We start from the raw sequence: 115,343 nt of genomic DNA, 5'->3' as shown, positions 1-115,343 counted from the left end.
AAGGAGATGCTGTTTTAGTTATGAGTAATCGGGGTTTTAATGGGATTCATCAAGGGTTAATTAATGCAATAGATGAACGGTTTTCAAGATAAATTGGTGTGGTGTCGTCGTAGTCTCGAGCCTTGTAGCCCGGAGCCGCGGAGCGTAGTCTTGGTATCGACCCGAGTGTAATGAGGGAGCAATATAGTAAACACTGTGCTGCTGCGTGAAGATCTCTAGTTGCACTCGCGATGATGGAGGACTGAATTATCCTCGAACGTATTGGACATAAAAAATTAGAAAAAAAACTTTTAATTCTTTTTATGTTCAAATAGTTAAATTAATAGTTGCAATATTTTTTATAGGTTGCTATAAAAAATGGAGGCGTTTACATTTTTGGACAAATGACGCGTTGCAGTTATTGCGGGTCACTATTTGCAGGAGGGACGCAATGACAAAGTTTGCCGAATTTCAGCAAAATGCAAAACAAATAGCGACGTGTTTAGCAAGAGCTCATGGACAACATGTGGGGTGTTTAAGTTTTTTTTCATTACTCATTTCTAGCCATGCGGCCATGAACGATGCAGTTACAATAAGTATGCTTGCGGACAGTTTAGATGAAACATATGAATTAATACCATATGCTAAACTCGTTAAAAAAGATCCACAGTTAACCCTGGATGATTTCAATGAATTTAGAAGAAAGGTTATTATCGGAATATATTTGGTAAAGTGGTTTCAACATAATTACTCGGTTAGTCATTATCTTCATCATTCTTTGATTGAATTATTTCGAAGTCATTTAGGAGTTCAATCCATTGAGGAAATAGATCGGGATTTTTTTGAATCATGTTTAAGCGAGCTCAGTTATTATTGCACTTTCGTATATGAGCGGCGCGAAGAAAAAGCATATTCTGATCTAAACAAGCAATTAGGAGCAACAATTCAAAAAGACATTCATGAGGCAAAATATTTTTCATTGGACAGAAATTCTTCGTCGTTGTATCAGTTTTGTAGAGGAATCATGGATTCTTTAGGAAAGAATGTGTATTAAGGAGGATGTATGACTTTTATCCCACCAGCATTTGAAACATTTAAAATCAGTACGCTAAACCTGAAACCTAAATACTCTCTTTTATTGGAAAGATATAACATAATGGATGGTACGATTAGCGGCGCATCAACATCTTGCCTTGAGGTACTAATCGCCAGAACAAATGATGTAATAACATGTAAAACGGATAGAGAGTCACAAGTTGAAGTATTCAATTTATTAGTTAATGAGCTACGTCAAATACCCAAAGAAAATGAGAAACAAATTGAACAGGGTGCTTTATTTTTATTGGGTGCATTAATTCATCGCTATTTTCGCTTAATCAAAGAATATGATGATTTTAATAGTTATGCATCCTGGACCTACTTTGGCAAATGTGAAGTAACCAGCTGTCGGTTATTCCTATCTATAAGGAAAGCCTTGCAATTTAAAGAGATAGAGGTTGTTAAAAAGAGATTTAGAGAAGAAGATTTAAAGATTCTTGATGCGGTTACCGCAGTAGAGGCGTTGGAAACTTTCCGCGACAATATGCTCATGGAGAATAAAGATAAAGTTCCTCAATATATGAAATATCCCCATTTTGCTAAAGATGAAAATTTTAAACAGTATTTAGGGGACATGATCAAAGAACAGACCAAACGTGGTGAAGGGTGCTTGCGTCGGTTTAAAGCAATTCATTTTGTCCAATCTCTAGCAATACAAATCGAAGAAGAACGTAAAGAGGTTGAAAAAGATATAGAAAAATGGTGTAAGGCTATCGCGAAAGATTATAAGGATTTTAATGCGTTTCAACTGTTAAATGATGTAGCCATTCTTGAAAGTATCATGAAGCATGTCAAATCAGAGAGAGCAAGAAACATAATATTCAAATTATTTTATACTCCTCACATCCAAGACAGTTTAGCAACTACGGGTCACAGTACGTTCGTAACAAAAATGAAAGAATGCCATAATTTTACTTGCAGCTTTATGCTTTTTGGTGGCTATGTTTTACTACTGCAACAGCCCAATTTGCTTGACTCAGACTTGTTATTCACTATTCAACAGGCTTTAGGATTGGAGAAATCTCTTGATGAGTTGACTAATGATGATATGCGTAATGGCGTGAAATTTCTTAGAGAGTATCTTGAAATAGAACCTGCTGTTTCGAATGATGGATTAGATTATGAGTTTTTTGGAGGGAAAGAAAAGATGAAGGCGGCTATTACAAGAGCGGAAAAAGAATTGACTTTGCCTAAGGCTTCCCAAAAAGAGGACAATGAGATAGTCTTCACCTATTAATTTATTATAGGTAGTCTGGAAAAGCCTTAAAGAGCAATACGCTCTCGAACTCTGTAGACTCGTCCAGACTACATATTATAATTTGACTGGCCTTTAGCCTTAAAAAAATGGTCACGATCGAGTATGTCTCTGTTTAAAAACTCATTTTCTTCTTCTATATAATCAAGATCGAAACGAAATAAATTAAATTTTGTTTTTTTATCATAAATATCAAATTGTTCTATTCTTTTTAGTTTATTAACCAAATTTATAGACAGAGGAAGTCCGCATAACTCGATAAATACTTTAATAAACCACATGGTCACCATCATGGTCATCAACACGGAATCAGGTATTGATTTATAAAATGCTATCGTTGTAAAAATCATACTATCTAGACCTGATGACAAAAACGAGGAAAGAAAAAATCGACCTGCCATATATCGCCCCCGAACTCTAATCTTAGTTTTGGCGATAAGGTATGAATTAAACGATTCAGAAAGAAGGTAACTGATGAAAGAGGCCAAAATAATTCTGAAGTTAGTGGCTAACAGTGTATCAAAAAGAGCATTATTTGTTGCAAAATTGGGGTTGGGCATATGGATTACGAGTTGGCCATATACAATGAAAAACACATTAAATATAAATCCACACCAAATAGTACGACGTGCGTATTTATAACCATATACCTCGGTGATTAGATCGGAAAGTAAAAAAGACAAGGGAAAGATTAAGGTTCCAGCATCTGTTGTGAACCCCCAAATACTAATTAGACGAGGATCAAACCAATTAGCCAATACGATGATCATGGAATAGGTTAAGGTTAAATACCATAAATAACTTGAATGAATAATAACGGAGCCATTTTTGTGTATTGCTGTATCCATTATCAAAGCTCTAATGAGAATGGGTTGAAATTCGTTTTCACGTCATAATGATCGATATTATCTTTTCTTTTTAAATAGTTTGAAACGTGATACGTAATCGGTAATGCACATACTTCATACAAAACTTTGAATAAATACATCGTGCCGATGATTTGCCAAATTCCTGCGTAAGGTATTATGAATAAAAAGGCAATATGAGTAAAAATCAGTGTATCAATACCAACGCCAATAACGGTACTTGTAATTGCACGAAGCCAAAGTCGCTCTCCGGATGTCAGCACTTTCAATTTGGCCAAAATTATTGAATTGGTAAATTCACCGAAAAAGTAACTGATGATTGAAGCTAAGAAAACCCTTAATGTACCCTGGTATATTGTTGCATATGCCTCTTGGTGCGGCCAATAGGGTGATGGGGTCAAATAAATGGTAAGCCATGTACCTAAAAATACGATAGTATTCGCGAGTAATGCCATCCAAATAATTCGTCTGCTCACTTTGAACCCGTACACTTCGGTTAAAATGTCATCAAAGACATAAGTTAACGGAAAAAAAACTAAACCAGCAGCAAAACTGATTGAGCCAAAAGCTGCGATTTTAAAGGCCGCTAGATTCGATAAGATTAGAAAAGTTGTAAACAGTATTCCTACACTGATGACACTGGATTTGTTTGCTGCACTTTGCTTTGGAAATTTTTTAATTAAATCCAGATTATTGGTTTGCTCTGCAGAATACAAGGCTGCAATATGCGCGACATCTTCATGTGAAAAATTATCTAGCCATTTCTTTTGATACAATTCACTCACAGGCTTATCAAAAGTTGCTGCGTTACCTGCTACTTGGACTGTAACATAAACCTTCTGGGTATTTTGATAATTGTCATCAATTCCAATAATCCGATAGGCATTAGAAATAATTTTATCTGCTGGTACTTGAAACAGTTGTTTAATTTGGTGAAATAATTTATTGATCATGGTTTTATAGGAGGAACAATAATGTCTGACCTATTTATTATGCCTAAGAATAACACAAAAGTCAGTACACTTGTGCCTGAAACGCTTATTGGTACTTCAATTCAAATGGAGCCCCTTGCCATAAATCATTATGAATTTTTGCGTGTTCCAGCTAATGATCCGCGCATTTGGACTTATATGCCAAATAAAGCGAATGGTGAGTTTTATGAATCTTGGTTTCAAGACTGTCTGATGAAGCAGATTCAAGGCATACAACTCACGTATGTAATAAGACGAATCAAAGATAATGCATTAATTGGAAGTCGTGCCTATTATGAGATAGAGACACAACATAAAAAGTTGGAAGTTGGTTACGGTTGGTTTACTCCATCAGTATGGGGTAAGCGATATAATCATGAATCTTTGTTATTATTATTTCAGAATGCTTTTGAAGCATGGAATATGAATCGAGTCCAAATCGCAACAGACCCATGCAACGTCAAAAACTATAATACCTTAAAAAAATTAGGTGCAACGAAGGAAGGTATTCTTCGCCAGCACATGATCCATCATAATGGTCACATTACCGATACGGCTTTATTTAGTATACTTGCTGAGGAATGGCCGGGTGTGAAAAAGAGGTTGGTGGAGCGATTAGAGCATATAAGGAAGTGAGGATAGAAAGACCACCTACCCGATTTGCTTGTTACACATCATTTATTAGTTAAAAAGTACAGGAAATAAATAAACTATATAAAAAAAAGCTTTTATCTTGTTGTAATGAACAAAAAGACTTATAATTGAGCACTTTTTTATGGGCGCACCACTATGTCTAAAATAATTGCAACACCTAAGAATTCTTTTTTTAATGATCTGCTAATAAAGCAACATTTTTTAACTCAACCTGATGCTCCTTTTAATTGGGACGAGATGATTGCTAAAAAAGAAAATATAAAAAAAATAAAACGTGATCAAGGCGGCGATGTCCTCTATGCTTACATTGAATCTCGGTTCGCTCATGCTCATGCCAGACTCTTTAATGCTAAATTAAGGGAAAGAATTGCAAGCGAAAATGATATGGAACATTTAGAAATTCGAAAAATCTTAGCACATTTCATTAGCAAGGATATAAGTAAGCACACTTCTCCGACCGCCCAAATTAATTCTTTCCGCCGATGGGTAGATACAGCGCTTATCTTGAGGAAAATGCATAATTATGAAGGATATTTTTTGGTGCGTGATACTTTAATGGAAATGGATAGAGAGTATCAATTAACTCAAAACAAGATGTTTAAACCCTATCTTAAGCAGTACCACCGATTGGTAGAAATTGATGCCACACTGATTGATGAGCAGTTAAGAGCTGATTACAGCAGAATCTCATTACATAGTTTTGCAAACCCAGACGGTTTTGCCAAGAGAGGGAAGGCGAGTCCAGAGCTTAAAACATTTTTTGAGGGTAGAGAGTACATCGAGTCTTGTATTACAAGAGATATAAAGGACGCTCAGGAAGACTGTCAAATTAAGCACTTTTGTCACTGGATTGACATAGCCATTAGCCTTAGAAAAAAACATAATTATGAAGGATATTTTTTAGTGATTAGCAATTTACAATTGCAAGATAAGATCATTCAAGCCGACTTTCCTAAGTCTTATCTCAAAAAATACAAGCAACTTCTTGAGCATGCCAGTCCTTTCGGTAATTTTGCAAACCTTAGAAAATTATGGGATGAAGATAATTCCCCTAATAAATTAAGAGCTACTTTCTACTGGTCCAAAGAGTTAGCTAATCTTAATGAAAAAATGGAGCAGCAAGAAGGTAATGGGGAAGTACTCGCCTCAATGCATCAAGAAAAAAATAGAAAACTTGCTCTGATCAACAAAGAACAGCAAAGTTTTGCTGATCACGCTGTAACCTATTCAACGAGAATACCGGAGTATTTAGAATCAAAGTTTGCCACGGTCGAGGAACAATACAAAAACAGTAAAAATAAAGTAACTGTAGCCAATCCATAGATCTAAGAGGGTAGTAAAAGTTTAGAGAGTACCAGATGAAAAGAACTTGTCTCCCAAAGGGTACTTTGAGAGACAAATCTTTGCAACTAGAGACTCTTAAACTGCATCTCACCATCTTTATAAGTTACTTTAATCGTTTCACCTGCTTTAAATTTCCCTGTCAATATATCTTGAGCCAAAGGATTTTCCATTTGTTGCTGAATGGTGCGTTTTAAAGGTCTTGCACCATATACCGGATCGAAACCTGCTTCTGCTAAATGCGTTAAAGCTTCTTGAGTTACATCAAGATGAATGTCTTGATGCTTCAGGCGTTTTTGCAAATAGGCAATCTGGATCGCAGCAATTTTTGCAATTTGCGCTTTTTCAAGTGAATGGAAGACCACAGTATCATCAATACGATTAATAAATTCAGGACGAAAATGTTGTCGAACCATTTCCATTACTGCATCTTTAATTTGTTCGTATTTGAATTTATTACCCATCTCTTGGATTAGGTTGGATCCAAGATTTGAGGTCATGACAATAATGGTATTGCGGAAATCTACAGTACGCCCTTGGCCATCTGTCAAACGACCATCGTCCATGACTTGTAACAGTATATTGAACACATCCGCATGCGCCTTTTCTACTTCATCAAGTAAAATCACAGAATAAGGTCTACGACGAACTGCCTCTGTTAAATATCCTCCTTCTTCATAACCTACATATCCTGGTGGTGCTCCAATCAGACGAGCAACAGAATGTTTTTCCATAAATTCGGACATGTCGATACGCACCATGGCTTCTTCAGTATCAAATAGGAATGAAGCCAATGCCTTACATAATTCTGTTTTACCTACACCAGTTGGGCCAAGGAATAAAAATGAGCCAATGGGACGATTAGGATCGGATAAACCAGCACGTGAACGGCGAATCGCATTGGACACAGCATCTATGGCCTCATTTTGCCCTATGAGACGATTATGCAATACTTCCTCCATACGCAGTAATTTTTCTTTTTCGCCCTCCATCATTTTGGCAACAGGGATACCCGTCCATTTAGAAACGACTTCAGCAACCTCATCTTCTGTCACTTTGTTACGTACTAATTTATTCTCATGAGATTCTACTTCAGCTACTTGCGCTAAGCGCTTTTCAAGTTCTGGAATACGACCATATTGTAATTCAGACATACGACTCAGATCCCCAGCTCGGCGTGCAGTTTCCATTTCAAGCTTGGCCTGTTCCAGTGATTCTTTAATTTGTGTGGCTCCTTGCATGGTTGCTTTTTCAGCTTTCCATACTTCTTCCAAATCAGAATAGTTATGTTCCAACTCGTCAATGGTATGTTGCAAATCTTCAAGTCGCTTTTTAGATGCTTCATCATGTTCTTTTTTGAGGGCTTCTCGTTCAATTTTCAGTTGAATCAAACGTCGCTCTAATTTATCCATACTTTCTGGTTTTGAATCGATTTCCATACGAATCAAACTTCCTGCTTCATCGATTAAATCAATCGCTTTATCCGGTAATTGTCTGTCGGTAATATAACGATGTGATAAAGTAGCCGCAGCGACTATAGCTGGATCAGTAATTTCAACTCCATGATGTACTTCATAACGCTCTTTTAAACCGCGCAGAATAGCAATTGTGTCTTCAACACTTGGCTCATCAACCAAAACTTTTTGGAAGCGTCGTTCTAAAGCGGCATCTTTTTCGATGTATTGACGATATTCATCTAAGGTGGTTGCACCGATGCAATGAAGTTCGCCGCGTGCTAAAGCGGGTTTCAACATGTTGCCTGCATCCATTGCGCCTTCAGCTTTTCCAGCGCCAACCATGGTATGAATTTCATCAATAAAAAGAATAATTTGACCTTCTTGTTTGGCTAAATCATTAAGAACCGCCTTAAGTCGTTCTTCGAATTCACCGCGATATTTTGCTCCAGCGATTAGGGCGCCCATGTCTAAAGAGAGTAATCGTTTGTTCTTTAAACCTTCTGGAACCTCACCATTAATAATGCGCTGGGCCAATCCTTCAACAATCGCGGTTTTTCCTACACCAGGTTCACCGATTAAAACAGGATTGTTTTTAGTGCGTCTTTGCAACACTTGGATGGTTCTACGAATTTCATCATCACGGCCAATTACAGGATCTAATTTACCTTGTTCCGCACGAGCGGTTAAGTCAAGCGTATACTTTTCTAAAGCTTGACGTTGCTCTTCGGCGTTAGGATCGTTAATTGTTTCACCACCTCGTAGTTCCTTAATTGCGCTTTCGATGGCTTTAACTTCGCCACCAGCCTGTTTCATGATACGAGAAAGACTACCTTCTTCGCTAATTGCTGCTAAAACAAAAAGCTCACTCGAGATAAAATTGTCTTTCTTTTGTTGGGCTAGCTTATCCGTAAGATTTAATAATCGGTTTAATCCATTGGAAATGTGGATATCACCACCAGTTCCAGATACTTTAGGAAGTTTATCCAATGCCTGATCTAATAGTGTTCTTAATAGAGGAATATTAACTCCTGCCTTACTAAGCAAAGGTCTGCAACTCCCTCCTTGCTGATCGAGAAGAGCCTTCATTAAATGTTCTGGTTCTATAAAGCCATTATCTCGTCCTAGAGCCAATGATTGGGCATCTGCTAAGGCTATTTGAAACTTTGATGTTAGTTTATCCATTCTCATAATATATAACCTTTTAATAGGTGTTAATTTTCTGCAAATGTTCACCACGTTTCATCTTGAGCGATCTTAATTCAAAAAATACTTAGATACGAATAAGCACCGCGTATTTTTCTTAGTTGAGATAGGACATCCCGCTCTCAAATACCGCTTTTTCTCAAAGTATTCAAAATGTGGCGAATACTTACAATTTTCTTGTATCTACCGTAAAATGAGGTTTAATTTAATTATTTCAAGTGACTCATTATGACAAATGACCATCCTTCTAATTCTACTCCGGATTCGCAAGCTTTGCTGAACCAAATTATCATTGATTATATGAAAGAGGCAAAGAGGAAACGCAGATGGAAATGGATAATGCGCGTTATTTATTTGTTAATTATTTTATTTATTGTCTATCGTGTGTCATTAAGTACTAGTGAAGACTCAGGCCTCAATATAAAAGATCATGTCGGTATAATAGACATAACCGGTGAAATGGCTGAAGCAAAAGCCAACGCAGATGATTTTGCCAAGGGATTGGATTCAGCTTATAAAAATTCGGGGTTAAAGGCATTAATTATTCGGATTAATAGCCCTGGAGGCAGTCCGGTTCAGGCTGAGTACATGTATAACATGATAAAGTTTTATCAAAAAAAATATCCGGATATAAAAATTTATTCAGTGTGTGTGGATGCATGTGCGTCTGCTGCATATTATGTTGCTGTTGCAACGGATATGATTTATGCAAGTCCTGCAAGTATGGTGGGGTCTATAGGTGTTTTGTATAATGGTTTTGGTTTTGTTGATCTGATCAATAAAATTGGTATTTCCCGTAGATTACAAACATCAGGTGTAAATAAGTCATTTTTGGATCCTTTCTCTCCTGAAACTGATTTAGCCAAACAAAAATTGCAAGTGATGCTGGATCAGGTTCATCAACAATTTATTAATAGAGTAAAAGAAGGGCGGGGAAGTCGTTTACACATTGATGATGAAACATTTTCCGGACTTTTTTGGACTGGTGAACAAGCTTTAACTATGGGGTTAATTGATGGTTTTGCGAGCAGCGGACAGTTAGCTCGTGACGTGATTAAAATTCCTGAGGTTATTGACTATACTCATAAGCAAAATCTTTTTGATCGCGTGACCAAAAATCTGGGAACTGCTTTGGCTGACGAGCTTCCTTTAAGTTTTGGAGCCAAGCAAGGGTTTCAATAATTTTGTAGTTTGGACTTTTCGTAGCCCGGATTAGCTTAGCGTAATCCGGGCTACAGCCCTGATAAAGAAATCCCACTCACTCGGTCCAAGAGAGGGGATAGGGTTCACAATAATTCTTCTTATTTCAAAACAGGTGAAATCGTTTGTAATAATGATTTAAATACTTTAGGAGTACCTGCAACAATGTCTCCGTGCTTGAGAAAATCATCGCCTCCTTGCAAATCACTAATTAACCCGCCTGCTTCTCGAATTAATAATGATCCTGCCGCAATATCCCAAGGACGCAAGCCTAATTCCCAAAAACCATCAAGTCGTCCACTTGCCACATAGGCCAAATCAAGCGCCGCTGATCCAGTTCTTCTAATCCCAGCACATTTACCCAATAAAGCTTCGAAAGTAGGTAAGTATTTTTGTGCAATACTGATATCGCGCGATGGGAAGCCAGTTCCCAGAAGTGAGGATATAAGTTGTGTCTGTTTGGAAACACGTATTCTACGATCATTCAATCGTGCTCCGCGCCCTCGGCTTGCAGCAAAACATTCATGCCTTAATGGATCGTATATAACCCCATGTTCTATCCTTCCTTTCACTTTCACTGCTATAGAAACGGAAAAGAATGGAAAGCCGTGTAGATAATTGGATGTGCCATCAAGTGGATCAATAATCCAGATTGATTCTCCATCTCCTTCCTGCAAGCCACTTTCTTCGGCAAGGATACCATGCTCTGGATAGGCCTTATGGATTGTATGGATAATTGCTTGTTCGGCTTTGATGTCTACTTCACTAAAATATTCATGGTTATTTTTCGCGGTAATTTTAAGACGATCCACTTGCTCCATGTGTCGAATAATAATTTCACCTGCCTGTCGTGCTGCGTTAACTGCTATATTTAAAAGTGGTTCCATGAATATACTCTTTAATCTACAAAACCGGTGATTCTAACATATTTTTTTTGAACAAAGAGAGTGAAATATGAAAAAAGCAAAAATCGTAAAAAAGGGTGTTCAATGATATGATATAGTGATCTTAATGTGTGAATAAAAAGTTTTTATGAATTTAAGTTCTATCCGTATAATTTTAGTAGCAACATCTCATCCAGGTAATATAGGCTCAACAGCCAGAGCCATGAAAACAATGGGATTAAGTTCACTTTATTTAGTACAGCCTAAATCTTTTCCTGATTATAAGGCAAAAGAAATGGCGGCTGGTGCCGATGATCTTTTAGAACATGCCGTTGTCACTGAAACTTTAGACGAAGCCTTAATTGGTTGCCAGCTTATTCTGGGAACCAGTGCACGACCTAGAGGCATTTCCTTGCCCGGCTTAGTTCCCGCTTCTTGTGCGGACTTAATTAGTCAACATGCAGACAATACGCAAATTGCGATTGTATTTGGAAGAGAGCATGCAGGCCTTACCAACGAAGAACTGCTAAAATGTCATTATCACATTCATATTCCTAGCAATCCCGAGTACAGCTCACTCAATTTGGCACAGGCTGTACAGATTATTGCTTATGAACTGCGAATGAAATTGTTAGCACCTAAGGCCGAAGTGGCGTTACGCCAGGATGAGTATGCTACAGCAGATGAAATCGAGCAATTTTACGAGCATCTAAGGGAAGTTTTTATTGAGATTCAATTTTTAAAAACTTCAAATCCACGACGATTAATGCAGCGGGTACGACGTTTATTTAATCGTGTAAACTTAGAAAAAATGGAAGTTAATCTGTTACGAGGAATGTTAAGCCAGGTACAAAAATCATTGGAATGGGCAAGGAAAAGAGGCTTAAGTGAACGGGATAATTAAAATACCAATCTATTTTGATTATATGGCAACAACGCCTGTTGATCCGCGTGTAGTGGAGCGTATGATCCATTATCTGGGACCGGAAGGGGATTTTGGTAATCCTTCTTCTATAACCCATGAATATGGGCGAATTGCAGCTCTTGCTGTTGATCACGCTCGTGCACAAGTTGCCAATTCAATTCATGCATCGGCACAAGATATAGTATTTACCTCGGGAGCCACAGAAGCAAATAATTTGGCAATAATCGGCGCAGCACATTTTTATCAGAATAAAGGGAAGCATGTAGTTACTATGAGTACAGAGCATAAAGCGGTGCTCGATAGTTTTAACCGGTTGGAAAAAGATGGATTCGAGGTAACTTACCTTCATCCTGAACCCAATGGATTACTCGATCTGGAACAATTAGCTCAAGTATTAAGACCCGATACTATTTTGGTTTCCATCATGCATGTAAACAATGAAATTGGTGTGATTCAGGATATTGAGTCCATTGGTGCTTTATTACGTAATAAAGGAATCCTGTTTCACGTGGATGCAGCGCAGAGTGCAGGAAAAATTCCCATCGATTTGACCCGTCTTTCTGTTGATTTAATGGCACTTTCTGCGCATAAAAATTACGGTCCGAAAGGTGTTGGTGCTCTTTATGTCAGGCACAAACCGCGAATTCGTCTCCAACCACAAAGTTTTGGGGGCGGGCATGAAGGTGGGTTACGTTCGGGAACCTTAGCTACCCATCAAATTGTGGGTATGGGGGAGGCGTTCGAGTTAGCTGAACGGGTGCGAGAAGAAGAGCAATCACGATTTTTAAAATATCGCCAGCACTTATGGGAGGGGATTAAACATTTGCCTGGTATTCAGCTCAATGGAGACAAACAAAAACGGATTGCAGGTAATCTGAATTTCAGTTTTGCTGGTTTAGATGGGGATTCTTTGTTGTTAGCCTTGAATGAGTTAGCAGTATCCACTACTTCAGCCTGCAGTTCTGCCAGTATTCAACCCTCCTATGTATTGAGAGAAATAGGGCTAAGCGATGATTTAGCACAAAGTACTATAAGATTATCCATAGGACGTTTTACTAAGGAAGAAGAAGTGGAGCACGCGATTCATGTTATTTGTACGCAAGTGACTCGATTGCGCGACATGTCGCCATCATGATATATAATAAAACAGTACAAGATTGTTTTTTTTCACCCAGACATGTGGGCCTTATTGATTTAAGTGAGCGTTTTACAGTTGTTGTTAAAAACAATCAAAAAGGCCAAGGACTTATTGAACTATACATCCAGTCTAATTCAGATGGTACAATTGTACGAGCTTGCTTTAGAACTAATGGTAATCCTTATATTATTGCAAGTTTGGAATGGTTATGCAGACAGCTGGAAGGGCAGACTACAGATACTGTCCCACAAATTGATTACCAGCTCATTGTCAAAGAATTGGAGATCCCTGTTGCTCAGTACCCTATAGCATTAAGAATTATGGATGTTTTTAAAGAAGCATTGCTTTTAATAAAAGATAAATCGAATTGAGAGGTAATATAAAATGAGTGTCGTTATGCATCATGTAGAAAGTGCGGTACCTGAAATTAGTTTTACTGACGCAGCGATAAAACATGTGGTGTCTTATTTACAGAAAAACCCTGAACATAGGGGAATTCGTTTATCAGTAAAAAAAACGGGTTGTTCTGGTTTATCTTATGTCGTGGATTATGTACTGGCTCCTCAAGATAGCGATTTGATACTTGCGTTGACTGAAAATTATATTGTATGCATTGATAAGTCCAGTTATCCCTTTTTAAAAAACATGAGTGTTGATTATGTAAAACAGGGGTTAAATTATAAATTTATTTTCAATAATCCGAATCAGACAGGTCAATGCGGATGCGGGGAAAGTTTCACAGTGGATTAGATGCTCGTCCAGCCGCAATGAAACAACCCGTCATCGCGAGCTCAGCGAGAGATCTCCACGCTGTAGCACGTTATTATTATGGGAGAGCATTCACTGGGATCGCGATGACGGGGACCTAAATTACATAGAAAAACGGAAACTCGCTTGATGCTCTTTAATTTGTTTTCGGCTTAATTGTTGCTTATTTGAAAAAAAGCCTAAAAATCGATTCAACTCCATTTTGGCTGAGGCCCCGAAAATCGATTCATCATCAGTACCGGGTACAATGGGATCACTGACATCTTGATAAATCGAGGTCACTGGATGAGGCTCTTTTTCGAGATGCCAATTCAACTTGCTGTGGCAGCTGGGACAAACCTCTATCGGAAGACCCAATTTGTTAATCCGTTCTTTTTGCAATTGAGTTAGGTAAATACAATGGCCTAACCGTACCTTACCATGTAAGGGATTTTTGTCTTGCACGGGTTGTTGCAATTTCCATTCCTCTAAAGCAGTTAAGATTGCGTCTGTGTCGTTTCGTTCTTGTTCACTATCAGACTCACCTGCATGAATAGCAATGGCGATACCATTTTTTAGAGCCAATAGAATCACTTGAGCTAACTCATCTCCTGCAAGCGTTCTCTTGGCTAAAGGGTTTCCGGAAATATCCAAACCGACTAATACATTATTTGGGCTTTTTAATATGTGTTCGATAAAGTCATTTGCATCTGCCACAGTGTGCAACGTTCTGTCTAAGCTTAACAATCCCACCGCTTTTTTATTCGCTATTTTTTCACGCGCTTGCAAAAGGCCAGAGACAAATGCATCTATGTATTTATCACGCGACTCATTTGCCATTTCTTTGGGGGTTGTTCTTATTTCAAGATATTTTGCTTCGGAGCATTGCACTACATCCACGACACCCTCAGAAATATCCTCCAGATCTTGGATTATTTTGTGGATCAGGCCAAATTGTTTCCAAATAATGTCGATTAACTCTTTAGTATAACCATTTTCTGGCTGTTGGTTTGTATTTTGGAGGTATTCGGTCCGTATGCGTATTAACGCATTGTACAGTTCAAGGCAATTATGCTTTTTGGCTATTTTTTTCAAAAACTTCAAACTAAAACTTCCATTTAAGTGACAATGCAGGTCGCTTGTATGTTTTTTGGTCATGTTTATCCTTAAAAAAAAATAATTGGATCAGTGTATTAAGAATATTTTTAAAATAAATAGGCGCTTCTGATTTTTTTTTATGAAGGAAATAAAATGTGCAAAATTTCTTATTAATATCCGAGACTTGATAAAAAATGATAAAGGGCGATGAATTAATTAATAAATTCGCCTTGTCCACTTTACATGTAAAGTGGTAAAATTTTTTTTCCTTAATATTTCCTTAAGAAATGAATATCATTAAAACAATATTTACACTCTTTGAGATGTTTGGTACTATATAGGCCATAGTGTTCGGTGAGTGTATGTACTGGGCATAATTTTGTTTAATTTATTTGTACTAGGAGACTTAAATGAGCACAGATACAATGGTGCAAAGCAGCGAAGCACTTTCACATCAAGTAATTCATGCTGTTAAAGGTTATTTAACCAGTGTTAGTAATAAAGATGCCAATTTGAATTTGTATCAATTAATTGTTGAAGAAGTTGAAGCACCTTTATTTCGTACTGTTATGGAATTAACTCGTTATAATCAATCAAAAGCTGCACGTGTTCTTGGCGTAAGCCGTGGTACTTTGCGTACTAAATTAAAGCGTTATTTTGATGACGAATTTATTGGAACTCGCGATTTCTAAGTGATTAAAACAACCTGTTTTTATTGGTTTTTTCTTATTAATTTTCCTAATATAGTGGTCTTTAGCTAGGCACTCTGCTACTATTGATATCAGAGTTGGTCAGACAATCGCTCTTTGCTTTGCAAAGGGAGGAAAGTCCGGGCTCCCAAGGGTAGAGTGCCAGGTAATTCCTGGGAGGTGTGAACCTACGGAAAGTGCCACAGAAAATATACCGCCTCTTTGAGGTAAGGGTGAAATGGTGCGGTAAGAGCGCACCGCGCGGCTGGTAACAGGCGTGGCAGGGAAAACCCCACTCGGAGCAAGACCAAATAGGAGTCCATTTGACTGAAAAGTCATTACGTGTGACCCGCACGGGACTCGGGTAGGTTGCTTGAGGCATGTGGTGACACATGTCCCAGATGAATGATTGTCCGCGACAGAACCCGGCTTATCGACCGACTCTTTTTATTTCATTGGCCCAATCATTTATTTGTTGATTGAACCTTAATCCTGATAATAATTTTCAAAAAGAAGATTGGCGACCTCATATCGTTCCCAAAAGTCTGGGCACGTATCCATTCACGCAATGAGCCTCTTAAGCTTATCTTAATCCTGGATTACAACTTCGTCTAATCCGCGCTACATGTTTTAAGTCACACCATTGCAAGAACAGATACCCGTTTTATGTAATATTAAAGAAGCTGTTATCGAATTTATCTAACTCAATAGATCGAAATATTTTGTGACTCAATTGGCTAATCTTTTATCTCTTTAAGTATTCCTTAATTTTAATTGGCTATAATATGCCCATACTGTTTCTAATGCATCAAAATTAATATGAAAACTGAACAGCTGCGTGCCATTTATACTAAACCAGAAGAAATCTCCGAGGAGCAAATGCTCCTAGAGCAAATTAAGGAGCTCGCTGAATTAGAGTTTAATGAAAATTTCAACAAATTCATTAAATCAAAGGAAATAGACATTCAGTTATTCATCTCGCCTGCCGGGTTTGATGCCTCAAAATACAGCAAGAACTATTTGGATTTCCTAAATGATCTCATTCTTGCCTTGTCCTTAGAAGAAAAGGATATCAAGACAGACATTATTCGTCAGAAACGAGCTCTGAATGAAGATTATTCAACACGGAGAGGCTCTAGGGACAAATATCAGCCTATTAACGACGTTGGCGGAAACACGACTCTTCCTAAGAACGTTATTATACGTCTGCATGCATTTATAAAAAAATTAGAGCCCCTTCGAAATCAACAACTAATCCTCCAAGCGCAATCCTTAGTAAAATTAACAAATGAAGAGATCACTGCAAAACAGCATGACCTCACACGCATGCAAGGCGATTATCTTAAGTTGCTTTCAAGTTCAAATACTTCGCCCCAATCATTTGTTGAGTTTGAGCGGAATTTTGATCTTTTGTTGAATGAGAAAATTTTTTCCACGCTTAAACAACAACTTGTCAAAAGAAAACTCGATATGAGTGGAATCATGGAGAAAGGAAACGCAACCTCTGTTGAGGAAGCGATTAGGGAGGAGCAATCCAAGCTTGATGTGCTCATCGCGAACTTTGAATCGATTATGGAGCAGGCTGCAGTATTAAAAAACTTAACGGCACTGTGTAAGAAAATAAAAAATATTGAAGGCATTGTCATACAAGCAGATAATCTACTAGTGCCTTCAGACGCTCAGAAACTTCAAGAGTTAATCCAATTGCTTGAAAAGAAGGAACAAGAAATACAAAGTATTAAGCAAGAGATTGAGATTGGTGGAGCCTCAAAAGAACATCAACAAACTGTCCAGAATATTACTAATATTGAAAAATGCATTAAGCAAAAAAGGGAACAAGCTACATTATTATTAGAGCAAGTTAGTACTACAAGCAGTAAATCCCAACAAAAAGAAGAGCAATCAGATACAGTTTCTACTCCAAAAGAAATTACCCCAGTCGTTGTGGAAAGAGTGGAAGAAATACAGCAACCAACTACCCCGCCTATTGAGAAAACGGAACCATCCATTCGGCAGGAAAAGGAACAAGATGTATCGTTGATACCGCTAAATGGCCAACAAAAAGAAGATCCCTCAGACCATACTTCTCTTACTTCAAACGGCGAGCAGCCTCCTAAGCAAAGCGACCAATTTAGTGAAAAAGCGATCGCAGATAAGAAAATTCGACTGCAAGAGGCAATCTCGTTAATAAATATGTATAAGGGAACATTAGAATACGAAAAGGTACATTCGGTAAAATTTTTCCATAAATCACGAAATCAAGCGAAGATCGACTATTGCTCGTCATTAGAAAAGAAACTTGGAAAACAAATGGAAACTTTAAATTCTACAAGCAACGTACTTGATATTATTAATGAGGCTCATAACAGCGTAACACAAGGTTCCATTGAAGAAATTACCAAAGGCGGTAGCTATTTCGGTACAAGCCGCATGCTCAGTGTACAACGACTTTTGGGTGTTAAGGAAGCTTGGGAAAAGAAAGGACACTCCAAATTTCTTGGATTTTCAACAACATCTGATTTTCATGGGCTTAAAAGCTCGGGTATTGTAGGTGCGAGCGTACAAAAAATCGTGAACAATTTCTACAATGAAATAGAAGACAGTGATTCAGCATACCAGGCGCTAAAAAAACAGGTATTCCCCGAAGAACCTGTCATTAAGCTAAGTAATAATTAATAAAATTCGCCTCATTTGAACTTGCTGGAGAAGTGCCTTGTTCCGTCAATCCGAGCGTAGTGAGGGAGCACCATGTTATAAAGGGAGATCCCTCGCTACGCTCGGGATGGCCGAGTATTTTGAAGTACCACCATCACCGATTACCCTGCGGTAATCCAGGCTACAAAAAACTATAAATTGACCTGTGCGAATGTTATTAATTTTTTCATCTAAATTACTGACTTTCCGCTAAATGTTTTTTTAGGAGCATATTGATTTGCTCGGGATTCGCCTTTCCTTTGGTTTGCTTCATGATTTGTCCTACAAAGAAAGCCAATAATTTCTCTTTTCCTGCTCTGTATTCTGCGGCTTGCTCAGGGTACTGTTGAATTAATTTAATAATCATCTCTTCCCAAGCGGCAGTATCATCTACTTGTTGATAACCTTCACGTGCGATAATCGCTTCAATATCTTCTTCACCGGCCCATAGTAAGACAAAAATAGCTCGGGCATTATTTAAAGAAATAGCACCCTCATGTAGTTTATTGAGAAGATTTGCCATAAGTTTTGCTGAGACACGTGGTGTATCAAAAGTTAAATTTTCTTCATTTAAAGCAGCAGCGTATTGACCTTTTAACCAATTAATAATCATTTTTTCCGGAGCATGACATTGATTTTTAATTGATTTAAAAAATTGGTAAGCGCTCGGCGAAGAAAGAATAAAATTAATGTCTTCTTCATTGAGTGATGGTGTATTTTTTAATTCAGTATAAATTTTATCAGGTAAGTCCGGTAAATTATTCTTAACTTCAGCAATAAGGAAACGGGTGATTTGTATTGGCAGTAAATCAGGATCAGGAAAATATCGGTAATCATTCTCATTTTCTTTACTCCGCATTGCGTGCGTCGTATGAGTATCTGGATTATAGAGACGAGTTTCTTGAATGATTTGTTGTCCACTTTCCAATACATCTTGATGTCGTGATTGTTCATAAGCAATCGCTTTTTCAATGAAGCGGAATGAATTCAAATTCTTCAATTCAGTTCGCGTTCCTAAGACAGAACTCCCTTTGGGTTTTAAGGATAGATTCACATCACATCGGAAACTTCCTTCTTGCATATTACCATCACAGATACCTAAAAACTGGACCAGCTGATGCAGTTTTTTAAGATAACTCACTGCCTCATGGCTTGAAAACAAGCAGGGGGCAGTTACTATCTCCAATAAGGGAGTTCCTGCTCGATTCAGATCAATACCGCTATAACCAGAATGCACCCCATGCAATGATTTACCCGCATCCTCTTCTAGATGGGCACGGACAATCAAAACCTCTTTCACACGGTCGTCATTCAGAGTAATTGCTAATTTACCATTGCTGACTATGGGTTTTTGAAATTGACTGATTTGATAGCCTTTGGGTAAATCGGGATAAAAATAATTTTTGCGCTCAAAAACAGATTGATCATTAATGTCTGCTTGAATCGCTAATCCAAACTGAATTGCCATAATGACGGCTTCCTGGTTCAATACAGGCAAAACTCCAGGGTACCCTGCATCAATAAAGCAGGTCTGAGAATTAGGGGCAGAACCAAAAGCAGTAGATGCGCCGGAGAAAAGTTTCGATTTTGTTTTGAGCTGAATATGTACTTCAAGGCCAATGACTGTATCCCATTCCATAATTCACCTTTATTGGTTTGGACTGGCTAAATGCCAGTTGGTATTTTGTTGATAATGATGAGCAATCTGGAGTAATTGACTTTCACCAAAATGTTTTCCCATGAGTTGCAAACCGATAGGGAGCCCCTGAGCAAAGCCTGCGGGGATTGAAATTGCGGGGAGTCCAGCAAGATTAGCTGCTACTGTGAACACGTCAGCTAGGTAATTCTGAATGGGATCTGCAATTTTTTCACCCAGTTTGAAGGCACATGTTGGGGTAGTTGGTCCGAGAATAACATCAACAGATTTAAGGGTTGTGACAAGTTCTTCCTGGATAAGACGACGAATTTTTTGAGCTTGCAGGTAGTATGCGTCAAAATAACCCGATGAAAGTACATGTGTTCCCGTAAGAATCCGGCGCTTTACTTCAATTCCAAAGCCTTCACTGCGCGTATTGCGAATAAGCTCCGTTAATGTTGATGCATGCTCACTGCGATAGCCAAAACGTAAACCATCATAGCGTGATAAATTAGAAGAGGCTTCAGCACAAGCCACTACGTAGTAGCAGGGTACCCATAAAGGTTGAAGTTCCAAATTTAAAGAAACAATTTCGCCTCCTGCACTTTCAAAAACCTTCACTGCATCAAGAATCGCCTGTTGTATTGCTTGATCTACTTGTGGCTGAAAAAAACAGGATGGTAAACCTATTTTTAGTTTAGATAAGGGTTTATTAAGATCAGCACAATATTCAGGAATTGCTGAATCAACTGAAGTGGAGTCTTTAGGATCGAATCCAGCCATCGCTTGAAGAACCAATGCTAAGTCTTCCGCACTTCGCGCTAAAGGACCTGCCTGATCCAGACTGGAGGCGTAAGCAATCATCCCATAGCGAGAAATAAGACCATAAGTGGGTTTAATTCCGCTGATTCCACATAAGGCAGCGGGTTGCCGTATTGAACCTCCCGTATCAGAACCTATAGCAAAAGGGACCAAGCCAGCGGCTACAGCTGCTGCAGAACCACCTGAAGAACCACCTGGAACGCGCTCTTTATCCCATGGATTTTTTACAGCCCCAAAGTAACTGTTTTCATTGGACGAGCCCATCGCAAATTCGTCCATATTCGTTTTACCAATCAAAATAGAACCTTGAGCGAGCAACTTACTGACTAAAGTTGCTTCATAAGGTGATTGAAAATGGGCAAGCATTTTTGAAGCACAGGTCGTTGGCATGCGCAGGGTACAAAATAAATCTTTTAATGCCATAGGAATACCTGTAAGCATTTTACCATGACCTTTTTTTAGTTCTTGATCTGCTTTTTTAGCTTCAAGAATCGCGTGTTCCTCATCTAGACTGATAAAAGCATTTAACTCTTGATGCTTTTTAATTTGTGTGAGGTACTGCTGAGTTAATTCAACACTAGAGAGTTTCTTCTGATGTAATGCTTGAGATAGCTGTTTTAAGGATAAATGTTCCATGATTACTTACTCTGGTCAATAACTTGAGGGACTAAATAAAGATCTTGTTCAAATCGTGGGGCAAGGGTTTCTAAATCGGAAAGACAATTTTCTTCGGTTACCACATCGGATCTTAATCGTTGATTTAATGCAAGAGGATGAAAAAGAGGTTCTACTTTTTGAGTATCAATAGAACGGAGTTGGTCGACAAAATTCATGATTGCATTAATGTCTTCGATGAGTTTAGGTGAATGCTCTATGTCTGTATCCAGATAAGCGAGCTGAGAAATTTTGTCTAATTCTTTTGCCGAGATAGTCATAAAATATAGTACCTCACAGAGTTAATACCTCATTATAGGGCTTGTGTTGAAAAAATAGTTTGGAAGAGTGCGTTAATTCCCAAACTCCATTTTTGTCACTCCCGCGAAGGCGGGATTCCATTCTTAAATGAGAGATAATGCCAGTTTCACATACGATAGTTATCAACAAAGCTCATTATAACGGGGATGTTATAACTTAAAAATAAAAAGTAAACTATTAGTAGAGATATTCTATTGCAACAATAACACGCGTAATAGAAACTTTCTTTACACTCAATTCTCAGGGTGAAAAATCATTATTACTCTGATCTTGTGATGGTTTTGGATTATCAGGCTGTTTTTTAAAAAAATGATTCAGTAATGCTCTTACCTTCTCGGTAGAGGGCTTAGAAGATCCCTGAATAGGAAAAATTCCCTTTTCAACAGATCTTAACTCCTGATCATCCATTTTCATGGCACCCAAAAGAAACAATTTATTTTGGCTGTCTACATAAATAGTATGATGATCTACTGCATCAAAATACTTCACATCAGAAGCGATTTTCATGAATCCTTCGAATTCTTCAATCGGACCCAATTGTCCTTTAGTATTTGAACCACTTGCAAGTAATAAATTATCACGAGTTAGAATGAAACAACCTAACGCCGTGGCCTTAATTTGTTTTGCCTTAACATCTGACAACTTAGTCCAAGTATTAATAAACACGTTTTCTGGATTTAATCCTAATAATCCTGATTGATTGTTCCCGTATACATAGACTTCACCATTCGTAGTTAACAAAAGTGCACATTGCTGTTGATTGTTCACCGCAATATCAGCAATTTCTAAGTCAGAAGAGGGCGTGGGAAGCCAATCGGATAAAAAAGCTTTAATGTGTTTCAATGGATAAGCTTTTAATGGGTTACCCATTATTTTAAACGCCTTGTCGGGGGAGTCGTCAGTGAAAATTAAAGCGCTTGTATGATCTTGGGCAAAAACATTTTTTACTGTTGCTTGTACTTCTATAGGGGTAGGTACATAAATGCTTGTAGCACTTGAATCAGGGGCTATCTGTCTTTCTTCATTTCTTCCCAGGCCATAGACTTTACCTGATTCACCTAAAAAAATTGCATGTGAAAATCCAGTTGCAATATGAGTCACACGCTCTTTAAGCGCAGTGATTTCGGTTAATTGAGAAACATGTTTTATATGTTCACCGAGTCCAAGTTGTCCTCGTAAATTACTTCCTATAGCTAAAACTCGTCCGTGGTTTAAAAGAATCAAAGTGAAATCTTGGCCACAATGCACCTCTTTTACTTTTAATTCCTCAATTAAATAATCTGATGCCAATATGTTAACGGCTTTAGACACTTTTTTTAATTTTAATATTTCCGTTATGGTGAGGTTATCGAGAACTAGAAATAAGATTTCCTTAGGAAGAGTGGTGAGTTGTTGTAAATCTACCTCTAAACGGGATTCACCCATAAAAAAAATTCTCCTGGCATTTTGTCACGGGTAAGCCTAATTCAAGGCGTAACTTGTTTATTATTTTCACTATCTGCAGAAAATGTATGTTCCTCTTTTTGGGGCAAAAGATCAACTACTTTTCGCAAATGGTTTACGTCCATTTTGCTGATTTTTTCATTACTAGGAATCGCCTCATATTTGCTAAGATATCTACTCCAATAGGGTTTGGATTTCTCAAATGCAGGTAATAAAGCGGATAAAGTCTCATTAGTTATATTGGATGAAGCAATATTCCACCTGTAATTATTGTTTCCAGCTTTTTCAATAGATCGTGCTAGAACCGCTTGAGCAGCTACCTTCAACGCTACTTCAGGGGTGATATCACCCGCTCTTACCTGTCTGTTTAATACATCAAGTAATTCGAGCTTTAAACTATGTCTGGAAGTCTTGTTTACGTAGGCTTTCAAATCATCTAGAAAGGTGACCGCAATTTGTTGTTTACTATCAAGTTGTTGAGAAAAGAAACTACCACCTGAAACAATAGATACTTTTGCCAATTGCTCCCGAAAAGATCGACTCGAAATTGCTGTTTCGTCTGATTGAAGTTGTTCTATTTCTGGTTCCTGAGAATCATAGCAAGAAACCAATTGGGATGTCATCCGGGGAAATGGGTAATTACTCGTCAGAAATGCACCATAACCCTCTTTAGTATGCCCCATAACTACCGCCCATGGATCAACAATAATGCATTGAGACAGATTGTTCAGATCCTGAGAGTTATGATTAAGGAGAAGATAGGTGTGCGAGTATCTACCTCTTTTATGGCTCACCATTTTAATGTGCATCTGAGGTAATTCCCCAGTATCCATTTTTTTTAATAAATGATCAGCAGCGAGCAAAGCGAAGGAATGACAAGCTCCCAACCCCGATTCTCTAACTTTTTCAGCGGTTTCGGCAATTGCAGAGCGTCTATAAGTGGCTTGTGCTCCCCCCAGCCCCATAACTAGTTTTTTAGGAGTTTGTCTTGCTTTTGCCAAAACAGATTCTCTTGCAGATGGTGGTATTAAATCTTCAAATGCCCCTGCATCCATTGACCCATATTGAGAAAGATTTAATTGAAATAACTGAGCAGTTAACGGTGTATAGACAAAAGCCTTTGGGTCATGTTTACGGTTAATTGAAGCTAACTGACTGAATGCGGGATCATTTATCGTGACCTCAAGTACCTGCAATTCAAAAATAGAAAGCTTTCCGCTATTATCGTTAATATATTTTTGTGGATTTCTTAAAAATAAATCCAATTTTTCATCGGTGTCTATTATTTTTAAAAAATCAGGTAATGTGGCTGTTAATGAAGAAAATCTAAATCTTTCCCCTGCAATGATATTTCTAAGTTCGGTAACAAAAGTTAAATCATCAATTTTTTGCCTTTTCTCTAAAAGCTTAAACATCTTATCTTGGGCTTGTTCGCTAATACCATCATAAATGTCTTCGATAAGTTTAGCTAATTTACCTTGGTCATATTTGTCATTAATGTAGCACTCTTTGTTTATTTGCTGAAAAACTGTTGAATGAAAATCATTCCACTCTTTTTCTCTCATTGCAGAAAGTTCGCTGGTTAATTTTAAAATTCTTGCATTGGAGCTTGCCTTTGGACTGGTGCTTGTTTTAGCAGTCGGAAATTGTTCTGGTTTGTATCTCATAGTAGATTATCAACGAATAATTGATTCATGAGATAACTATAGAATTTATTTCTTAAGGAAAAATTACTTATTTATTAAGGATTTATTAACAAAAATGAGAAAAATAATAAATACAATAACTTATGATAAATATACAAATTGAAAAAATATTGATCCAATTGCTGTGTGGCTCTTTAATCTCAAGAATAGTGAAGGAGCTCTCTCGTTGCATTCGGAATGACGGGATTACACGATAATATGCCCGCTCTTTTATTATGTATCCTGGGTTTGGCGAAGCCTTACCCGGGATTTAGGGGATGAAGAAACCACTTAATACAGTTGAGCTCAGATTAATGTTCTGGATTATTACTTTTTCAGGTAAGGAAACTCATCATGAAGAAGCTGAATGACAGGGTTTAATTGTTCTTTACTTTTTACGATAAGAAGCACGGTATCGTCACCGGCAATCGTTCCTAAAATTCCTGAATCCTGAATGGCTTGAGGTGAAAAAGATACGAATTTTCTATCAATAAAAAAAGCCAAACTGTTTGCATTTCCAGGGTGAGTATGAAGCACTATAAGACCATAATCGGAGACTTGCATATTCAGTACCAAAGGTAAGTTAGGTAGATTGAAGTCGACTACTTGATAAGCTCCACCTATTTTTGCAATTTTTAATTTTTTCAGCCTTCGTGATAGGGTTGCCTGAGGAATCGTATAACCCCGTGCTTTTAGGCTGTTTTGCAAATCAATTTGCTCAGCAATTTTTTCGGTTTGCACAATATTTAATATATGTCCATCAAGGGCAGCGTCTAGGCTCATTCAATTCTCCGCTTAATTGGTGATCAGTGAATACAAAGTCATTTTAATGAAATTATATTCAAAATATCTTGACAGGGCAAGTCAAGATTGCTACATTTGAAAAACGCATAAAAACTGGATTTATATTCAAATGAAACAATTATTTTTTGTCATTTTAATAGGCCTTGCTTTGCTTGTTTCTTTTTGTTACGCGAGAATCCCTAAGGAGAGCATTCAATATATTCATTTTGCCGTGGCTGCGGAATATCCACCATTTGAATACAATGATCATGGGGAAATCAAAGGTTTTGATATTGATCTTGCTCGTTTGATTGCAAAAAAATTAGGTAAGGAAGCATTTTTTGATAGCATGCAATTCAGCAGCATCTTGCCAGCCCTAAGCTCTGGTCAGGTTGATGCAGCGATTTCTACAATTACGATTACAGATCAGCGAAAAAAGAATTTTGATTTTAGTGAGCCTTATTATTTCGAGAGTATGGCGGCTGTTTTTCCTGAAAACAAGCCGATTAAAAACGTACAACAATTAGCTGACAAAAAAATAGCAGTTCAATTAGGTAGTACCATGGAAATTTGGTTGAAGCAGAACGTTCCGAATGCCAAGCTTTTAGTGATGGATAATAACAATCAAACCATTGCAGCTTTAAAAGCCGGCCATGCTGATTTAGTTCTATTGGATGGCGTACAAGGTGCCGTATTTAGTAAGAAAAATCCTGGACTGTCTTTTGCTGTGATTGCTAAATCAGATGATGGCTACGGCTTGGCTTTAAAAAAGAATTCTGAGTTGACGCAAAAAATAAATCAGGTTTTACATGAAATCGAACAAACGGGTGAGCTGAGTGCACTCAAGAAAAAATGGCTGGAGAATACACAATGGAAGAGTTAACACAAAACATCCTCTATATTGGTGAGGGAACTCTAGTTACTTTAATCTTGTTAATGGGTGGTTTGTTCATAGGAACTCTATTAGGAACCGTACTTGCTTTATTGCGATACCAAGGAATTATGAAACCACTAATCAATGGATTTATTTCGGTGATGAGAGGGACCCCAGTTATTTTACAGCTTAGTTTTGTTTATTTTGCTGTGCCCGCATTAATCGGTATTAAAGCGAATATTCTGACGGCCGGGCTTTTAACATTTGGTCTGAACAGTTCAGCATACATTGCCGAAATTCTCCGTTCAGGAATAGAACATTTGCCCAAAGGTCAGTTTGAAGCAGCAAAAACGTTACAAATACCTAATTTTTATTTATGGAAAGATATTGTTCTACCCCAGGTCGTGAAAAATATATTTCCTGCATTCATCAATGAAATGATTGCGCTACTGAAAGAAACCGCATTAATTGCGACTATAGGTGGAATGGACCTGATGCGTAGGGCTCAATCAGTTGCTGCCGAACAATTTACCTACTTTGTTCCTTTATGTATTGCGGGTTGCTTTTACTACGGTATGGTTCTCTTAATTGAATGCATGGGTAAAAAAATTGAAGAAAGGGGGCTTTATGTTAGTCATTAACCAAGCATCTAAATATTTTGGTTGTCTACCCGTATTAAATAACATTAATTTAGAATTACAGGCTCATACGGTGCTCGGTTTAGCAGGACCATCAGGGAGCGGTAAATCCACATTGCTACGTTGCATACAACAATTAGAAACTCTGGACTCCGGTACGATCACAGTAAAGGGACAAAGCGGTTTTATGTTTCAGGATTTTCAGCTTTTTCCTCATATGAACGTGATGCAGAACTTAGTTTATGCTCCTCGCTTACAAAACAAAACATTAAATCATGAAGAGCAAGCCCATTCTTTGCTGCAGAGTTTGGGGATTAGTGATAAAGCATCTTCTTATCCACATCAGTTGTCTGGAGGGCAAAAGCAACGCGTTGCTTTAGCTCGAAGCTTAATGATGAACCCCACTTTACTGCTTTGTGATGAACCGACTTCGGGTCTTGATCTGGCGACAATTGATGATGTCATTAACTTATTAAATTCAGTCAAGTCTTTAGGCGTTACGATGGTCATTGCTTCTCACGATCTCGATTTTCTCAGCAAAATGTCGGATCAATTGATAGTTCTGAAAGGCGGCCAAATAGTTGCGGATGTGGTCCCTAAAGAATTGGCTGAACCTATTTTGCATTTAAAACAATACTACCAGGAGTAAACCCATGAATGAATCGATTAAAAAAATTGTCCTTGCTTATTCAGGGGGATTGGATACTTCCGTAATGATTCCATGGCTTAAAGAGCATTACCAACAGGCTGAAATCATCGCTATGGTGTGTGATTTAGGACAAAATGAAGACTTGACAGCGATTAAGGAAAAAGCAAAAAAAAGCGGCGCCTCAAAAGCCTATGTAATGAATGTTCAAGATGAATTTGTTAGTGACTATCTGTGGCGATTAGTTAAAGCGGGAGCGCTTTATGAAAATCAATATATCCTAGGGACCATTTCACGGCCATTGATTGCAAAAAAAATGGTTGAAATTGCATTGGAGGAAAATGCAGAAGCTGTTGCTCATGGAGCAACTGGAAAAGGTAATGATCAGGTGCGTTTTGAATATACGGTCAAAGCCTTGGCTCCAGAACTTAAAATTATTGCTCCATGGAGAACATGGAAGATTAAGTCAAGACAACAGGCAATTGAGTATGCCAAATTACATGGGATAGAAGTACCCGTTACCCCAAAATCACCTTATTCACGCGATCATAACCTTTGGTATATTTCCCATGAGGGCGGTGTGTTGGAAGATCCGGGACAACCTAGACCCGATGATTTATTATTAATGACAGCTTCTTTGGAACAAACACCTGATAATCCAGAGTTAGTGAGTATTGAGTTTGAAAAAGGGGTGCCTGTTGCATTGAATGCTACAAAAATGTCTTCGGTCGAATTGCTCAGACAATTAAATCAAATTGCTGGTTCTCATGGAATTGGAGTGGCTGATCTTGTTGAAAATCGATTAGTAGGCATGAAAATCAGAGGAATATATGAAGCACCTGCAGCCGCAGTTTTATACAAGGCGCATCAAATGCTTGAAAGTTTATGTCTTGATCGATCCACTTTGCATTTAAAACAGTCTTTACAACAAACTTATGCCAATCTTGTTTATGAAGGACGATGGTTTTCTCAAGCCAAGCATGCGTTGGATGCATTGATTGATGTGACGCAACAACATATGACTGGAACTGTAAGTGTGCAGTTATTTAAAGGGAATATAATTCCTTATGGAATGTATTCTCCATTTAGTTTACATGATCCTGCCTTAGCGACATTCGAAGAAGATGGTGTTTATAATCAACAGGATGCTGAAGGATTTATTAATTTATTTTCTTTGTCGGCACAAGTGTATGGCAAGGTACATAAAGGAGGTCAATGATGGCCCATAAAACTTGGGGAGGACGATTCAAGAAGGAGCTCGATCCTAAAGTCATGCATTTTAATGCTTCTTTGGCTTTTGATAAGGTGCTTTATCTCCACGATATTATGGGCAGTCAAGCACATGCAAAAATGTTAGCACGTCAAGGACTTATTTCAGACAATGAGGCAGATTTGATCTGCAGTGGACTTGATGAAATAAGTCATGAAATAAAGCAAGGGATTCATGAATTTGATGAGTCATGTGAAGACATTCATATGTTTGTGGAACAATTACTCATCGCCAAAATTGGTGACGTAGGTAAAAAACTTCACACAGGTCGCAGTCGTAATGATCAGGTTGCTCTAGATTTAAGGCTTTATTCTCGTGATGCCGGGTTGCACATTAATACACTTTTGCAACATTTAAATCAGGCTTTGGATGAATTGGCGAGTACCCATGCCAATGATAAAATTCCAGGTTATACCCATTTACAACAAGCTCAACCCATTTCTTTAGGACAGTTTTTTGCTGCGTACCGGGCAATGTTTCAACGAGACTTAGAGCGCTTGCGTGATTGGCATACACGAATGAATTGTTCTCCTTTAGGAGCCGGTGCTTTAGCAGGAAGTACTTTGCCATTGGACCGGATTTGGGTGGCACAAACTTTGGGTTTCAGCGGGGTAATTGAGAATACACTGGATGCCGTGAGCGATCGAGATTTTATCATTGAATTTTGTTCTGTTGCCTCAATTATGATGATGCATTTATCACGTCTTGCAGAAGATTTAATTCTTTGGGCGACTCAAGAATTTGGTTTTATAACACTGGATGATGCTTTTGCTACGGGTTCCTCTTTAATGCCTAATAAGAAAAATCCAGATGTTTTGGAGTTAATTAGAGGTAAAAGTGGACGAGTGTTTGGACATTTAATGGGAATTCTAACTGTAATGAAGGGGTTGCCGCTGGCGTATAACAAGGACATGCAAGAAGATAAAGAGTGCTTGTTTGATACAGTCAATACATTGGGGGCTTGTTTGGAAATCATCACACCTTTCCTGCATAGCGTTCAATTCAATACAAAATTAATGGCACAAAAAGCCAATAGTGGTTATCTCAATGCGACAGCAATATTAGAATCTTTAGTATTGAAAGGAATCCCTTTTAGGGATGCTCATCATCAGGTGGGTTTGTGGATTCAGGCGGCCATTGATAAGAATTGTTCGCTTGAAGAGATTATGAAAAGTGAATCTTAATTTGCGGCCTGGGTGCAGGATGGTGATTATGAAATTATCCCCCTCTGCCACTTGATGGAGAGGGGCAGGGGTGAGGGTACCCTCATCCGCGTAACGGGCACCTTCTCCCCTAGAGGAGAAGGGAAGGATAATGGCTACATATCATCCAGGCCACGAGCTTCTTGCAGAAGCTTATTTTTAAAGTAGAATGAGGGGCACACCATAATTTTTCTATTGAGTTAGTCATTCATGTTGCAACATTATAAAACCCAAGGGGGTGTGGAGTTAGAGTGTTTTCAGACGCCACTGGACTATCAGCAAGGTATAGAAAATCTTCTTGAACATTTGGATTCACAAAGAGGCGCTTTATTTGCGTCAAGTTTTGAATACCCCGGGCGTTACACCTGTTGGGATATAGGTTTTTATAATCCACCGTTGGCTTTTATTTGCAGGCAGAATTTAATTCAAATTGATGCACTAAACCAACGCGGTGAGATGCTATTAACCTTCATTATGCCATTATTAGCACATGAAAAAAGTTTAGAAATTCTGGCACAAAGTCATACTTTGCTGCAAATCAAAATTAAAAATTCCGAAGAAGTATTCAGCGAGGAGGAGCGAAGTCACCAACCCTCTGTATTTACTGTGATTCGTCTCATTCTGGCTTTTTTTAAAGTGGAAAATGAACCCTATTTGGGACTATATGGTGCTTTTGGTTTCGATTTGATTTTTCAATTTGAAGAGTTACAGAAACATAAAAAAAGAGAGCTTTCGCAAAGAGATATGGTGCTTTATTTGCCCGATGAAATTTATGTAGTGAACCATCGTAAAGAAGAAGCCTTTATTCGACGATATGATTTTCAATATCAAGGCCAATCTACAAAGTCCTTGGCGAGGGAAGGGATTTCGGTAACCTACCAATCACCGAATAAACCTGAAAAGGCGTGTGATCATATGCCAGGAGAGTATGCACAAGTTGTAGCTAAAGCCAAGGAGCGTTTTGCTTGTGGTGATTTGTTTGAAGTAGTACCAAGTCAAACATTTTATACCCATTATCAGGATCAACCTTCTCTTCTATTCAAACAAATGCGCCGTTTGAATCCTTCACCATATGGTTTTTTTATTAATTTGGGTGATGACGAATATCTGGTTGGCGCATCTCCAGAGATGTATGTAAGAGTTCAAGGAAAAAGGGTAGAGACGTGTCCAATTTCTGGAACCATTAAACGGGGTGCCGATGCTATAGAGGATGCAGAAAACATTCAGACGTTACTTGAATCAAAAAAAGAAGAATCTGAATTAACTATGTGTACCGATGTAGATAGAAACGATAAATCACGTATTTGTGAAGCAGGTTCAGTGAAAGTAATCGGTCGCAGACAAATTGAAATGTATTCGCGAGTGATTCATACCGTAGATCATGTTGAAGGTATTCTAAGAGAAGACTTTGATGCCGTAGACGCTTTTTTAACCCATATGTGGGTTGTTACTGTAACTGGTGCTCCTAAAATTTGGGCTCTTAATTTTATTGAAGAGCATGAAAAATCCCCCCGCAAGTGGTATGCCGGAGCTGTAGGTTGGTTTGGCTTTAATGGAAATTTAAATACGGGTTTGGTTTTGAGAACCGTGCGTATTGAAAAAGGAGTTGCCGAAATTCGTGTAGGTGCTACTTTGCTTTATGATTCAGTACCCGAATCAGAAGAGCAGGAGACGCGCTTAAAAGCATCTGCTTTTTTAGATATGTTACAAAAAAATGAATCCAATATTGATCGCAAGATAACGCATTTGCCTTTAACTGGAAAAGGAAAACACGTTTTACTTATCGATCATCAGGATTCGTTTGTACATACTTTGGCAAATTATCTCCGTCAAACTGGAGCGGAAGTCAGTACAATTCGTTTTGATAAAGCTTTGCATTATTTGCAAAATCAAAAATATGATCTTGTGGTCTTATCTCCAGGACCAGGTAAACCAAGTGATTTTAATCTATCTCAAACAATTGCTATGGCTATTTCTAAGGGGATTCCATTATTCGGAGTATGCTTGGGTTTACAAGGAATTGTTGAGTACTTTGGTGGTGTTTTGGATGTTTTAGAATATCCTATGCACGGTAAGCCATCAATCATAAATGTAGTTGGCGAACCGGAGTTGTTTTCGAGCTTAGGAGATAGTTTCAGAGCAGGAAGGTATCATTCACTGTATGCGCGTTTGAATGCAGTACCAAAAGAATTGAAGATTACAGCGATGAGCGATGACGGCGTGGTGATGGCTATTTCACATCAACAATTACCCATTCATGCTGTTCAATTTCATCCTGAAACCATATTGTCTTTAGTTAATCAGGCTGGATTAAAAATTATTACTAATTTGATGGGGATGGTTTAAGACCATGCGCAGTAAGATATTGATACTCTATACGGTATCTTTTGTCCTAGGTATTGTCGTCGGTCTTGTAGGTTCTACATTTCGATTGTCAATCGATGTACTAAGTAATTTATTCGATAAATTTTTTCATTTTCTTAGTGTGCATGGATGGCCAGCAGGTTTTATTTCTGGATTGGTATCGATGGTTCTGGTTTATGCTGCTTATTTTGCTGTAAAGCAGTATGCTCCTCAAGCATCAGGAAGTGGTGTTCCAGAGATTGAGGGTACCTTGCTTCATTTAAAAACCATACTTTGGCGGCGGTTGTTACCTGTAAAGTTCTTTTTTGGAATTTTGGTACTTTCAGCAAAGATGATCTTGGGCCGGGAAGGACCTACGATTCATATAGGTGGAAGTTTAGGAGAAATGCTGGGCAGCTTGTTTAACCTGTCTCGACGAAGAAAGGATAGTTTGATTGCTGCTGGCGCTGCTGCAGGCTTAGCTGTTGCTTTTAATGCTCCTTTAGCGGGTGTTATTTTTGTTATGGAAGAGATGCGTAACCAATTCAACTATTCTTTTACCAGCTTCAGTATGGTAGTGATTTGTTGCATTACAGCTACGGTCATTCTTGATTTGATAATAGGGCCCCAGCCAACGATTGCAATGAATGTCTTTGAATTCCCTCATCTTGATTCATTATGGTTATTTGCTTTGTTTGGTATTGTGGTAGGGTTTGTAGGACTTTTATTTAATCTCTCTTTAATGGGTACTCTAACACTCTTGGATAAATTGAGTTCAAGACAAAAATCATATTACGTCCTGACGGTAGGATTTTTGATTGGCTTCTTAGCAGTATATCATCCTGAGTCAGTTGGTGGGGGTATGAATATCATTCACCAAGCATTAACCATGTCCCCTGGGTTTGGTTTTTTGTGTTTTCTTTTAGTGGCACGGTTTATAGGAACTATGGTGTGCTATGGAACATCTGTTCCTGGAGGAATTTTTGCTCCTATCCTTTCTTTAGGTACGATTCTAGGTTTAGCTATATTCCATATTTTAGAATGGTTACATATTGATTTTTTAACCCAGCCCGGGATGTTTGCTGTTGCAGGAATGGCTGCTCTTTTTGCGTCATCCACGCGTTCTCCAATAACTGGAGCAGTGTTGGTGGTAGAAATGACTCATAATTATTATTTAATTTTCCCAGTGATGATGGCCTGCATTACCGCAACGATTGTGCTGCAACTTACTCCGAATGGACCTATCTATGAGCAATTATTAAATCGTACTCTTCGTTTGGATGCTAAGAAGATCGCATCAAAGTAGGTTTTCTTTAGGTGAGCGTGTTCACTGAGAATCATCGAAGACGCAAGTAAGAAGTGTGCTGTATTAATTTTTACTATCAAAGAATATTGGATGTTGTGAAACGCTGGGCTTAACAGCCCAACCTACTTTTTCTGTGCAACTCGTTATCTTGATATTGTGAAAGATCTTCTACTATAACATGGTACTATCTCGTGGAGATCCCTCGATAAAGTCGGGATGACCCGGCTTAAAAAATCAATCTACATGAACAACAATTTTCCCAAAATGCACCCCAGATTGCAGGTGTTGGTGTGCCTCTTCAATTTGTTCTAATTTAAATTCCGAATCAATGATAGGGGTTAGTTTTTTTGATCTCAGATGATTTGCCCAAGCTTTGTGAGCTTCAGTCCATAATTTGCTTTTTTCCGCAATCGATTGAGAACGGAGAACAAAGCCAAAAATTTGTAATCTTTTTCGCATAATCAATGCAAGGTTGCATTCTACGCTACTTCCTTTAAGGCAAGCGATCTGGATAAGTTTACTTTTAGGCTTCAACAAGTGTAAGTGTTTGTTAAAATAATCGCCGCCTATAAAATCAACAATCAAATCAACGCTGTGATCTTCAATTAAATCCTCGAAATCCTGTTTTTGATAATTGATGACTTGATCGGCACCAAGTTTAATTGCCTTATCCAATTTGTTATCAGTTCCTACCGTCGTAATGACGTGTGCACCAATCAATTTTGCCATTTGAATTGCTAACGAGGCGATACCACTTCCTGCACCATGAATCAGCAACGTTTGCCCTGATTCCAACATCCCTAAATCAAATAAAGTAGCATACACAGTCATCAATGCCTCAGGAAGTGCTGCAGCAAGTGTATAATCCCAAGTTTCCGGGATGTGCTGAGCTAATGAGGCTTCGACAGGGCATAACTCTGCATAAGCGCCACTTCCAACCAATCCATAAACTTTATCACCTGGTTTAAATTGGTTAACCTTTGCACCCACTTCAATTACTTCTCCAGCAACTTCCAAACCCAGAATATCAGACTCTCCGGCAGGTGGGGGGTATTTACCATAACGTTGCATGATGTCTGCCCGATTTATAGCAGTTGCTTTTACACGCACTAAAATTTGTGAGTCGCTGTATTCAGGGGTTGGGCCTTTTTCGATAACCAATCGATTGTGAGGACCGGGGTTTTCTATGTGTACGTAGCGCAAAATTTTTTCCTTAAATTAAATAATTAATTTAGCCTGGGTAAAGCAAAGCAGACCATTCATCAACGAGTGATCTCCATGCTGTACTACATTATTACAATGGGAGATCCCGCGTAGCAATCGGGGATGGTAAAATCTCAGATACCTAATGTTACAGCAGACTACATATCACACAAGCCACCTTTTACCACTTTACTTAAACAACCAGAGCTATATAATGCTTATACAGACCCTCTTTTATGTTGGGCAATGGCTAAATTTAATCATCAACGTCTTTATGCTTGGCTTTTTATCGTTCCTCAGCTAATTGTTACCCTGATGTTTTTTATTTGGCCTGCATGTAATGCATTATTGCAATCTTTTTTTTATACCGATGCGTTTGGCCTACATAAAAAATTTGCAGGACTATCCAATTTTTTGGATCTTTTTTTTGATCCGAGCTACAGCAAAGCAATTGGAGTGACCTTCATTATCGCTTTTAGCGTAACGTTTTTCACCATGAGCTTAGGTCTCCTTATCGCCATATTAGTGAATAATAGAGGCCGGACGCAAGGGGTATACAAATCTTTATTGATTTGGCCTTATGCAGTTGCTCCAGCAGTAGCAGCAATTTTATGGCGTTTTTTATGTCATCCAACATTAGGATGGCTGACGCATTTTTTGCAGTCGCTTGGAATTAATTTTGATTATGTAAATAATGTAAAACAAGCATTCGCGGTAGTGATCTTTACCGCAACTTGGCAGCAATTCAGCTACAATTTTCTATTTTATCTCGCAGCACTTAAAGCAATTCCTTCATCATTAATTGATGCGGCAATTATCGATGGGGCTTCTGGGTGGCAACGTTTTTGGCAAATCATTGTCCCACTTTTATCGCCAACTACTTTTTTCTTGATGATTATGAACTTGATGTATGGGTTTTTTGATACTTTTGGGATTATTCAAGTAATGACCCATGGCGGTCCAGGCAATAGTACAACCAATTTGATTTATAAAGTATATCAGGATGGATTTGAAGGAATGGATTTAGGAAGTTCATCTGCACAATCGGTACTCTTAATGATTATTGTTATTATTGTTTCATTAGTGCAATTTAAATACCTCGAAAAAAAGGTCCATTACGCATGAAATCATATTTCGCTCGTATTTTATCACATGGATTTTTATGTTTTTTTGTTATTTTGATGATGTTGCCTGTTTATTTGGCACTAGTTGCTGCCAGTAATGAAGGCAGTGTCATGATGCAATCTCATATTCCTATGGTTCCTGGTACTTTATTATTTAAAAATTTGAAGGCAGTAATGACGGAGGGCTTAGCAGTTACTGGAGGTGAGCCTATTACTTCCATGTTGTTGAACAGTTTTTTTATGGCGATGGCCATTGCATTAGGTAAGATTATTTTTGCTTTAGGCTCAGCGTTTGCTTTGGTTTATTTTGATTTTCCATTTAAAAAATTATGTTTTGCCATGATTTTCACAACGATGATGTTGCCCATAGAGGTTAGGATTGTGCCTACCTTTCAGGTTGTTGCTTCTTTTGGACTACTCAATTCATTTACTGGATTGACCTTACCTTTATTTGTGTCCGCTACAGGAACTTTTTTATTTCGTCAGTTTTTTAAAACCATACCCTCTGAACTTGTTGATGCGGCAAAATTAGATGGAGCGGGAGCTGTACGCTTCTTTTTTGATATTGTTTTGCCATTATCAAAAACGCAAATTGCCTCTTTATTTGTTATTTTATTTGTATATGGTTGGAATCAGTATCTCTGGCCGTTAGTGATTACTACAGAAACAAAAATGGCTACAGTGGTTATGGGGATTCGATATTTAGCTGGAGTGGCAGATCAAGTCCCACAATGGCATTACATTATGACTGTTGCATTGATTGCTCTAATCCCACCTTGTATGGTGGTCATGTTCATGCAGCGCTGGTTTGAAAAAGGGTTAAAATAAGTATGGCAACAGTTAATCTTATTGAAGTATCGAAGACTGTTGGGTTTACAACAGTTCTGGATAAAGTAAATGTTAGCATCAAAAAGGGGGAGTTTGTGGTTATTGTTGGGCCCTCCGGATGCGGAAAAACTACTTTATTACGTTTAATTGCTGGTTTGGATAATGTAAGTTCAGGTTCAATTTTAATCAATAATCAATGTGTCAATGAAATACCAGCCGCCAAAAGAGACATGGCTATGGTTTTTCAAAACTATGCTCTATATCCCCATATGACGGTATTTGAAAATATGGCTTATGGGTTAAAAATGAGACGTTATAAGAAAGCAGAAATTAAAAAAAGGGTAGATGAAGCAGCCCAATTGTTGCATTTAACCCCTTATTTGGAACGTAAACCGCAGGCACTTTCAGGGGGACAAAAGCAGAGAGTTGCCATGGGCAGAGCTATGGTTCGTTCCCCGGCAGTTTTTTTATTTGATGAGCCTTTATCCAACCTGGATGCAAAATTGCGTACCGAAATGCGCCATGAAATTCGCCGGTTGCATCAACAATTAAACACGACCAGTTTATATGTCACGCACGATCAAACTGAAGCAATGACTATGGCTGAACGTGTTATCGTACTTCATCAAGGTATTGTTGAACAAATAGGTACTCCTCAAGAGCTCTATCAAAATCCGGCAACTTTATTCGTGGCCGGATTTACAGGACAATATCCTATGAACATGGTTTCTGGAATCTTCGATAAAAGCAGTAATACCGTGCACACGGATTTGGGAGTTAATTTCCCAGTACCTGAGTTGGCTCTTGAGCTTGAAGATAAAGATGAGTTGGTTTTGGCCATTCGTGCCGAGCATATTTTGCTTTGTCCTGAAAATAATCCACAAGGGATCCCCATCCATATTGAATTTATAGATGATATGGGGGCTGACAAATTGATCCATGCAACATGTGTCAAAAATGGTCAGCGTCTTAATTTGCGCGTCACAGCGGATCAACTACTAACGAGTGGACAACTCCGTGTTGAGTTTCCTAAAATTAAATTACATCTTTTTCATCGTACTTCTGGAAAACGTATTGGAGAATGGCGTGCGTAAAGAAAAAAACAAACTAAAACCAATTGATACCCCGGTCTATGGTTATTGGTCTGCATTGTATATGTCTTTCTATTCACGACGTCTGTATATTGATGTTGGAAAACGTTGGCGGGGACTTGCTATTCTTTATCTCTTATTGACCATAGCCTTATGTTCCATTCCATTTTCATTAAGAATGAGCTTCAGTCTGAATCAATCTTTTAAAGAGCAAATCACTGATCCTTTATCAAAAATTCCTGTTTTTTATATTCAAAATGGAGAGGTTTCTTTTGATAAGCCCATGCCTTATTTAATTAAGAATGATCAAGGACAAGTCGTTGTTATTGTTGATACTACAGGAAAAATTAATGATTTCCCCGCAGATTATCCTTACCTTACGATTTTGATTAATAAAAACAAAATTTCTCTTAAAGTCCCAAGTCTTAAATTGTTTAATATGACGGATTCAAAACCCAGTAAAGGCGCTCCTTTAGTTCAAACCTTTGATAAGGGGACGAACCTGGTATTTGATGGTAAAAAACTTGCAGAAGAAAACTCGATTAAAGAATTAAAGTATTTTTCACAATTGATGATTTATCCTATGGTTGTCGCAATATTCTTCTCAATTTTTATTGTCTTTTTCTTAGTGTTAGCATTTTTAGGACAAGTTTTTTCAACTATATTCTTCTCTTTTAATGTGAGCTTTTTTCAATCAACCCGGCTGTTAATTGTTGCAGGAACTCCTATGTTATTACTGCTGCTTATAATGCTCACACTCAATTCAATTTTTCAGGGATCAGGATTCATTTTATTTGCATTACTTATTGCTTATTACAGTTTTGCTCTTCATGCCCTGCGTGCAGAAAGTAGGCGTCTTGTAAATTTATAAATTATAAAAAATTCTTTGAAATATTTCTAAAAGAGATGCAAATTAAATAAAAAAAGCTCGCTGAATCAAAGTATGAGTCAGCGAGCTTTTTGGTAACTATTGAGTAGTGCTCAAAGGATTTTTCCATGTGTGCGCAACATCCACCTCTTTGATATCCAGCTCTTCTGTGAGAATGTGAGCCTGGGTTCCACACCTAAAAAATGGGACACCGCTGGTGAAAACAGATTTTTTTGTGCTTCCTACTTCCAAATCAGGCGACAGCAGGGATTTAATACTTTTTATAGCTACTCCAATCTCCATACCCTCAATTCGTTGGCGTAAACTCTTAGTAACTTTTTCACTCGCTTCTGTACCATCAAGAATAAAATTAACAACATCATCGAGAGAAGCCGCTTTATCTAATTTTTTAAAATTATTTAACATTGCTTTCTGAATTGTCTCATTTTTAAAAAAATCACTGCTTTCTTTATCATGAAAATGATCCACCTCATAGCGCCAAGCAATCCATTTAGCAGCATCAGCAGGATCACGGTATGCTCTTACTACCGCTTTAGGATCTTGACTGGTTGGAAATGGAATCGTTATATATTTTTCTCCTTTGGTTAATCCTTCATACAATTTGTCGACGGTATTATCAGGTAACCATTTTTCGTCATAATTTTCAGGTGAAGCAATAATAACTACTGGGATTCCTCTCTCTAAGCCATTTAACATTTCAATTTGTGTCCAACGTCCAGCAGGTTCAATTACTACCATCGAAGTACACATGCTCGCTAAATAAGGAGAGTCTTGTCCCCAGTCTACATTTTCAACAATGAATTGAGTGCGAGAGCCATGACACTCTTCTGTTTTGACCGGATCGCTATCGTTGAGAAGGAAATGTTTAGTCCGGGAATGCATGGTGACTGCGTCGGTACTTCCTCCTTCCGGCATCACGGTGATGGGAGGGAAAAATCCACCGCCAGAATGGGTATCATGATCATGGATTAATCCATATAAATGTCCCATATAAGTCATACCAACTTCTCTTGGTGTTTGCTTTTGCCCAGACCAACCGCCATTTACTGTAGTAAAGGCTATTTTTTTGTTTTCAAGCTCTTCGATAACACCGTCAATAGCTCGAGCGGCATAAGAGGCGCGTTGTTGATACATCAACTTGGTTTTTCTTTCTTCTGGTCCTTTTTGTGTTACTTCTTTTTCTTCCAAATGATCAGGGAAATTTCGTGCAAATCCTAATAAACCAACGCGCTGGATATGCATTTCATTCAGTGATTTTATAGTGGATCCAAGAGTAATATTTTTTTGTTTGACAAGAGTATTCTCCTTGTCACCATAAAATGCATGAACGCTCTCTAGATCGGGATTCAACACAACACAAGGGTCAGCAATTTTAAGTTGAGGCTCACCCTTGGGGTCATATGAAAAAAATATTCTCGTACAATCTGGTGGAGCAGAACAAAATTGATATGAGAAATTAGTTTCTCCCTTTTGGGAGTTGGGAGGAGTGACCGTAACATTCCACATTTCAAAACGAGATATGGACTTCAATTGGGCCATCTCTTTAACGAAAATGTTGAATTTCATTAAATCGAGGGCTTCTTTTGAGTCTGGCGAATATCCTTTCTCTTCACATATCTTTTTATTTTTATCAAGCAGCTCCAAAACTTCATAAAAGGATGGCTTGTCAAATCCCTTTAGGCGTTGTTCTTTCCTTAAATTTTCTTTAAAAATTTCAGAAAAACCCATTATTTTGTCTCCGCGTACAACAATATTTGTTTTTGATTAGATCGTGATTTAAATAAGTAAAATCAATAAAAATCGACATGGGCAGTAATCAATATTGTTTGTTTTAATTAACTACTGTCTTTTTATTTTACATATCAATTATTAAGGCATTGTTAATTCCGATATATTTTTGAACAGATTTGAGATGATTTAGCCATGGGTCCCCAAGCAGCCCTATTTCTTCGGTATTTAATTGTCATGTTGTACGGTACAATAATTAATCAAAACTAAACCATATTGATGAATAATAGATCTGCATCGCTTTTCAATAGAATGCCGCTGTGTTATTATAAGAGTTTAAATTTTATTCAGTGAGGATAAAAATGAAGATTTATTGTCAAACAAATAACAAAATAGGATTTTTTTCAAAAGCTCAAGATCAAGCTATTCGTGATCAAAATAAAGTGCATTCTCTTTTAACAGGGCGTAAAGACACAATGGATGAGGCTTATCTTGACCAAAGGGAAGTGAGTATGATGATTAAATATAGCCCTGGGGCAAGAGCACAAGAAATTGCACAGTTTATAGATCAAGAAGGAAGTGTGGTTATTCATCCTTTGAAAGAAGAATTTAAAGCGGAATTAAGAGCCAGAATATTTAATAATAACCAAAACCCCACACCACATAACACCCATGATAATCCCGATAATAATGTTTCCGCTCTCTCTTTATCCTAACAGCAACTTTACTCTGACAGGTACTCTTTTAAAAAGATATCTGTCAGAATAAATCTCGTCTCAAAAATTTCTATCCCAGATGCCTTCTTGAACAAAGGCTTTAAAAATGGCGTTGCCTGGACGCCAGCGGTTGAGTTTCTGGGTAGTTGAATTCTGTCTTTCAAAATCTGTAAATAAGTCTCGGCATATAAAGCCAAAACGTAAGTGATATAACATTACTTCAACTACTATACTAAGATTAAGCGTATAAAGATTAAGTTGTAGCCAATTTTTTTCAACTTGAACCGTAGCGGTTCATTGGGCATAAGTCTAAGCATTGCAAACTCGTTTTTACTTGCTATAAAAATCGTTATATGATTAGTTTGTTACATTTATCAATGAGTTAGGAATGGAGGGGGCTTTAATTTGACCATCTACTTGAAGCTGCGGGCAAGCAGGCTTCACGTAGGCGGAAGGTGAATTGTCAACACACTTCGGTTGGGGATTCTGGATTATTTATAGGGATTTCTACTGGTAGCAATGCAAATGGTGACTTTATGAAAGAGATGATTCATTTTGCGCATGGAAATGGTTTTCCAGCTTTATGTTATAAACAAATGTTGGATAGCCTCGAGAATGAATTCGATTATTGTTACATCGACAGGCTTGGCCATAATCCTTTATTTCCTGTGAGCGAAAACTGGCACAATCTCGTTTCCGAAGTCATTTTCAGTATTAAAAAGCAGGCTAATCAACCTGTAATTGCAGTAGGACATTCTTTGGGAGGAATTTTAAGCTTATTGGCAGCAATTGAACAACCCGAATTATTTAAAGCGGTCATTATGTTGGACTCACCTTTAATCGGAACTTTCAAATCAAGTATGGTTCGTTTGGCAAAAGCACTTGGCATCATTGATCGGGTTACGCCGGCATTTAGAACTCGAGGTCGTCGTATGTATTGGAAAAATCATGATCAATTAATTGACTATTTAAAAACACGAGACTTATTTAAAACCTTTACGGATGCCTGCTTAGATGATTATATTACCTACGGTTTAGAGTATAAAGAGGATGGATATTATTTACGCTTTGATAGGCATATTGAATATCAGATTTATCGAACCATTCCACATGTCATTCCACATTATGAAGGTAAATTATTAATTCCGTCGGCACTAATTTATGGTGACAAAACTACTGTGGTTGGTAAAATGGATGTGCGTTACATGAAAAAGTATTTTAATGTAACAAGTTATAAAACTAATGGGACCCATTTATTTCCCATGGAGCACCCTGAAGTTGTGGCAAAGCAAATTATAAAAATTGTGTCTGGTTTAAACTTAAATTGAGTCTGTTTACAATTCGCTAAGCTGAAGAAGAGTAGAATTGTCAACACACTCTAGTACTTGTGGCCAGAAGGCCCAAAATTAAGGAGAATAATGTGCTACACGCTATTTTAGTGCTCATAGTCATTGGGGCTGCAGGGATATTGCTAACAAGGCAGGCAGCAATTTCAGTGTGGGCTATTAGCTTTGGTTTATTTAGTGCTCTTGTTTTCTATTATGGCTCTCCTGGTTTAACAACAAAAATCATTCTTATTTTAGTTGAGCTCGCTTTAATTGCAGGCACGATAAGACCTTTAAGACGAACCTTATTATCCAAATATTTTTTTAAAACCGTAAGTAAAGCCATGCCAGCTATGTCTGCGACTGAAAGAGAGGCACTAGAGGCGGGTACTGTAAGTTGGGAAGGCGATTTATTTAGTGGTGCTCCGGACTTTTCCATATTGAGAAACGCACCTACAGTCCGTTTGACGGAGGAAGAGCAAGCTTTCCTTGATGGTCCTGTAAACACCTTATGTGCAATGATTGATGATTGGAACATTACTCATAATCTTACCGATTTGCCTCCAGAAATTTGGCAATTCATCAAAGAAAATCGGTTCTTGGGTATGATTATTCCTAAGCAATATGGTGGTCTGGAATTCTCTGCTACAGCGCAAATGTCAGTTTTAGTAAAAATTTATGGGCGTTCAATTACAGCGGCTACAACTATATCTGTACCCAATTCTTTAGGTCCAGGAGAGTTGTTACTTAAATATGGAACTGAAGAACAAAAAAATTACTATTTGCCACGATTGGCTGATGGAAGGGAAATCCCATGCTTTGCTTTGACAGGACCTAATGCTGGCTCTGATGCCGCATCGATACCAGACAAAGGGGTAGTATGTCATCAAGAAATTAATGGTCAAAAAGTATTAGGTATTCGCTTAAATTGGGATAAGCGTTACATTACCTTATGCCCAGCAGCTACTGTAATTGGATTAGCATTCAGATTATTTGATCCAGATAATTTGTTGGGTAAAGGTGAAGATGTAGGTATAAGTTGTGCGTTGATACCAGCAAATACCCCTGGTATTACAAAGGGCCGCCGTCATTTCCCACTGAATACAGGCTTTTTAAACGGTCCGACTCAAGGTAAGGACGTATTTATTCCTATGGATTACTTGATTGGTGGCGTTTCCATGGCTGGCTGTGGTTGGCGTATGTTAATGGAGTGTTTGAGTGCTGGAAGAGCAATTTCCTTACCTTCGAGTGCTAATGGAGGTGCGCAAGCCGCTGCTTTAGCTTCTGGAGCTTATGCACGCATTCGCAAACAATTTAGCCAACCAATAGGAAAGTTTGAAGGAATTGAGGAGCCTTTAGCTCGGATTGCAGCGAATACGTATATTATTGATGCAGCATTAACAATGGCTGCGGCTGCAATTGATAACGGAGCCAAACCTTCTGTTGTAGGTGCTATATTAAAATACCATACTACTGAACGTGCAAGACAAATTTCTCTTGACGCGATGGATATTCATGGTGGAAAAGGGATTTGTCTCGGTCCTAATAATTACTTGGGTAGAGGATATCAGGGATCTCCCATCGCCATTACTGTTGAAGGTGCAAATATATTAACTCGAAGTTTAATTATTTTTGGCCAGGGAGCAATTCGATGTCATCCTTATGTGTTTAAGGAGCTTGAAAGTATAAGAAATAATAATTTGGTTGAATTCGATAAGGCATTTTTTGCCCATGCTGGATTTGTGATTGCTAATTTTACTAAGTCAGTCATTTTTGCTTGGACTGATGCACATATGTCTAAAGCACCAGTGAGTAGTATGAAGCGTTACTATCAACTCGTGCATAAGTACAGTGCTAACTTGGCTTTTCTTGCAGATTTCTCGATGAGCGTGCTGGGTGGCAACTTGAAGCGTAAAGAAAAATTATCTTCTCGTCTTGGCGATATGTTGAGTGCATTGTATTTGACTTCAGCAGTCTTGAAACGGTTTCATGACGATGGTGAACCTAAAGCCGATTTACCTTTAGTTGAGTGGAGTTGTCAGCAATTATTGCATGAGTGTGAAATGGCAATGCATGGTGTTATTGTGAATTTTCCAGCACGTTGGGCACGAGTCGTTTTACGCTTGATTATCAAACCATTAGGTAATCGAAGAAACAAACCTAATGATCAACTAGGTCATAAATTAGCTAGAATATTAATAGAACCTGGTGAAACGCGTACACGTATAACTCGTTTGGTTTACAGTAAAGCGGGTGAGAATTGTCCTTTGGGTCGCATGGAGGAGGCTTTTCATAAAATTTGCGCTGCTGATGAGTTAGAAAGAAAAGTAATGAGAGCAGTAAAAGATAATGTTTTAAAGTCACTTACCTTGGTTGAGCAGATCAATGAGGCTTTAGTATGTGGATTGCTAACTGATGCAGAAGCCAAGCAATTAAAAGAAGCGGAATTGGCTCGACAAGATGTGATTAAAGTAGATGATTTCGATGATGAGGAGTTACGACGCCCATCATCAGTAAAATCAGCTCGAAGCAAAAAAGTTGTTGTAAATAAAGATGATATAGAGTCAGAGATGATTTAACTTTGATTTTTGTATTATTCAATGTCAGTTCATTGCTAGTTCAAAAATAGTTTAGTCTGGGTGCGCAGGGAGACCCATATGATGCACTCAGGCTATTCTGGTCTATACTTAGACAAAGTCATTCAGTCAAAGCGATTATAGTCTAAAGAACATTTTTCCTTGATATTGGGAGAGATTTAAAAATATGGAGGTTAGCATGAAAAAAAGTTCAGTGCAGAACACGATCATGATGACCCTATTGATGAGTTGTTTTGTATTGTTAGCATCCATATCGACTATGACCTTCGCAGATCCTCCCACTCAAGTTGCTCGTCTAAGCTATATTAACGGGACTGTGAGTTTTTTACCCGCAGGAGAATCACAGTGGGTAGGTGTTACTCTTAATCGACCTTTAATTTCAAATGATCAACTATGGTCGGATACAGGCTCTATTGCTGAAATGCAACTGTCTGGGGCCACTGTCCGTGTTGGAAGTCAAACAGCATTAAAAATTTTGAATTTAAATGATGAAATAGCACAGTTTCAAATCGAACAGGGAACTCTTGTTTTAAGTATCAAAAAAATTAATTCCCAACAATCATATGAAGTGGATACGCCGAATTTAGCTTTTGTAATTACTGAGCCTGGATATTATCGTTTCGATGTCATAGCAGAAGACAACATGACTACCGTAAGTGTGAGAATGGGGCAGGGAACAGCTTACGGAGAAAGTACATCCAATATGATTAGTGTGGGTAACTCATGCAGTGCCACAGGGACTAACTTAGATAATTTTCAATGTACTACACTGGGTGTAGCATACGATGATTTTGAGAGCTGGAGTTTAGAGCGTGATAAAATGGCAGGAACAGTCTCTACTCAATATATATCTCCAGATACTATAGGCTATGAAGATCTCGGTAATTATGGTTCCTGGACTGAAGATCAACAATATGGTCCCGTTTGGTATCCTAATAATGTGGAGTCAGATTGGGCACCTTACCAAAATGGTCAATGGATATGGTTAGGCCTTTGGGGCTGGACTTGGGTGGATAATCAACCTTGGGGATTTGCCCCATTCCACTATGGTCGTTGGGCTTTCGTTAGGAATCGATGGTGTTGGGTCCCTGGACCTATAGGTGCTCGTCCTATGTATGCACCTGCATTAACCGTATTCATTGGCGGCAATAACCCTCAATTAATGATAAATGGTGGATATGGTATTGGTTGGTTTCCTTTAGCCCCAGGAGAACCTTATATCCCTCCTTATCACGTTAGTCGAGAATATTTTACTGCGATCAATTTGAGTAATACCGTTATTGATGCTAGGTTCATTAATAATATTTATAAAAATCAAAACAAGGTAATTAATTATAGAAATGAACACTTTGCTAATGGAGTTACCGTTATATCATCTGATGATTTTATTAATTCAAGAATAGTAAATAATCTTCGCTCACGTATCCCTAATCATATTCTCTTTAATGCTGCGCAAACTCATGTCGCACCTATTGTGCCTCGACCTGTTAGTCTATTTGGAGGAAAGGGATTTACACAGGCGATACCTCCAGTACAAATAATATCAAGGCCAATCATAACCAAAACTCAGCCTCCTTCAGCAACGCCTTCTTTCTCAGAAGTAAAACCGTTTTTGTTAAAAAATGGCGGCAGACCTTTGAGTCCAGCAGAAGTTCAGAATATAAGTGCTGGAAAATTAGGCATCATAAAGCAATCACCTCCAGTAACTGTTCATCCAGTACCTGGTCAAGTTCCGGGTGGGCAATTAGTTCCGAATCCACCGAATCCCAAAGCGACGCCCGGTCTAAATGTTCAACCTACCCAAAATATTCAACCTGGACTAAATGTTCCTCCTGGCATAAAAGTTCAACCCGGCCCAAAAGTTCATCCTAGTCCAACCGCTCAGCCTGGTCCAATGGTTCAGCCTGGTCCAAAAGTCCATCATGGTCCAAAAGTCCATCATGGTCCAATGGTTCAACCTGGTCCAACTGTTCAACCCGGTCCAATGGTTCAGCCTGGTCCAACTGTTCAACCCGGCCCAAAAGTTCATCATGGTCCAATGGTTCAACCTGGTCCAGCTGTTCAACCCGGTCCAACTGTTCAACCCGGTCCAAAAGTCCATCATGGTCCAATGGTTCAACCTGGTCCAACTGCTCAACCTGGTCCAGCTGTTCAACCCGGCCCAAAAGTTCATCCTGGCCCAATTGTTCCACCTGGTCCAACTGTCCAACCGGGTCCATCTGTTCAGCCTAAACCGTATGTTCATCCTGGGCCAAACGTTCAACCTAAACCATATGTTCAGCCAAAGCAGCAATAGACTTTAGTCATCAATTCTACTGCAGCTTTTTTCTGCGGAGTTCTAAAAAATTGTAAAGTTAATCAAAGAGTATGCGTTAAGAAGTGTTTAATTTTATAAAACGAAGTAAACCAATATGAGTCTACAACTGAGTTTTCGAAAAGAAATCAGTATCAACTTAGGAAACACCTAAAAAAGTTCTATGTTTTAGGGAACAAAACTAATGATTTAGAATGGATTATTATTCCGGTAAACGTGACCCTGAGTAATGTCTCATATTCCATGTTTCAATAACATTTTCTGAAAGTTTTTAAGCGTTTTCCTTAACCTCATCTGGCATGGTGATGTTTAATTCAAGCACTGAGTTATCGCCCATGCGTTCAAGATTCACACTGACTTGATCTCGAGTGACATGGACATATTTCGCAATAACAGCGAGAATTTCTTCTTGAAGCTTTGGTAGGTAGTCAGGTGTATTGCGTTGTGAGCGTTCATGAGAAATAATTATCTGTAAACGTTCTTTAGCAACTGATGCTGTAGCAGTCCTTCTACGCAAGTAATTAAAAATACTCATACCGTCACTTCCTCCTTGTTTTTACTGAATAAGCGACGCAATAATCCCTTACGATCACTACTTATGAAGCGCATTGGTCTCTCTTCACCGAGAAAACGAGCAATTGCATCTTGATATGCAATACCGGCGTCACTTGTTTCGTCAAGAACTACGGGTGTACCTGTATTTGACGCTTTAAGCACTGACTTTGACTCTGGAATAACGCCAATTAATGGAATGGCCAATATTTCTTTTACATCTGTTACAGAAAGCATGTCACCACGCTCGACACGTTCTGGGTCATAACGGGTTAATAATAAATGTTCTTGAATTGGTGATTTATTTTCAATAGCTCTTTTAGTCTTACTTGCAAGAATTCCTAGTATCCGATCGGAATCGCGTACAGAAGAAACTTCTGGATTCGTTACAACGATTGCATGGTCAGCAAAATACATAGCCATTAATGCACCTGTTTCAATTCCAGCAGGCGAATCACAAATAATAAAGTCAAAATCCTTTGAAAGATCATTAAGGATTCTTTCAACTCCTTCGAGTGTTAATGCATCTTTATCACGTGTTTGTGATGCAGGAAGGATACAAAGGTTTGGGATACGTTTGTCTTTAATTAAAGCTTGATTGAGGTTTGCTTCGCCATTTATGACATTAATAAAATCATAAACGACTCGTCGTTCGCAGCCCATGATAATATCAAGGTTTCTTAAGCCGATATCAAAGTCAATAACCACAGTTTTGTGCCCTAAGAGAGCAAGTCCTGAAGAAATAGCCGCAGAAGAAGTAGTTTTTCCTACTCCACCTTTGCCGGATGTAATTACAATTATTTTAGCCAACGCTGAACCCTTCCTATTTTTTTTGATTCAACACAATATTTAACCAACAGTGTACACGTTAATCGATTAATAATTCAAGTAGTGCAAGAGTGATCTGTGGAAAAACATTTTCCAAAATTGAGTGAGATAAAAATAATTTTTAATCTATTTTTTACGTTTCATCCTGTGCTTGAGCCTTTAACAATACTCGATAAAAAAAGGGTAAACTAGGACTCAAGAATAAAGGCACTGGATTTTTGATGGGAACAGCTAAAAAGTCTTATAATTATAAGGGATTATTATGTTTATTGTAAATTATCTGTTTAATTTATCCACAATTTATAGTAAACTATTCGGTTAATTTAACTCCTGATAGCGAGAATAAAATGGCGCTTTCTATTGTGCAGCAATCATTAACTTTTGACGATGTACTTCTTGTTCCTGCACACTCTTTAATACTTCCTAAAGATGTGTCTTTGAGAACAAAATTAACTCGTGCGATTAACCTGAATATTCCTCTTTTATCAGCAGCCATGGATACCGTTACTGAGGCGCGCTTAGCCATTGCCTTAGCTCAAGAAGGTGGTATTGGTATTATTCATAAGAATATGACCATTGCGGCACAGGCTGAAGAAGTTCGAAAAGTGAAAAAATTTGAAAGTGGTATGGTTAGGGATCCAATCACTGTGACGCCTAATATCACTGTTAAAGAATTACTGGATGTAATGTCTAAGTATAATATTTCAGGGGTTCCTGTAGTTGATGGAGAGGATTTAGTTGGCATCGTAACAAGTCGTGATATCCGTTTTGAAACGAATTTGTCTTTGAGTGTCGAACAAGTGATGACACCTAAGACGCAGTTAGTAACGGTCAGAGAGGGGGCAAGTCGCGAAGAAGTACGTAGTTTATTACACAAGCATCGTATTGAAAAACTGCTTGTGGTAAACGATGCTTTTCAATTACGTGGGTTAATTACAGTTAAAGACATCCAGAAAGCTAAAGAAAATCCTTATGCGTGTAAAGACGATGCGGAGCAATTACGTGTTGGCGCAGCTGTTGGTGTGGGTGAGGGGACTGATGAACGTATTAGTGCATTGATTGAAGCTGGTGTTGATGTCCTTGTTGTTGATACGGCTCATGGACATTCGCAAGGCGTACTTGATCGTGTTAAGTGGATTAAGAAGCACCATCCGGAAATACAGGTAATTGGTGGAAATATAGCTACAGCTGCAGCAGCTCGCGATTTATATACTGTAGGCGCGGACGCCGTAAAAGTGGGTATAGGCCCTGGTTCTATTTGTACTACACGTATCGTAACCGGTGTTGGGGTTCCACAAATTACTGCCATCGCCAATGTGGCAAAAGAACTTAAAGGAAAAATTCCAGTAATAGCAGATGGTGGAATACGTTTTTCTGGTGATGTTTGTAAAGCACTTGCTGCAGGTGCTGATACTGTAATGCTTGGAAGCATGTTTGCAGGAACAGAAGAATCACCAGGTGAAATTGAATTATATCAAGGTAGAACTTATAAGAATTACCGAGGTATGGGATCAATTGGAGCCATGGCTTCATCACAAGGTTCCAGTGACCGTTATTTCCAGGATGCTTCATTAGGCTCAGAAAAATTAGTTCCAGAAGGAATTGAAGGTCGTGTTCCTTATAAAGGATCGGCGCAAACAATTATTCACCAATTGTTAGGTGGTTTGCGTTCTTGCATGGGCTATACAGGATGTGAAAATATCGAACAATTACATACTAAGGCTGAGTTTGTACAAGTGACTAATGCAGGAATGAGAGAATCACATGTCCATGATGTCAGTATTACTAAACAGGCACCAAACTATCAGGTGGATAATTAATAATGAACGATTTAAAACAACATCCTTTACTCATCCTTGATTTTGGTTCTCAATACACACAATTGATTGCTCGCCGAGTACGTGAGCTAGGTGTGTATTGTGAGATTCATCCTTTCAACATAACCCAAGAAGAATTTGCTTCTTTAAGTCCTTGCGGCATCATTCTGTCTGGTGGCCCAGCAACTGTAACCCACGATGCAAATCCTCGAGCACCCCAATGGTTATTTAATGCTGGGATTCCTATTTTGGGGATTTGCTATGGGATGCAAACCATGGCAGTACAATTAGGGGGAGAAGTACAGTCATCTTCTATGAGAGAATTTGGTTATGCTGAATTGAAGTTGCATGGTCACAGCAAATTGTTTTCACAAATTGAAGATCGCCTTAACACAGATGGAAATGCTTTATTGGATGTTTGGATGAGCCATGGAGATAAGGTGACGAAATTACCTGTTGGCTTTAAGGTAATTTGTGAAACGCGTAATGCTCCAATTGCTGGAATGGCGGATGAAAATCGCCAGATGTATGGTGTGCAATTTCATCCAGAAGTAACCCATACTCTGCAAGGGATACGTATTTTACATCGTTTCGTTGTAGATATTTGTAAGGCTTCAACGAATTGGACCTCAGAACTTATTATTGATGAAGCAATCAGTAAAATCAGAGCTAAGGTAGGAACAGATAAAGTTTTACTCGGTTTATCGGGTGGTGTAGATTCTTCGGTAGTTGCTGCTTTATTACATAAGGCTATTGGCTCACAATTGGTTTGTGTTTTTGTAGATACTGGCTTGTTGCGTTTTAACGAAGCAGATGAAGTCATGGAGATGTTTGGCAAGCACATGGGTATTGAAGTGATTGCCGTTAAAGCAGAAGAACGATTTTTTAATGCTCTGAAAGGGGTTTCTTGCCCTGAGGAAAAAAGAAAAATTATTGGACGTACTTTTATCGAAGTATTTGATGAGGAAGCACTAAAAATTCCTGGAGTTTCCTGGTTGGCACAAGGAACGATTTATCCTGATGTTATTGAGTCGGCAGCAACGAGTACCAATGGTGCTTCAGTGGTCATTAAATCGCACCATAATGTAGGTGGATTGCCAGAAACCTTAAACTTAAAACTATTAGAGCCTATCCGTGAATTATTTAAAGATGAAGTTCGTAATATTGGACTTGAGTTAGGTTTGCCACATGACATGGTTTATCGCCATCCTTTTCCTGGTCCTGGATTGGGGGTTCGAATTCTAGCAGAAGTGAAAAAGGAATATGCAGATATTTTACGTCGAGCGGATGCTATTTTTATTGAAGAATTAAGAAAAGCGGATCTTTATCATAAAGTCAGTCAGGCTTTTGCTGTATTTTTACCGGTTAAAAGTGTGGGGGTGATGGGGGATGGACGTAAATACGATTACGTGATTTGTCTTCGGGCTGTTGAGACGGTCGATTTTATGACAGCACACTGGTCGCAATTACCTTGGGACTTTCTTGGCCATATTTCCAATCGCATTATTAATGAAGTAGATGGGGTATCTCGTGTAACGTATGATATTTCAGGTAAACCACCAGCTACAATTGAATGGGAATAATTATTGGCTGGGTTATATGGCAAAAATCCCGGATCAAGCTGCGCTAATCCGGGCTACAAATCACCCAAACTATAAATTGTAAAATTTTTTTCTATAACTAATAATGAACGATCACTATTGGATGCAAAAAGCATATGAGCAGGCAATTCTAGCCCAAAATGAAGGAGAAGTTCCTGTTGGTGCCGTACTGGTAAGCAAAGATAATCAGTTATTAGGCTTAGGACGAAACGTCACACAAAACAGCCATGATCCATCGGACCATGCAGAAGTCCGTGCAATCAGGCATGCATCGCAACAGCTAAAAAATCACCGACTATTAGATACAACGCTCTATGTGACTCTTGAACCTTGCGCCATGTGCGCGGGACTTATTGTTCATGCCCGGATTAAAAGAGTGGTTTTTGCAACCCGAGATTTTAAAGCAGGAGCCGCAGGATCCGTCTATAACTTGTTGCAGGGTTATCCTTTAAATCATAAAGTTCAAATTGATGAGGGAATTATGCAAGCGGAGTGTTCTTTATTGCTGACAGAGTTTTTTCAAATATTGCGGTAAATTTTTTTAAAGTTTTTTCTATTGGGATTTATAGGTGCTTATGAATTACCGGAGATAACTGTAGATTACAGAAACATTCCCGTGCTTGGATGATGACTACTTATTGTAGCTTAGGTTGGTCTTTTTCCTGTATCCCCTGTTGTTTATCCGCTATCCTCCGTCCATTAAAAAATCTTAATTTATCTTTTTCAACGGGTGTCATCTTCTTATCAAAGTTCAGAATTGCTTGATAAAATTCGGTAGTTTCTGGCTTTTGTAACTTTTTGGGACTACGGATAGCTTTCTCGGCAGCTGCTAGGATTTTTATATATTTATCTGCCGAACTTAAAGTAGGATCAGTTGCAATCTTATAAATACGTGCAACACGATGAGGGACTGTTTTCTCCTGTCCATCAATAACAATAGTCTTGCCTCCCCCTAATCCAAAGAAGCCCGTCTTCCATATTCCTTTTTCTATTTCATTCTTGAGCAGATCAATTATAAAACTATTAAAAAATGCATGGTATTTTCTGTTGGTGATATTCGGGCGTATATAGGTCCTTACAATCTCTGGATTTGACTCCCAAGGGGCTTCTACTTTTTTTAATTGATTGTTTTCGTTTAAGAAGTAAAAATTGATTTGTCCCCGTTCATAATAAGGTTTGAATTGCTCCCAATATCGGTAAAGAAAGCGAAGTTCAGCAAAAGTTATTTTGTCGAATTTTTTATCAAAACACATCTTGTAATCTATTTTGTTCAAAACAAAATGTAGTTTATGTTCATTATTAAGCGTCCAAAAAACGCCCATCTTTGACATTTTTTTAATGAAGGGCATTTTGTCAGTTTGCTTTGTTAAGGGCGAAAGTTGTTCAATTTCATTGTTTAAAAGACTGGCATATGATTTAAATGTTTGTGCGGGGGCATAAAAGGGATTGGTTGGTTTTGCAAAACTGGGATCGAGAAGGGGTTCAAGAAAGGGGTCAATAGTTGCATTAAATAGCTCATCTACTCTTGTAGCGAAAGCATCTTTTCCTTGCGCTCTCAAAAAATAAAATAAACTAATACGTGAACCGCTTATTCCATAAACTAGATCTCCCTCCTCAAATCCATCTAAAAGTGTATTTAAGTTTTCTTCAACAATATTCGGAATAAATTCTTTTAAATAAAATGGATAATGAGGCTCAGAGGGGCTGGAAATTACCTCTAAAACATGATGGCATTCCTCTTCTATTTCCTCGGGAACTTCTTCTTCATCACCAAGATGTACCAAAGTATTATAACTTTTTTTTAGCTCTTCAATTTCATCAATATTGGAGTTCCAATAGGTTCGCAAAATTGAAGCCACCTGCCTTTTTTTCATACAATATCGGGTTGATTTTCTTTGTTTTAATATAGTCAAATTGATAGCGGTGTGCAAATAAATAGGCACTTTGGTGTCTTTTTATTTCATTTCCTATGTGATGATATTCTATATTTCTTGAGATGTTACTTTGAACAGACTAGTAATTCCTGAGTTAGTTTTTGTTTTAGAACTTCCTTCTCATCATTATTTAATGACTGATTTTGTTGATTTGTAATATAAAATGTATCTTCTGCACGTTCTCCAGCAGTTACAATTTTTGCATTATGTAAGTGAATATTTAAGGTTGAAAATACCCTACCTATAGTTGCTAGTAGGCCAGGTCTATCTCCAGTGACCAGAAATAATCGAGTTTGAAGATTAGTCAGATCATCGTTGTAATGAATTTGGGTTTTGACATTAAAATGTGCCAAAGCCCTTGAAAGTCTTTTTCGAGCTATGGCAGGCAATTGTTCTGTTTTCGCTAAATGGGTACATAAAGCCTGTTGAATATCATGGGAGCGTTGTTTATTAAAAAATGCCTGATTTTGCTCATCTAAAATAATGTAAGTGTCCAAATCATATTGATTATCACAGGTAAGAATCATTGCTTCTTGAATGGTGACATTGTGGTTACTTAAAACAGTTGTCGCAATGGCAAACCGATCATCTCGATGGGGCATATAGATAAAAACTTCAGTTCCACCTTGGCTATGATGAGGCATAATCATGACTAAGGGAAATTTTGTACATGCAAGAATTGCCTTAGTATGACGGGCTATGATTTCAGGAGATTCATGTAAAAAATATTTATCTTTAAATTGTTCCCATAATTCTTCAACTATGTTTGCTGATGTTCCTTCAGCAACCAATATCGATAAAGCATAGTGCTTACGTGCTTTAATAAGTTCTGTTTCATCCATTAATTCTTGTTCTTTATGTAACATATGTTTGGCAGCACGATATAACTCCTTAAGTAGAGAATCTTTCCAAGAATTCCATAACGTGGGGTTGGTACCACAAATATCTGCAACCGTAAGCAAATACAGATAATCCAAATAGTGTGGGTGGGGTAAGAGTTGGCAAAAATTCTTTATTGTATTGGGATCATAAATATCTTGACGCTGAGCAGTTTGTGACATGATGAGGTGATTTCGTACAAGCCACACAAGCAAATCACTGTCTTCTTTTTCAAGATGGTGATTTTGTGCAAAATGCAATGCTTCAACCGCACCCAGCTCGGAATGATCGCCGCCTCTTCCTTTGGCTATATCATGAAATAAAGCACTTAGGTAGAGTAGTTCAGGTTTGTTTAAAGTAGACATGATTTGTACACAGAGAGGAAATTGCTCTGCATAATTTTTTTCTTTGAAACGTGATAGATTGCGAATAACGAATAATGTGTGTTGATCTACCGTATATACATGAAATAAATCATATTGCATTTGACCTGTGACCATAGCAAAACATTCAAGATAATGGGCTAGAACACCATATCGGCTCATTCGATGTAAGGCTTTATATGGTCCATCCTCTGTTTTAAGAATGCTCATAAATAATTCTGTTGTTTCTGAAGATGCTTTAAAACGTTTATTCATCAGATAGAGAGATTCTCTAATTAATCGAATAGTATTCGCTCTGACCCCTTCAATATCTCGGCGTTTCGCTATCCAGAGAAATAATTTTAATAGTGCCTGTGGATGATGGATGAAAATACGAGTGTTTCTTACTTCGATGTAATTATTAGATAGTTGAAACTCATTATCTAAATGAAATAATTTTTGCTTGGGGGAGTGCGCAATGGTTTCATCAAACCATTGTAATAGCATCTCATTGAGTTCTCTATTCCGTTTAATCACTTTAAAGTAATCTTTCATAAATTGTTCTATGGCTAGTGAATGAGGTTTATCTTTATAGCCAAAAAACTGAGCTAATTTAATCTGATAATCAAAAGATAAGCGTTCCTCCGCTTTTTCAGCTAATACATGTAAGGCAAAACGTACGCGCCAGAGAAAATGCTGGCAGTATGTTAGTTTTTCATATTCTTTATCCGTAATGAATCCATAGCTTATGCCATCAGCTAATTTTTTAATATTAAAATGACGCTTACCAATGCTAAGTAGAATGTGCAAATCTCGCAGACCGCCAGGGCCATATTTGACATTGGGTTCCAAGTTATAGGCTGTTTCACCATATTTAGCATCGCGTTTTTTTTGCTCTTGGAGTTTTGCCAAAAAGTAATTATGACTTGTCCACATGTGCAGGGGATGGATTTGATAAGTCAATTCTTCCATTAATGCGCCCCGACCGCATAATAAAAACATGTCCATAAGACTTGAAATCACTGCAACATCTTGGCTTGCGAGCTCCGCACACGAGGAAACGCCAGTGATTTGATGGCTGAGATCCAAACCCACATCCCAGCAATCCTGGATAAAGTTTTGTGCGCGCTGTAATTGTGATTTAGAGACTTTATCCGTATGAAGCAACAATATATCGACATCAGAATAGAGCTGCAGTTCTCGACGTCCATAACTGCCAAGGGCGAGAAGGCAAAAAACCTCATGATCCAATTGATTTTTAGTGAATAGACTGATAACTAGTTCATCGATGAAAGCAACAAGTTTACGAATAATGGTGGTGATATTGGTTTTATAATCGAATTCTTCGCGTAATTTTTCTTTAAATTGTCTTAGAGAGTTTTTAAGATCTTGCAACTCTAAGGTCATCCCTTTTTTTTCTGCATCGAGTGCTTGGGCAAAGGGATGAGCTTTTGTAGGTTTATTTTCGTTCTTCATCGCGCAGAGTCAAAATTTCTACACCATCATCGGTAACCAACAAGGTATGTTCCCATTGGGCTGAAAGACTGTGATCTTTAGTGACTACAGTCCAATGATCAGGTAATAAACGAGTGTGGTGCTTGCCTATATTGATCATGGGTTCAATTGTGAATGTCATCCCGGGCTCCAGTTTCATTCCTGTGTTAGGTACTCCATAATGCAGTACTTGGGGATCTTCATGGAAAATACGTCCTATGCCATGGCCACAATAATCACGGACAACAGAGCAACGATTTTTTTCTGCATGCTGTTGGATAGCATGTCCTATATCACCTAAATGAACTCCGGGTTTTACCATGTCAATTCCTATAAACAAACACTCATGAGCCACCTGAGTTACATGTTTTGCTTTGACTGAAGGTGTACCAATAATGAACATCTTACTTGTATCGCCGTGATAATCGTTTTTGATGACGGTGACATCAATATTAATGATGTCACCATCTTTTAAAACTTTTTTTCCTGGGATCCCATGACATACTACATGATTAACTGAGGTACAAATGGATTTTGGAAACCCATTATAATTTAAAGGAGCAGGAATCGCTTTTTGTGTGTTGACGATGTAGTCATGACAAATAGTATTTAGCTCGTCTGTAGTGACGCCTTCTTGTACATAAGGTCCAATCATCTCAAGAACTTCTGCGGCTAGTTTGCCGGCAACACGCATTTTTTCGATTTCATCAGGGGTTTTTATAGTAACTGCCATAGGTGATCCAAAAGTGTTATTTGATTTTGTTCCAATATATTATAGTGTAGGCTGAATAAGTGATGTATGTATTCATGGTTTTGGAACGAACGTCATCTTAGCATAACTGATTAAATATGTCACCGAATCCAATTTGTTACTGGGTTGTGTAGACTAATTTGTGGGGTGTTGTCGTCATCGAGAGCATCGCTAGGGATCCCCGGTGTATTGCTACTGCAACATGGAGAACACTCGTTTACAGAATTTAGGTTGCTTTAGGGCTATCGCCAACATGTCGTCGATCTTGTTTCTGGGCTTCCATTTTCGCTGTGATTTCTAATTGTTTATCGGTTGTTAAGAAAAGTTGCCTATGCCAAAAAGATCCATATTTAGTCTGTGCTGCCGGATTATATTTCTGAACGTTCTTTCCAATAACAATTTCAGGCTCTACATCAGTTGGATATTTACCATTATGGTTGGGAGTATAGGATAAAAAAGAATCTTCAGTGGCAGGTGGTGTTTTCAAATATATGGTAAATGCTTTTAAATTTATCTCGCTTTTTCGTTTCGTGTTCTGTAAGGCTTCCTTAATTAAGTCTTGCAATTCAATTATGGACCCATCTTCTAGATCAACGAAACAATCTTTGAATGTCTTAGCTTTATTATGTTCGTCCATTTCAACAACAATTTTTTTAAATACTTTTCCTGGAGGAATGGAGATATAAATCATAAAATTTCTTCATAAGAGCAAACAATTACTTGAGTGTAACATAAACATCCAAAATTCAAATTTATTTGTCATAAATTTTTGTTTCACTTACTTTGATTTCGAGTACTATACTTTATTAAGATCTGGCCGCTTACTCTAAGGAAAGAAAATGAAAGTATGTGCTCGCGGTTTTCTGTTTGCTTTATCCTTTCTTACAAGTGTTTCTATTTTTGCTTTTGAGGGGCATGTCGGTGGCGGCTACCATGGCGCACCTCCCCCAAATACTGGGTACAATAATGGGTATCATAACCATGATAATTATAATAATTACCATGGTAATTACTATCACAATGATGATTGGTATGGGGATGGGATTAATGTGAATACGGACGACATTTGGTATGATGATAATTTGAATGATAATACCGGTGTGGTTATTGGGGTGCCTGCAGAAGGTTATTATGATCCTTCATGCCAAACAATAGATGACTGTAGTTCAGGTACTTGTCAGTTGGTCAATACATGTGAATAAGGGTTATGGATAAAAAGACATATCAATGGGCAGTGGTAGGGGCAGGTCCTGCGGGGATCGCGGCAATCGGTAAGTTATTAGATAACGGTATTTTAGCAGAGGATATTGTATGGTTTGACCCCCATTTTAAGGTCGGCGATTTAGGTCTGCACTGGAATAATGTTTCGAGTAATACGAAGGTAAAATTTTTTAAAGATTTTTTATTGGCAGTTCATTCTTTTCATTACCAAGATGCACCTATTGATTTTCAATTAAATCATTTACCTGTTGATGAAACATGCACTTTAAGTTTCATTGTTGAACCTTTACAGTGGATTACGGAACATTTATTACAAAAGGTTCAATCGGTAAAAACAACAATTCGTAGTATGTTCTTATCTAAGCGTCTATGGTCTTTATGTTCAGATTCAAAAAGCTATCAGGCTAAAAATGTCATATTGGCTACAGGTGCACTCCCGTCTACATTAAATTATCCCGGTGTTAATGTAATTCCTTTTGATACTGCAATTGATAAAGAGAAACTGTCTGCTGTCATTCAGCGAGATGAGACTTTTGGTGTATTCGGTTCGTCACATTCTGCAATTATTATTTTGAGGCATCTTGTCGAATTGGAGGTTAAAAAAGTTATTAATTTTTATCGTTCTCCATGTCGTTATGCTATTGAAATGGATGATTGGATTCTTTTCGACAATACTGGACTTAAGGGACAAACTGCGGCTTGGGCTCGCGAACATATTGATGGTGTTTTACCTTCTAATCTGGTTCGTTATAATCTCAGTGAACCTCATATTGCACGTTTTTTACCTGAATGTGACCAAGTAGTTTATGCAGTAGGTTTTGAGCAACGGAAAAGTATTGTAATTGGTGATTACGAAAATGCGCGTCATAATCCCTATGTCGGCATCATTGGGCCGGGATTGTTTGGTTTAGGTATTGCTTATCCCGAGACAAAGACTGATATTTATGGCAATGTCGAGTCTCAGGTGGGATTATGGAAGTTTATGGTGTACCTAAATAAGGTAATGCCTGTTTGGTTGAAGTATCCCACTTAAGTTTAAATTCGTGATCCATGAACATTAATTTTAGTGGATCACGAGAACTCTTTTAAGGCCTTCCACTTTGTTATCTAAATCAGCGTTTTTAGTATAAAGAGAAAGCTGAATAAGAATCACTATCAAATATAAAAAAAAATTTGTAAAATACGCCTCTATTTTGAGGAGAAAGTTATCAAAACAAGTCGTACAAGTTATTGGTCTAGCGAACTGATCACCTTAGTGTGTAGCCTTTTTTTTACTTTAGCATGTAATAGCTCTTTCTGGACAGAATTACTTCAAGGTAAAGAATTAGCGAATCCATATACCTGGTTTATTATTTTTTGTACAGCAACTGCAATCACGGGTTTGCAGTGGTTCTTACTTCTTCTAGTCATTAATCGGTGGACTTTCAAATGGTTTACCATGGGACTGTTACTGGTTACCTCTATTGCTGTGTATTTCATGAATACATTTCATGTGTACATTGATCCCACCATGATTACCAATGTTGTGAGTACCGACTATCAGGAGAGCAGTGAGTTTTTGCAGTGGCGTATTCTTCCATATTTTCTATTCCTGGGAGTACTTCCTTGCTGGATCATTTGGCATATTAAAATTTATAAAAGAAGCCTTCCTTCCTATTGGGCTGGACGATTAGGAACTATTTTTTTGTCATTGTGTATGATGTTTGGTGGGGCATGGGCAATATTTCACGAACTTGGTCCAATTCATCGGGAAAGAAAGCAAATTATCTATTTAATTACCCCCTTAAATATCATTTCATCTTCAACAAAAGCATATTGGAGAGCGCGACAGGCGCGTGTGGATAAAACAAAAATCAAAATTGGAACAGATGCTCATAAGCTTCCACGCCCTGAAAATAGCAAACCGCGAGTCATTGTTCTTGTGGTTGGTGAGACAGTTCGTGCTGGAAACTGGGGTTTAAATGGATATCACAGGCAAACAACCCCAGAACTTGCTAAACGTCAAGTGATTAATTTCAGTGAAGTCACTAGTTGTGGTACGACAACAGCAGTTTCGTTGCCCTGTATGTTTTCTCCTTATGGTATGCATGCATACAACAGTGCGAAAATTGATCAAACTGAATCTTTGCTTCATTTATTAGAACGTACCAATGTTTCTGTTTTGTGGCGTGATAATCAATCAGGCTGTAAAGGGGTATGTGAAGATTCTATGTTTGAAAAATTAAAAAAGAATGCTCTATGTCAAAACAAACGTTGCTTTGATGAGGTTCTTTTGCATCAACTTCAGGAACGGATAATTAATAAAAAAGGGGATCAGCTGATCATATTGCATATGCTTGGTAACCATGGTCCAGCCTATTTTGAACGTTATCCAGAACAGTTTAAACATTGGACTCCTATCTGTGAAACCACGGATTTATCCACTTGTTCGCAGAAAGCATTAGTAAATACTTATGATAATGCGATTTTGTATACAGATTCGATATTAGCTCACGCAATTGATTTGTTACATAATATTAAATCCCATGATACAGGATTAATTTATGTATCGGATCATGGTGAGTCACTGGGTGAACATAATTTATTTCTTCATGGGTTACCTTATTTTATGGCTCCGGACGAACAAAAGAAGGTTCCTATGATTTTCTGGTTATCAGAAGGATTATCGAAACAATTAGTGATGAAAGAAAATTGTTTGCATAATAAGCAATCTGATCCTATATCGCATGATTATTTATTTTCAACGCTGTTGTCGCTTTTTGATGTAAAAGCAAAGGAATACAATCCAAAATTTGATTTGATTCACTCATGTCGCATATAAAATAGCGTAGCGGTGCAGTCATTCCGAGCGCAGGGAGGCATATTCCATCCTAACCCTGAGCTACAGGGTGGCGATACCTCGCTGCGCACCGGATAACAGAAGACTCGGGATGACGAGAGTAGGCTATCGTTGATGTGATCGATAACTCCAAAACTTAGGAAAGGCCAGACAACAAACAGTCACCCCGATAATGCATAATACACCACCTGATATCAAAGCGGTGGTAATGCTAAAACTGGATGCGATAAATCCGGCGCGTGTATCTCCTAATTTAGGCCCACTTAAATAACTGATCATTTCGATGCCCGCCAATCTTCCGCGATATTCTGTTGGAATGGTATTGTTCCATAAAGTGCCACGAAATATTCCACTTATAGCATCAAAAGCACCAGCGAGCGCCAAGAAAAATAGGACAAGCCAAAGTGAACTGGATAAACCAAATCCAATAATTGCAGCTCCCCATAGCGCAGCGGCAATTGCAATTGCTTTACCATCACGATCTATTTTTGCGGTCCAACCACTGAAAAATGAAATAATCAAAGCACCTACTGCAGGTGCAGAATAAAGTAAACCCAAAGTTTTTGCGCCACCGAATGATTGGGCTATAGCAGGAAGTAAGGAGTTAGGCCATGCAAAAACCATCGCAATAAAATCAACAAGATAGCTTCCCATTAATTCTTGTCGATTAAAAGCAAAGGAAACTCCTTGTTTTAACGAAGAAACAATAGATGGATGTTCGTGTTGTACGGGTTTGGGAATGTTATGCAGTCTAATTAAAGTGACTAATGACATAAAAAAAGTAATTAAATCAATTAAATAAGTAATTACAATGCCGTATTTGGCAATGATAAGTCCAGATATAGCTGGAGCAATAATCATACAAAAACTGAATTTAAATGTAGCAAGAACCCCCATATTTTTGTAATCCTTGGGCTCGACAATCTGTTGCGCAATACTATCAAAAGCAGGACGATGTAAGCCGTTAATTGCTGACATAGAAGCTGAAACGATAAAAATCAGGATTAGAGAGGGGGCAGCTTGATAGGAGTTAAGCACAAGCATGCAACAGCCCACAGCAAGAAGTAATTCACTGATGATCAATAATCCACGACGATTGTATCGATCTGCAAAAACCCCACCAATCAGGGCAGTAACTAATAGAGGTAATAATTGCACTAAGCTTAATAATCCGACCATAAGTGTTGATTGGGTCATTTGATAAATTTGATAGGGCAGGGCGACACTACTGATCATGGTGCCTGTAAATGAAATGAATTGCCCAAAATAGAGCAATCTGAAATCACGATTTTTTTTTAGAAGAGATAGGTCTAGAAGTTGACTCATTTTGAACATCCAAATAGATAGGCAATAAGATCCGCGAATAAAAGTAGATTTTATGCTTTTTAATTGATTCAGTATAGTGCTAGTCGAGTAAACCTGGGCTTATCTGATTTAGTGGGCATCAGAGTCATCATGATTTCCTTTATTTTTTATTGCTAACGGTTCCACAAAACTTAATGGGGTAGAGTAGGTCATCGGTATTTTTTCATCATCAAGTGCTCTTTTAATGCTTGTGAGTACTTCATCGAGTGAACGGCGTTGGTCGCTGGGCTTGGGTTTGGTCCACCAATATATTTCAAAATCAATTCCATTCGAAGAAAATGAAACCACATAAATTTGAATGTATTTATCTTTAGAAACAGTCTCGCATCGTTCCAATGCTGAGGCAATCACTGAACGTGCTTTTTCCACGTCGGTACCAAAATCAACACTACAGCCAATTTTTTTTCGTCTTAGCGGCGTATCAGTTAATACCACTACGGTATTGGTATACAATTTAGAATTCGGGATGTATACACGAGTTCCATCTGTTTTACGTAAATGAGTGTTTTGCACGGAAATACGATAAACATAGCCTTGCTCTGAGTCAACGATGATGAAGTCACCAATACTAAAAGGCTCTCTGAGTAAGAGTATAATGCCACTAAAAAAGTTTTCAAAAATGTTTCTAAATGCCAAACCGATTGCGACAGAGGTTAACCCCAAAGTGGCTAAGACATTGGCAGTGGTTACTGATGGAACGATAATGGCGGATATGATTAATATACCAACAAACCAAACGATAATAATGGTTAGCTTATGAAAAATAGTGACTAAATTGGCACGAATTGCCATTCTGGGTAAAAGAGAATTTACGAGTCGACTCACTATTTTTGCAACAAAGTACGTCACAAAAGCAAAAATAATACCGATAATTATATTAGGAGTCAGTGTAATGAAATTTTGCGCAAATTTATCCAATGTTTTTGTTATAAGCTCTAAATAGCTCATATCGAATTTCCTTATCCTGGATTCCAACTTCTAATCGTCGATTTTAGTTTAGTAGCAAAAAAAATGAAAAGAAATAATAAGGGCTTTTTTTACACTACTACTTTCTAGGCAACCTACTGCGATTTTATGTGCCCTGATATTCACATACAGCATTTGGCCAAAGATAACTCATTGTAACCAGGGTTTATTGATTATTCCTGTAGCTTTTGGCGATGACATAATTTGTGAATGAAGTAACAAAATCAACCCTACAAAGAGAAATCAGATATATTGAAGAATCCTCGCATTCTGATGAGATTTTATATAGGATGAAATAAGGTATCCTATTGTTAATATCATACGTGCCTGTCCCAGTCTATCTCATTATCTTGGCAGTGATTAGCATTATTAGTGTTTATTTAGCTGCGGAAAAAGCACAGAAGAATATTTCCTAATTTAAAGCATCACCTGAAGTTTGTTTCCTATTCCAGTTTCTTAAGAAAACCGTGAGAAGTACTGTTGCTTGCTTTAATTTTTTATCCAATATTGGCCCTGTTCATCAGGGTATACTATTTGCTATCCTCGATAGATTAAGGTTAATTTAAACTAAATGAAAAAATTAAAATCACTATGATTTAAAATTAATTATAATTGTCATATAATGACCATTCAATTTAAATTGAGTAAAGAGATGATATGACAACAAATTTGAATGGTACCCCTTATCTTAATAATGAAAATGAAACAAGCATTTCTAAATCTATTTCAGAACATGATCCGCAAATATTAAAGCCCAATCAAATAATTAAACTATTAAAATCTCAAAGTCGACAAAAAGATATAAGAAATGTTTTTTTATACACTTTTGCAGATGTAGATCAAAAAGCAGTATTGGATTTAATGAAGATGCTGCGAGAGTATCCTATAGATACTTCGGATGAAGTATCTGCGGCAACAATTCATCAATGGTACTTTACATTGGGAATGCAAAATAAACAGGGATTTGCTATGACTGATAAGGAATATCAGATGTCCAAAGCCGCAAATATTGCTCGTATTATTACTTCAGGTCTATCCCCCCAAAGTAGAGCGAGGTTAAAGGGAAAAGCGCTTCTGGATGTAGGGGCTGGTGATTGCGCTATGACTTATTTAGTGAGCGAAGCACTTAAGATGGAAGGAAATGCAATTGATATTCAATCGAATATTGATTGGGGTGGCGAAAACAGTAGTGATAAGAAAAACAAAAATGAGTATATGGAACAAATTAACCGCCATTATGTCTATGATGGGAGTGATTTATTAGGTGCGCTTGACGGAAAAAAGTTTGCAGTGGTTATGTATAATCATTCATTACATCATTTTCCTTCTTTCAAAGCACAATTTGACAGTTTAAAACAGGCAAGTCAAGCTTTGGAACCGGGTGGAGTCCTCTTTTTATCCGAACATGCGAATTGTTTTGATGACGATGTTTTAGATCTTTCTCATATTTTATTAAACCTAAGATATAGTATGGATAAAAATCAAATTCCTACCCCTGAAGATGCCATGAAAGCTGTTACAAAATTTAAATCTGAATATCAATCGCATTATTTTTCTAAAAATATTCTTGATGCGATTATGGGGCAATTAGGATTTACATTGGTTAAAGAGGACATTCGTTCTGTAGGGGACGTAGCCAAAGCAACGTTTTTCTGTTTTGTTAAAAAATCACCAAAAGAGGAATCAACTTATTCCCCATACTTCTTTGATATGGATAAAGCGAAGAGACTTCAGCATCATACGGAAGACTTGGATCACAATGAATCAATTCAAAGAAGATATTCTGCTGAATCTATTAATTAGCACGCTCCTAACAAGGAAAATAGGGCTGTACTGCTATTAATAATTCTCAAGTATCGAAACAGGTATCTCCACCCAGGTGGAGAATTAACTTAAATATTAATTTTCTCAGGAATGGATTTCTTTATGTTCAGGAATGACAACGTTTTTGCCTTGGATTTTGCCTGTATGAATTTCTTAATTTTTGATACAGGCAATGTCCTATCTGTATTATTTAGCGTAATTGTAAGCAAGGGATGGAGTCTCATCAATTTTTAAAGATGAATCCTTATCAATAGCGTTTAAAAATTCAGTTATGCTTTCTCGATATTCCGGAAATACACGTGAATAGAAAGCGAGATCCTCATGGGCTTGTTGAATGGTGTTTTGCCTGTATTCATTCACATATCCTTTGTCTTCAAACATCGACTCTTGACGAGATAAATTGGATAACATATTCAGTACATGTTGTTGATAGGATTTAATCAGATCGCCAACATTAGCTCGATTTGCAAATAGATTTTGCATAGTAATATTGCGAATGATGGTATCTAATACCACAATATTTCTATTCCAGTAATCATTATAGCGTTCTTCAAATAAAGAATTTTCAAATTTCATAATAGACCCTTTTTATACAGGACTGATAAATATATAGACAAATTATTAAGAAAATATTAAGTACTATAATTCATAGAGAGAGACATAGAAAGGTGAAGTGTTCCTAATGCAGGGGGTGGATAGGTGAATATTAATTGTTATTCACTTCTTAACGAATTTTTAGAGGACATCCCCTCCCATAATTCGCGTACAAAATCAGTATCTTGCAGTTCATGTATGGTTAGTTTTTCAGGTAATAAGGGATTTAAATCAGCGAAGTGATTTCTTACGGGTTCTCCTTGCATCAAATCTTCTAAGTCAGTTACATAAGCAATAATACGATCCTCAGATAAATTTTCAATTATTGCTTCATTCTCTTTTATAAATTTTGCAACCGCATTACTAGCTACTTCTGGATTTAAATCAGTAAAATAATCAAGTAAAGGTTCATATAGAGAAGATAATTCGATAACTCTTCCAGGGACTCCCACAACTAATCCACCTGCTCCATTTTCGACTTTCTTACCTTGTAAAAATCCAGTGAACAAGTTTTCAAGAAGCACAGTTCCTCCATAGGCCACAAGCGGTTTGTTCACTGATATGTATTTGACTAATGCTTCAATAGTCACTCTGTCAAAATTACCCCTTGTTGGCAAACCGTTCTCCGGACAACCACCGTGAATTCTATAATAGGGTATATTATGCTCTATTGCCGACGCTAACTGGGTAATACTTTGAGGCCTTGTTTTGAAAAGACCTAGGAGGCTTTTCCCAAAACTCATACGAACACTCCTAAATACAACATACTGCAAAATGGAAAACCAATTCATGTAGAGTATGTGCAGTAAAAATGCATTATGTATTAAGTATAGACATTATTTGGGCTAAGGAAAAAAGGATCCTTTGAATATGAGACTGTTCTCTAATCTAATTTTGCTTCATAAGATATCTGTAATAAGTATGAAAATCTTTATGTCATGAGCTTTTTGCCTGGAGTTGATTTTGGGGTACATACATCTTTTCCAGAATATCAATAAACGGTTTGGTATCTGAACCAAGGCGACCATCTTTGAGGATCGACAACTCACGTTCAGTAATGGGATCTTTTATTCTACCCTCTAATTTTTCGATTACTTTTTGTGCCGTACAAATCTTATCTTCAGCAGTATATTGTGATTTCAACCACATGACCACCGATTTAAATTTAACTAGACCAGCTATTTTATCTATGTGAGTATTATTTTTATCATAGGAAACTCCATCTCCACTATTTGAAACAATCTTAGCCTCTTCAGCTCTTGTTTTGATGTAAGATTGCAAAGCGTATTTGAGCTTAAGTTCAGGGGCATCAGACTGCTTGGGTTTGGTATAGGTAGTACTAATTGCGTTGGAACAGATTTGTTTAAAAACATCCTCCTGACTCAAGTTTTCTTCAATATTTTCTACTTGAGGTGATGGTGAATCAATTTCTTGACTAATTTCTCCTCTGTAGAGTTTGTGTAGTTCTTCTATATCATCCTGATTAAGCTTTAATTCTGGATCATATATGGCTAATTTTTTAAGTTTGTGAACCTCAGGAGAGTACGAATAATAAGTGTTCTTCCCGCGAGATTGAGTAAAAGCATGTAATTTTTCAGGCTCCTTATTTAATTCAAACACAAGATCTAAGGTTGGATCACATATAACCCTATCATCATCACTTCCCAAACTGACCACAACATGACTGTTACCATTGACCCCAAGTACGGTAAGATTCATTTCTTCAAGTCGTTCAGGATACTTTTTTTGGATGTAGTAAAAGGCCAGTGTGGCAAATTCGCCACAATTGCCAATTTTGCTCTCTAATGAACAGAGTTCAATTGCGTACCTTCTAATTGACTGACCGCGTTCAGAGTACTTTTCGACACCTTTATACCTACAAAAAGCTTTCCATAACTCATCGGCTTGATTCCGCATCTTTTCAACATCATCTTCAAGGTATGTCCTATCCATATATTGTAACGAATGAATAATAGAGCTTTCTTTATGTCCAGCAGCTTTGAGTCGTTCATACCGCTCTGGATATTTTTCTTTTAGTCGCTCTCTTCGTGATGGAGCTAAATCTTTACCTAATAAGGCGGCATTCTTCTTATAAAACTTAACCCTAGGTGTTGTCCCGCCTTCTTTTATATGTTCCCTAGCATATGTGCATGCTTCTCGCGCTATTTCCAGCAGTTCAGAGTTTTTCATAGAAACTCCTGCATTAAAATCAATCATCATATACTAAATATATACTATTTGCGGGGTGTTATACTAATATTTATAAATAAATCTTTCGCCAAAAAACTGCTGTTCATATGAGCTTTTTGGTTCAGGGTGCCTCTAAAAGCTCATATAAAAAATTTTGTCTGAAACCAGAAGCTATGGATGATTTACTTGAGGCTTATTTGCAATTAAAAGAGCCTATTTAAGAACATGAGAGTGACGTAAGTGTCTAATTGGATAGCCATTTTCTTTTTTAAAAAAAGTGAATCAAGAGTTCTATCAAATCGATCACCCCTTGATGCTATGAATTGGAGTTATTTTCTTGTATTAACTTCGATAACTCAATTTGTAAGAAATGCTACTGGATCAAAGAATTTCTAACTGAATTGGTTCTTTCATCTAGAGCATTTGTTTGTTTGGCTAATGCGAGCTCCTTTTTGGTTAACATTAACTCATAAGGCAGATATCCTCCAGATTCATTTTATTCAGTGAATCCATAGTTGCCATCTTAGCTAATGGTGTACCAGATAAATTAAGCGGATTTCCTTGTTTATCAGCAACTAATATCATTTGATTCGGTAAATGTTTAATGTCCATATGCGGATATTGTTGAGCCAGCCGATCTACCATTCTTTGTGTATTAAGGGTATGGGTTGGCAGAACAGCACCTTCAATAACACCATTTCCCCAAATCAATCTCATTCTGTTGTGACCGGCTTTTTGCTCAGCATTGATAAAATCTTCTAACAGCTTTTGCGATGACTTTAAGTTATCCCCACCTTTGTCATGAATGATAAGCACACTGGAGGACTTAAAATCATTAGCGGGGGGAACAGCATCGCCAGAGATGGCTATCAAGCCTGCACAGCCCGTTAAAGCATCAGTGTAAACATATTGTAGTTTAGGTTCAATAAGCCGAAACTGTTCGGAAACGCATGGTGTGGGTGTACCTTCATAGGGCGCAGCAACTCCTCGCGCAATAACTGTTCCTGAAGAAGTGATTTCACGACTGATTTGTTCGCGATCCAAATTTTTTTGATAGAGCTCGTATTGCGTTGGCATATTTGGGTGGGCTATAGTTGCGCATAATAAGTATATAGTGCACGAAATGGTGATATTGCAATCATTTTGATCACAAGTTGAGTTTGGTTCTGAAAATTGTGTATTTAGGTTTTATGGCTATTTTTTTATATAAAACCAGGACTATCGATGGTAAAAGGAGTTGAACTAGTAAATAGGGAACAATATTTGCGGAGACCCTGCAAATTTATATAGTTAAAAAGTCATATTAATCAATAACAAGTGAGCGTAGATGCGCCTTAAGGTAAGGAAGCAAAATCCTCCATGAAAAGTCTGCTTGCCTTTAAAGATACTAAAGTGGGTTGTATGTAATTGAATGAAGTGCGATGGTTTAACTCTTCTTATCTACGTGTAAACGGATTCCTTTTTCTTCAAGATGAATCATACCTCGTTTATAAAGTTGTCCAATTGCACTTTTAAAATTTTTTTTGCTTTCAGCAAATATTTGCTGGATCTCTGCAGGAGGGCTTTTATCATGCACCGCTAAAAAGCCACCAGCTTGCTCAAGCTTAGATAGAATACGCTGCGCTAATTCATTAATATTGTTTTGTCCTATTTGTCTTAAAACAACATCAATTTTACCATCTTCACGTATTCTTTTAATGTAGCCTTTTACTTTTTTACCATAAATTAATGTTTGAAAAATATCACCTGCATGGATTAATCCCCAGTGACTGTGATTGATAATCACTTTTTGCCCCAAAGGCGTTCTGTCAGCAACAAGTAGGCTAACTTCCTCCCCAGGCTTATAGTGAGCTGTTGTCTTATCCAAAAAATAATCGATTTTTGAGCTCGCAATAATGCGCCCCTGATTATCTTGCTTTAAATAGACAAGATAAGATTTCCCTTTTTCCATAGGACGATGTTGTTCTGGTTTGGGGACTAATAAATCTTTGTCTAATCCCCAATCAAGAAAAGCCCCTACAGCATTCACATCTATCACTTTTAAAAAAGCACAGCGACCTAACTGGGCATGAGGGCGTGCTGTTGTCGCAATAATTTTGTCGTCTGAATCAAAATAAACAAATACATCCAGCACATCACCAACTAGAGCTCCTTTAGGCACCGATTTATTGGGTAGTAAAATTTCACCCCATTCGCCTGCTTGAAGATACACCCCAAAAGGAGCTTCCCGTACCATTTTTAATCTATTAAACTGCCCAATTTTAATCATGACCAAACTCATTTTTCATCTATTAGCCAAGCTTAACACAGAAAAAATATTGCGTTTATTAATTATTAATATTGTTACAAAATGATGTCAGGCGGAGTTAATTTTTAACAAAAAATGTCAAAGCAGTTTTTCTAATAAGATAACATCCGTACCTCGGACATGTGATATTTTTTTCGCTGTTGCTGATGTTTCCTGGAGTATTTTTTGTATATCAGAAAATAAATCAAAACCATGATGTTTTAGTGGTCTTAATAAAAAATAAGCTTTACCTTTGTTTGCAAGCGAATTTTCTAGCGCTCGAATGTAATTCTGAAAAGAGCTATCTAAATAAAACCGACAACGGTTCTTAAATTGGGAAGGTGAAAGCATTCCGTGGCCAAGTTGGAAATAGGGTGGATTACTGATAATCAAATCAAATTTGCCTTCCCATCTTTTTTCATGTAATGCATCATAATTTAAAAGATGCCAGCGAAATTGCAATTCAGGTCGATTGATGTGTGCCAAGTTTTGATAAAAATATTCAGTATAAATATCCTGGATCTCAATAAAATCAATCTGGCGGATTGCTTGAAGATGCCACGACAATTCAAAGCCAATGACCCCACAACCTGCGCAAAGATCTAATACACGTAATGAACCAAGATTAGGGTGGGATTTGAATTGTGTGGCAACAAATTTCGCAAGCTGAATTGAATCAAGACTAAAATGATATTCTTCAGGTTGTTTGTAATGATAAGTAAAAGGCATTTGTTCGTTCTATAAAATTATTCGATGTACGAAATATGTGTCACCGTTAAAATAGATTCTTTATCACCAACCCTTAATGTCCTACTCTCTCCAACTTTAGCTTTCAATAATGTTTTTGCTAAGGGGGATACCCAACTTATTTTTCCTACATTAATATCTGCTTCATCCAAACCTACAATTTTGACCGACTGTGATTCACCATGCTCATTGACGAATTGGACAGTGGCGCCAAAAAATACTTGAGTAAGGCCCACTTGAAGTTTTGGATTGACTATTTCAGCGCTCTCTAAACGTTTCGTCAAATAACGAATGCGTCTATCAATTTCACGTAAACGCTTTTTTCCATAAATATAATCCCCGTTTTCCGATCGATCGCCATTACTTGCTGCCCAACTTACCACTTTTACAATTTCCGGCCGTTCATTACTCATTAAATTTCGTAATTCATTTTGCAACATTGCAAAACCGTTAGGCGTCATATAATTTTTAATACTGGGTAACGCTAAGTCTGGGCGTTCTGGTTCTGTATACTCATCATCTTCTTTAGTAAAAGCCTTACTCACCCCAAACTCCTATTATAATCGTTAGCACAGAGTATCTTAATTATATCATTCTTTATAATAATCCACGTCTGATATTATCTTTGACTTCACTATTCTCATCAAAGATTTTACTTAAGTCTATATCATTTGCGTTATTACGAACCCAAGTCAATCACTTAATTTTATATAATATTCTCATTTGATTTTGGGCTCACGTGAGCGTATTACTGGGCATAACTCCAGATATGTTGAGTCACCTCCATGGGTAAATCATGTTGTTGGGCTACTTGATACAGGAGTTTTTCTACAATACTTTGAGAGTAAAGATTGTAAATCTCGATAAAGTGCGATCTGGCTTCATTTGCTCTATTGCTTTCCACATGAGAGCCAAGTTTTTCTAGGCGGGCAAGCAAGGTGATCTTATCATTTTCACTGAGGACTGCAGCATGTGTTATGAATAGTTTATGTACCAAATTGAGATGGAGATGATCCAAATTTGCAATCAAATGGTGAATAACGAAGATCTGTTCATTTTGATTTAACACAGGCATTAAATCGTCAAGTACCTCATAAGTTCCTCTAGAGTCGTAGTTGAGATTAATAAGAAAGTTCTTTAATTTTGCTTCGAGTAAGGAGGATTGCTGTTCAGCGGTTAACCAATCCCTTAAGAAAAAAAGAGTTTTTAAAAAATGATAATGAGCGATGTCGTGAGCGCTATCGTCTATGTTTTCCATTAAGTAATTGATAAATGATTCTTTCTTTTGGGGGGAAAGCCAATCTTTTAATGCAACGATTGTTTTGAAAAGTCCTTTCCAGATATGAGGATCTTTTGTTTTTTTGATGGTTTTAAGTAAAACGCCGGTCACTTGTTCTTTTTGTTCGGAGTTACAGTTGGAAGTGCTAAATTGACGTAACGCTTTACAGGCAGCTCTTTGTAGGTTGTTATGTTTCGTTTTCCGGGCAATGATGTGGATTAGCACAGGAATAGCAGAGTCATAAACAGGTGAAGACAGTCGTTTTTGTTCGAGTGCAATGAAATTAACAATGGCCTCTTTAATTATTCTGTTTTTCGTAGGATTCTGTAAAAAATTAATTAAAAACAGGGCAACATCTATACGTTTATTTTTATCAAGCATAGGTTGTATGTCTGCTAGTGTTTGGACAATATCACATTGTAACAATGGATTATCTTTTGCATGAAAAAGGGCAAGTAGCTTATCATTTAAGGTGCTATATGCTGTTTTACCCATCGTTGATGAGAGATGTTTCATCAGTCTTAACGTAAAAGCGGAATGGTTAGTTGGGGGAGAGAACAAAGGGCTTTTGGGCTGATCGATCAAAGCAAATAGACTATCAATGGTTGTGTTCTTGAGTTCATCAGATAGATGCCAATTGAATGCAGTAAGTATTTCTTGAGCAGTTAACCGAGTAACATTAGCCTCCTCTTCATCCTTATAAATCGCCAAAAGCATATTAAAGAATTTCATTTTATCAGGTGATGTATCGATTAGGGTGCTTATAATCTGGAGTGCTCTTACTCTTTCTGTTTGAGATAATAAACAAAAAAATTTCCTATCTTTATATATAGCGGGATTGAATTCGGTTAGTAATAGAGAGAATGCGTATTCAACAAGCTGGAGTCGTTTTTCCGAAGACATCATCGCAATGAGCTGAGAACGCCGCTTGCTCACAGGCTGAATATACTCATCGTAGGAGTATTCTAGATAATATTTAAAAAGATCATAGCAAATGTTTTCTTGGGCGCTCTTGTCTATACTGTCCTTGATGCGCATGAAGATTTCACAATAAGATTCAAAATTAATACCCAGATCAGGATTGTCCCTTCCATCAAAGCTTAATAGATGAGTTATTTTTCTAATCACTCCTTCTCGCATTGCTTCAGGAAGTTCAGGTAGGGCTGCGGGTATTTGAGCAAGTGAATGGCAAAAAAGGCCTTCAAGAAAAGGATCAGATGTCTGTAGAAATTCCTGAATGAAATGCAGCATCAGTTTTACTTGCATAGCAGAAGATGCAAACACACTGAGAAAATCGAGGTCAAAAAGAATATAATTTATAGATACTCTATCTAATCGGAACATCTGACTTCGCTCTTTTCTCTTGAGTAAGTGTTCAATCGCTTTATCAATTTGAATAGAGCAAGTTTTATGCATTAATTTTTTTAATGCCGCTTTTGCACTGAGCTTCATATCTAAATCGGTATTGCTTATAAGAGCAGTAAGGCGTTCTATAATTTTGCTTTGCAAAGAAGGGGCAATCCAGGTTCGGAGATCAATAAGACTCTTTATCAGTATTTTGTGGCCTTCAAGGTCCAGTGTAGGGTCTTCCAATGTGCATAATATACGCTGAGTAAAATATTTCTGATAACCGGTCTGATATTCAGGTACCCATTTTTGTAGGGCAGATTGTTTTTCAAAAGCACGTTTTTTTACATCATCGTTTTCATCATCTATCTCATTCAGAGTAGGAGAAATCCATTGATCATAAACAGCAGTTCGCCAAAAATCGTGAACCCGTAATTTCTCGGTCAGTTTCTCAGATAGGTGGATATAGTGTTTGTAACAAGAAAAGAAGGCACATAGTATTTGTGTAGTACCTTGTTTGATGTCCAATTCATCAGGATGTTGATTCCAGTATTTCAGTAAATTATAAATGACTTCATCACCTTCATGGTTAGAATCAGGATTAGGCTTTAACAGGGTAAGACAGTGCTTCGCAAGCCTAAGGTCTTTTCTTTGATTTGAGTGAAGCAACATTGAGCAGCGCTGTAATGGGGAATTTATTTTTGCTACATATTGTTCGAATAAAGTAATTAAAACGTAACTGGCCTCCGTTCCAACGTGTTGCTGATGGATAGTCCGAATCGTTTCAATGGCTGTTTCATATTCTTTAAGTTCTTTATGAGTTTTCTTATCTTCAGCTTCGAGTTCATTGTTTATTTTAGTCAGTTGAGAGTGTAATTTTTCATTCATTTTATTAAATTGTTTTACACTATCTGCCGCATCTGCTGAATCATTTTTTTGTATTTTATCTTGCATTGAATTTCCTAATGATGATCTGAACACCAATGATGATATGGTTGCCTACAAAGCTGAAGGGCGAACTTCATTGGTTGGTAGTCCTGGATAGTTGGCTATGGTTTGGTTGCGTCAACTTAATACAATTTAATGGATGGCGAGAATATACTTTTTTGGAAAGAAAACATTTCCAATTAAGAAATAAGTCATAAGATTTTTTTTATGGAGTGAATGAACGCAAATCCATTTACCTCAATAACTATTTTGTCGAAAAGAGTCACAACAAAATGTGAGTTTATAAGAGATTTTAGGCGGGGGAATTTAGGGCCTCTCCATTAAAGGATTTATTATTTTTTAGATTAAAAACAGGATTAACTTTTTTAATGCTTTCCTTCTTTATCTCGAAATCAACAAACCTCATTTTTTATTATCAATAAAAGAAGGAGTAATTTTTGCTGATAAAGCTTTTTCACAAAAAAAATTTAAAAGTAAATTAATTTTAGGCTCATTAGCTAAATACATTGGATAAATTGCATAAAGATTAATTTCTGGAGAAGTTTCTTGAGGTAATACTTGAATTAATGTGCCATTTTTTATTTCCTCACAGACTGAGAAATACGGAGCCCATAGTAGTCCCATTCCTGCAATGGCAGCCTGCTTTAAAACACTTGCGTTATTACTTTTAAAGTTTCCTGAGACATGGACAAGTTTTTTATTGAATATCCATTTATTTTGAAGTCCATAAAGGGTATTAATCAAGCAATTATGCTTTTGTAATTGCTCAATTGTTTCGGGAAATCCATATTGATTGATATAGGCAGGTGATGCAAATACCTCTCGCTGAACGGCAAATAATTTTTTGCAAATGAGTTTTGAAGAATTGATATCATCAAATGAAATGGCCACATCAAATGCAGTAGATAAAAGTTCTTTTGAATCTGATCCTACAATAATCTCAATTTCCATTTTGGGGTATTTTTGCATGAACTCAATACTTAATGCAGTTAAATAAGGTATTGCAGGCGTTACCGTAAGATACAGTGTAATTAGACCTTGTAATTCCAATGGCTTTGGAGTCGCAATCTCCTTAACCGCACCTAATTGTTCAAAAAGCCTCAATGCCTCTCGATAAAGTCTCTCTCCTGACTCAGTCACAATTAATCCCTTTGTTGAACGTAGAAATAATTTGGTTTTTAACTCATCCTCTAGCCACGTAATTTGTTTGCTTAATTTCGATGGCGAAACATATAAATTTTGCGCGGCTTTTGAAAAGCTTTTATTATCAACAGTTGCAATAAAACTTTTCAAACACAATAAAATATTCATAGTAATAAGTCTTCATTAAAATGTATGAAATCATACCATAATAACCAGTATTCAGTTTCAATGGTGATTTCCATTAATTTCTGAATCAATGGTTTTAATATATTTTAGCTTTTTATTGGGTTTGTTTAAATTTCTTATACAAAACAACATTCGGCTACGCAGGAATGACAGCACAACGAATTTCTTGCTCCAGCTTCGTGAGATACCCATATCCCGGAGTGTATTATTCTCGAACTCACCAGAACATGCTTGTTGTAATCACCATTAAGCAGTGAGCGTGAATTTGAGTGAGACGGCGTCATGTGCGCCTTCATTGATGCCAGTTATACTATTCTGAGGCGTTTGAATATCAATAGGTTCCTTTTTAAAAAAAGCATGGCCATAACCGAAATCAACAGTGAGATGCTTCATCAATTGATACCCCATGGAAAAACCAGTAATCAAACTGTCTCCAGGGCCTATTTGAAATTTCCCATTTGAGGGTGACTGATTGTATGTTCCTGCTACTCGGATTACCCACTTTGGAGAAACTTGATAAATTGTCCCTAGGGTTAGAAGCCAACTATTATGAAAATAATAATTAATGCGTGCCTTGGGGATAATAAAGGCGTGGGAGGCACCTTGCGTTGCAAAATTATATACAGAAACTTCTTTAAAGATATCCCATTGCAGGTATTGAACAGTTCCTAAAAAGCCCAATTTTTCATTGATAAAATGGCTTAATGTCATGACACTTCTTGCTGGTGTCCAGTATTTAAAATGGTAATCATTGGAGGCAATCCCTGGCGAACCGGTTATTGTACTACTGCCCTGTAAATTATAAGTCACTGCACTGCGGTAATTAACCCCCAAAGCTGTTTTTTTACCGGGTTTAATGAGTATCCCGAAGTCACCGCCCACACTGTTTGCTTGAGTGTCATTCAAGCTACGGCTTTCAGGAATATTCAAACGGGGTATGCCTGCAGTAATAGGCTCCTGGATGAGATGAGCATAAGTAAAATTAATGTTTCCTCCTATGGAAAGAAATTGATTAATTTTAATGCCTAACGCGGGAATAAAATCAATATTATTCGTTTGATTGCGTGCAAGGATATATCGAAGAATTGGGTTGTTATCGAGTTCGCGATTAAAATCATTGGCAACGACAGCAAAACCCGCCACCAATCGTTCATTCATAGGGATGCTAAGATACATGGAAGGCAAGAAAAAATTGGATTTTGAGGTGGTTGATCCTGACTCGGTAATCCCATAAGGTATTTTTTGCGCACTCCCGCTAAACTCAAATTGCGCTCTTGCTAGGGTACTTAGAAGGACAAGTTGTTGATGCGGCGAAATAGTTAATGCGGCCGGATTAAAATAAACGGCTGTAGCATCCTTGACTACAGCGGTTCCCATTGTTTGCTCAATAAAAGAGGCATGTAATGGCGAGTTCAATAACAAAAACCCTATGATCACGTAGTGCCTTAAACCAATTAAGCTTGCCATGAATCTTGAGGGAAGAATGTGAATATCCTTCAAGTTGTATGAGTATTTTTTACGATAGTCAAGGTTAATTTAATGATGAAAGGTTCTAACTCATTGCGTTAGAGTTTGGTCTGTTGGCAAACTCTGGGACTGGCCTGCTGACAATCCCCTTGCTTGAGTCAAGTTTAGAGCCTCGAAACGCTTACTACAAGGTCGTCCCCAGTACAAAGGGCTCTCCATACGTTAGAGCACGGTGGAGATCTCTAGCTGCACTAGGGATGACGTGAGTGTCGGCTATAAGCCCGCAACCCAGAAAAGTCTTTATAATCGTGCAATTGCTCTCGGATACTCCTCTTCTGTAGCATGCTCCACCTTGGCAGATAGAGGTTGTTCTGGTTGATAATTGGGCCCTAGCAAACCGTTGCGCGTGGTGTATGTGGGTTTTCTCGTTGGCATAATTCGCAGCCCGTATAAATCCATGTCGACCAAAAACTGACACAACATTTGCTTTGCAAATGGATTAGCCGGACAACGTCGTGGTCCTGCACCGAAAGAATATAGGTCAGGATCACCCTCAATCCACTTTTCTGGTGAAAACACACGATTGGGTCCCTGCATGGGTCTAAAAAGAAACATCAACATATCGTTCTTCTGAAACGAAACTGTCTCCCCGTTAATGTTCACTTGAAAAGGTTTAAGTACCGCTCTGGGAAAATTAGGAATAGGCGTTGCTTGCCAAAGCGCTTCCTCAACGACTGCACGCACGTAGGGTAAATCCGCTAATCGTTTATAGGTAAATGGCTCTTTCCCCAAAACACGAGCGATTTCTTCGTGCATCTTATTTACCACATCAGGTCTTTGGCTCAGCACATCCAGCAGATAGAACATCGTTGCTCCTACATTAGAGGATGCGAAAATTGTTAGAGGTCCGTGTTCTCGTATAAATCGATCATGTTCGATTAGATCACGTACAATCTTTGCCTTCGGATTGTGTTCCTCAAAGTGGGTACAGTCATCAAAATTCATCTCAGGATGTAATTGCTCGGCACGAAATATTCCCAAATCCCAGATGTAATTATTACCTTTGCAAATGTTGTCTATGTTTGAGTTAAGAAGTTTTTTTGCAATATCGGCCATAGCTTTGCTGGTTTCCCGAAAGTCAGATCGAAGGCCTGGATGGATAAGACGGCTTAGGGGATCCATGCTGGCTTTAGTAATGAGACGTGTCGCTTGCATGAATATTTGGTGTGTATCTGATGGTAGAACGGAGAGATCATCAGTGCCTACAAAGCATGCAGCAATACAACCTATAGTATGCCAAGCGACATAGGCATAGAGATCATCAACGCCTCCATTGGATGCGAGTTGCATCGAGGCGAAGGTGCGTTCATTGACTTGAGCGATTCTTTCAAAATTTATCGGACCACGGGCTATGGTGTTTAAAAAAACTTTGCGGGGTTCAGAAGCTGCTGCTCCGTCTTCAGCGAAAAAAACTCTTCCTACCATATGCGTAAACGGTTCAAGTATGTCTCCACGACCAAGATCAGGGGATTTTGTCAGCAGTTCTTTGGCTATATTGCCATCAGTTACTATATAAATTGGCTTTGTGCCAATGTAGATTTTGAAAAACTTCTGTTTTGTCCGTGCAGCCATTTCATAAAAAAAAGGAGAAGCACCCTGGTCGAATAAACGCCCTAAGTTACGCCAGCCTTGTTGATGCTGTGGTATTGCTATAGAAGCTGTTTCAGGTTCAGGTATGGTAGGCAACGCTTCATGTGGTGAACTTGCAGACTTTTGTGTTGAAAAGAGGGCGTATGGACATGTTTTTGTGTTTGGCTTTTGCTGTTTAAATAATTTCGATCTCATTTTCTGGATTCCCTCTCAATAATTCAATTAAATGTTTTATTTGGCTCTGTCTTCTAAAAAACAGTGGCTTCTCTTGTTCACGATTAGATTCAACTGGATAGTACGTTCCAGCTTCAGTAGATCAAAATTCTGGAGCCGAAAATCAATACAAACTTATGTAGAAGGTATAGTTGCAAGCAAATTAGCCTATGCTCATTACCTCCTTTTACTGTTCATCGCTTTAAGTGTGATTACTCAGCGCATCAACGGCGATAATTAAGTGCCAATTTTAAGACGCTCTAAGCCATGATTTTCAAATTCCTGTGCATATTGTTTTTTGATTTCCTCGACTTTTTTTAGTCGTTCAATAGGATTCATCTTACTATATTGTTCCATTCCTATTTTTTGAATCATATCTCGCTCACCCAATCTCTGAGTTAATTCATCCCAAAACAGCATGTTTTCAAAAGGTTGGATAAAATTGTCATTCAAAGATTGCTCATACTCTAATTTCTCAAAATATTCATTCAATTCTGAGGAAAACTCTATTTTGTCACTCGCACCCATCTCTTTAAAATAGGACAAAAATTTTTGTTTTAAAGTGTCATATTCATTCTGTTTAGGTGCCTTAGTCGTATATAAATTCAAAACCCAATCTGCAATACATAACATATCCAGTAATGTTCCATATTCTTTTTTTGTTATACTTATGTTCATCATTAATCTCTACTAATTTTATGCTTAATGGTCTATTATTAACCTATATGCAAAAGTTCAAAACGTCCCATCATGGTTAAAAGAATTGGATTCTAGTGCCGATGAGCGGCTTTTTAAAGTTGTTTTATTATTATTTTTGGAGCCATTTGTATTATTTTGTAGTATGTGTCAGTGGTTAGCTTTGTAGGCATCAGTTGGAATAATCATAAAAAAAAGGTGAATAGAAACGATTTTTGCTGCAAATCCAGATAAAATACTGTATAATACCTGACAAATTTTTATCCATTTAATTTTAACTAAAGAGTGCTATGACTGATTTAAACCTTTACAGAAATATTGGTATCTTCGCCCACGTAGATGCCGGAAAAACAACCACTACTGAGCGTATTCTTAAGCTCACCGGTAGAATCCACAAGATAGGTGAAGTTCACGATGGTGAATCAACAACCGATTTCATGGTGCAGGAAGCGGAGCGTGGTATTACCATCCAGTCAGCGGCAGTTAGTTGCTTCTGGAAAGATCATCGATTCAATATTATTGATACCCCAGGACACGTTGACTTCACTGTAGAGGTTTATCGCTCACTGAAAGTTCTCGATGGCGGTATCGGGGTATTCTGTGGATCTGGCGGCGTCGAGCCTCAGTCAGAAACCAACTGGCGCTATGCGAACAATTCAAAAGTATCTCGTTTGATTTTCGTAAACAAACTGGATCGTATTGGCGCGAACTTCTTGAAAGTAACTGAGCAAATTAAAAAAGTATTGGGTGCACATCCTTTAATTATGACCTTACCTATTGGTTATGAAGACACGTTCGTAGGTGTTGTTGATTTATTAACCCGTAAAGCATATGTTTGGGATGAATCTGGTCAGCCAGAAAATTACAAAGTGACTGATGTTCCAGCCGATATGCATGATGACGTTGAAATGTATCGTGCACAATTAATCGAAACGGCACTTGAAATGGATGATGAGTTGCTGATGGCTTACTTAGAAGGTGAAGAGCCTTCTATGGAAGAAATTAAGCGTTGTATCCGTAAAGGTACGCTTGAGTTGGCTTTCTTCCCAACTTATTGTGGTTCTGCGTTCAAAAACAAAGGAATGCAGCTATTATTGGATGCAGTGGTTGATTATCTGCCTGCTCCTCATGAAGTGAACCCACAACCTTTGACTAATGCAGAAGGTGAGCCAAACGGTCAATTCGCTATCGTTTCTCCTGATGAGCCATTCCGTGCCTTGGCATTCAAAATTATGGATGACCGTTTTGGTGCGCTAACGTTCGTACGTATCTACTCAGGAAAATTGAATAAAGGGGATACCATTCTTAACTCCTTTACCGGTAAGACTGAGCGTGTTGGTCGTATGGTAGAGATGCAGGCAAATGAGCGTATTGAATTACAAAGCGCTGAAGCAGGCGACATTATTGCGATTGTAGGCATGAAAAACGTTCGAACCGGCCATACTCTTTGCGATCCAAATCATGAGTGTACACTGGAAGCGATGGTTTTCCCTGAGCCAGTTATTTCTATAGCCGTCACGCCAAAAGATAAAGGCGCTACTGAAAAAATGGCTATTGCTATTGGTAAGATGGTTGCCGAAGATCCAACCTTTAGAGTGGAAACTGATCAAGATTCAGGTGAAACCATTCTTCGTGGTATGGGTGAATTACATCTTGATATTAAAGTGGATATTCTAAAGCGTACATACGATGTTGAGTTAATCGTGGGTCAGCCTCAGGTTGCGTACCGTGAAACCATAACCAAAACAGTTCAAGACAGCTATACCCATAAAAAACAATCAGGTGGTGCTGGTCAATACGGTAAGATTGATTACACGATTCAACCAGGCGAGCCAAATAGTGGATTCACTTTCATTACCTCAGTTGTGGGTGGAAACGTTCCTAAAGAATTCTTCCCTGCGATTGAGAAAGGGTTCCGCTCAATGATGGACACGGGTACTTTAGCAGGTTTCCCAGTATTGGATGTTGTCATTGATCTTACCGATGGTGCTTACCATGCTGTAGACTCTTCTGCAATTGCGTTTGAGATTGCTGCAAAAGGAGCTTTCCGTCAATCGATACCCAAAGCTGGTCCACAATTGCTTGAACCAATCATGAAGGTTGACGTTTATAGCACAGAAGAGGATGTCGGTAATGTGATCGGTGACTTGAACCGTCGTCGTGGTATGATTTCAGGCCAAGAGCCCAGTGCTGCTGGTGTTCGCATTAAAGCCGATGTTCCTCTTTCAGAAATGTTTGGTTACATCAGTACATTGCGCACCCTGACTTCTGGTCGTGGTCAATTCTCAATGGAATTCTCACATTATGCTCCTTGCCCAGCTAATGTGGCAGAGGCAGTAATTGCCAAAGAGAAAGAAAAGAAAGCCGCAGCTATGGCATAAGATAGTTAGTCATTTTGAAAAGCACTGTCAGATTCTTCTGACAGTGCTTTCAAAAACCCAATAAATCAGCTCATTCTAGAAATTTAGATCGTCAGTTGAATCCAATTTTTAAGCCAATTGTAAATGAATCTAAAAATCGACAGATAGAATCAACCCCTGCGATTAAATAAACCTTAATCTCCTAGGATGGACGTATCGCTAAAGTTGCTTTAGAGAGAACTTCGGCTTCTTGAGTTGAGCAGTATTTTGAATTGTACTCAAATAGGGCAAACCAAGTTGACGGATTGATCACTGAGTAAGAGCCATCAACCAATTCAAATCTATCGTTAAACTTTTTTACGGCATCCTCTAAACCTAGTACTATCGGAATGGCGAGTGCAACCCAGTTCCAATAAATTTCTATAAACTCGGGACTCTCAGAACTATTACACTCTTCAAGCTGGTTTTTTTCTGAGTTCATTTTAAAAAATCGGGTCATGATCAACTGGTTGTTAAAAAAAATTAAAGAAATCTAACATATAGCTTTTTATAATTCCATGAATAGATACTAATCCCCTCTGGAAAAAGACTTTCAGTGCTCATTAATTATTCGTTAAAAAACTGAAAGGACCAAGTGTCATCATCAAGAATTAGGCTTAATGAGAGACAGGTACGCTTATTAAGATAAATAGGATAGTACTGCTTTCTTCATTTTTCTTCCTTTTTATCCAACTGATGAGCATCTAGATTTCGTTCCTGACGTTCATTTTCTTGTTTCTCTATCTGTTTTTCTTTTTTGCTTCTTCCAAACTTAATTCGATTTTCTGTAGCTTTCTTTTCTTTTTTCAAACGAATTTTAGCCTTTCTTTTTTTATTAAGATTAATGATGTCTGCCATAGCTCTCTCTCTATCCAGTATGCAATTTATACTATAGCGCATAGAGTACTCGGAAATCATCTAAATGACATGCTTGTATGACATTCCTGGCAGCTCTGAAAAGATTTGATATAAAAATAATACGCTCCTAAAAGTTACAGGGTACAAAAAAAGGTGACTATCCCAAAATATTCAACCATCATTTAAAAATTGTTTTAACTTTTCCATGAAGCATTTCGCTTGCCGGACTATAATATATACATCATGAACAAAAGGGTTTCATTATTATTTCTATGAAAGACAGCGAACTATTAGATATTGCCCGAAAAGCATGTGCGTACGCTAGGAAACATATAAAACAAAGCGGAACCACACCTGAAGTAGAATTCTATAAGGAGAATGCAGCTTTATTTAAGGAAGACATGGCTGCAAAAAGAAAAAAAGAACTGAAAGATAAATATCCTGAGAAGTATAAACGATATGAAAATGATGGGAATGATGAAAGCACAATATTTAGCCGTTTAGAATTTTGGGATATGAATGTACTTGAGAAAGAAGTAGATGATATGCGGGGACAAGCGGAAAAATTGTGGAAAGCTTTTTGTGCAAAAAAAGGTATTAGTTTAAAGTCTGAGCACGGTCAGTCCGTTAGAAGGCATGCTTTAGAATACCATGTCTTAAAGAAAGAGATAGGTAATTGCGGGGAATTTAGCAGACTGGCTTTTAATTATATTCAACAAAACTATCCTGAAAAGCTTGATGATATGAATCTTCATGTCCTTGGGGTCCATGGTAATAACCATGTGGTAGTTAGTTTGGGCAGTAATGAAGATAGGGTTATATGTGATCCTTCATTGGATCTTGTTTTTAAATTAAAAGATGAGCCCGAGAAATTGTATGATTTTTTTTATTCTGAAGGGAAGAATAAATATATTCGAAGTCATTCCTTAGATCCTCAATTAATATCCCTAGATCCTGAACTTATAAAATTGGACACAGATTCCAAAGAAGGAAGGCTTGCTCAAGAGGAAATCGATGAGATATATCAATTGGGAAAGGAAATAGAACAATCTAAGGATTTGCCAGTCAAACGAGTGCCGACTATTGAAAAGAAGCTCGAGCAGCAGAAATCTTTTGAAGAAATTTGTGAGAGTGCAATCAAGACTGAGTATAGGAAACCATCAGAATCCTCCCATCCTAACGAAAGGCTCATATATGCTTTACAAAAATACATTCAAACAAGGGCTCGAGAGGCGCAAGTTGTCTCAGATAGTGAAGTTTCCTATGACGAGAAGAACACTAATCCCCATCCTTTAGCTAAATACAAATATAAAATTATGTGGTGGAAATCACAGTATACCGCTAAAGACAAGATATGTACGGCACAAAAGGTAATCGACATATTAAATAGTCCTGGCAAAGATACCATTACAGAACATGAGTTAGAGATCCTCAAGGATGGTCGTCTTGGTTCAGATACCAGGCAATTTCTCGGTATCTTAGAGGGGCTTTGTGAAAGACAGAATAAATTGCAAGTAAAAGGCTCCTGATCATGTGATCTTTATCAGAATTCTTTTAAGTTAAGAATTTATTTATGAAAAGCCCTTGCTGAGAAAATATACCAATCCAACCTGATATTTTTCATATCCTAGCTTCAGATGTGATGAATTTTTTGTTTATTAAAATGGGCCATAAGGCCCATTTCTAAAGTTAAATTTTTAGTTTGGCGACACTGCCACTAAATCCTACTCCAAAGGAAATAAGCAATAGAGAACCATTTACCTTTTGCTGATTGATCAGTCTTTCCAGCATGAATCCTAAGGAACAGGAGGATAGGTTGGCATAATTTTTAAGTACAAAATAAGAAACAGATATTTTGTCCATTTGATCATCGAGCATCAGATTTTTTTGCACTGCACTAATAATTTTTTTACTTCCAGCATGGATTAAATAAAAATGAATATCTTCTTTTGTTAGATGGTCATCATGTTGACTTTGGGCTTGGCGTAATAACAACTCACTATATCGAACCACCTTACCCAATGTATATTGGGGAAAGTTTTCATAACATGGAATCTTGATTCCGCCTTCATTAATGCAGAGTATCTCACTGTCTCTGGCATCAATATTGGTCAAGTGATAGGATTCAAAACTATCCTCTTGAGTTCCGTGACCTAAGAGTATTGAAACAGCCCCATCCCCGAATAAATAGCTATTAATCAAATTATTCAATGCCATCTGTGCTTCTTTTTGTTCGGTATGATCCTGAATTGCCTTTATTTCACTAAAAGAAACTATAGACTTATTGGCAAGCACAGATGAAACCATGGCGGTATGGGTTTCAGCGACAGAAATAACTACATGTTTGTGAGGGTGTGACTGTAAAAAGTAAGAGGCAATCTCAAAGGCCTTTATTAAAGCGCTACATCCTTGGTTTTGCATATTAATGATATTAATATCATGCGGCATCATATCATTATCCATCATAGAAATAATCTCATATGCCATACAGGGTAAAGGCTTTTCGGCAGTATTGGTGACCGCTATTAGTAAACCAACATCTAAATCGTGAGGAAATTGCGCTAAACATTTTCGGATTGAATTTGCCCCCAATTCATTCACACCAGACATTAGCTTACGCTGTTCTTCACCAGCAAGATATTGTGGATAATTTTCAACAACTGAATATCGTTTATCTATATCCATGGATTGAAGCATATCAATTACTTGAGTACTAAGATGCCCTGATGCTTTATTCAGAAGGTCTTTGCTTGCTACACACTGTTGAGGTAAATCAGATGCAACACTTAAAATCTCTAAAGAACCCATACCATTTTCTCCCAATTAATGATAACCAGGTTAGAAATAAGGTCTATGCAGTGATTTTATTTTTAATGATGTTGTTTTTAAGAATCAAAACTCGACACAGCCATGAACAACAATGAAATTGCCAACTAACCAGTTACATACATCAAACTGTTTTAACTAAATAATTCTTGATGGAAAACCAACAAGTGGTATTTTTGAATGTAGCACATATTTGAGCAAATTGTGCAGCCGCTAACAAAAAATTACAAAAAACTTATTTTAGCCAGCTCATGATGGGTTTTTACCTTTAAAATTCATTTACAATCATCTCTGATGGAAAAACGGGTTTATTGAACCCAAGACCCCAAAAATTGATTTGCAGTGCAGCATTTTTTTAGATTCAGCTCAACATTTGTTTCGTGCTATCCATAAAAAAAGGCATTTTGATATGTACTTAAAACAGCGGTGTTCTTTATGTAAAGACAAAACAAACATTGATTGTAATTTACATTGTGATCTTGATGGTTACAATCGTCGGCATTGATCCTTTGTTCTTCAAGGATCGGTACGGGGAACGACTGATGGCAAACATAGTTATCGCTCAACTTTATACTGCCTTTTATTCAAGATTCATCAAATAAAGGGTGCTAATGTACTGTTATAAACATTTTGTCTACCCTTAACGAGCGTGTTTTAAAGTTTTTTGTAATATGATTTGATGCTTTTTAGTGTACATTGAGACTTTAACCTGGCGACATAGCAACTGGCTGCTTCAGCACGTTATTTGGAGCTAGGGAAACCTTCCCGAGGGGCCGGATCAACCCTCCTCAAGTTTTCACACAGCTGCGTGAGTTCTTCAGTTCTGACTTTATCAAGTTGCCCTAAGGCTGCTAAATCATAGATCGCAGAGGCTGTTGCCCAACCAACGACACCACCTACAGGCTGCATGGCTCCACGAATCACAAAATCAATGACTCGATTACCAGAATCCGAAATGACCGAGGGAAACCAAGAGTCCTCCTTTCGCGTTCTATAATTGTAGAAGCTTAACTCCCGTGGCAAGGTCTTTTCCTTAAACGTAGGCAGCGGGTCAAATGCACGGTCCTTCCGGCAATATTCATTAGCTACATGGACAGCTACATCGCGCTGCAAGATACCTACTTGCCTCCAGGCAGCCTCCATAGCCACCCAATTCCGTGTACTCAACCAGACGTCGTAACCCTTAATATAATTTTCTAGAGCTGTTTTGAGGGGGGTAAAATTAAAATGCTTGGAACCCTTAATCTCGACGCCATGCTGTATGTACGTCAAGCCATTCTTCTCGATATCTTCGCAGCGTTTGAGCATAGCTGCTCTGGTTTCTGCATCCATGTATTTTTCCAGCATACGGCACATGTGGGTGTCCTTTGCCCAGTAGGCGTATTCATATGCTGTGATGTTCTTAAAGGTTCTACCCGAATAGTCAGTTAATGTGCCACACTTTAATTGCAATTCAGGGTGCATATCGACTATCTTTTCTGCTTTATCCTGTTGTCCAGTTGCTGTGTTTAACAACAATAAAGAGAGTAAATCGCCCAGTCGATTTGGTTGGAACAGGGCATGTGGTCTTTTGTGTGTTTTTATAAGTGCGCTGATATCTTTATCTGTTTTGGGGTCTTTCTTTTTGAGATAGTCGCCAATTCTTGTAAGAGTCTCGTTAGAAATGGATTCGAAGTAAGGAAATTGATGCATCACATCGATTATTTCTTGAGGCAAGTTGTCAATATCTAATAAATTATTCATCAATTCAAGTTGTTGATTTGGAAGCAAATGATGAAAATTTAAAAATTGATTTTTAATTTTACTGGGTATACCTGTGAATGCAGTATTTTTTTCTTTAATTTGTTTGACAACCGTTGCATACAACGATTCAAAATGAGTTCCTAGTTCTGGCTTTTCAATTTTGTATTCTGCCATGTCAAAACATGCTCAAGTGATTTAGTTGATGCAGATATTATCATAAAATGACCTTTCTGTGTAATAAATGATTAAAAAGACCGATGTTTTTTCTTTGATGTGTATAGAACTTATCTTTAAAAAAAAGTGTAGCAATCTTAGTAGGATTGGATCTCAATGTTGAGCATGCGACAAGCATTTAAGATTTCTTCAATGCACAACTCATTATCATTAGAATAATAGAAAAAATCTCTGTGGATGTTACTACTGATAGAGTTTAACGAGCAGCCATAAATTGAAGAAATGGCGGTCTGTCTGCCGTCAGAAAGACTCACTCTGCTGTAGTCACTGGATAAAAAACAGGTCATTTCTGGGTTATTAGAAAAAATCGAAGTTAAAAAAAATGAATTAAAGCACTGACAAGCGAATACATTGGTATCAAAAAATAAAATAATTGTAACCACCATCATTAAAAAAGTATTTTTAAAAGTGAGTATCATGATCAGCACCTCAGCAAATCCATTTTCTAAATTATAGAATACTGAATATTAGTTACTCATTTTATACGGTTTATTGAAGAATATATTGAGGCGTACTGTTTATACGCTCATCACAAAACTGTACTAAACTCTCAATACGGTATTGATCCAAGAGACTAAAAAAAGAAGGATCGAGCACATCGATATTATTATCCTTTATGAAATGATGAACTGCTTTTCCATATTGTTTCATTTTGCGCTCATGGCGCATGTTCTTCCCACCGATAAAGATTTGGTTGGAGTAACGTAGTTCTAAATCTTTGCGAGCCGCTGTTTCTGCTTTCTTTACAATGGTATTTTTTTCAGATTCTCCATAACCTCTATGTTCTCTATAATATATTATTTGAAATCTAGTGACGCTTTCAGTAGTTTCATTCTCCAATATTTTTTAATCTGCTCGGTTATTAAAGAAAGTTGATCTTCTTTTTTAATAATAAAAACAGAATTAGGATAAGGCTTTTTACTCATTTGAGCGGCTAATATCAAAGCCATATCATCGCCTTGAATCAATTCTAACTTAGTAAAACAAATAATCGATTCGTTCTTCTGCAAACCGTTTTAAAATAGGGAGGTTTTCACTGATTTGAAAATTGGGGGAAAGTTGCAGTATTTTTTTATAATATCCATAAAATTTATCTGTTTTTAATCATTTTTGATAAGGAGTTTTCTAATATACTGTTCTCGTGCAGGTATCTCTTTATGTGAGGTATTAGGTGATTTAGGATTTTTTATAAAAAAGTGTTTTTTGAAAAAATTAAAAATAGATTACAAAGAGAACATTAACCTTGGCGTCCTTTTTTATGGAAAGTAAACATGTAAATTTATGGGCATTAATGTGTCAAATAAATCACTTGATTAACAGTGAGGACCAAAAGTTTACTTGTTAATTTTGAAATTTATTACACAGTACTAGAGGATTGGATCGATAAATCAAAGACTATTCATGCAGCAAAATGACGTTGGTATTAATCTCCCAAATTAGATGCTTTTGCACAGGCATTTTTATTTATTGCCCATAAAATAATTTATCTGGTATATTTGTGTTTTTAGTGTTCAAACGCGAGCCTTCCATTCAATTGATGTACTAATACATTGAGTTCTCTCAAGACTAGTTTTTAGAAAATTAACTGCGAATTAAATCCCAAATAAATAAGCGAGAATCATACATGAAGCTGATGTCTGTTATTGGTATAAACCTTGAAACAACAAAATGGATAGTAACTGAATCCAAATCTCCATTCGATGAGGAGGATAATCTATGTGTTTATGAATGTCCTAAATCACAAGATGCTGAGCAGATGATGGAAACGATACAATCAGCATTCGAAATGAATGATTCTATGGATTTGGATGGGAGAGAGCATGAACTCCCATTATGGGATTACTATTTAGATACACATGGAAATTATGTCGTTGCATCCATGAAATTTTTGGAAAAGTATTTTGATGGTAAAGTTGAAGAAGTTCAGCAGGAACATAAATTTGACAATGAGTTTTTCTTAATCGACAAGTTAATGAATGACGGGAATGAGTACGTGCGCCCCCGTTTGATTGTAGTACGTACTAGTGAAAACTCTATAGTAATTAAGCGTATAGTACCGGAACAAATTGAGGAGCCCGATTTAATTGATTTTGCGGAAGAATATTTAGGTGCTACTCCATATAGTAAGAGGTATAAGGAGAGTACTGCGCAGATAAAAGCAGCATTCAGCTTTAATGGACTATTTTTACCGGGTGATAATTTTAATGTCCTTTGGTTGCCTGCCAAACCTTATCAAGGACATGCTATGTTTACAGCCTATGGTTGTTTGAGTCATAAAATTGCTAAAATATTGGAAGCAAAAATTAGAGATGATAAAAAAATGCAAGAAACTTCGCCGCCAAGTAATAGTGACCACATTACTATGGCGTGTGAGGGACCTATTTTACTGGTTTCAGGTGAGTATTTAGAACAAATTTATGGTAAACCAGTGCATGTTCCTCTGGTCAATGATTTGGTAAAGCAAGGACTTGCAGATAAACAAGCGAAACAACGAGCAACAGTTGTGGATAAAGTTTATGCTGAATGGGATAGAAAATCTCAATTAAAAAATCAGGCTCATCTTTTAAAGTTACAAAACAAGACAACACCAACGTTCTTTGCGCCCCAAGTGGTTCCATTCAAAAACGACAGAAATCCTCTTGGTGTATCTTCCTTGAGTCATGGTAAAATGACTGTTGCTACAATACCAGATATGCTTCTGTCTCCTGGAATTTCTACCGAAAGAAAAACCGTTGTTCCAAGGCCTGATCCACTACCATATCCTTTTCCTGTGACTCAAAATTCTTCTCAGAATACAACAAAATTGGTTGCTCCGGGAACTCAATCAATGTTCCATGTTTCTCATGAAGAGGAACCTATAAAAGAGCTTACTGAAGAGGAGTTTTTGGGATTCTTCCAGTAACAGGAATATGGTAGTTAATTCTCTCTGTTTTAGTTTTATTAGAAAGAGCTCAATCCATCTTACTGATTGAGTTCTTTTTTTAATAATAATTGTATGTATATATAATCAGTTCATTACGAGGTTCTGATTTTTCCAATAAATGTCTGCACCTGTTGAATAAATAGGGGCTAAATTTCAGATTAATCTCAATTTGCCACACCAATCATAAAATAAATACAGCTTTTTGATATGGATGGCTTTGTTTTTACTTCATTTTATAAATGCCTAAATAATTATAAATGCGCTTGTAGATGATTTTTCTCGTGGCGCAAATTAGCCCAGTTGGTGCGAAGAGCCGTTCTTTTGAGTAAATGGTCACTCCTATGATATAATGGCCAAAGTTAAATCAGAATGATTTATTTGTGATGGAAAATCAATTTAAAAATTGTTTTATGCAGTCTGTAAAATCCTTATGAGTATGACTCGTTAAAATATATCAGGGAGTATCTTGTAGTATGAAATTAAGTGGCAATGGGAAGATCTTACTTAAAGTGACTGAGGACGATATTAACGAAGAGGGTTCTTTTGATATTCCGGCCGGGGCTACCACTATTGGAGCAGAGGCATTTAGAGACTGCAGTAAATTAAAGTACCTTATCATTCCAAAAGGGGTCGTTTCTATTCAAATGTCGGCATTTATTCACTGTAGTGAGTTACAGAGCATTGTGCTCCCCCCTGGGCTTACCTCTATTGAGGGTTATGCATTTTATGGTTGCAGTGGAATACGCAATCTCATCATCCCTAAAGGAGTTACCCGAATACCTATGAGGACATTTCATGAGTGCAGTGGATTAGAGAGCATCATTATTCCGCAAGGAGTTACCACCATTGAATTCGGTGCATTTTATGGTTGTAGTGGATTACAAAGTATCATTATCCCAGAAGGGGTTACCTCTATTGGGCCTAGTGCATTTAATGGTTGCAGTCAATTACAGAGGATCACCATTCCTAAAGAAGTTAGTAGCATTGGAAACCAATCTTTTATGGAATGCAGTAAGTTGCAGAATATCACCATCCCTGAACAAGTGACTTCTATTAATTATGAAGCATTTTATGGCTGCAGAAGTTTGCAGACAATAAGCATTCCAGAAGGAATTATTTCTATTGATAACTCAGCATTTAAAGATTGCCCGAGCTTACATTGTATCGTGATTTCCAGCCAAAGTGAGGCAGTTAGAAAGCGTATTATGTCATTATTACCTGATTCTTTAAAACCCAAGGTCATCTTGAAGGACCTGGCGGAAGAGGTTTTTAAATTTCGCGATGCTGAACTGTCGCGCCTGTTGCAAATTCCAGAAAGCACTCCGTTATTTCGTTTTTTTCATATGAAGTCACGGCATAGTTCGCGGGTTCCGGGAGAAAATGGAGTGGAGCGAGAGTACAAATTACCTGATGAACTGTTGCAGACGATAAATTCTTTTAGTGGTGATAATCGCTATTATCAAAAAGCGCGAAGACGCATACTGGGCCTGCCTTTGCCTGCCAATGCACAGGCATTGCAGGATTATAAAAATAAGGTAACTGCAATCGTCAATGAATGTATGAGCAAGGCAAAAGAGTTCACGAAGCCCGTAGAGGCGTTCAAAGATAAGGGGGCGATGCGCCGGGCCGAGGAGAGCGGAACGCGGGTGGCTTTAAACAGGTAGGGATGGAATTTTTGGTCATTCCTCAATGCGTTTTCATTTATTTGTGTAAGTACTTTGTTAGATACTGAAGTTACATAACCTCAATAATTCTGAAATCCCATTGATGTTTCCGGTGAAATATAATTTATGTCTGGATAGACAGTAAAAAATATAGAAATAAAACCATAAACTTTTATAATGATCCCTGCATTATTTTTTTACGATACTTCTATGTTTCGATTTGTCATGTTGCTGTGTTTTATCAGCTCGTTTATTTATGCTCAAACGCCAGAAACTTTTTCACAATCCAGGATAACTGCAGCCCAATTCTTACAGAATCATCCTGAAACCATTTATTGTCCATGCAGTGATGGAGATAAAGAAGTGAGTTTAGCGGGCTGTGGGATGCAGGCTGAGGATTCCATGAAACGTGCTTTTTGCATTGGATGGAAGCAGGTTATGGCGGCCGAGTATTTGGGACAGCCATTTGAATATTGGCGCGAGCCAATTGAGGAGGATAATAATGGCCGGCCATATGAAGGGCGAAGATGTTGTGAGAAATTCGATGAGCAATTACGTCATGTGGAAGCTGACCTTTATAATTTATGGCCAGAAATAGGCATCATGAATAAAGCCCACTCGAATTATCAATTGAGCGGGCTTCATCAACAAATTGATTATTTAGGGTGTGCGATGAAAATGGGTAAAGTCTCTCATTGCGCAGATCCACCTAACTCGGCCAAGGGAATCGTTGCGCGTACTTTTTTATTTATGGCGGAAAATTATGGGCTTACCTTAAGTCCATCACAAAAAAAATTATTTATTGCCTGGAATAAAGCATTCAAACCCAATATATGGGAAAAACAATTGGCGTTGCAAGTGGCCTTGGTTGAGGGGTATAAAAGCTCTTACATGACTCATTGGCAAGTGAAGGCACATATAGCACTTTAAACAGAAGCCATGGTTAAAGAGCTTATACTGCCCTTTTGAATAAACCTATGAATACCGGAATATTCCAATTAGATGCTTTTTTGCCATAGCAATGCTGCACTGGTTTAAGATAAATATAATTCACGTGATGCTCCTAATCTAACCTATCTCCTATTAGTTGTTTCCTAAAGCGTCGCCGACATACACTTGCTTGTTCTTACAATTTGATACTCTCCCTAGGAGAGGAGGTATTGCTTTGATTTTCTACGTTATATAATTCTATAGAATTTTGCATAATTTCAACTGCCTCATAAAATTGACCTTGAAGATCATCGGGAAGTTGCTTTAGGTAATTACCGGTATCGATGTTATTTGGTGCAAAAAGATCACTGGAAAGATAATTGGGATTTCGTAAAACTTCTTTCATTTCGTTTTCAAGACATAAATACTCTTCAACCATCTCTTTAACCGACCAGCCAGGAATATTATTTGAATTGGTTAATATAACAGGTAATAAATTGTTAATCATCAATAAATAAAGTGTTAAAAGCATGGAAAATGTACGACCAACACCATCAGGAAATGGGTGATGTAAAACCGTGTATTTTATAAATTTGAATATGGCTGTTAATTTCTCCTGCTTTGAATTGGATTCCGCGATCTCTTTCCTATAAGTCATTAAATGTAAATGACACACTTCATTAAGGTATTGTTCAACATCAACAATCTTTTCATCCATTTCAGAGGTGCGGATGCTTATTTCCTGTTCTTGCTTGAGCATATCCCAGATTAATAGAGCCTTTTCTCTAGGATCAAAATCTTTATCCCTTGTACTGGGAAGAACTTTACCATTATTAGTAATAAAAGAGATTCCCTTACACTCAGGAGTCTTCATATATTGCAAAATTTCAAAAATACCGTCAAATGTATTTTGTTTCGAGTTTAATCCCCATCCAACGAGCGAATTTTTTCTGAACTCACCTGGTTTTACAATCGCAAATAGATTCTTGACACAACTTGTACATGACGCATGAAGGGATTTTATGAATTCTATGTCAAGAGCTGTATCAGGCTCATTTAATTTTTTTATAATAAAGGCAAAACCATGAGCCATACCAAGCAGATAACCAGGCTCTGATTGCTCAAAACCAGTCCAGTATCTACGTTTTTCGATATAATTTTTAAGTAATTGTTGGTCTTGTTGCTCAAACTTAAAAAAATGAATAATTAAACTCAATAAATTTAAATTAGAGAATTCTCTGGTTGCCAGCTGATAAAGTTCATTTAGTTTAACCGTTGCTAAATACTCCATGATTTCCTCTTTCTTGAGGATCCTGTAAACTCCATGAAAATTAATTTTTATACATTCCAGGCATTTAATAAGCAAATCGTAAGCGAATTGTCTGTCATCATACCTCGAGCGTTCAACAAAAAAACGCCAAAGTTCGATAGATGGAAAATGTTGTAAGAAATATTGCGTTTTATTTTTTTCACTATTAGATACCGAGAAAAAAGTTTTTTTCATTCCAAATACCTCTGTATTTACTATTCTTTGGTTTGCGATAACCTGAATCACAGGTTCAAAATGTTCATTCGGAAAAAAGTAGATATGTATCAACAAAAACTATGGAGTAATTCGTGGTCAGAAATTTGGGATTAATAAATAAGAAACAGTTTGTTAACCCTACGCGAAGCATGAAGAGTCGAACATTTTGTGATTAAAAATACATAAGGGACTTTATGATATTTTTGGACTGATTAACTTAAATACCTACCTCAACAAAGCTGTGCTATTGCTCATAGTTTATTGATTGAGAGTAACTAAGTTTACCTGTCCTCCATTCATCCATGTTTGAGATTCGTCTTATAATTGGATGAATAATTAATATTCAGGCACAATTATATCCGGGTTTTATTAAGAGATTATTAAAAACTTAAAAAGCAACTTCGAGTGGCTCAAATTATCAGCTACAAAACCAGTAACCGTAAGCGATTACTCTACATCTGCTAGATCATGTTTTAGATAAGATGAAAATTGCATGATTTGATCACACGGTAATTTAAGGTAAAGTATTTGTATAAAACGAACAAGCGAGGGAGAGTTGAGATTATGAGCGACGCAATGCATATTGTTTGTCCCCGCTGCATACCTTCAATCGGCTACCAATGGGACCATAAATATAGGGACAAACGATTCATTGCTCTGCTTCAAAATTAAAAACTTATCAAAAGAATAGAAATTAAACCTGGCTTTATGAGTTAGTCTATTTAAATCATACAGAAAATGAGGGTAGGTCTTGAATGTTTCATTACAATTCATCAATAATTCAAAACTTGCCACATATCCGTATATCAAAAAGAGAGCAAAGCTCAGCTGAGTAGGGGAAATTCAAAGCACTTATTTTAACTTAGGGATAGTGAATTATGATGGACAAAAATAAGAAGCAGATAACTTTAATTGAAAAAAATAACAATTTTGATATTCCTACAGGATTAGTTGCTCAAAAAAGAGCAGAATTAATTGCCGCAAAAGAACGGTCTAGTTTGAAAGCATTGGCACCCATGAATACTAACCCTCTGACTCATCTTACCAAATCAAGACCAAAGTTTGAGCATAGAAAACCCTCCCCAAAACGACGAAAGGCGAACGGATTAGCACTCGATTTTTTTAAAAAAAATGAGCAAAAAGCAGGTGAATCAGCCGATATGGACTTAACTACAGACTCACTCAAAGTATTGAAGAAAAGCATAGAGGATGCATGGACTGCTTACAATAAATATTATGAACTTGGTGTCAATACTGGCCAGCCTAATGGATGGTTTAGTTGGTGGCGCCATGGAGTTGATGGACAAAAAAAGGCGAAATCGGTTAAAAACGCAGCCTTAGCGAGCGACAATCCTGATGTAGTTATGAAGCAGATGGAGCTTTTTTTTGAGGATCCGAATACACGATTTGAAAATCATTCTTTTGCCTCTTATTTATTTGCAGAATTCAATCGTTTATTACATGGCCAGGAATATAAACTACAAGCGGGAATAATTTATGATAAAAAGTACTGGTATACCATTGCTGAACAATTGCGCCCATTATTGACTAAAAAAGAGTTTGAGCATCGCTCGTATACAACACCACAGTGATCTCAGTTTAAAAACTCTGAAGGGGCTTATCAGTCATTTGTGATTTTTACTTGGAAATGGCGCGCCCGGAAGGCTGGTTGTTGCTAGTAATTTAGAATATAGAGTTGAATTTAATTAATCTCAAGATTCAAGGGAAGGATAGATTGATCAATAATAAATAATAATAAAATCAATAAGTTGTGATGTAACAAATTTAGCAATTACTGCCTAGAACTGCCTGAAACAACAGGGGTTATATTACACTTTGTTACAAATCTGCTACACAATTTAGAGACTTTAATAATCCTAAAGCGATTGGCTGTTACATTACTCCACAGCCACTTTTAAAATATCTTTATAAAATTGTTTGCTAGCTGGTCTGAGCAGTACCGTTTCAGCATGTGCAGTCAAACATACGATAATATAAGCAAGTTTTCTGCGGTCAAATAACTTGCCCTTGATACACCAATAATACGTCAAAAGGATGATTTCCTCTTTGACGAGCTAACTGTGCAAGTTGAAGCGTTTTATTTAAAAAGTGTTTATGTTTTTCAGGCAAATCAGAAGCAAATACTTGTAATGATAATACAGCCAGGAAAAAAATGTTTAAGGATCTTTGCAAATTTGTTTTTCTATTGCTCTTTCACATGTTTGCTCCCATTGAGTATCGTTTTTCCTAACCAGAAAAAACATACCTCATGCGTCATTTTTTCTGCATTTTTTTCTAAAATCCAAGATTCAACTTCCTGCAAGATATCACTATTTATATTTTTTTTGTCCCATTGTAGAAAAAAAGCAATGAGCCATTTCATCTCCATACTGCCTTGAGAAGGCAGTAGAATAGATGTTGTTTTAACCTCCTTTTCAAAGGGTATATTTAGGTCACGCAGTGTTGACTCTATATCATCTGCAGTATAAAACTGCTCATTTTGGTTGCCTATATAATCCTTGAAACGTGCTTGAATTTCATAAATTCCAAGGCGTCCTCTTAAGACAATTAAACCTGACTCCCCAGCATCTGCAATTTTTTTAACGATATATGGTAAATCCAAAGACCAATAAAGGCATTGGGAGGCGATAACCCAATTGAAATACTGATTGCATGGATGTTTTAAAAAATAGCTTTCAGCAGTTCCAACAAAGGTGTTTATTTGAACGGGAATGCTAAACTGGTTTTTGGAGTATTCTAATAAAGCATCTGCACTTGGTTCTACGCCTGTTATGCTGACTTTCGCGGGCATTTTACTGGCATAAGCATCAATTATTTTTTTAATTAATTTGCCATCATGACAACCTAAATCCAAAATATTGAGCTCAGATGAGGAGTGAGAAAAGCGAGTACTTATTAAGTCAATAAGTATCGTTTTTTCACTTGCATTAGCGAAATAGGTTTTGAAAAACTCACTGTTATCATACATAGACATTTTTTAATCCTTATCTGTTTAGTTCAATATAAATAAACACGGTTTGGCGGCTGTAACCAATTACTCTTGGGATAATTCACTCCTAAGGTTTCTATGAATTGAAAAGATAGCGCTTTGCGCGAATAGCTTGAATTATTTATTGGGCTGCAATGAACAAAATTGCCATGAAATAATAATGCATCCCCAGCTTTAACTTCCAAAGGCGTATAACAATAATTCTCACTAACAAAATCAGGAATATGAACATCATTGAGTGCCTCAAATTGTCTGGTTTTAAGTTGGTGATTTACCCGTGAAACCCATTTTAAGGGCCAACGATTACTGCCCATAACCCCATACATGCACCCATTTACTATAGATGCATCTTCTAAAGCTAACCATAAAACAACTACCGAAGTAGGTTCAGTATAGGCAAAAGTTGATTCTTGATGTGGCCTGACTTCACTGCCTAAACCATGGGGGTGCTTAGGAATATAAACACTTAAATGACAAATTGGTTTTCTAAATCCTATACCTTTAAAAATCAATTTAAGCATGGAGTTTTTATAAACCGTTTGTTGCATCATTGAATATTTTTCAAAGAGATGCATACCATGCCCAATTCTATTAACGACTCTTACATCATCTATCACTTCATAAAATACATGTGCTTTGTGACTGGATGATTGAAAATATGGTTTAGTGACATATTCTTTTGGTTCTGATTCTGGTTTCAACGGATTTTTAGAATAAAAGCAAACGATTTCATTATTCCAATTTTGCGCAATATCCAATTCTGCATCGTTTTGGATTATTTCAATTTCATTCAATAACTTAGGTAGCTCCACCTGATTAAGGTACTCTTTAAGAACAATAATGCCATTTTGGTTATAACTGTTAATTGCTTGGTTTAAATTGGATTGAAGATCAAAAAGAGTATACTCTTTTAATGCATTTGAACTGATACTTGTTTTCATCGTTAACCCCTATTTGCAAGAGGAACAAACGGACGTATAACTTTTATGTCCAAATCAGGGTGTTTTTCCCGCTTTATGGTGTGATTCAACGGGATAATCGCAATCTCTGTGGATGCACTAGCTTCCGCACTAATGAGATGACCGCCAAAAATTTGGAAATTATTATCAGCTATAGCTGCATGAATGTGTACAAACAAATCCTCATTAGCCAAGGTCACATTGCCTGTCAAGGAAGCAATTTCATAGGTTCCCTGAAACAATCTCTTGGTATGCTGTTGCGTATTGCGATGATAATAACCCAAAGTGATATTGGATATCGCACCAATAGCTGTAAAAATTGCGGATTTTAAATTAATAGAATGTGAATAATTGATGATGCTTTGAAATAAGTTTTCGCTTTCTTTTACGCTTAATATAAAAGGTGAGTTTTCGAATTGATACACGATGATGCTCCTATTGAGTTAACAATAAAGAGCCATCACCAAAAATCTAAGCGACGTGTTCGATCAGGATGGCTTAAAGAGTCCCGAACACTAATGATTTTCTTAAGCCAGATTTAATCAATTCCAATTTCTTATGTCAAGAGCTAATCAAACTTAAAGCAAAGACTTTGCATGAAAGATTTTCTTGATATTCTCAAAAAGATGGGATGTCAGAAATCCTGCTCACTAACTTCAAGTTGCTATTTGTTCAAAATCGGGTTTCTTCTGCTCTACTTCGCATTTTGTTGGTATACCTGATTGATTTACAAGTATATAGAATGGCGCGCCCGGAAGGCTGGTTGTTGCTAGTAATTTAGAATATAGAGTTGAATTTAATTAATCCCAGGATTCAAGGTAGGATAGATTCGTCGCTCACTTTGTTCGCTTCTCACCGCTTTGCGGCGCGCTGAAGCGCGTCCAAAATGCTGCGCCGCACTGCGTGCTCTTCGCTGCGCATTTTGTCGAACCTCATTCGGTTCGAACACTTCCGGGCCAAAGACATTGAATGTCTTGGCAACTATTTCGGAGTGATTTTTGCTTTTTTGATTTTTACCTGGAAATGGCGCGCCCGGAAGGATTCGAACCTCCGACCCCCTGGTTCGTAGCCAGATACTCTATCCAACTGAGCTACGGGCGCGTTGACTGGCGGAGAGAGAGGGATTCGAACCCTCGATGGGATTTCTCCCATACTCCCTTAGCAGGGGAGCGCCTTCGACCACTCGGCCATCTCTCCAATCAATGGCTGGGGAGTATATCAGGTATTTTGATGCCGTCAATATGCATTATTTATAAATTGCAGCGGAAAGTTGATGGGCTCAGTTTTAGGTTGCCCAGGATGAGCTATGATTAATCAGTTTGCGCGTAATTTCTTTGCCGAACAAATGGTACATACTTATTCAAAAGTTAATTTAATAATTTTATATTTTAATGACTTATAAAAATTCCAAATTCTCATGTTTACTGCTAATCTTTATCATTCATAAATCGGAACCAATGTCAGTAAAGAGTAATGGCGTTAAGTTAAAAGATTTTCGTTCTTTTTGTTATCTCCATGAGGACATGCAACTTGTTGAAAAGTGGCACTTTAAATAGAACTCGTTGCAGTGATGTGACCGCAATTAAAATAAGGAGGATCGATGAAACAGAAGTCGAATTTACACGGTCGAGAAGTGTATGTAGTTGATGGAAATCGAACACCATTTCTCAAAGCCAAGGGAATAGGTCCTTTTTCTGGATCTGATTTAGCGGTAGCTGCAGGGATGACTTTATTAAATCGCCAGCCTTTTGCTCCAACTGAGTTGGATGAAGTGATTATTGGCTGTGCCATGCCTAGTCCAGATGAGGCAAATATCGCTCGAGTTGTCTCTTTGCGTTTGGGATGTGGTAACAACGTACCTGCTTTTACAGTGATGAGAAATTGTGCGTCTGGAATGCAGGCACTCGATAATGCGGCGATCCAAATTGCGAGTGGACGCAGTGACTTAGTGCTTGCAGGTGGTACGGATGCGATGAGTCATGCTCCTTTATTGTTCAACCAAAAAATGGCATCTTGGTTAGCCAATTGGTATGCTGCCAAGAGTATGGGACAAAAATTAGGCCTTATCACCCAATTTAGACCAGCTTATCTTGCTCCTGTTATTGCTTTACTGCGTGGTCTTACTGATCCGATTGTTGGCATGAACATGGGACAAACAGCTGAAAAAGTCGCCTTCCGTTTTAATCTTACTCGTGAACAAATGGATGAGTTCGCCAATCAAAGTCATTTAAGACTGGCAAAAGCCTATAACGAAAATAGAATGACAGAGGTATCACCACTTATTGATTACAAAGGAAAAATTTATCCACAAGATGATGGCTTAAGAGCCGACTCAACCATAGAAAAATTAGCTAAATTAAAGCCTTTTTTTGATAAAAAATATGGTATGGTGACAGCAGGTAATAGTTCGCAAATAACCGACGGAGCGTGCTTACTACTATTAGCGAGTGCTGAGGCAGTCAAAAAGCATGGATTAAAAGTAATGGGTAGGATTGTCGATTCACAATGGTCTGCACTTGATCCTTCTCAAATGGGGCTTGGTCCTGTTCATGCTGTGACACCAATCTTACAAAGACAAAAATTAAAAATGGAAGATATAGACAGTTGGGAAATCAATGAAGCATTTGCTGCACAAGTTCTAGGTTGTGTTGCGGCTTGGAATGACGATGAGTATTGCCGCACTCAATTAGGTTTAGAAAAAGCCCTAGGTGGTCCCTCTTTAGAAAAACTTAATCGTGATGGAGGAGCAATTGCAGCTGGGCATCCAATTGGTGCAAGCGGTGCACGTATTGTCTTGCACGTTTTAAAATCATTAGAACAAAGAAATGAGTCGCGAGGTATGGCTTCTATCTGTATCGGTGGAGGACAGGGCGGGGCAATGTATCTTGAACGAGTGACTGAGGTGAAAGGACATGAATAATTACAAACATTGGGACTTGCAACGAGACAGTGACAATATTCTGTGGTTAGGCCTAGACAGAAAAGATACGACTGTGAACAGTATTAATGAAGAAGTATTGGATGAACTGAATAGCCTGCTTCATGAAATTTCACAGGATAAAAACGCTATCGGTTTGATTGTTTATTCAGCCAAAGAAAAAGGGTTTATCGCGGGTGCGGATGTAAATGCTTTTTCAAAATTTGAAACTCCAGCCCAAGCCGTAGATTTCCTGCGTAAAGGTCAAGCAGTGTTTGCTCGATTACAGGCTCTAACAATTCCTAGCGTTGCCATGATAGATGGTTTCTGCATGGGCGGTGGTTATGAGTTGGCTTTGGCGTGTACCTATCGAGTCGCTAGCGATGAAAAAGATACCCGTATCGGCTTACCTGAAGTGATGTTGGGCATACATCCAGGCTGGGGTGGCTCAGTACGTTTACCTCAGTTAATTGGTGGTTTTAACGCTTTGTCACAAATTATTTTAACTGGAAGTGCAGTACCGGCTGCAAAAGCTAAGAGCTTAGGAATGGTTGACGATGTAGTGCCAATACGTCAGTTAAAACGAGCTGCAGTCTATTTTATTAAAAATAAACCAGCGAAACATAAACCTTCATTGATACAGGGATTAACGAATAAAGCATGGCTTAGAAAGCCTATTGCTGCGTTAATGCGCCGTAATGTGGCTAAGCGAGTACGAAAAGAGCATTATCCAGCACCTTATGCCATTATTGATCTGTGGGAAAAAGAAGGTGGTATGGGTGATAGGGCTTATTTGAAGGAAATAGACTCTGTAGAGCATTTAGTATCAACTGGCATCACGTCAAAAAATTTAATTCGCGCTTTTTCATTACGCGAACGTTTAAAAGGTTTTGCAAAAGGTAGTAATTTTAAGGCACATCATATCCATGTTATTGGTGCTGGTGTAATGGGTGGGGATATTGCTGCTTGGTGCGCACTACGTGGCTTGCGAGTTACCTTACAAGATCAATCCTACGATAAAATTGCTCCTGCGATTGGCCGTGCTCATAATCTATATAAGAAAAAATTACGTAAACCTCGACTTATTCAGGCTGCGATGGATAACCTAATCCCTGATCCTGAAGGACATGGAATCTCAAGAGCTGATGTCATTATTGAGGCGGTTTTCGAAAATCTTGCAGTAAAACAAGAAATTATGAAAAAAGTTGAAAAGCTTGCTAAAAAAGATGCCATTATCGCAACCAATACATCCAGCATACCTCTGGATGAAATGAGTAGTGTAATGAGTAATCCTAATCGCCTTGTTGGAATTCATTTCTTTAATCCGGTCGCTAAGATGGATTTAGTTGAGGTAGTGAGTAGTGCACAAACCTCTAAGAAAGTAGAAGTTAATTCGTGCGCTTTTGTTAATCAAATTGGCAAGCTACCATTACCAGTTAAATCCAGCCCAGGATTTCTAGTGAATCGAGTGTTAATGCCATATCTCATGGAGTGTGTTCAATTATTGGATGAGGGGTATAGCGCTGAAACTATTGATGAAGCAGCCCTATCATTTGGTATGTTCATGGGACCTGTTGAGCTGGCAGATACTGTAGGACTAGATGTTGGTTTAGCTGTTGCAGAAAATCTAACGAGTCATTTTGGCGGAACTGTTCCCCAAAGACTACGTGATATGGTTAAAGAAGGTAAACTGGGTCGTAAAACAGGCCAAGGGATTTATCAATATAAAAATGGTAAGCCAATTAAAAAACAGCCCAGTACACCAATTGATCCTCATATTGCAGATCGGTTAATTCTACGAATGGTAAATGAGTCAGCAGCCTGTTTGCGTGAGGGTGTTGTTGCTGATGCAGATTTACTTGATGCAGGCATGATTTTCGCTACAGGATTTGCTCCATTTCGTGGCGGCCCTATGAACTATGCTAAGGATTTTGGAACAAATAATTTAGAAAATTTATTTAAGACCCTTGAATCCAAGTATGGAGAGCGTTTTAAAGTAGATGAAAGTTTGTGATGCAGTTCTGCTGTTTTTGTAAAATATAATCGAAGTCATTACGAGGGCAACGAGGGATCCCCATGCTCTAGCATGGATAAATCAATGGGACAACCCTTGTTGCCCGCGAGATGACAGCAAAAAATCTCGAATTATTCTGCATTAATCCGGATTACCAAGATGGATATAACATTGCAAAAGTTCTTAAACAAAAAAAGGTTATTTTTTTTAATTTTCTTACAACTCTTTTGCCTATCTTTTTCTCATGCAACAACCTTAGTTTTACCTGCTGCAGGAGACGTAGTTGGAGAAGTTCAATACACACTATCCGAAGCGAATGAAACAATTGATGAGATAGGAAAGCGTTTTGATGTTGGTTTTTATGAAATTCTCAGAGCAAATCCTCACCTCAATACCAACCAATTGATCGTTAATTCTCGTCTTGTTATTCCAGCCCAGTACATCTTGCCTAGTGTCCCTAGAAAAGGAATTGTTATTAATCTAGCTGAATATCGACTGTATTATTTTCCTGAACATGAGAACGTGGTGATTACTTTCCCTGTTGGCATTGGTCGAAAAGGTTGGAGTACTCCTTTGGGGTTAACCAAAATTATTGCAAAAGAAGCAAATCCTAAATGGCGTCCAACTGAAAATCTTCGCGCTGAAGCAGAAAAAAATGGTGATTTTCTTCCTGATGAGTTTCCTTCAGGGCCTTATAATCCACTCGGTCAATATGCTCTACGGCTGGAGTGGCCAACCTTTTTAATTCATGGTACAAACAGACTCGATGGAATTGGAATGCGTGTCAGTGCGGGATGCATTCGTATGTTTCCGGATGATATCGAATATCTTTTTCGTGTGGTGCCAATAGGAACACCAGTTCGGGTCATCAACGAACCAGTAAAAATTGGAAAAGATGATGGAGCATGGGTAATACAAATGCATCCTCCTTTGAGTGAACAACGCAATGAATCCTTACAATCAGCACTACAAAATCAATTAAGAATTCACAATCTTCTCAGCGTCAGTAACAACAAAGTAATTCAAAATGAGCTTGCATATCCTACGGGCTTAATTCGAAAAATTTTGTAAAGGGGTTACCCTTGTATTCGGATCAGGTGCATTACACGATTTAAAATAATTTATTAGCTTTTTAAGGCATACGATGTAAATGGCGATCTATCTCGAGTACAGTATTTCAAAAGTAGATGGCTGATGAGCAAGATGATTAAGGCCGCCACAATATCGCTTACATAATGCCATCCCAGTAGAACGCAGGATGCAATAAGTAATGCATTGATTATCATCAACATAAAATATGGAATTGACCATTCTCTAAGCAAGTTCACACATAATATGGCCCATATAGTATGAAAGGAGGGAAGAGCTATTAATCCACCCTCATTTGTAGTTGGATTAATATAATGGTGGATTTGTCTGAATTTAAGACCAGTATCTATTTGCTCGGGGGAAAATAAAGGACTGTTGATAACGCTTGCAGGAGCTGTTGTAGGAAAAAAGTAATAAATGACAAAACCAATTAAAACGGTAGACAACATATAAAAATAATACTCTCTGATCAGATGAAAACGGCATGTAATAATGATCAGCATAGGTAAAACGCTCATTTGATAAGGCAGGGTGTCATAAATTTTACCTAATACATATTTAAAGTGAGGATGGTTATCTGTCCAGATTAATATTTTTTCCATATGGATAGATAAGTGCTTTTCAAAGGCAACGATATATTGATCAATAGCAGGAAAGGGGGTTAATTGTACTGCATTGGTTGCGATGGCAACTACACTCATTACCATAAAAAGATAAATCAATTCTCTTCCAGCTTGCACAAATTTATTTCCCTGGGGAAAATAAAGGATTAGTCCTAGATTCATAAGAATTAATGTTAATGCTAAATAAGGTATGCCAGCAGGAAAGTAGTTATTGCCGGGATAATTATAAAAGAAATAGTTGATTAAAAAGGCAATAGCAGATAATGCCAGAATCAATCCAGCAAAAAACATAATCGAGCGTGATGATACTTGACCCATTTAGTAGATTATTCGACCGTTTCTAAAAGCTGTTGCTTTTGCTTTATTGCATGAAAAATCTCTTCTCTATGCACATTCACCGATCTAGGTGCGTCAACACCAAACTTAATATTTCCATGTTCTTGTGTTTTAAAAGCTAAAATTTTAACAGTAGCATCACCAATATGAATTATTAAAGGTTCTTCGAACTGAAGAGAAATTATATCCATTAAAAACCTCTATGACTTTTAGATAAGTTGATTGTAAAATCAATAATATTTTCTTAATGCACGGTAACCTAATTCATAGATACTTGTCACTAAAAAATTAATACAAATCCATAAAAAATAAATTCATTCCCACTCTTCTTCGATTTACATAGAAATTTCGCCACTTTTTAATCGATTGATAATTGTATGATGTACTTAAAATGGTTATAATTGGCAGCTTTTTTTATAAACCTTGCCTTACTGTTGTTTTCGATGACAGGAGGCTTCATCCATAAGGAGAAATCATGAGACATTATGAAATTATGTTTCTTGTGCACCCGGATCAAAGCGAACAAGTTCCAGCAATGGTTGAGCGCTATGAAGGGATCATAAGTAAGCACAGTGGTGTGATCCACCGAAAAGAGGACTTAGGTCGTCGTCAATTAGCTTATCCAATAAGTGATGTTCATAAAGCGCACTACATTCTTATGAATATTGAGTGCAGTCTTGAAGCTCTGGAAGAAATTAAAAATGCATTCAAATACAATGATGCAATCATTAGAAACTTAATTACTCGTCAAAAACAAGCGATCACTACTGAATCTGTTTTGATGAAGAAAGAAAAAGAAACCAGATCAGCTTAAGAGGAGTCTTATTTATGTCAGCTTATTTTCGTAGAAAAAAAATGTGCCGTTTTAGTGCTGAAGGCGGTAATGAGATTGATTATAAAGATATCAATTTATTGAAAAATTACATTTCTGAAACCGGGAAAATTGTACCAAGTCGTATTACTGGTACACAAACTCGTTTTCAAAGACAATTAGCAAGAGCAATTATGCAAGCCAGATTCCTTGGTCTGTTGCCTTATTGTGATAGCCATAAATAAATAATAATGATGCGAGCAGGCAATTTTATAACAAGACAATGTAAGGTAATACTTGAAAGTAAGCAGCAAGCGATTCTTTATGCTGTTATTTTTTCAGTGTTACCCTTTGCCTCTTGGCTTTCAGTTGCTTTAGTTAGTTTAGTGACCTTAAGAAAGGGTGCAAAATCTGGTTTTGATGTTTTGTTGCCTGCACTTATTATTCATTCTGTTCCACTGATAATGTTAATTCCATTATCCGGAGCAATAATTAATACTCTAATTGCTTATTTGCCCTGTTATTTTGCAGCTTTGAGTTTGCGAAATACTGAAAAGTGGCAAGCAGTAGCTGGGGTATTTTTTGTGCTGGCCTTTTTGGGATGTTTGTTCCTTCAACTTTTAGCGCCTGGTTTTATTGTGGAACAATATAATCAATTTAAATTGATTTTGACACAATATCAGGAAGTGGTTGATTCTGCTTTGAGTGGCATAAGTTCATTAGTTTTGGCCCAATTATTCTTCGGCATACAGATATTAAGCGTCATTGTTTCTGCAACAATGTCCTTGATGTTTGCACGAGCAATGCAAGCCAAATTATTTTTACCTGGTGGTTTCAGGAATGAGCTAATGGCATTTCGAAGTGGTAGACTTTCATTTTTAGTTTTTTTGGGTGTTTCGTTGGCAACTTTTTATGAAATTCCCTTGGCTATGAATGTCCTTCCAATAGTGCTGTGTTATTTCTTGGCTTCTGGATTTGGTCTGGTTTATTTTATTTTCTCTCGTAAGAGACAAGTTAAGGTATTCATTTTATTAATGTTATTAATGTTAGTGAAACCAACTTTTGTATTATGTGCCTGCATTGTCCTTGGTTCATTAGATAGTTTAGTTAATTTTAGATCGTATTTACCTTCAAGGGTTGGCGAATCAATTTAAGGGGTTATTAAGATGGAAGTTATCTTATTAGAAAAAGTGAGAAATTTAGGTAACCTGGGTGATAAAGTAAATGTAAAATCAGGTTATGGCCGTAATTTTTTGATACCACAAAATAAAGCGGTTTTTGCAACACCAAAAAATATCGAGATGTTCGAAAAACGTCGAGCTGAGCTTGAGAAAAAGGCGCAACAATCTTTTGCTACTGCTGAGCAACGCGCTGCCAAATTAAATGACACCAATTTAGTTATTAGCGCTATGGCGAGCGATGAAGGAAAATTATATGGTTCCGTTGGTATTAATGAAATCAAAGATGCTTTAACTGAGAAAGGCATTGATGTAGTTAAACGTGAAATCGTAATGCCTGAAGGTCCCCTTCACTCAATTGGTAGTTTTGTAGTTGAGATACATGTTCACAGCGATGTTGTTGCTAAATTGCATGTGGAAATTATTCCAGCTAAGTAAGCATCTATACCATTGTAACCCGGGTAAAGCGACTGTCTTAACCCGGGTTTTCTCAATCCAATAATCGCTCAAGCAGAAACCCTAAGCTATCCATTTCGTTTCAAATATTACATTAAAATAATTCTATAAAGTGCAAGTAAGGCAATTACTGTATTCAAAATGGCCCAAATATAAGAAGCATATAATCCTTTATACCCACTGTAGTAGGCATATATGGCAACAAATGTACTTCCTGAAAAAAATATCCATTTATCATTGTAGGCAAAACCCATAGAAAGCAAGGCAATTCCAAAAATTCCCAAAATTAAAAATACACTACTTTCTTTTCCAAACATTAAATAAAATGTGAGGAGTTGGCAGCACAGTAATATAGGTAAGAAAAACTGAGTATAGGGCCCACTTCCTAATAAAATGGCTGCATGGCCTGCGATAAGAATTAATTGAAGTGCTATAAAAAAAAGCAATCTGAAATAGATTGCCGTTATAAGTAATGCAACACCGCCAATGAAATAATGCAATTGAGAATAAAGTTTGGGGGGAGTCGTCCCAAAATACTTCAAAAGACCGTATACAATAATGAGGGAGCCAATGACTCCCAAAAAAATAAATATTTTTTTAGCCACATATCACCATTTTAAATAAATCCCTTTTGCTACTGACTCTTGTATAATTGTGCCTTGAGGTTTATTAAATGAAATCCAATAATTTCCCATATTACTTAGGGCAAACTTAACCCGTGGGTATTGACATACTTCTAATACATTTCGGCAGTCAACGAGAGTCGTATTTTCATCGGTGCGTTTATAACACTTAAAATTTAAATTTTTTACATCAGAAGCAAATGCACCCCAATTCAGTGGATCTAATGTAGCATGTAATGGAGGACTCATAAATGCCTCTTCAGTGTTTACACGCTCTAATTCGATTTTAGAGTCAGAATGATTTTGTATTAAATAATAAGATTGATTTCCTGTCTCATTTAAAATGAGATAATTTTGACTGTAACCAAAACCTACAACTTCACAACCTCTTGGAAATGTACTTGCTGCTTGTGTAGAGCTAATAAGAATAACGGAGAAAAGAAACGATTTATTAAATTGATGAAATAAAGACATAACTACCTCAATAAGTAAAATTTGGGGGTTATTTTAATCATAAAAAATACAAAGTCTATCCTACAATAAAAAAATAGAAGCACTATTCCTTATGGGCGGAAATTTTGGCCTTAATCATCGGGTAATAAGTTCTATAAAAACTTAAAAAGAGATACATCCCGACATATGCCAAAGAAAGGCTAAGGCAAATAACATTTGTATTTGGATAGCTTATGAGTAAAAAAATCGAACTTACTGCATAAATGGCAGAGCAAACATGCATCAAAATCTTTAATATTCTAGATTCTGTTAAATAATCAAGTCTTGAGGGATAAACATATTTTACAGGAACAAAAATAAGTATAGAGAGAATAGTTAATATAATGGCATTCGTTGTCGCTGACGTGTTAAAAATAAACATATATAAAATGGTAATATTCCAGTAGCAAGGAAAACCTTTAAAAAAATGATCTGGCGTTTTTGCATCAGACTGACAAAATTGATAGGCAGAAGTAATTGAAACTGCTGCAATTATAAAGACGGAGTAATTAGACGGAAGCATGCCGGGTTTGACGAGCAAGAAAAAGCAAGGGGTTATTACGTAATTCAAATAATCTACAATATTATCCAGAAGGGCGCCGTCGATTTGAGGTAAAATTTTCCTTATGTTAAACAAACGGGCAAGACTTCCATCAACAGCATCGATAACAACCGTGATAAGCATAAGCCATAAAGCAAAAATATATTCGTGTTGATACATTTTTACTAATGAAAAAATACCAATACAGGCTGCACTTGCAGTAAAGACGTGCACTGACCAAGCCGCTACGTATTGTAATGGATGGAATTGCTGTTTGCTTAAATTCATTAATTATCCTAGTGTTAATAAAAAAATATTGCCTAAAAGAATTCTCGCTTAAATTGGGTTTCTTAAAATAGTTAAATAATTGTATTCATATATTGAGTTAAACTAGTATTCTTTTACAAAAAGCTGAAAAACATAAAAATAGTATCAATAATCAAAAGTAGTGTGCAAGGAGAGTTGATAACTTTAGTTAAATATACTTAATTTCTGTATGGAGAGATCATGAAAATTCAAACTGTAAATCCCGCAACGGAACAAATACTACAAAGCTATGATTGCCTTAATGAGCAGGAAGTTCATAAAAGACTAAATAAAGGACATGAGGCCTTTTTGTCATGGAAAAAAACATCCTTTAGTCAAAGAAAAACTCTAATGTTACACCTTGCATCACTTTTAAAATCAAAAGCAGATGAGTTGGCTCATTTAATGGCAACCGAAATGGGTAAGCCTATCACTGCGGGCAAAGCTGAAATTAATAAATGCGCTTGGTTGTGTGAGCATTACGCAGAACATGCAGAAGAGTACCTTGCACCAAAACTAATCCAAACAGAAATGAAAAAAGCAAAAGTATGTCATTTGCCGCTTGGGATCGTTTTTGCGATCATGCCATGGAATTTTCCATTTTGGCAGGTTTTTCGTTTTGCTGTACCCACGCTTATGGCTGGAAATGTAGCGGTTTTGAAGCATGCACCTATTTCAACGGGAACAGGGAACAAAATAGAAGAGTTATTTTTGGAAGCAGGTTTTCCAGAGTACGTATTCCAACATTTAATTGTTGATAATGATGGGGCAGCTAAGATTATTGAAAATCCTCATGTAATTGCAGTTACTTTGACAGGTAGCGAACGGGCAGGTAGTGCTGTAGCGAGTCATGCTGGAAAATATTTAAAAAAATCTGTGTTGGAACTGGGGGGAAGCGATCCTTATCTTGTCCTTGATGACGCTGATCTTGATCTTGCAGCCGAGTGTATCGTTAATTCAAGACTTAATAACTCAGGTCAAGTCTGTATTGCTGCTAAGCGCATCATTGTTTTAAAATCAGTTGAAAAAGAGTTAGTACAAAAAATTACTGAGCATATGTCTGTATTTAAAATGGGTGATCCACTTGATTCGGAAATTAAACTTGGTCCATTAGCTCGTTCAGATTTACGTGAAAACTTGCATATTCAAGTAGAAAAATCACTGAAACAAGGTGCTAAATTATTGGTAGGTGGTATAATTCCCGAAGGAAAAGGTTTTTATTATCCGCCAACATTGCTGACTCAGGTTACGCCTGGCATGCCTGCTTTTGATGAAGAATTATTTGGCCCTGTTATTGCGATCATCACAGCCGATAATGAGAAAGAAGGTATTGCTTATGCAAATCAAAGCCAATATGGTTTAGGGGCGGCAGTGTTTACCCGTGATTTGGAGAAAGGAGAGCATATAGCTACTCATGAAATAGAGGCTGGGGCATGTTTTGTTAATGCTTTTGTAGCTTCAGATCCCAGATTACCATTTGGCGGAATAAAAGAGTCAGGCTATGGTCGTGAACTATCCAGGGAAGGTATATTAGAATTTGTAAATACTAAAACCGTAGCGATTAGTGATTCATGATATTAAGGCTAGTTGACTTTTACATCTGAGGTGGATGCCAACAGTACTTAATACGACATAAATTTTTGAGCCACTCCCAACTATCTAGTACATCAACTGGTTAGGTGAGAGCGGCTGGTTATTTTTTTAAACAATAATTCTCGCTGTAGGGCTGAGGCAAAATCGACGAGGTAAAACAACAATGTCTTATAAATTTGAAGAGGGTAAAGATGTATTAATTGAAGCCATTGTAGATAGGATTAGAAGCTCTATGGTTGGTGAGCAAACCGAGTTTTGCGCCGAATTTGCGAAACAGCTCTATGGTACTGTAGCTATGGAAGATCTTAACGCATGGACTGTCGATGATCTTTATGGCGCTGTAGTAAATTTTTGGTCATTGATTAATGAGCGTGCACCACATGAGACGAAAATTAGAATCTATAATCCAGATTATGAGCGTCATGGATGGCAAACCACGCATACCGTAATTGAAGTAATTTGCGATGATATGCCATTTTTGGTTGATTCAATCCGTTTAGTAATCCATAGAATGGGATTATCTTCTCATCTAACGATCCATATGGGTGGCATTCGCGTTAAAAGAGATAAAAATAATCGAGTTTGTGAAATCTTACCCCGCAATCAAATGTTAGATGAAAAAGGGGTGATTCATGAAGCGCCTATATTTCTTGAAATTGATCGACAAACAGATCCTAAGATTCTTGAAGAGCTACACCAAGGATGTGAACGAGCCCTCGAAGATAATCGAGTTGTTTATGAAGATTGGGAAAAAATGCGAGCTGAAGTTCGGGAAGCAATTTCAGAAATTGATAAAGTATCTTCTGTACTTGATTTGGATGAGGTCGAAGAGACCAAGGCATTTTTACATTGGATTGAAGACCATCATTTTACTTTTTTAGGGATGAGGGATTATGAATTAGTAGAAAAAGGTAAAGAAACAGTGTTACAAGCTGTTCCTAAAACTGGATTAGGACTTCTACGTGAAAACGTTACTAAATCAATGGCACGTAGCATTTCTGCGATGACACCTGAGGCCCGTGAGTTCACCTTATCTCCTCGTATTTTAGTTACTTCAAAAACAAATACCTTAGCAAGCGTCCATCGAGATGCATACACTGACTATATAGGAATTAAACGATTTAATGCTCAAGGAAATGTGATTGGTGAAAGAAGAATTATCGGCCTTTATACTTCTGCTGCCTATCATACCAACCCCAAACAAATTCCATTTTTGAGACGTAAGGTAGCGCTCATTATGGAAAATTCTAAATTAAATCCACGAAGTCACGCGGGTAAGGTTTTGTTAAACATTCTTGAAACGTTGCCACGAGATGATTTGATTCAAGGAACAGAAGATGAGCTTCTGGAAATTGCAATGGGTATTTTTTACATGCAAGACAGAAAGCGTATTCGATTATTCGCACGTGTTGATGTTTATCGCCGCTTCGTCTCCTGTTTGGTATATGTTCCCAAGGATAGAATTAATACTGAATTAAGAATGGCGATGAAGAAAATTCTTGATGAGAGTTTTAACTCGATTGAGACCACATATTCAACTCAATTTACCGAGTCTGTTCTTGCGCGTGTTCATTTTATCATCAAAATCAACCCCAATTTGCCTTTTGAGTACGATTTAAAAGAAATTGAAAAGAAATTGATTGATGCAGGACGTTCTTGGACAGATGATTTGCAAACTCATTTATATGAGACTTATGGAGAGGAGCAGGCAAATAGTCTCTATGCTCGTTATAAAAATGCATTTCCTCTTGCTTATAGTGATACGTTTCCAGCAAGAACAGCGGTCTATGATATTAAACATATTGAATTACTCACACCGGAGCAGCCATTAGGTATTAATTTTTATAAGCCATTGGATGAATCAGAAAATAGTTTTAGATTAAAAGTGTATCAACATGATACCACTATTCCTTTATCTGATGTTTTGCCTATATTGGAAAAGTTGGGCTTACGTGCGATTAGTGAACGTCCTTATCCATTAAAATTTGAGGATGGCAAGGTAGCGTGGATTAATGAATTTGCCATGCAATACAATAAGCCAATTGAGTTTGATCTGGATGAAATTAAAGAATTATTCCAAAATGCGTTTGCCAAGGTTTGGTTTGGACAAGCTGAAAATGATGGATTTAATCAACTCGTTTTAGCAGCAGGACTTAATTGGCGAGAAGTTGCTGTTTTACGTACTTATGCTAAGTACTTTAAGCAAATTGGGATTACTTTTAGCCAAGACTATATGGAAACAGCATTAAATAATAATGTTGCTATCGCTAAAAAGTTAGTGAGACTCTTTGAAATTCGTTGTAATCCTGCTCATGATCCTAATCGAGAAGATCGCTTTACCGATTTATCCATTGAAATATTAGCTGATCTGGATACCGTATCCAATCTTGACGAAGATAAAATAATTAGACAGTACATTCATGCGATTAGTGCAACTTTACGCACTAACTTTTACCAATTGAATACCGATGGACAT

99 protein-coding genes, 2 tRNA genes and 1 other RNA gene (2 of these 102 cut by a window edge) are annotated in these 115,343 nt (G+C 37.5%); 50 read left to right on the top strand and 52 right to left on the bottom strand.

What is annotated here, in order from left to right:
- The 3 genes from mpl to ACF8MK_RS15170 form a co-directional block, all read left to right on the top strand.
- On the top strand, positions 1-92 hold the end of the coding sequence (gene mpl, locus ACF8MK_RS15180; protein ID WP_392537360.1) for a UDP-N-acetylmuramate:L-alanyl-gamma-D-glutamyl-meso-diaminopimelate ligase. The gene continues 1,273 nt to the left of window position 1, outside the view; 92 of the gene's 1,365 nt are visible here — the last part of the coding sequence; its start codon lies beyond the left edge, outside the window; it ends in the stop codon at positions 90-92.
- 338 nt (positions 93-430) lie between these two features.
- Positions 431-1,033: a hypothetical protein gene (locus ACF8MK_RS15175; RefSeq protein WP_392537359.1), complete on the top strand. Its 603-nt coding sequence runs from the start codon at positions 431-433 to the stop codon at positions 1,031-1,033.
- 9 nt (positions 1,034-1,042) lie between these two features.
- On the top strand, positions 1,043-2,314 hold the full coding sequence (locus ACF8MK_RS15170) for a hypothetical protein (protein ID WP_392537358.1): 1,272 nt from the start codon (positions 1,043-1,045) through the stop codon (positions 2,312-2,314).
- Positions 2,315-2,382: 68 nt separating this feature from the next.
- Here the strand turns inward: ACF8MK_RS15170 and ACF8MK_RS15165 are convergent, their stop codons facing one another.
- Both ACF8MK_RS15165 and ACF8MK_RS15160 read right to left on the bottom strand, forming a co-directional pair.
- Entirely contained in the window at positions 2,383-3,180 is a 798-nt protein-coding gene (locus ACF8MK_RS15165) for a queuosine precursor transporter (protein ID WP_392537357.1), read from the bottom strand.
- A gap of 2 nt (positions 3,181-3,182) precedes the next feature.
- Positions 3,183-4,151, bottom strand: a complete 969-nt coding sequence (locus ACF8MK_RS15160; protein WP_392537356.1) for a queuosine precursor transporter — start codon at positions 4,149-4,151, stop codon at positions 3,183-3,185.
- 21 nt (positions 4,152-4,172) lie between these two features.
- On the opposite strand from ACF8MK_RS15160, the gene ACF8MK_RS15155 reads away from it, so the two are divergent.
- Positions 4,173-4,805, top strand: coding sequence for a GNAT family N-acetyltransferase (locus tag ACF8MK_RS15155; RefSeq protein WP_392537355.1), 633 nt, complete (start codon positions 4,173-4,175; stop codon positions 4,803-4,805).
- A gap of 153 nt (positions 4,806-4,958) precedes the next feature.
- Positions 4,959-6,146 (top strand): RasGEF domain-containing protein, encoded by a 1,188-nt coding sequence (locus tag ACF8MK_RS15150; protein WP_392537354.1) that lies wholly within the window; start codon positions 4,959-4,961, stop codon positions 6,144-6,146.
- Between the two features lie 86 nt (positions 6,147-6,232).
- Here the strand turns inward: ACF8MK_RS15150 and clpB are convergent, their stop codons facing one another.
- Entirely contained in the window at positions 6,233-8,809 is a 2,577-nt protein-coding gene (gene clpB / locus ACF8MK_RS15145) for an ATP-dependent chaperone ClpB (RefSeq protein ID WP_265702313.1), read from the bottom strand.
- Between the two features lie 243 nt (positions 8,810-9,052).
- Between clpB and ACF8MK_RS15140 the strand changes: the two genes are divergently transcribed.
- Positions 9,053-10,006, top strand: coding sequence for a S49 family peptidase (locus ACF8MK_RS15140; RefSeq protein ID WP_265702312.1), 954 nt, complete (start codon positions 9,053-9,055; stop codon positions 10,004-10,006).
- A 119-nt stretch (positions 10,007-10,125) separates the two neighbouring features.
- Here ACF8MK_RS15140 and ACF8MK_RS15135 read toward each other — a convergent pair whose 3' ends face one another.
- Complete coding sequence (locus tag ACF8MK_RS15135; protein ID WP_392537353.1) at positions 10,126-10,911, bottom strand: inositol monophosphatase family protein; 786 nt, start codon at positions 10,909-10,911, stop codon at positions 10,126-10,128.
- Positions 10,912-11,056: 145 nt separating this feature from the next.
- Here ACF8MK_RS15135 and trmJ point away from each other — a divergent pair, with 145 nt between their 5' ends.
- The 4 genes from trmJ to ACF8MK_RS15115 are packed head-to-tail and all read left to right on the top strand — an operon-like array spanning position 11,057 to position 13,721.
- Positions 11,057-11,812: a tRNA (cytosine(32)/uridine(32)-2'-O)-methyltransferase TrmJ gene (gene trmJ, locus ACF8MK_RS15130; RefSeq protein ID WP_392537352.1), complete on the top strand. Its 756-nt coding sequence runs from the start codon at positions 11,057-11,059 to the stop codon at positions 11,810-11,812.
- A 22-nt stretch (positions 11,813-11,834) separates the two neighbouring features.
- Complete coding sequence (locus tag ACF8MK_RS15125) at positions 11,835-12,968, top strand: IscS subfamily cysteine desulfurase (RefSeq protein ID WP_392538979.1); 1,134 nt, start codon at positions 11,835-11,837, stop codon at positions 12,966-12,968.
- Positions 12,965-13,342, top strand: a complete 378-nt coding sequence (locus tag ACF8MK_RS15120) for an iron-sulfur cluster assembly scaffold protein (protein ID WP_392537351.1) — start codon at positions 12,965-12,967, stop codon at positions 13,340-13,342. Before ACF8MK_RS15125 ends, ACF8MK_RS15120 begins: the two co-directional genes overlap by 4 nt.
- A gap of 13 nt (positions 13,343-13,355) precedes the next feature.
- Complete coding sequence (locus tag ACF8MK_RS15115; protein WP_392537350.1) at positions 13,356-13,721, top strand: HesB/IscA family protein; 366 nt, start codon at positions 13,356-13,358, stop codon at positions 13,719-13,721.
- Between the two features lie 120 nt (positions 13,722-13,841).
- Here the strand turns inward: ACF8MK_RS15115 and ACF8MK_RS15110 are convergent, their stop codons facing one another.
- Positions 13,842-14,876: a hypothetical protein gene (locus tag ACF8MK_RS15110; protein WP_392537349.1), complete on the bottom strand. Its 1,035-nt coding sequence runs from the start codon at positions 14,874-14,876 to the stop codon at positions 13,842-13,844.
- A gap of 350 nt (positions 14,877-15,226) precedes the next feature.
- Between ACF8MK_RS15110 and ACF8MK_RS15105 the strand changes: the two genes are divergently transcribed.
- The 3 genes from ACF8MK_RS15105 (at position 15,227) to ACF8MK_RS15095 (ending at position 18,181) form a co-directional block, all read left to right on the top strand.
- On the top strand, positions 15,227-15,508 hold the full coding sequence (locus ACF8MK_RS15105) for a helix-turn-helix domain-containing protein (protein WP_028381835.1): 282 nt from the start codon (positions 15,227-15,229) through the stop codon (positions 15,506-15,508).
- A 91-nt stretch (positions 15,509-15,599) separates the two neighbouring features.
- Positions 15,600-15,954: RNase P RNA component class A (gene rnpB / locus ACF8MK_RS15100), an RNA gene on the top strand.
- A 370-nt stretch (positions 15,955-16,324) separates the two neighbouring features.
- Positions 16,325-18,181: a hypothetical protein gene (locus ACF8MK_RS15095; RefSeq protein ID WP_392537348.1), complete on the top strand. Its 1,857-nt coding sequence runs from the start codon at positions 16,325-16,327 to the stop codon at positions 18,179-18,181.
- Between the two features lie 214 nt (positions 18,182-18,395).
- Here ACF8MK_RS15095 and gatB read toward each other — a convergent pair whose 3' ends face one another.
- The 6 genes from gatB to ACF8MK_RS15065 all read right to left on the bottom strand — a co-directional run bounded on the left by gatB (position 18,396) and on the right by ACF8MK_RS15065 (position 25,543).
- The gene (gene gatB / locus ACF8MK_RS15090) at positions 18,396-19,838 is read right to left on the bottom strand and encodes an Asp-tRNA(Asn)/Glu-tRNA(Gln) amidotransferase subunit GatB (RefSeq protein ID WP_392537347.1); all 1,443 of its coding nucleotides are present in this window, start codon (positions 19,836-19,838) and stop codon (positions 18,396-18,398) included.
- A gap of 9 nt (positions 19,839-19,847) precedes the next feature.
- Positions 19,848-21,293: an Asp-tRNA(Asn)/Glu-tRNA(Gln) amidotransferase subunit GatA gene (gatA, locus tag ACF8MK_RS15085; protein ID WP_392537346.1), complete on the bottom strand. Its 1,446-nt coding sequence runs from the start codon at positions 21,291-21,293 to the stop codon at positions 19,848-19,850.
- Between the two features lie 2 nt (positions 21,294-21,295).
- Positions 21,296-21,592: an Asp-tRNA(Asn)/Glu-tRNA(Gln) amidotransferase subunit GatC gene (gene gatC, locus ACF8MK_RS15080; protein WP_392537345.1), complete on the bottom strand. Its 297-nt coding sequence runs from the start codon at positions 21,590-21,592 to the stop codon at positions 21,296-21,298.
- A gap of 280 nt (positions 21,593-21,872) precedes the next feature.
- Entirely contained in the window at positions 21,873-23,057 is a 1,185-nt protein-coding gene (locus ACF8MK_RS15075) for a chromosome condensation regulator RCC1 (RefSeq protein ID WP_392537344.1), read from the bottom strand.
- 41 nt (positions 23,058-23,098) lie between these two features.
- Positions 23,099-24,742: a hypothetical protein gene (locus ACF8MK_RS15070; protein ID WP_392537343.1), complete on the bottom strand. Its 1,644-nt coding sequence runs from the start codon at positions 24,740-24,742 to the stop codon at positions 23,099-23,101.
- 345 nt (positions 24,743-25,087) lie between these two features.
- Positions 25,088-25,543, bottom strand: coding sequence for an ArgR family transcriptional regulator (locus tag ACF8MK_RS15065; RefSeq protein WP_392537342.1), 456 nt, complete (start codon positions 25,541-25,543; stop codon positions 25,088-25,090).
- A gap of 130 nt (positions 25,544-25,673) precedes the next feature.
- Here ACF8MK_RS15065 and ACF8MK_RS15060 point away from each other — a divergent pair, with 130 nt between their 5' ends.
- From ACF8MK_RS15060 to clcA, 7 genes are all read left to right on the top strand, one after another.
- Positions 25,674-26,426 (top strand): substrate-binding periplasmic protein, encoded by a 753-nt coding sequence (locus tag ACF8MK_RS15060; RefSeq protein WP_392537341.1) that lies wholly within the window; start codon positions 25,674-25,676, stop codon positions 26,424-26,426.
- Complete coding sequence (locus tag ACF8MK_RS15055) at positions 26,414-27,058, top strand: amino acid ABC transporter permease (protein ID WP_392537340.1); 645 nt, start codon at positions 26,414-26,416, stop codon at positions 27,056-27,058. The genes ACF8MK_RS15060 and ACF8MK_RS15055 overlap by 13 nt, the downstream gene beginning before the upstream one ends.
- Positions 27,045-27,704 (top strand): amino acid ABC transporter ATP-binding protein, encoded by a 660-nt coding sequence (locus ACF8MK_RS15050; RefSeq protein WP_392537339.1) that lies wholly within the window; start codon positions 27,045-27,047, stop codon positions 27,702-27,704. The genes ACF8MK_RS15055 and ACF8MK_RS15050 overlap by 14 nt, the downstream gene beginning before the upstream one ends.
- Before the next feature lie 4 nt (positions 27,705-27,708).
- The gene (locus ACF8MK_RS15045; protein WP_392537338.1) at positions 27,709-28,920 is read left to right on the top strand and encodes an argininosuccinate synthase; all 1,212 of its coding nucleotides are present in this window, start codon (positions 27,709-27,711) and stop codon (positions 28,918-28,920) included.
- Positions 28,920-30,155, top strand: a complete 1,236-nt coding sequence (argH, locus tag ACF8MK_RS15040) for an argininosuccinate lyase (RefSeq protein ID WP_392538978.1) — start codon at positions 28,920-28,922, stop codon at positions 30,153-30,155. Before ACF8MK_RS15045 ends, argH begins: the two co-directional genes overlap by 1 nt.
- 228 nt (positions 30,156-30,383) lie before the next feature.
- The gene (locus ACF8MK_RS15035; RefSeq protein WP_392537337.1) at positions 30,384-32,519 is read left to right on the top strand and encodes an anthranilate synthase component I; all 2,136 of its coding nucleotides are present in this window, start codon (positions 30,384-30,386) and stop codon (positions 32,517-32,519) included.
- 4 nt (positions 32,520-32,523) lie between these two features.
- Complete coding sequence (clcA, locus tag ACF8MK_RS15030; RefSeq protein ID WP_392537336.1) at positions 32,524-33,822, top strand: H(+)/Cl(-) exchange transporter ClcA; 1,299 nt, start codon at positions 32,524-32,526, stop codon at positions 33,820-33,822.
- A gap of 234 nt (positions 33,823-34,056) precedes the next feature.
- Here the strand turns inward: clcA and ACF8MK_RS15025 are convergent, their stop codons facing one another.
- Positions 34,057-35,025, bottom strand: coding sequence for an NAD(P)H-quinone oxidoreductase (locus ACF8MK_RS15025; protein WP_392537335.1), 969 nt, complete (start codon positions 35,023-35,025; stop codon positions 34,057-34,059).
- Positions 35,026-35,271: 246 nt separating this feature from the next.
- Between ACF8MK_RS15025 and ACF8MK_RS15020 the strand changes: the two genes are divergently transcribed.
- Genes ACF8MK_RS15020 through ACF8MK_RS15005 form a run of 4 tightly spaced genes read left to right on the top strand, consistent with a single transcriptional unit; the run spans position 35,272 to position 38,939 of the window.
- Entirely contained in the window at positions 35,272-36,150 is an 879-nt protein-coding gene (locus ACF8MK_RS15020) for a carbohydrate ABC transporter permease (protein ID WP_392537334.1), read from the top strand.
- Positions 36,147-36,977: a sn-glycerol-3-phosphate ABC transporter permease UgpE gene (gene ugpE, locus ACF8MK_RS15015; protein ID WP_392537333.1), complete on the top strand. Its 831-nt coding sequence runs from the start codon at positions 36,147-36,149 to the stop codon at positions 36,975-36,977. Before ACF8MK_RS15020 ends, ugpE begins: the two co-directional genes overlap by 4 nt.
- A 2-nt stretch (positions 36,978-36,979) precedes the next feature.
- Positions 36,980-38,071 carry an ABC transporter ATP-binding protein gene (locus tag ACF8MK_RS15010; protein WP_392537332.1) on the top strand — a complete coding sequence of 364 codons (1,092 nt, stop codon included), beginning with the start codon at positions 36,980-36,982 and terminating at the stop codon, positions 38,069-38,071.
- Positions 38,064-38,939, top strand: coding sequence for a DUF1189 family protein (locus tag ACF8MK_RS15005; RefSeq protein WP_392537331.1), 876 nt, complete (start codon positions 38,064-38,066; stop codon positions 38,937-38,939). Before ACF8MK_RS15010 ends, ACF8MK_RS15005 begins: the two co-directional genes overlap by 8 nt.
- A gap of 96 nt (positions 38,940-39,035) precedes the next feature.
- On the opposite strand, the gene ACF8MK_RS15000 is transcribed toward ACF8MK_RS15005, so the two are convergent.
- The gene (locus ACF8MK_RS15000) at positions 39,036-40,685 is read right to left on the bottom strand and encodes a hypothetical protein (protein WP_392537330.1); all 1,650 of its coding nucleotides are present in this window, start codon (positions 40,683-40,685) and stop codon (positions 39,036-39,038) included.
- A 362-nt stretch (positions 40,686-41,047) separates the two neighbouring features.
- On the opposite strand from ACF8MK_RS15000, the gene ACF8MK_RS14995 reads away from it, so the two are divergent.
- From ACF8MK_RS14995 to ACF8MK_RS14980, 4 genes are all read left to right on the top strand, one after another.
- Entirely contained in the window at positions 41,048-41,401 is a 354-nt protein-coding gene (locus tag ACF8MK_RS14995; RefSeq protein ID WP_392537329.1) for a hypothetical protein, read from the top strand.
- A gap of 536 nt (positions 41,402-41,937) precedes the next feature.
- Complete coding sequence (locus tag ACF8MK_RS14990; protein WP_392537328.1) at positions 41,938-42,729, top strand: alpha/beta fold hydrolase; 792 nt, start codon at positions 41,938-41,940, stop codon at positions 42,727-42,729.
- Between the two features lie 92 nt (positions 42,730-42,821).
- Positions 42,822-45,305: an acyl-CoA dehydrogenase gene (locus ACF8MK_RS14985; RefSeq protein ID WP_392537327.1), complete on the top strand. Its 2,484-nt coding sequence runs from the start codon at positions 42,822-42,824 to the stop codon at positions 45,303-45,305.
- A gap of 196 nt (positions 45,306-45,501) precedes the next feature.
- Positions 45,502-47,619: a DUF6600 domain-containing protein gene (locus tag ACF8MK_RS14980; RefSeq protein WP_392537326.1), complete on the top strand. Its 2,118-nt coding sequence runs from the start codon at positions 45,502-45,504 to the stop codon at positions 47,617-47,619.
- A 289-nt stretch (positions 47,620-47,908) separates the two neighbouring features.
- On the opposite strand, the gene minE is transcribed toward ACF8MK_RS14980, so the two are convergent.
- Both minE and minD read right to left on the bottom strand, forming a co-directional pair.
- The gene (gene minE / locus ACF8MK_RS14975) at positions 47,909-48,172 is read right to left on the bottom strand and encodes a cell division topological specificity factor MinE (RefSeq protein ID WP_028381812.1); all 264 of its coding nucleotides are present in this window, start codon (positions 48,170-48,172) and stop codon (positions 47,909-47,911) included.
- On the bottom strand, positions 48,169-48,999 hold the full coding sequence (gene minD, locus ACF8MK_RS14970) for a septum site-determining protein MinD (RefSeq protein ID WP_265702270.1): 831 nt from the start codon (positions 48,997-48,999) through the stop codon (positions 48,169-48,171). Before minD ends, minE begins: the two co-directional genes overlap by 4 nt.
- Positions 49,000-49,364: 365 nt before the next feature.
- Here minD and guaB point away from each other — a divergent pair, with 365 nt between their 5' ends.
- From guaB to tadA, 3 genes are all read left to right on the top strand, one after another.
- Positions 49,365-50,837 (top strand): IMP dehydrogenase, encoded by a 1,473-nt coding sequence (gene guaB, locus ACF8MK_RS14965; protein ID WP_392537325.1) that lies wholly within the window; start codon positions 49,365-49,367, stop codon positions 50,835-50,837.
- A gap of 2 nt (positions 50,838-50,839) precedes the next feature.
- Positions 50,840-52,417, top strand: a complete 1,578-nt coding sequence (gene guaA, locus ACF8MK_RS14960) for a glutamine-hydrolyzing GMP synthase (protein WP_392537324.1) — start codon at positions 50,840-50,842, stop codon at positions 52,415-52,417.
- A 103-nt stretch (positions 52,418-52,520) separates the two neighbouring features.
- On the top strand, positions 52,521-52,970 hold the full coding sequence (gene tadA, locus ACF8MK_RS14955; protein ID WP_265711818.1) for a tRNA adenosine(34) deaminase TadA: 450 nt from the start codon (positions 52,521-52,523) through the stop codon (positions 52,968-52,970).
- A 100-nt stretch (positions 52,971-53,070) separates the two neighbouring features.
- On the opposite strand, the gene ACF8MK_RS14950 is transcribed toward tadA, so the two are convergent.
- The 4 genes from ACF8MK_RS14950 to ACF8MK_RS14935 all read right to left on the bottom strand — a co-directional run bounded on the left by ACF8MK_RS14950 (position 53,071) and on the right by ACF8MK_RS14935 (position 58,546).
- Complete coding sequence (locus ACF8MK_RS14950) at positions 53,071-54,309, bottom strand: hypothetical protein (RefSeq protein WP_392537323.1); 1,239 nt, start codon at positions 54,307-54,309, stop codon at positions 53,071-53,073.
- Positions 54,310-54,434: 125 nt separating this feature from the next.
- Positions 54,435-57,017, bottom strand: a complete 2,583-nt coding sequence (glnD, locus tag ACF8MK_RS14945; RefSeq protein ID WP_392538977.1) for a [protein-PII] uridylyltransferase — start codon at positions 57,015-57,017, stop codon at positions 54,435-54,437.
- Positions 57,018-57,069: 52 nt separating this feature from the next.
- Positions 57,070-57,837: a type I methionyl aminopeptidase gene (map, locus tag ACF8MK_RS14940; RefSeq protein ID WP_265702264.1), complete on the bottom strand. Its 768-nt coding sequence runs from the start codon at positions 57,835-57,837 to the stop codon at positions 57,070-57,072.
- A gap of 244 nt (positions 57,838-58,081) precedes the next feature.
- Positions 58,082-58,546, bottom strand: a complete 465-nt coding sequence (locus ACF8MK_RS14935) for a permease (RefSeq protein ID WP_392537322.1) — start codon at positions 58,544-58,546, stop codon at positions 58,082-58,084.
- Between the two features lie 148 nt (positions 58,547-58,694).
- Between ACF8MK_RS14935 and ACF8MK_RS14930 the strand changes: the two genes are divergently transcribed.
- The 3 genes from ACF8MK_RS14930 (at position 58,695) to ACF8MK_RS14920 (ending at position 61,897) form a co-directional block, all read left to right on the top strand.
- Positions 58,695-59,057 carry a hypothetical protein gene (locus ACF8MK_RS14930; protein WP_392537321.1) on the top strand — a complete coding sequence of 121 codons (363 nt, stop codon included), beginning with the start codon at positions 58,695-58,697 and terminating at the stop codon, positions 59,055-59,057.
- A 5-nt stretch (positions 59,058-59,062) separates the two neighbouring features.
- A complete protein-coding gene (locus ACF8MK_RS14925; RefSeq protein ID WP_392537320.1) occupies positions 59,063-60,109 on the top strand; it encodes an FAD-dependent oxidoreductase in 1,047 nt (348 codons plus the stop codon).
- Positions 60,110-60,331: 222 nt separating this feature from the next.
- Complete coding sequence (locus tag ACF8MK_RS14920; protein WP_392537319.1) at positions 60,332-61,897, top strand: phosphoethanolamine transferase; 1,566 nt, start codon at positions 60,332-60,334, stop codon at positions 61,895-61,897.
- A 123-nt stretch (positions 61,898-62,020) separates the two neighbouring features.
- Here the strand turns inward: ACF8MK_RS14920 and ACF8MK_RS14915 are convergent, their stop codons facing one another.
- Together ACF8MK_RS14915 and ACF8MK_RS14910 are read right to left on the bottom strand one after the other, a co-directional pair.
- Positions 62,021-63,241: an MFS transporter gene (locus tag ACF8MK_RS14915; protein ID WP_392537318.1), complete on the bottom strand. Its 1,221-nt coding sequence runs from the start codon at positions 63,239-63,241 to the stop codon at positions 62,021-62,023.
- Positions 63,242-63,349: 108 nt separating this feature from the next.
- Positions 63,350-64,228, bottom strand: coding sequence for a mechanosensitive ion channel family protein (locus tag ACF8MK_RS14910; RefSeq protein WP_392537317.1), 879 nt, complete (start codon positions 64,226-64,228; stop codon positions 63,350-63,352).
- Between the two features lie 675 nt (positions 64,229-64,903).
- Here ACF8MK_RS14910 and ACF8MK_RS14905 point away from each other — a divergent pair.
- Positions 64,904-66,049 carry a class I SAM-dependent methyltransferase gene (locus ACF8MK_RS14905; protein ID WP_392537316.1) on the top strand — a complete coding sequence of 382 codons (1,146 nt, stop codon included), beginning with the start codon at positions 64,904-64,906 and terminating at the stop codon, positions 66,047-66,049.
- Positions 66,050-66,256: 207 nt separating this feature from the next.
- Here the strand turns inward: ACF8MK_RS14905 and ACF8MK_RS14900 are convergent, their stop codons facing one another.
- The 12 genes from ACF8MK_RS14900 to ACF8MK_RS14845 form a co-directional block, all read right to left on the bottom strand.
- A complete protein-coding gene (locus ACF8MK_RS14900) occupies positions 66,257-66,646 on the bottom strand; it encodes a hypothetical protein (RefSeq protein ID WP_392537315.1) in 390 nt (129 codons plus the stop codon).
- A gap of 137 nt (positions 66,647-66,783) precedes the next feature.
- Complete coding sequence (locus ACF8MK_RS14895) at positions 66,784-67,407, bottom strand: hypothetical protein (protein ID WP_392537314.1); 624 nt, start codon at positions 67,405-67,407, stop codon at positions 66,784-66,786.
- A gap of 193 nt (positions 67,408-67,600) precedes the next feature.
- On the bottom strand, positions 67,601-68,854 hold the full coding sequence (locus tag ACF8MK_RS14890) for a hypothetical protein (protein ID WP_392537313.1): 1,254 nt from the start codon (positions 68,852-68,854) through the stop codon (positions 67,601-67,603).
- Between the two features lie 462 nt (positions 68,855-69,316).
- Complete coding sequence (locus ACF8MK_RS14885) at positions 69,317-69,931, bottom strand: hypothetical protein (RefSeq protein ID WP_392537312.1); 615 nt, start codon at positions 69,929-69,931, stop codon at positions 69,317-69,319.
- 349 nt (positions 69,932-70,280) lie between these two features.
- The gene (locus ACF8MK_RS14880; RefSeq protein WP_392537311.1) at positions 70,281-71,135 is read right to left on the bottom strand and encodes a S1 RNA-binding domain-containing protein; all 855 of its coding nucleotides are present in this window, start codon (positions 71,133-71,135) and stop codon (positions 70,281-70,283) included.
- 105 nt (positions 71,136-71,240) lie between these two features.
- Positions 71,241-71,870, bottom strand: a complete 630-nt coding sequence (locus tag ACF8MK_RS14875) for a methyltransferase (protein ID WP_392537310.1) — start codon at positions 71,868-71,870, stop codon at positions 71,241-71,243.
- Positions 71,871-71,887: 17 nt separating this feature from the next.
- Positions 71,888-72,433: a transcription elongation factor GreB gene (gene greB, locus ACF8MK_RS14870; RefSeq protein ID WP_392537309.1), complete on the bottom strand. Its 546-nt coding sequence runs from the start codon at positions 72,431-72,433 to the stop codon at positions 71,888-71,890.
- A 203-nt stretch (positions 72,434-72,636) separates the two neighbouring features.
- Positions 72,637-75,468 (bottom strand): hypothetical protein, encoded by a 2,832-nt coding sequence (locus tag ACF8MK_RS14865; protein WP_392537308.1) that lies wholly within the window; start codon positions 75,466-75,468, stop codon positions 72,637-72,639.
- Positions 75,469-75,864: 396 nt separating this feature from the next.
- Positions 75,865-76,773: a LysR family transcriptional regulator gene (locus tag ACF8MK_RS14860; protein WP_392537307.1), complete on the bottom strand. Its 909-nt coding sequence runs from the start codon at positions 76,771-76,773 to the stop codon at positions 75,865-75,867.
- A 264-nt stretch (positions 76,774-77,037) separates the two neighbouring features.
- On the bottom strand, positions 77,038-78,207 hold the full coding sequence (locus ACF8MK_RS14855) for an OmpP1/FadL family transporter (protein WP_392537306.1): 1,170 nt from the start codon (positions 78,205-78,207) through the stop codon (positions 77,038-77,040).
- Between the two features lie 351 nt (positions 78,208-78,558).
- On the bottom strand, positions 78,559-80,103 hold the full coding sequence (locus ACF8MK_RS14850) for a cytochrome P450 (RefSeq protein ID WP_392537305.1): 1,545 nt from the start codon (positions 80,101-80,103) through the stop codon (positions 78,559-78,561).
- A gap of 255 nt (positions 80,104-80,358) precedes the next feature.
- Complete coding sequence (locus ACF8MK_RS14845) at positions 80,359-80,802, bottom strand: hypothetical protein (RefSeq protein WP_392537304.1); 444 nt, start codon at positions 80,800-80,802, stop codon at positions 80,359-80,361.
- 305 nt (positions 80,803-81,107) lie between these two features.
- On the opposite strand from ACF8MK_RS14845, the gene fusA reads away from it, so the two are divergent.
- On the top strand, positions 81,108-83,198 hold the full coding sequence (fusA, locus tag ACF8MK_RS14840) for an elongation factor G (protein ID WP_392537303.1): 2,091 nt from the start codon (positions 81,108-81,110) through the stop codon (positions 83,196-83,198).
- Positions 83,199-83,379: 181 nt separating this feature from the next.
- On the opposite strand, the gene ACF8MK_RS14835 is transcribed toward fusA, so the two are convergent.
- Entirely contained in the window at positions 83,380-83,676 is a 297-nt protein-coding gene (locus tag ACF8MK_RS14835; protein WP_392537302.1) for a hypothetical protein, read from the bottom strand.
- A gap of 209 nt (positions 83,677-83,885) precedes the next feature.
- Positions 83,886-84,074 carry a DUF4169 family protein gene (locus ACF8MK_RS14830; protein WP_392537301.1) on the bottom strand — a complete coding sequence of 63 codons (189 nt, stop codon included), beginning with the start codon at positions 84,072-84,074 and terminating at the stop codon, positions 83,886-83,888.
- A 272-nt stretch (positions 84,075-84,346) separates the two neighbouring features.
- Here ACF8MK_RS14830 and ACF8MK_RS14825 point away from each other — a divergent pair, with 272 nt between their 5' ends.
- On the top strand, positions 84,347-85,603 hold the full coding sequence (locus ACF8MK_RS14825; protein ID WP_392537300.1) for a hypothetical protein: 1,257 nt from the start codon (positions 84,347-84,349) through the stop codon (positions 85,601-85,603).
- Between the two features lie 160 nt (positions 85,604-85,763).
- Here the strand turns inward: ACF8MK_RS14825 and ACF8MK_RS14820 are convergent, their stop codons facing one another.
- The 5 genes from ACF8MK_RS14820 to ACF8MK_RS14800 form a co-directional block, all read right to left on the bottom strand.
- Positions 85,764-86,882, bottom strand: coding sequence for a 3-oxoacyl-[acyl-carrier-protein] synthase III C-terminal domain-containing protein (locus tag ACF8MK_RS14820; protein WP_392537299.1), 1,119 nt, complete (start codon positions 86,880-86,882; stop codon positions 85,764-85,766).
- A 759-nt stretch (positions 86,883-87,641) separates the two neighbouring features.
- Complete coding sequence (locus ACF8MK_RS14815) at positions 87,642-88,817, bottom strand: hypothetical protein (RefSeq protein WP_392537298.1); 1,176 nt, start codon at positions 88,815-88,817, stop codon at positions 87,642-87,644.
- A 137-nt stretch (positions 88,818-88,954) separates the two neighbouring features.
- Complete coding sequence (locus tag ACF8MK_RS14810; RefSeq protein WP_392537297.1) at positions 88,955-89,296, bottom strand: hypothetical protein; 342 nt, start codon at positions 89,294-89,296, stop codon at positions 88,955-88,957.
- Positions 89,297-89,366: 70 nt separating this feature from the next.
- A complete protein-coding gene (locus ACF8MK_RS14805) occupies positions 89,367-89,528 on the bottom strand; it encodes a hypothetical protein (RefSeq protein WP_392537296.1) in 162 nt (53 codons plus the stop codon).
- A gap of 146 nt (positions 89,529-89,674) precedes the next feature.
- Positions 89,675-89,827 (bottom strand): hypothetical protein, encoded by a 153-nt coding sequence (locus tag ACF8MK_RS14800; RefSeq protein WP_392537295.1) that lies wholly within the window; start codon positions 89,825-89,827, stop codon positions 89,675-89,677.
- A 674-nt stretch (positions 89,828-90,501) separates the two neighbouring features.
- Between ACF8MK_RS14800 and ACF8MK_RS14795 the strand changes: the two genes are divergently transcribed.
- The 3 genes from ACF8MK_RS14795 (at position 90,502) to ACF8MK_RS14785 (ending at position 94,394) form a co-directional block, all read left to right on the top strand.
- Positions 90,502-91,779 (top strand): hypothetical protein, encoded by a 1,278-nt coding sequence (locus tag ACF8MK_RS14795; RefSeq protein ID WP_392537294.1) that lies wholly within the window; start codon positions 90,502-90,504, stop codon positions 91,777-91,779.
- Positions 91,780-92,273: 494 nt separating this feature from the next.
- Positions 92,274-93,464, top strand: coding sequence for a leucine-rich repeat domain-containing protein (locus ACF8MK_RS14790; RefSeq protein ID WP_392537293.1), 1,191 nt, complete (start codon positions 92,274-92,276; stop codon positions 93,462-93,464).
- A gap of 210 nt (positions 93,465-93,674) precedes the next feature.
- Entirely contained in the window at positions 93,675-94,394 is a 720-nt protein-coding gene (locus tag ACF8MK_RS14785) for an endonuclease (protein WP_392537292.1), read from the top strand.
- A gap of 196 nt (positions 94,395-94,590) precedes the next feature.
- Here ACF8MK_RS14785 and ACF8MK_RS14780 read toward each other — a convergent pair whose 3' ends face one another.
- Positions 94,591-95,898 carry a hypothetical protein gene (locus tag ACF8MK_RS14780; RefSeq protein WP_392537291.1) on the bottom strand — a complete coding sequence of 436 codons (1,308 nt, stop codon included), beginning with the start codon at positions 95,896-95,898 and terminating at the stop codon, positions 94,591-94,593.
- 899 nt (positions 95,899-96,797) lie between these two features.
- Between ACF8MK_RS14780 and ACF8MK_RS14775 the strand changes: the two genes are divergently transcribed.
- Positions 96,798-97,511: a hypothetical protein gene (locus ACF8MK_RS14775; RefSeq protein ID WP_392537290.1), complete on the top strand. Its 714-nt coding sequence runs from the start codon at positions 96,798-96,800 to the stop codon at positions 97,509-97,511.
- Between the two features lie 611 nt (positions 97,512-98,122).
- On the opposite strand, the gene ACF8MK_RS14770 is transcribed toward ACF8MK_RS14775, so the two are convergent.
- From ACF8MK_RS14770 to ACF8MK_RS14745, 6 genes are all read right to left on the bottom strand, one after another.
- Entirely contained in the window at positions 98,123-98,914 is a 792-nt protein-coding gene (locus ACF8MK_RS14770) for a class I SAM-dependent methyltransferase (protein WP_392537289.1), read from the bottom strand.
- A gap of 23 nt (positions 98,915-98,937) precedes the next feature.
- Positions 98,938-99,870 carry a phytanoyl-CoA dioxygenase family protein gene (locus ACF8MK_RS14765; protein WP_392537288.1) on the bottom strand — a complete coding sequence of 311 codons (933 nt, stop codon included), beginning with the start codon at positions 99,868-99,870 and terminating at the stop codon, positions 98,938-98,940.
- 2 nt (positions 99,871-99,872) lie between these two features.
- Positions 99,873-100,313 (bottom strand): PPC domain-containing DNA-binding protein, encoded by a 441-nt coding sequence (locus ACF8MK_RS14760; RefSeq protein WP_392537287.1) that lies wholly within the window; start codon positions 100,311-100,313, stop codon positions 99,873-99,875.
- Between the two features lie 371 nt (positions 100,314-100,684).
- Positions 100,685-100,837: a hypothetical protein gene (locus ACF8MK_RS14755; protein WP_392537286.1), complete on the bottom strand. Its 153-nt coding sequence runs from the start codon at positions 100,835-100,837 to the stop codon at positions 100,685-100,687.
- A 75-nt stretch (positions 100,838-100,912) separates the two neighbouring features.
- Positions 100,913-100,989, bottom strand: a tRNA-Arg gene (locus tag ACF8MK_RS14750).
- A gap of 6 nt (positions 100,990-100,995) precedes the next feature.
- Positions 100,996-101,085: transfer RNA gene (locus ACF8MK_RS14745), tRNA-Ser, on the bottom strand.
- Positions 101,086-101,488: 403 nt separating this feature from the next.
- Here ACF8MK_RS14745 and ACF8MK_RS14740 point away from each other — a divergent pair.
- From ACF8MK_RS14740 to ACF8MK_RS14730, 3 genes are all read left to right on the top strand, one after another.
- Complete coding sequence (locus tag ACF8MK_RS14740; protein ID WP_392537285.1) at positions 101,489-102,808, top strand: acetyl-CoA C-acetyltransferase; 1,320 nt, start codon at positions 101,489-101,491, stop codon at positions 102,806-102,808.
- Complete coding sequence (locus tag ACF8MK_RS14735; RefSeq protein WP_392537284.1) at positions 102,801-104,819, top strand: 3-hydroxyacyl-CoA dehydrogenase NAD-binding domain-containing protein; 2,019 nt, start codon at positions 102,801-102,803, stop codon at positions 104,817-104,819. Before ACF8MK_RS14740 ends, ACF8MK_RS14735 begins: the two co-directional genes overlap by 8 nt.
- 159 nt (positions 104,820-104,978) lie before the next feature.
- Positions 104,979-105,890, top strand: coding sequence for a L,D-transpeptidase family protein (locus tag ACF8MK_RS14730; protein WP_392537283.1), 912 nt, complete (start codon positions 104,979-104,981; stop codon positions 105,888-105,890).
- A 53-nt stretch (positions 105,891-105,943) separates the two neighbouring features.
- Here the strand turns inward: ACF8MK_RS14730 and ACF8MK_RS14725 are convergent, their stop codons facing one another.
- A complete protein-coding gene (locus tag ACF8MK_RS14725) occupies positions 105,944-106,849 on the bottom strand; it encodes a phosphatase PAP2 family protein (RefSeq protein ID WP_392537282.1) in 906 nt (301 codons plus the stop codon).
- Between the two features lie 8 nt (positions 106,850-106,857).
- Positions 106,858-107,058, bottom strand: a complete 201-nt coding sequence (locus tag ACF8MK_RS14720) for a carbon storage regulator (RefSeq protein ID WP_028380671.1) — start codon at positions 107,056-107,058, stop codon at positions 106,858-106,860.
- 284 nt (positions 107,059-107,342) lie between these two features.
- On the opposite strand from ACF8MK_RS14720, the gene rpsF reads away from it, so the two are divergent.
- The 4 genes from rpsF to rplI are packed head-to-tail and all read left to right on the top strand — an operon-like array spanning position 107,343 to position 109,294.
- On the top strand, positions 107,343-107,681 hold the full coding sequence (rpsF, locus tag ACF8MK_RS14715; protein ID WP_028380670.1) for a 30S ribosomal protein S6: 339 nt from the start codon (positions 107,343-107,345) through the stop codon (positions 107,679-107,681).
- 14 nt (positions 107,682-107,695) lie between these two features.
- Positions 107,696-107,923: a 30S ribosomal protein S18 gene (gene rpsR, locus ACF8MK_RS14710; protein WP_010653600.1), complete on the top strand. Its 228-nt coding sequence runs from the start codon at positions 107,696-107,698 to the stop codon at positions 107,921-107,923.
- A 6-nt stretch (positions 107,924-107,929) separates the two neighbouring features.
- A complete protein-coding gene (locus ACF8MK_RS14705; protein ID WP_265704820.1) occupies positions 107,930-108,832 on the top strand; it encodes a hypothetical protein in 903 nt (300 codons plus the stop codon).
- A 12-nt stretch (positions 108,833-108,844) separates the two neighbouring features.
- Positions 108,845-109,294, top strand: a complete 450-nt coding sequence (gene rplI, locus ACF8MK_RS14700; protein WP_028380668.1) for a 50S ribosomal protein L9 — start codon at positions 108,845-108,847, stop codon at positions 109,292-109,294.
- Between the two features lie 107 nt (positions 109,295-109,401).
- Here the strand turns inward: rplI and ACF8MK_RS14695 are convergent, their stop codons facing one another.
- The 3 genes from ACF8MK_RS14695 to pcsA all read right to left on the bottom strand — a co-directional run bounded on the left by ACF8MK_RS14695 (position 109,402) and on the right by pcsA (position 111,256).
- On the bottom strand, positions 109,402-109,917 hold the full coding sequence (locus tag ACF8MK_RS14695; protein WP_392537281.1) for a hypothetical protein: 516 nt from the start codon (positions 109,915-109,917) through the stop codon (positions 109,402-109,404).
- Positions 109,918-109,920: 3 nt separating this feature from the next.
- Positions 109,921-110,409, bottom strand: coding sequence for a hypothetical protein (locus ACF8MK_RS14690; RefSeq protein WP_028380666.1), 489 nt, complete (start codon positions 110,407-110,409; stop codon positions 109,921-109,923).
- Between the two features lie 82 nt (positions 110,410-110,491).
- On the bottom strand, positions 110,492-111,256 hold the full coding sequence (gene pcsA, locus ACF8MK_RS14685; protein WP_392537280.1) for a phosphatidylcholine synthase: 765 nt from the start codon (positions 111,254-111,256) through the stop codon (positions 110,492-110,494).
- Positions 111,257-111,475: 219 nt separating this feature from the next.
- Between pcsA and ACF8MK_RS14680 the strand changes: the two genes are divergently transcribed.
- Both ACF8MK_RS14680 and ACF8MK_RS14675 read left to right on the top strand, forming a co-directional pair.
- Entirely contained in the window at positions 111,476-112,849 is a 1,374-nt protein-coding gene (locus tag ACF8MK_RS14680; protein WP_392537279.1) for an NAD-dependent succinate-semialdehyde dehydrogenase, read from the top strand.
- A 181-nt stretch (positions 112,850-113,030) separates the two neighbouring features.
- A protein-coding gene (locus ACF8MK_RS14675; RefSeq protein WP_392537278.1) for an NAD-glutamate dehydrogenase crosses the window boundary here: on the top strand, positions 113,031-115,343 show its beginning. It continues 2,565 nt past the right edge of the window; 2,313 of the gene's 4,878 nt are visible here — the first part of the coding sequence; its start codon is at positions 113,031-113,033; the stop codon falls past the right edge of the window.

Origin of the sequence: Legionella sp. 227, from assembly GCF_043161935.1 — a bacterium.
GTDB classification, from domain to species: Bacteria; Pseudomonadota; Gammaproteobacteria; order Legionellales; family Legionellaceae; genus Legionella; species Legionella sheltonii.
This window is presented reverse-complemented; position numbering and strand designations above follow the sequence as displayed.

What these genes read in the sequence shown, in the direction of transcription:
- ACF8MK_RS15175 (WP_392537359.1), top strand. Translation starts at nt 431, where the DNA reads ATGACAAAGTTTGCCGAATTTCAGCAAAATGCAAAACAAATAGCGACG.
- ACF8MK_RS15170 (WP_392537358.1), top strand. Translation starts at nt 1,043, where the DNA reads ATGACTTTTATCCCACCAGCATTTGAAACATTTAAAATCAGTACGCTA.
- ACF8MK_RS15165 (WP_392537357.1), bottom strand. Translation starts at nt 3,180, where the DNA reads ATGGATACAGCAATACACAAAAATGGCTCCGTTATTATTCATTCAAGT.
- ACF8MK_RS15160 (WP_392537356.1), bottom strand. Translation starts at nt 4,151, where the DNA reads ATGATCAATAAATTATTTCACCAAATTAAACAACTGTTTCAAGTACCA.
- ACF8MK_RS15155 (WP_392537355.1), top strand. Translation starts at nt 4,173, where the DNA reads ATGTCTGACCTATTTATTATGCCTAAGAATAACACAAAAGTCAGTACA.
- ACF8MK_RS15150 (WP_392537354.1), top strand. Translation starts at nt 4,959, where the DNA reads ATGTCTAAAATAATTGCAACACCTAAGAATTCTTTTTTTAATGATCTG.
- clpB (WP_265702313.1), bottom strand. Translation starts at nt 8,809, where the DNA reads ATGAGAATGGATAAACTAACATCAAAGTTTCAAATAGCCTTAGCAGAT.
- ACF8MK_RS15140 (WP_265702312.1), top strand. Translation starts at nt 9,053, where the DNA reads ATGACAAATGACCATCCTTCTAATTCTACTCCGGATTCGCAAGCTTTG.
- ACF8MK_RS15135 (WP_392537353.1), bottom strand. Translation starts at nt 10,911, where the DNA reads ATGGAACCACTTTTAAATATAGCAGTTAACGCAGCACGACAGGCAGGT.
- trmJ (WP_392537352.1), top strand. Translation starts at nt 11,057, where the DNA reads ATGAATTTAAGTTCTATCCGTATAATTTTAGTAGCAACATCTCATCCA.
- ACF8MK_RS15125 (WP_392538979.1), top strand. Translation starts at nt 11,835, where the DNA reads ATGGCAACAACGCCTGTTGATCCGCGTGTAGTGGAGCGTATGATCCAT.
- ACF8MK_RS15120 (WP_392537351.1), top strand. Translation starts at nt 12,965, where the DNA reads ATGATATATAATAAAACAGTACAAGATTGTTTTTTTTCACCCAGACAT.
- ACF8MK_RS15115 (WP_392537350.1), top strand. Translation starts at nt 13,356, where the DNA reads ATGAGTGTCGTTATGCATCATGTAGAAAGTGCGGTACCTGAAATTAGT.
- ACF8MK_RS15110 (WP_392537349.1), bottom strand. Translation starts at nt 14,876, where the DNA reads ATGACCAAAAAACATACAAGCGACCTGCATTGTCACTTAAATGGAAGT.
- ACF8MK_RS15105 (WP_028381835.1), top strand. Translation starts at nt 15,227, where the DNA reads ATGAGCACAGATACAATGGTGCAAAGCAGCGAAGCACTTTCACATCAA.
- ACF8MK_RS15095 (WP_392537348.1), top strand. Translation starts at nt 16,325, where the DNA reads ATGAAAACTGAACAGCTGCGTGCCATTTATACTAAACCAGAAGAAATC.
- gatB (WP_392537347.1), bottom strand. Translation starts at nt 19,838, where the DNA reads ATGGAATGGGATACAGTCATTGGCCTTGAAGTACATATTCAGCTCAAA.
- gatA (WP_392537346.1), bottom strand. Translation starts at nt 21,293, where the DNA reads ATGGAACATTTATCCTTAAAACAGCTATCTCAAGCATTACATCAGAAG.
- gatC (WP_392537345.1), bottom strand. Translation starts at nt 21,592, where the DNA reads ATGACTATCTCGGCAAAAGAATTAGACAAAATTTCTCAGCTCGCTTAT.
- ACF8MK_RS15075 (WP_392537344.1), bottom strand. Translation starts at nt 23,057, where the DNA reads ATGGGTGAATCCCGTTTAGAGGTAGATTTACAACAACTCACCACTCTT.
- ACF8MK_RS15070 (WP_392537343.1), bottom strand. Translation starts at nt 24,742, where the DNA reads ATGAGATACAAACCAGAACAATTTCCGACTGCTAAAACAAGCACCAGT.
- ACF8MK_RS15065 (WP_392537342.1), bottom strand. Translation starts at nt 25,543, where the DNA reads ATGAGCCTAGACGCTGCCCTTGATGGACATATATTAAATATTGTGCAA.
- ACF8MK_RS15060 (WP_392537341.1), top strand. Translation starts at nt 25,674, where the DNA reads ATGAAACAATTATTTTTTGTCATTTTAATAGGCCTTGCTTTGCTTGTT.
- ACF8MK_RS15055 (WP_392537340.1), top strand. Translation starts at nt 26,414, where the DNA reads ATGGAAGAGTTAACACAAAACATCCTCTATATTGGTGAGGGAACTCTA.
- ACF8MK_RS15050 (WP_392537339.1), top strand. Translation starts at nt 27,045, where the DNA reads ATGTTAGTCATTAACCAAGCATCTAAATATTTTGGTTGTCTACCCGTA.
- ACF8MK_RS15045 (WP_392537338.1), top strand. Translation starts at nt 27,709, where the DNA reads ATGAATGAATCGATTAAAAAAATTGTCCTTGCTTATTCAGGGGGATTG.
- argH (WP_392538978.1), top strand. Translation starts at nt 28,920, where the DNA reads ATGGCCCATAAAACTTGGGGAGGACGATTCAAGAAGGAGCTCGATCCT.
- ACF8MK_RS15035 (WP_392537337.1), top strand. Translation starts at nt 30,384, where the DNA reads ATGTTGCAACATTATAAAACCCAAGGGGGTGTGGAGTTAGAGTGTTTT.
- clcA (WP_392537336.1), top strand. Translation starts at nt 32,524, where the DNA reads ATGCGCAGTAAGATATTGATACTCTATACGGTATCTTTTGTCCTAGGT.
- ACF8MK_RS15020 (WP_392537334.1), top strand. Translation starts at nt 35,272, where the DNA reads ATGGCTAAATTTAATCATCAACGTCTTTATGCTTGGCTTTTTATCGTT.
- ugpE (WP_392537333.1), top strand. Translation starts at nt 36,147, where the DNA reads ATGAAATCATATTTCGCTCGTATTTTATCACATGGATTTTTATGTTTT.
- ACF8MK_RS15010 (WP_392537332.1), top strand. Translation starts at nt 36,980, where the DNA reads ATGGCAACAGTTAATCTTATTGAAGTATCGAAGACTGTTGGGTTTACA.
- ACF8MK_RS15000 (WP_392537330.1), bottom strand. Translation starts at nt 40,685, where the DNA reads ATGGGTTTTTCTGAAATTTTTAAAGAAAATTTAAGGAAAGAACAACGC.
- ACF8MK_RS14995 (WP_392537329.1), top strand. Translation starts at nt 41,048, where the DNA reads ATGAAGATTTATTGTCAAACAAATAACAAAATAGGATTTTTTTCAAAA.
- ACF8MK_RS14990 (WP_392537328.1), top strand. Translation starts at nt 41,938, where the DNA reads ATGAAAGAGATGATTCATTTTGCGCATGGAAATGGTTTTCCAGCTTTA.
- ACF8MK_RS14980 (WP_392537326.1), top strand. Translation starts at nt 45,502, where the DNA reads ATGAAAAAAAGTTCAGTGCAGAACACGATCATGATGACCCTATTGATG.
- minE (WP_028381812.1), bottom strand. Translation starts at nt 48,172, where the DNA reads ATGAGTATTTTTAATTACTTGCGTAGAAGGACTGCTACAGCATCAGTT.
- guaB (WP_392537325.1), top strand. Translation starts at nt 49,365, where the DNA reads ATGGCGCTTTCTATTGTGCAGCAATCATTAACTTTTGACGATGTACTT.
- guaA (WP_392537324.1), top strand. Translation starts at nt 50,840, where the DNA reads ATGAACGATTTAAAACAACATCCTTTACTCATCCTTGATTTTGGTTCT.
- tadA (WP_265711818.1), top strand. Translation starts at nt 52,521, where the DNA reads ATGAACGATCACTATTGGATGCAAAAAGCATATGAGCAGGCAATTCTA.
- ACF8MK_RS14950 (WP_392537323.1), bottom strand. Translation starts at nt 54,309, where the DNA reads ATGAAAAAAAGGCAGGTGGCTTCAATTTTGCGAACCTATTGGAACTCC.
- glnD (WP_392538977.1), bottom strand. Translation starts at nt 57,017, where the DNA reads ATGACCTTAGAGTTGCAAGATCTTAAAAACTCTCTAAGACAATTTAAA.
- map (WP_265702264.1), bottom strand. Translation starts at nt 57,837, where the DNA reads ATGGCAGTTACTATAAAAACCCCTGATGAAATCGAAAAAATGCGTGTT.
- ACF8MK_RS14935 (WP_392537322.1), bottom strand. Translation starts at nt 58,546, where the DNA reads ATGATTTATATCTCCATTCCTCCAGGAAAAGTATTTAAAAAAATTGTT.
- ACF8MK_RS14930 (WP_392537321.1), top strand. Translation starts at nt 58,695, where the DNA reads ATGAAAGTATGTGCTCGCGGTTTTCTGTTTGCTTTATCCTTTCTTACA.
- ACF8MK_RS14925 (WP_392537320.1), top strand. Translation starts at nt 59,063, where the DNA reads ATGGATAAAAAGACATATCAATGGGCAGTGGTAGGGGCAGGTCCTGCG.
- ACF8MK_RS14915 (WP_392537318.1), bottom strand. Translation starts at nt 63,241, where the DNA reads ATGAGTCAACTTCTAGACCTATCTCTTCTAAAAAAAAATCGTGATTTC.
- ACF8MK_RS14910 (WP_392537317.1), bottom strand. Translation starts at nt 64,228, where the DNA reads ATGAGCTATTTAGAGCTTATAACAAAAACATTGGATAAATTTGCGCAA.
- ACF8MK_RS14905 (WP_392537316.1), top strand. Translation starts at nt 64,904, where the DNA reads ATGACAACAAATTTGAATGGTACCCCTTATCTTAATAATGAAAATGAA.
- ACF8MK_RS14900 (WP_392537315.1), bottom strand. Translation starts at nt 66,646, where the DNA reads ATGAAATTTGAAAATTCTTTATTTGAAGAACGCTATAATGATTACTGG.
- ACF8MK_RS14895 (WP_392537314.1), bottom strand. Translation starts at nt 67,407, where the DNA reads ATGAGTTTTGGGAAAAGCCTCCTAGGTCTTTTCAAAACAAGGCCTCAA.
- ACF8MK_RS14890 (WP_392537313.1), bottom strand. Translation starts at nt 68,854, where the DNA reads ATGAAAAACTCTGAACTGCTGGAAATAGCGCGAGAAGCATGCACATAT.
- ACF8MK_RS14885 (WP_392537312.1), bottom strand. Translation starts at nt 69,931, where the DNA reads ATGCCAACGCAATACGAGCTCTATCAAAAAAATTTGGATCGCGAACAA.
- ACF8MK_RS14880 (WP_392537311.1), bottom strand. Translation starts at nt 71,135, where the DNA reads ATGAGTTTGGTCATGATTAAAATTGGGCAGTTTAATAGATTAAAAATG.
- ACF8MK_RS14875 (WP_392537310.1), bottom strand. Translation starts at nt 71,870, where the DNA reads ATGCCTTTTACTTATCATTACAAACAACCTGAAGAATATCATTTTAGT.
- ACF8MK_RS14865 (WP_392537308.1), bottom strand. Translation starts at nt 75,468, where the DNA reads ATGCAAGATAAAATACAAAAAAATGATTCAGCAGATGCGGCAGATAGT.
- ACF8MK_RS14860 (WP_392537307.1), bottom strand. Translation starts at nt 76,773, where the DNA reads ATGAATATTTTATTGTGTTTGAAAAGTTTTATTGCAACTGTTGATAAT.
- ACF8MK_RS14850 (WP_392537305.1), bottom strand. Translation starts at nt 80,103, where the DNA reads ATGAGATCGAAATTATTTAAACAGCAAAAGCCAAACACAAAAACATGT.
- ACF8MK_RS14845 (WP_392537304.1), bottom strand. Translation starts at nt 80,802, where the DNA reads ATGATGAACATAAGTATAACAAAAAAAGAATATGGAACATTACTGGAT.
- fusA (WP_392537303.1), top strand. Translation starts at nt 81,108, where the DNA reads ATGACTGATTTAAACCTTTACAGAAATATTGGTATCTTCGCCCACGTA.
- ACF8MK_RS14835 (WP_392537302.1), bottom strand. Translation starts at nt 83,676, where the DNA reads ATGACCCGATTTTTTAAAATGAACTCAGAAAAAAACCAGCTTGAAGAG.
- ACF8MK_RS14830 (WP_392537301.1), bottom strand. Translation starts at nt 84,074, where the DNA reads ATGGCAGACATCATTAATCTTAATAAAAAAAGAAAGGCTAAAATTCGT.
- ACF8MK_RS14825 (WP_392537300.1), top strand. Translation starts at nt 84,347, where the DNA reads ATGAAAGACAGCGAACTATTAGATATTGCCCGAAAAGCATGTGCGTAC.
- ACF8MK_RS14820 (WP_392537299.1), bottom strand. Translation starts at nt 86,882, where the DNA reads ATGGGTTCTTTAGAGATTTTAAGTGTTGCATCTGATTTACCTCAACAG.
- ACF8MK_RS14815 (WP_392537298.1), bottom strand. Translation starts at nt 88,817, where the DNA reads ATGGCAGAATACAAAATTGAAAAGCCAGAACTAGGAACTCATTTTGAA.
- ACF8MK_RS14810 (WP_392537297.1), bottom strand. Translation starts at nt 89,296, where the DNA reads ATGATACTCACTTTTAAAAATACTTTTTTAATGATGGTGGTTACAATT.
- ACF8MK_RS14805 (WP_392537296.1), bottom strand. Translation starts at nt 89,528, where the DNA reads ATGAAACAATATGGAAAAGCAGTTCATCATTTCATAAAGGATAATAAT.
- ACF8MK_RS14800 (WP_392537295.1), bottom strand. Translation starts at nt 89,827, where the DNA reads ATGGCTTTGATATTAGCCGCTCAAATGAGTAAAAAGCCTTATCCTAAT.
- ACF8MK_RS14795 (WP_392537294.1), top strand. Translation starts at nt 90,502, where the DNA reads ATGAAGCTGATGTCTGTTATTGGTATAAACCTTGAAACAACAAAATGG.
- ACF8MK_RS14790 (WP_392537293.1), top strand. Translation starts at nt 92,274, where the DNA reads ATGAAATTAAGTGGCAATGGGAAGATCTTACTTAAAGTGACTGAGGAC.
- ACF8MK_RS14785 (WP_392537292.1), top strand. Translation starts at nt 93,675, where the DNA reads ATGTTTCGATTTGTCATGTTGCTGTGTTTTATCAGCTCGTTTATTTAT.
- ACF8MK_RS14780 (WP_392537291.1), bottom strand. Translation starts at nt 95,898, where the DNA reads ATGAAAAAAACTTTTTTCTCGGTATCTAATAGTGAAAAAAATAAAACG.
- ACF8MK_RS14775 (WP_392537290.1), top strand. Translation starts at nt 96,798, where the DNA reads ATGATGGACAAAAATAAGAAGCAGATAACTTTAATTGAAAAAAATAAC.
- ACF8MK_RS14770 (WP_392537289.1), bottom strand. Translation starts at nt 98,914, where the DNA reads ATGTCTATGTATGATAACAGTGAGTTTTTCAAAACCTATTTCGCTAAT.
- ACF8MK_RS14765 (WP_392537288.1), bottom strand. Translation starts at nt 99,870, where the DNA reads ATGAAAACAAGTATCAGTTCAAATGCATTAAAAGAGTATACTCTTTTT.
- ACF8MK_RS14740 (WP_392537285.1), top strand. Translation starts at nt 101,489, where the DNA reads ATGAAACAGAAGTCGAATTTACACGGTCGAGAAGTGTATGTAGTTGAT.
- ACF8MK_RS14735 (WP_392537284.1), top strand. Translation starts at nt 102,801, where the DNA reads ATGAATAATTACAAACATTGGGACTTGCAACGAGACAGTGACAATATT.
- ACF8MK_RS14730 (WP_392537283.1), top strand. Translation starts at nt 104,979, where the DNA reads ATGGATATAACATTGCAAAAGTTCTTAAACAAAAAAAGGTTATTTTTT.
- ACF8MK_RS14725 (WP_392537282.1), bottom strand. Translation starts at nt 106,849, where the DNA reads ATGGGTCAAGTATCATCACGCTCGATTATGTTTTTTGCTGGATTGATT.
- ACF8MK_RS14720 (WP_028380671.1), bottom strand. Translation starts at nt 107,058, where the DNA reads ATGGATATAATTTCTCTTCAGTTCGAAGAACCTTTAATAATTCATATT.
- rpsF (WP_028380670.1), top strand. Translation starts at nt 107,343, where the DNA reads ATGAGACATTATGAAATTATGTTTCTTGTGCACCCGGATCAAAGCGAA.
- rpsR (WP_010653600.1), top strand. Translation starts at nt 107,696, where the DNA reads ATGTCAGCTTATTTTCGTAGAAAAAAAATGTGCCGTTTTAGTGCTGAA.
- ACF8MK_RS14705 (WP_265704820.1), top strand. Translation starts at nt 107,930, where the DNA reads ATGATGCGAGCAGGCAATTTTATAACAAGACAATGTAAGGTAATACTT.
- rplI (WP_028380668.1), top strand. Translation starts at nt 108,845, where the DNA reads ATGGAAGTTATCTTATTAGAAAAAGTGAGAAATTTAGGTAACCTGGGT.
- ACF8MK_RS14690 (WP_028380666.1), bottom strand. Translation starts at nt 110,409, where the DNA reads ATGTCTTTATTTCATCAATTTAATAAATCGTTTCTTTTCTCCGTTATT.
- pcsA (WP_392537280.1), bottom strand. Translation starts at nt 111,256, where the DNA reads ATGAATTTAAGCAAACAGCAATTCCATCCATTACAATACGTAGCGGCT.
- ACF8MK_RS14680 (WP_392537279.1), top strand. Translation starts at nt 111,476, where the DNA reads ATGAAAATTCAAACTGTAAATCCCGCAACGGAACAAATACTACAAAGC.